Source organism: Novosphingobium sp. BL-S-24 (assembly GCF_055521575.1).
Genome location: NZ_CM145488.1, coordinates 2,351,582 through 2,463,536 on the forward strand (window position 1 = coordinate 2,351,582; position 111,955 = coordinate 2,463,536).

At 62.3% G+C, this 111,955-nt stretch carries 117 protein-coding genes and 1 tRNA gene (2 of these 118 cut by a window edge); 88 read left to right on the top strand and 30 right to left on the bottom strand.

Going from position 1 to position 111,955, the window contains the following annotated elements; translation table 11 throughout:
• The 3 genes in view from ACZ1JM_RS16670 to ACZ1JM_RS16680 are tightly spaced (at most 56 nt apart) and all read left to right on the top strand, a layout consistent with a single transcriptional unit that may run on beyond the window.
• A protein-coding gene (locus ACZ1JM_RS16670) for a transglutaminase family protein (RefSeq protein WP_465133466.1) crosses the window boundary here: on the top strand, positions 1 to 2,792 show its 3' portion. The gene continues 556 nt to the left of window position 1, outside the view; only the last 2,792 of its 3,348 coding nucleotides appear in the window; its start codon lies beyond the left edge, outside the window; it ends in the stop codon at positions 2,790 to 2,792.
• A 56-nt stretch (positions 2,793 to 2,848) separates the two neighbouring features.
• Complete coding sequence (locus ACZ1JM_RS16675) at positions 2,849 to 5,326, top strand: circularly permuted type 2 ATP-grasp protein (protein WP_465133467.1); 2,478 nt, start codon at positions 2,849 to 2,851, stop codon at positions 5,324 to 5,326.
• The gene (locus tag ACZ1JM_RS16680) at positions 5,326 to 6,207 is read left to right on the top strand and encodes a transglutaminase family protein (protein WP_465133468.1); all 882 of its coding nucleotides are present in this window, start codon (positions 5,326 to 5,328) and stop codon (positions 6,205 to 6,207) included. Before ACZ1JM_RS16675 ends, ACZ1JM_RS16680 begins: the two co-directional genes overlap by 1 nt.
• An 11-nt stretch (positions 6,208 to 6,218) precedes the next feature.
• On the opposite strand, the gene ACZ1JM_RS16685 is transcribed toward ACZ1JM_RS16680, so the two are convergent.
• The 4 genes from ACZ1JM_RS16685 to ACZ1JM_RS16700 form a co-directional block, all read right to left on the bottom strand.
• On the bottom strand, positions 6,219 to 6,671 hold the full coding sequence (locus tag ACZ1JM_RS16685) for a hypothetical protein (RefSeq protein ID WP_465133469.1): 453 nt from the start codon (positions 6,669 to 6,671) through the stop codon (positions 6,219 to 6,221).
• 251 nt (positions 6,672 to 6,922) lie between these two features.
• Entirely contained in the window at positions 6,923 to 7,582 is a 660-nt protein-coding gene (locus tag ACZ1JM_RS16690; protein WP_465133470.1) for a heme exporter protein CcmB, read from the bottom strand.
• A complete protein-coding gene (gene ccmA, locus ACZ1JM_RS16695) occupies positions 7,579 to 8,157 on the bottom strand; it encodes a heme ABC exporter ATP-binding protein CcmA (protein WP_465133471.1) in 579 nt (192 codons plus the stop codon). Before ccmA ends, ACZ1JM_RS16690 begins: the two co-directional genes overlap by 4 nt.
• A gap of 121 nt (positions 8,158 to 8,278) precedes the next feature.
• A complete protein-coding gene (locus tag ACZ1JM_RS16700) occupies positions 8,279 to 8,896 on the bottom strand; it encodes a DNA-3-methyladenine glycosylase family protein (protein WP_465133472.1) in 618 nt (205 codons plus the stop codon).
• Between the two features lie 105 nt (positions 8,897 to 9,001).
• Between ACZ1JM_RS16700 and ACZ1JM_RS16705 the strand changes: the two genes are divergently transcribed.
• The 31 genes from ACZ1JM_RS16705 to ACZ1JM_RS16855 all read left to right on the top strand — a co-directional run bounded on the left by ACZ1JM_RS16705 (position 9,002) and on the right by ACZ1JM_RS16855 (position 41,690).
• Complete coding sequence (locus ACZ1JM_RS16705; protein WP_465133473.1) at positions 9,002 to 9,319, top strand: 2Fe-2S iron-sulfur cluster-binding protein; 318 nt, start codon at positions 9,002 to 9,004, stop codon at positions 9,317 to 9,319.
• 78 nt (positions 9,320 to 9,397) lie between these two features.
• Positions 9,398 to 10,423, top strand: coding sequence for a cysteine synthase A (locus ACZ1JM_RS16710; protein ID WP_465133474.1), 1,026 nt, complete (start codon positions 9,398 to 9,400; stop codon positions 10,421 to 10,423).
• A 39-nt stretch (positions 10,424 to 10,462) separates the two neighbouring features.
• Positions 10,463 to 10,840, top strand: coding sequence for a hypothetical protein (locus ACZ1JM_RS16715; protein WP_465133475.1), 378 nt, complete (start codon positions 10,463 to 10,465; stop codon positions 10,838 to 10,840).
• A 172-nt stretch (positions 10,841 to 11,012) separates the two neighbouring features.
• Complete coding sequence (locus ACZ1JM_RS16720; RefSeq protein ID WP_465133476.1) at positions 11,013 to 11,588, top strand: DUF4350 domain-containing protein; 576 nt, start codon at positions 11,013 to 11,015, stop codon at positions 11,586 to 11,588.
• Positions 11,589 to 11,896: 308 nt separating this feature from the next.
• Entirely contained in the window at positions 11,897 to 12,430 is a 534-nt protein-coding gene (locus ACZ1JM_RS16725) for a division/cell wall cluster transcriptional repressor MraZ (protein ID WP_465133477.1), read from the top strand.
• A 10-nt stretch (positions 12,431 to 12,440) separates the two neighbouring features.
• Positions 12,441 to 13,457, top strand: coding sequence for a 16S rRNA (cytosine(1402)-N(4))-methyltransferase RsmH (gene rsmH / locus ACZ1JM_RS16730; protein ID WP_465133478.1), 1,017 nt, complete (start codon positions 12,441 to 12,443; stop codon positions 13,455 to 13,457).
• A complete protein-coding gene (locus ACZ1JM_RS16735; RefSeq protein WP_465133479.1) occupies positions 13,454 to 13,978 on the top strand; it encodes a hypothetical protein in 525 nt (174 codons plus the stop codon). Before rsmH ends, ACZ1JM_RS16735 begins: the two co-directional genes overlap by 4 nt.
• Positions 13,975 to 15,747 carry a peptidoglycan D,D-transpeptidase FtsI family protein gene (locus tag ACZ1JM_RS16740; RefSeq protein WP_465133480.1) on the top strand — a complete coding sequence of 591 codons (1,773 nt, stop codon included), beginning with the start codon at positions 13,975 to 13,977 and terminating at the stop codon, positions 15,745 to 15,747. Before ACZ1JM_RS16735 ends, ACZ1JM_RS16740 begins: the two co-directional genes overlap by 4 nt.
• On the top strand, positions 15,747 to 17,207 hold the full coding sequence (locus ACZ1JM_RS16745) for a UDP-N-acetylmuramoyl-L-alanyl-D-glutamate--2,6-diaminopimelate ligase (RefSeq protein WP_465133481.1): 1,461 nt from the start codon (positions 15,747 to 15,749) through the stop codon (positions 17,205 to 17,207). The genes ACZ1JM_RS16740 and ACZ1JM_RS16745 overlap by 1 nt, the downstream gene beginning before the upstream one ends.
• Before the next feature lie 7 nt (positions 17,208 to 17,214).
• Positions 17,215 to 18,696, top strand: coding sequence for a UDP-N-acetylmuramoyl-tripeptide--D-alanyl-D-alanine ligase (locus tag ACZ1JM_RS16750; protein ID WP_465133482.1), 1,482 nt, complete (start codon positions 17,215 to 17,217; stop codon positions 18,694 to 18,696).
• A gap of 17 nt (positions 18,697 to 18,713) precedes the next feature.
• A complete protein-coding gene (mraY, locus tag ACZ1JM_RS16755) occupies positions 18,714 to 19,784 on the top strand; it encodes a phospho-N-acetylmuramoyl-pentapeptide-transferase (RefSeq protein WP_465133483.1) in 1,071 nt (356 codons plus the stop codon).
• A 13-nt stretch (positions 19,785 to 19,797) separates the two neighbouring features.
• Positions 19,798 to 21,153, top strand: coding sequence for a UDP-N-acetylmuramoyl-L-alanine--D-glutamate ligase (gene murD / locus ACZ1JM_RS16760; protein WP_465133484.1), 1,356 nt, complete (start codon positions 19,798 to 19,800; stop codon positions 21,151 to 21,153).
• Positions 21,153 to 22,349, top strand: a complete 1,197-nt coding sequence (locus ACZ1JM_RS16765; RefSeq protein ID WP_465133485.1) for an FtsW/RodA/SpoVE family cell cycle protein — start codon at positions 21,153 to 21,155, stop codon at positions 22,347 to 22,349. Before murD ends, ACZ1JM_RS16765 begins: the two co-directional genes overlap by 1 nt.
• Positions 22,349 to 23,533, top strand: a complete 1,185-nt coding sequence (gene murG, locus ACZ1JM_RS16770; RefSeq protein WP_465133486.1) for an undecaprenyldiphospho-muramoylpentapeptide beta-N-acetylglucosaminyltransferase — start codon at positions 22,349 to 22,351, stop codon at positions 23,531 to 23,533. Before ACZ1JM_RS16765 ends, murG begins: the two co-directional genes overlap by 1 nt.
• Positions 23,530 to 24,951, top strand: a complete 1,422-nt coding sequence (murC, locus tag ACZ1JM_RS16775; RefSeq protein WP_465133487.1) for a UDP-N-acetylmuramate--L-alanine ligase — start codon at positions 23,530 to 23,532, stop codon at positions 24,949 to 24,951. Before murG ends, murC begins: the two co-directional genes overlap by 4 nt.
• Positions 24,903 to 25,856: a UDP-N-acetylmuramate dehydrogenase gene (gene murB, locus ACZ1JM_RS16780; RefSeq protein ID WP_465133488.1), complete on the top strand. Its 954-nt coding sequence runs from the start codon at positions 24,903 to 24,905 to the stop codon at positions 25,854 to 25,856. The genes murC and murB overlap by 49 nt, the downstream gene beginning before the upstream one ends.
• A complete protein-coding gene (locus ACZ1JM_RS16785) occupies positions 25,853 to 26,380 on the top strand; it encodes a DUF4262 domain-containing protein (protein ID WP_465133489.1) in 528 nt (175 codons plus the stop codon). The genes murB and ACZ1JM_RS16785 overlap by 4 nt, the downstream gene beginning before the upstream one ends.
• Positions 26,377 to 27,339 (top strand): D-alanine--D-alanine ligase, encoded by a 963-nt coding sequence (locus ACZ1JM_RS16790; protein WP_465133490.1) that lies wholly within the window; start codon positions 26,377 to 26,379, stop codon positions 27,337 to 27,339. The genes ACZ1JM_RS16785 and ACZ1JM_RS16790 overlap by 4 nt, the downstream gene beginning before the upstream one ends.
• Positions 27,336 to 28,289: a cell division protein FtsQ/DivIB gene (locus tag ACZ1JM_RS16795; RefSeq protein WP_465133491.1), complete on the top strand. Its 954-nt coding sequence runs from the start codon at positions 27,336 to 27,338 to the stop codon at positions 28,287 to 28,289. Before ACZ1JM_RS16790 ends, ACZ1JM_RS16795 begins: the two co-directional genes overlap by 4 nt.
• A 16-nt stretch (positions 28,290 to 28,305) precedes the next feature.
• Entirely contained in the window at positions 28,306 to 29,583 is a 1,278-nt protein-coding gene (gene ftsA / locus ACZ1JM_RS16800; RefSeq protein WP_465133492.1) for a cell division protein FtsA, read from the top strand.
• Positions 29,584 to 29,762: 179 nt separating this feature from the next.
• Positions 29,763 to 31,316 (top strand): cell division protein FtsZ, encoded by a 1,554-nt coding sequence (gene ftsZ / locus ACZ1JM_RS16805; protein ID WP_465133493.1) that lies wholly within the window; start codon positions 29,763 to 29,765, stop codon positions 31,314 to 31,316.
• Positions 31,317 to 31,528: 212 nt separating this feature from the next.
• Positions 31,529 to 33,559, top strand: a complete 2,031-nt coding sequence (locus tag ACZ1JM_RS16810; protein WP_465133494.1) for an SPOR domain-containing protein — start codon at positions 31,529 to 31,531, stop codon at positions 33,557 to 33,559.
• Between the two features lie 178 nt (positions 33,560 to 33,737).
• Complete coding sequence (locus ACZ1JM_RS16815) at positions 33,738 to 34,259, top strand: type III secretion system chaperone family protein (RefSeq protein ID WP_465133495.1); 522 nt, start codon at positions 33,738 to 33,740, stop codon at positions 34,257 to 34,259.
• Between the two features lie 45 nt (positions 34,260 to 34,304).
• Positions 34,305 to 35,114 (top strand): pyrroline-5-carboxylate reductase family protein, encoded by an 810-nt coding sequence (locus ACZ1JM_RS16820; protein ID WP_465133496.1) that lies wholly within the window; start codon positions 34,305 to 34,307, stop codon positions 35,112 to 35,114.
• Positions 35,115 to 35,249: 135 nt separating this feature from the next.
• On the top strand, positions 35,250 to 35,990 hold the full coding sequence (locus ACZ1JM_RS16825) for a Bax inhibitor-1/YccA family protein (RefSeq protein ID WP_465133497.1): 741 nt from the start codon (positions 35,250 to 35,252) through the stop codon (positions 35,988 to 35,990).
• Positions 35,991 to 36,155: 165 nt separating this feature from the next.
• The gene (locus ACZ1JM_RS16830; RefSeq protein WP_465133498.1) at positions 36,156 to 37,082 is read left to right on the top strand and encodes a hypothetical protein; all 927 of its coding nucleotides are present in this window, start codon (positions 36,156 to 36,158) and stop codon (positions 37,080 to 37,082) included.
• Positions 37,083 to 37,213: 131 nt separating this feature from the next.
• A tRNA-Ala gene (locus ACZ1JM_RS16835) sits at positions 37,214 to 37,289 on the top strand.
• Positions 37,290 to 37,457: 168 nt separating this feature from the next.
• Positions 37,458 to 38,516, top strand: coding sequence for a GTPase ObgE (gene obgE / locus ACZ1JM_RS16840; RefSeq protein ID WP_465133499.1), 1,059 nt, complete (start codon positions 37,458 to 37,460; stop codon positions 38,514 to 38,516).
• Between the two features lie 87 nt (positions 38,517 to 38,603).
• Positions 38,604 to 39,749: a glutamate 5-kinase gene (gene proB / locus ACZ1JM_RS16845; RefSeq protein ID WP_465133500.1), complete on the top strand. Its 1,146-nt coding sequence runs from the start codon at positions 38,604 to 38,606 to the stop codon at positions 39,747 to 39,749.
• A gap of 5 nt (positions 39,750 to 39,754) precedes the next feature.
• Entirely contained in the window at positions 39,755 to 40,711 is a 957-nt protein-coding gene (locus tag ACZ1JM_RS16850; RefSeq protein WP_465133501.1) for an NAD-dependent epimerase/dehydratase family protein, read from the top strand.
• A gap of 43 nt (positions 40,712 to 40,754) precedes the next feature.
• On the top strand, positions 40,755 to 41,690 hold the full coding sequence (locus ACZ1JM_RS16855) for a bile acid:sodium symporter family protein (RefSeq protein ID WP_465133502.1): 936 nt from the start codon (positions 40,755 to 40,757) through the stop codon (positions 41,688 to 41,690).
• Here the strand turns inward: ACZ1JM_RS16855 and ACZ1JM_RS16860 are convergent.
• From ACZ1JM_RS16860 to ACZ1JM_RS16875, 4 genes are all read right to left on the bottom strand, one after another.
• Positions 41,682 to 42,470 carry a sulfite exporter TauE/SafE family protein gene (locus ACZ1JM_RS16860; protein WP_465133503.1) on the bottom strand — a complete coding sequence of 263 codons (789 nt, stop codon included), beginning with the start codon at positions 42,468 to 42,470 and terminating at the stop codon, positions 41,682 to 41,684. The genes ACZ1JM_RS16855 and ACZ1JM_RS16860 overlap by 9 nt on opposite strands.
• A gap of 196 nt (positions 42,471 to 42,666) precedes the next feature.
• Positions 42,667 to 42,843 (bottom strand): YezD family protein, encoded by a 177-nt coding sequence (locus ACZ1JM_RS16865; protein ID WP_465133504.1) that lies wholly within the window; start codon positions 42,841 to 42,843, stop codon positions 42,667 to 42,669.
• Between the two features lie 100 nt (positions 42,844 to 42,943).
• Positions 42,944 to 43,426 carry an RrF2 family transcriptional regulator gene (locus tag ACZ1JM_RS16870; protein WP_465133505.1) on the bottom strand — a complete coding sequence of 161 codons (483 nt, stop codon included), beginning with the start codon at positions 43,424 to 43,426 and terminating at the stop codon, positions 42,944 to 42,946.
• A gap of 76 nt (positions 43,427 to 43,502) precedes the next feature.
• The gene (locus ACZ1JM_RS16875; protein ID WP_465133506.1) at positions 43,503 to 44,252 is read right to left on the bottom strand and encodes an energy transducer TonB; all 750 of its coding nucleotides are present in this window, start codon (positions 44,250 to 44,252) and stop codon (positions 43,503 to 43,505) included.
• 187 nt (positions 44,253 to 44,439) lie between these two features.
• On the opposite strand from ACZ1JM_RS16875, the gene ACZ1JM_RS16880 reads away from it, so the two are divergent.
• The 3 genes from ACZ1JM_RS16880 to ACZ1JM_RS16890 all read left to right on the top strand — a co-directional run bounded on the left by ACZ1JM_RS16880 (position 44,440) and on the right by ACZ1JM_RS16890 (position 45,968).
• Positions 44,440 to 44,709: a GlsB/YeaQ/YmgE family stress response membrane protein gene (locus ACZ1JM_RS16880; protein WP_465133507.1), complete on the top strand. Its 270-nt coding sequence runs from the start codon at positions 44,440 to 44,442 to the stop codon at positions 44,707 to 44,709.
• A gap of 103 nt (positions 44,710 to 44,812) precedes the next feature.
• On the top strand, positions 44,813 to 45,088 hold the full coding sequence (locus ACZ1JM_RS16885; RefSeq protein ID WP_465133508.1) for a hypothetical protein: 276 nt from the start codon (positions 44,813 to 44,815) through the stop codon (positions 45,086 to 45,088).
• A gap of 277 nt (positions 45,089 to 45,365) precedes the next feature.
• Entirely contained in the window at positions 45,366 to 45,968 is a 603-nt protein-coding gene (locus ACZ1JM_RS16890) for a superoxide dismutase (RefSeq protein ID WP_465133509.1), read from the top strand.
• 99 nt (positions 45,969 to 46,067) lie between these two features.
• Here ACZ1JM_RS16890 and ACZ1JM_RS16895 read toward each other — a convergent pair whose 3' ends face one another.
• Positions 46,068 to 46,613, bottom strand: a complete 546-nt coding sequence (locus ACZ1JM_RS16895; protein WP_465135117.1) for a sigma-70 family RNA polymerase sigma factor — start codon at positions 46,611 to 46,613, stop codon at positions 46,068 to 46,070.
• Positions 46,606 to 46,755, bottom strand: coding sequence for a NepR family anti-sigma factor (locus tag ACZ1JM_RS16900; protein WP_465133510.1), 150 nt, complete (start codon positions 46,753 to 46,755; stop codon positions 46,606 to 46,608). Before ACZ1JM_RS16900 ends, ACZ1JM_RS16895 begins: the two co-directional genes overlap by 8 nt.
• 300 nt (positions 46,756 to 47,055) lie before the next feature.
• On the opposite strand from ACZ1JM_RS16900, the gene ACZ1JM_RS16905 reads away from it, so the two are divergent.
• The gene (locus ACZ1JM_RS16905; RefSeq protein WP_465133511.1) at positions 47,056 to 48,726 is read left to right on the top strand and encodes a CHASE domain-containing protein; all 1,671 of its coding nucleotides are present in this window, start codon (positions 47,056 to 47,058) and stop codon (positions 48,724 to 48,726) included.
• Between the two features lie 71 nt (positions 48,727 to 48,797).
• The gene (locus ACZ1JM_RS16910) at positions 48,798 to 49,166 is read left to right on the top strand and encodes a PilZ domain-containing protein (protein ID WP_465133512.1); all 369 of its coding nucleotides are present in this window, start codon (positions 48,798 to 48,800) and stop codon (positions 49,164 to 49,166) included.
• 57 nt (positions 49,167 to 49,223) lie between these two features.
• Here ACZ1JM_RS16910 and ACZ1JM_RS16915 read toward each other — a convergent pair whose 3' ends face one another.
• Complete coding sequence (locus ACZ1JM_RS16915; RefSeq protein ID WP_465133513.1) at positions 49,224 to 50,018, bottom strand: response regulator; 795 nt, start codon at positions 50,016 to 50,018, stop codon at positions 49,224 to 49,226.
• A 425-nt stretch (positions 50,019 to 50,443) separates the two neighbouring features.
• On the opposite strand from ACZ1JM_RS16915, the gene ACZ1JM_RS16920 reads away from it, so the two are divergent.
• Together ACZ1JM_RS16920 and ACZ1JM_RS16925 are read left to right on the top strand one after the other, a co-directional pair.
• Positions 50,444 to 51,100 carry a sigma-70 family RNA polymerase sigma factor gene (locus ACZ1JM_RS16920; RefSeq protein ID WP_465133514.1) on the top strand — a complete coding sequence of 219 codons (657 nt, stop codon included), beginning with the start codon at positions 50,444 to 50,446 and terminating at the stop codon, positions 51,098 to 51,100.
• Between the two features lie 31 nt (positions 51,101 to 51,131).
• Positions 51,132 to 51,563: a response regulator gene (locus ACZ1JM_RS16925; protein WP_465133515.1), complete on the top strand. Its 432-nt coding sequence runs from the start codon at positions 51,132 to 51,134 to the stop codon at positions 51,561 to 51,563.
• A gap of 224 nt (positions 51,564 to 51,787) precedes the next feature.
• Here the strand turns inward: ACZ1JM_RS16925 and ACZ1JM_RS16930 are convergent, their stop codons facing one another.
• Together ACZ1JM_RS16930 and ACZ1JM_RS16935 are read right to left on the bottom strand one after the other, a co-directional pair.
• Positions 51,788 to 52,252 (bottom strand): pyridoxamine 5'-phosphate oxidase family protein, encoded by a 465-nt coding sequence (locus tag ACZ1JM_RS16930; RefSeq protein WP_465133516.1) that lies wholly within the window; start codon positions 52,250 to 52,252, stop codon positions 51,788 to 51,790.
• A 90-nt stretch (positions 52,253 to 52,342) separates the two neighbouring features.
• A complete protein-coding gene (locus tag ACZ1JM_RS16935) occupies positions 52,343 to 52,825 on the bottom strand; it encodes a hemerythrin domain-containing protein (RefSeq protein WP_465133517.1) in 483 nt (160 codons plus the stop codon).
• Between the two features lie 137 nt (positions 52,826 to 52,962).
• On the opposite strand from ACZ1JM_RS16935, the gene ACZ1JM_RS16940 reads away from it, so the two are divergent.
• The gene (locus ACZ1JM_RS16940) at positions 52,963 to 53,940 is read left to right on the top strand and encodes a DNA topoisomerase IB (protein WP_465133518.1); all 978 of its coding nucleotides are present in this window, start codon (positions 52,963 to 52,965) and stop codon (positions 53,938 to 53,940) included.
• A 7-nt stretch (positions 53,941 to 53,947) separates the two neighbouring features.
• Here the strand turns inward: ACZ1JM_RS16940 and ACZ1JM_RS16945 are convergent, their stop codons facing one another.
• Positions 53,948 to 55,144, bottom strand: coding sequence for an MFS transporter (locus ACZ1JM_RS16945; RefSeq protein WP_465133519.1), 1,197 nt, complete (start codon positions 55,142 to 55,144; stop codon positions 53,948 to 53,950).
• A gap of 113 nt (positions 55,145 to 55,257) precedes the next feature.
• Here ACZ1JM_RS16945 and ACZ1JM_RS16950 point away from each other — a divergent pair, with 113 nt between their 5' ends.
• From ACZ1JM_RS16950 to ACZ1JM_RS16965, 4 genes are all read left to right on the top strand, one after another.
• Positions 55,258 to 55,761, top strand: a complete 504-nt coding sequence (locus ACZ1JM_RS16950; protein WP_465133520.1) for an asparaginase domain-containing protein — start codon at positions 55,258 to 55,260, stop codon at positions 55,759 to 55,761.
• Between the two features lie 128 nt (positions 55,762 to 55,889).
• A complete protein-coding gene (locus ACZ1JM_RS16955; protein WP_465133521.1) occupies positions 55,890 to 57,386 on the top strand; it encodes a sensor histidine kinase in 1,497 nt (498 codons plus the stop codon).
• On the top strand, positions 57,379 to 57,849 hold the full coding sequence (locus tag ACZ1JM_RS16960) for a response regulator (protein ID WP_465133522.1): 471 nt from the start codon (positions 57,379 to 57,381) through the stop codon (positions 57,847 to 57,849). Before ACZ1JM_RS16955 ends, ACZ1JM_RS16960 begins: the two co-directional genes overlap by 8 nt.
• 2 nt (positions 57,850 to 57,851) lie before the next feature.
• The gene (locus ACZ1JM_RS16965; RefSeq protein WP_465133523.1) at positions 57,852 to 59,672 is read left to right on the top strand and encodes an EAL domain-containing response regulator; all 1,821 of its coding nucleotides are present in this window, start codon (positions 57,852 to 57,854) and stop codon (positions 59,670 to 59,672) included.
• Between the two features lie 28 nt (positions 59,673 to 59,700).
• Here the strand turns inward: ACZ1JM_RS16965 and ACZ1JM_RS16970 are convergent, their stop codons facing one another.
• Positions 59,701 to 62,274, bottom strand: coding sequence for an HWE histidine kinase domain-containing protein (locus ACZ1JM_RS16970; RefSeq protein WP_465133524.1), 2,574 nt, complete (start codon positions 62,272 to 62,274; stop codon positions 59,701 to 59,703).
• A complete protein-coding gene (locus ACZ1JM_RS16975; RefSeq protein ID WP_465133525.1) occupies positions 62,267 to 62,836 on the bottom strand; it encodes a biliverdin-producing heme oxygenase in 570 nt (189 codons plus the stop codon). Before ACZ1JM_RS16975 ends, ACZ1JM_RS16970 begins: the two co-directional genes overlap by 8 nt.
• 257 nt (positions 62,837 to 63,093) lie before the next feature.
• Here ACZ1JM_RS16975 and ACZ1JM_RS16980 point away from each other — a divergent pair, with 257 nt between their 5' ends.
• The 3 genes from ACZ1JM_RS16980 (at position 63,094) to ACZ1JM_RS16990 (ending at position 67,059) form a co-directional block, all read left to right on the top strand.
• The gene (locus ACZ1JM_RS16980; RefSeq protein ID WP_465133526.1) at positions 63,094 to 63,846 is read left to right on the top strand and encodes a Crp/Fnr family transcriptional regulator; all 753 of its coding nucleotides are present in this window, start codon (positions 63,094 to 63,096) and stop codon (positions 63,844 to 63,846) included.
• Positions 63,847 to 64,017: 171 nt separating this feature from the next.
• The gene (locus tag ACZ1JM_RS16985) at positions 64,018 to 66,477 is read left to right on the top strand and encodes a PhoX family protein (protein WP_465133527.1); all 2,460 of its coding nucleotides are present in this window, start codon (positions 64,018 to 64,020) and stop codon (positions 66,475 to 66,477) included.
• Between the two features lie 189 nt (positions 66,478 to 66,666).
• The gene (locus ACZ1JM_RS16990) at positions 66,667 to 67,059 is read left to right on the top strand and encodes a hypothetical protein (RefSeq protein WP_465133528.1); all 393 of its coding nucleotides are present in this window, start codon (positions 66,667 to 66,669) and stop codon (positions 67,057 to 67,059) included.
• 54 nt (positions 67,060 to 67,113) lie between these two features.
• Here ACZ1JM_RS16990 and ACZ1JM_RS16995 read toward each other — a convergent pair whose 3' ends face one another.
• Positions 67,114 to 67,977, bottom strand: a complete 864-nt coding sequence (locus ACZ1JM_RS16995; RefSeq protein ID WP_465133529.1) for an OmpA family protein — start codon at positions 67,975 to 67,977, stop codon at positions 67,114 to 67,116.
• Positions 67,978 to 68,196: 219 nt separating this feature from the next.
• A complete protein-coding gene (locus ACZ1JM_RS17000) occupies positions 68,197 to 69,033 on the bottom strand; it encodes a hypothetical protein (protein ID WP_465133530.1) in 837 nt (278 codons plus the stop codon).
• A gap of 526 nt (positions 69,034 to 69,559) precedes the next feature.
• Here ACZ1JM_RS17000 and ACZ1JM_RS17005 point away from each other — a divergent pair.
• The 34 genes from ACZ1JM_RS17005 (at position 69,560) to ACZ1JM_RS17170 (ending at position 94,224) form a co-directional block, all read left to right on the top strand.
• Positions 69,560 to 70,129, top strand: a complete 570-nt coding sequence (locus ACZ1JM_RS17005) for a hypothetical protein (RefSeq protein WP_465133531.1) — start codon at positions 69,560 to 69,562, stop codon at positions 70,127 to 70,129.
• A 509-nt stretch (positions 70,130 to 70,638) separates the two neighbouring features.
• Positions 70,639 to 71,010 carry a 30S ribosomal protein S12 gene (gene rpsL / locus ACZ1JM_RS17010; RefSeq protein ID WP_007682177.1) on the top strand — a complete coding sequence of 124 codons (372 nt, stop codon included), beginning with the start codon at positions 70,639 to 70,641 and terminating at the stop codon, positions 71,008 to 71,010.
• A gap of 91 nt (positions 71,011 to 71,101) precedes the next feature.
• Complete coding sequence (gene rpsG / locus ACZ1JM_RS17015) at positions 71,102 to 71,572, top strand: 30S ribosomal protein S7 (protein WP_404482273.1); 471 nt, start codon at positions 71,102 to 71,104, stop codon at positions 71,570 to 71,572.
• A 122-nt stretch (positions 71,573 to 71,694) separates the two neighbouring features.
• Positions 71,695 to 73,779, top strand: coding sequence for an elongation factor G (gene fusA / locus ACZ1JM_RS17020; RefSeq protein WP_465133532.1), 2,085 nt, complete (start codon positions 71,695 to 71,697; stop codon positions 73,777 to 73,779).
• A gap of 114 nt (positions 73,780 to 73,893) precedes the next feature.
• Positions 73,894 to 75,084 (top strand): elongation factor Tu, encoded by a 1,191-nt coding sequence (gene tuf / locus ACZ1JM_RS17025; protein WP_465133533.1) that lies wholly within the window; start codon positions 73,894 to 73,896, stop codon positions 75,082 to 75,084.
• Between the two features lie 211 nt (positions 75,085 to 75,295).
• Entirely contained in the window at positions 75,296 to 75,607 is a 312-nt protein-coding gene (rpsJ, locus tag ACZ1JM_RS17030) for a 30S ribosomal protein S10 (protein WP_007011873.1), read from the top strand.
• A 349-nt stretch (positions 75,608 to 75,956) separates the two neighbouring features.
• Complete coding sequence (gene rplC / locus ACZ1JM_RS17035; RefSeq protein WP_465133534.1) at positions 75,957 to 76,712, top strand: 50S ribosomal protein L3; 756 nt, start codon at positions 75,957 to 75,959, stop codon at positions 76,710 to 76,712.
• A gap of 2 nt (positions 76,713 to 76,714) precedes the next feature.
• Complete coding sequence (rplD, locus tag ACZ1JM_RS17040; RefSeq protein ID WP_465133535.1) at positions 76,715 to 77,341, top strand: 50S ribosomal protein L4; 627 nt, start codon at positions 76,715 to 76,717, stop codon at positions 77,339 to 77,341.
• A complete protein-coding gene (locus ACZ1JM_RS17045; RefSeq protein ID WP_465133536.1) occupies positions 77,334 to 77,645 on the top strand; it encodes a 50S ribosomal protein L23 in 312 nt (103 codons plus the stop codon). Before rplD ends, ACZ1JM_RS17045 begins: the two co-directional genes overlap by 8 nt.
• Positions 77,646 to 77,649: 4 nt before the next feature.
• On the top strand, positions 77,650 to 78,486 hold the full coding sequence (gene rplB, locus ACZ1JM_RS17050) for a 50S ribosomal protein L2 (RefSeq protein WP_007682167.1): 837 nt from the start codon (positions 77,650 to 77,652) through the stop codon (positions 78,484 to 78,486).
• Positions 78,487 to 78,492: 6 nt separating this feature from the next.
• On the top strand, positions 78,493 to 78,774 hold the full coding sequence (gene rpsS, locus ACZ1JM_RS17055) for a 30S ribosomal protein S19 (protein ID WP_465133537.1): 282 nt from the start codon (positions 78,493 to 78,495) through the stop codon (positions 78,772 to 78,774).
• The gene (gene rplV, locus ACZ1JM_RS17060; protein WP_465133538.1) at positions 78,771 to 79,148 is read left to right on the top strand and encodes a 50S ribosomal protein L22; all 378 of its coding nucleotides are present in this window, start codon (positions 78,771 to 78,773) and stop codon (positions 79,146 to 79,148) included. The genes rpsS and rplV overlap by 4 nt, the downstream gene beginning before the upstream one ends.
• 3 nt (positions 79,149 to 79,151) lie before the next feature.
• A complete protein-coding gene (gene rpsC / locus ACZ1JM_RS17065) occupies positions 79,152 to 79,847 on the top strand; it encodes a 30S ribosomal protein S3 (protein ID WP_465133539.1) in 696 nt (231 codons plus the stop codon).
• A 21-nt stretch (positions 79,848 to 79,868) separates the two neighbouring features.
• The gene (gene rplP, locus ACZ1JM_RS17070; protein WP_021233439.1) at positions 79,869 to 80,303 is read left to right on the top strand and encodes a 50S ribosomal protein L16; all 435 of its coding nucleotides are present in this window, start codon (positions 79,869 to 79,871) and stop codon (positions 80,301 to 80,303) included.
• Positions 80,300 to 80,506: a 50S ribosomal protein L29 gene (gene rpmC / locus ACZ1JM_RS17075; protein ID WP_465133540.1), complete on the top strand. Its 207-nt coding sequence runs from the start codon at positions 80,300 to 80,302 to the stop codon at positions 80,504 to 80,506. The genes rplP and rpmC overlap by 4 nt, the downstream gene beginning before the upstream one ends.
• Positions 80,507 to 80,518: 12 nt before the next feature.
• Positions 80,519 to 80,788, top strand: coding sequence for a 30S ribosomal protein S17 (rpsQ, locus tag ACZ1JM_RS17080; RefSeq protein WP_465133541.1), 270 nt, complete (start codon positions 80,519 to 80,521; stop codon positions 80,786 to 80,788).
• Positions 80,789 to 80,948: 160 nt separating this feature from the next.
• Positions 80,949 to 81,317, top strand: a complete 369-nt coding sequence (gene rplN / locus ACZ1JM_RS17085; protein WP_021233436.1) for a 50S ribosomal protein L14 — start codon at positions 80,949 to 80,951, stop codon at positions 81,315 to 81,317.
• A complete protein-coding gene (gene rplX, locus ACZ1JM_RS17090) occupies positions 81,317 to 81,634 on the top strand; it encodes a 50S ribosomal protein L24 (RefSeq protein ID WP_465133542.1) in 318 nt (105 codons plus the stop codon). Before rplN ends, rplX begins: the two co-directional genes overlap by 1 nt.
• The gene (gene rplE / locus ACZ1JM_RS17095) at positions 81,627 to 82,208 is read left to right on the top strand and encodes a 50S ribosomal protein L5 (RefSeq protein ID WP_465133543.1); all 582 of its coding nucleotides are present in this window, start codon (positions 81,627 to 81,629) and stop codon (positions 82,206 to 82,208) included. The genes rplX and rplE overlap by 8 nt, the downstream gene beginning before the upstream one ends.
• Positions 82,209 to 82,234: 26 nt before the next feature.
• Entirely contained in the window at positions 82,235 to 82,540 is a 306-nt protein-coding gene (gene rpsN / locus ACZ1JM_RS17100; protein ID WP_465133544.1) for a 30S ribosomal protein S14, read from the top strand.
• A 10-nt stretch (positions 82,541 to 82,550) separates the two neighbouring features.
• Entirely contained in the window at positions 82,551 to 82,946 is a 396-nt protein-coding gene (gene rpsH, locus ACZ1JM_RS17105; protein WP_007682156.1) for a 30S ribosomal protein S8, read from the top strand.
• Positions 82,946 to 83,479 carry a 50S ribosomal protein L6 gene (gene rplF, locus ACZ1JM_RS17110; RefSeq protein WP_465133545.1) on the top strand — a complete coding sequence of 178 codons (534 nt, stop codon included), beginning with the start codon at positions 82,946 to 82,948 and terminating at the stop codon, positions 83,477 to 83,479. The genes rpsH and rplF overlap by 1 nt, the downstream gene beginning before the upstream one ends.
• Entirely contained in the window at positions 83,479 to 83,817 is a 339-nt protein-coding gene (gene rplR, locus ACZ1JM_RS17115) for a 50S ribosomal protein L18 (RefSeq protein ID WP_465133546.1), read from the top strand. The genes rplF and rplR overlap by 1 nt, the downstream gene beginning before the upstream one ends.
• 2 nt (positions 83,818 to 83,819) lie before the next feature.
• Positions 83,820 to 84,557, top strand: a complete 738-nt coding sequence (rpsE, locus tag ACZ1JM_RS17120) for a 30S ribosomal protein S5 (protein WP_465133547.1) — start codon at positions 83,820 to 83,822, stop codon at positions 84,555 to 84,557.
• Positions 84,558 to 84,562: 5 nt separating this feature from the next.
• Positions 84,563 to 84,739 carry a 50S ribosomal protein L30 gene (rpmD, locus tag ACZ1JM_RS17125; RefSeq protein WP_008993502.1) on the top strand — a complete coding sequence of 59 codons (177 nt, stop codon included), beginning with the start codon at positions 84,563 to 84,565 and terminating at the stop codon, positions 84,737 to 84,739.
• 214 nt (positions 84,740 to 84,953) lie between these two features.
• Positions 84,954 to 86,114 carry an ankyrin repeat domain-containing protein gene (locus tag ACZ1JM_RS17130; RefSeq protein WP_465133548.1) on the top strand — a complete coding sequence of 387 codons (1,161 nt, stop codon included), beginning with the start codon at positions 84,954 to 84,956 and terminating at the stop codon, positions 86,112 to 86,114.
• Between the two features lie 101 nt (positions 86,115 to 86,215).
• Positions 86,216 to 86,695 carry a 50S ribosomal protein L15 gene (gene rplO, locus ACZ1JM_RS17135; RefSeq protein ID WP_465133549.1) on the top strand — a complete coding sequence of 160 codons (480 nt, stop codon included), beginning with the start codon at positions 86,216 to 86,218 and terminating at the stop codon, positions 86,693 to 86,695.
• Positions 86,696 to 86,916: 221 nt separating this feature from the next.
• Positions 86,917 to 88,284 (top strand): preprotein translocase subunit SecY, encoded by a 1,368-nt coding sequence (gene secY, locus ACZ1JM_RS17140; RefSeq protein WP_465133550.1) that lies wholly within the window; start codon positions 86,917 to 86,919, stop codon positions 88,282 to 88,284.
• Positions 88,285 to 88,343: 59 nt separating this feature from the next.
• Complete coding sequence (locus ACZ1JM_RS17145) at positions 88,344 to 88,991, top strand: adenylate kinase (protein WP_465133551.1); 648 nt, start codon at positions 88,344 to 88,346, stop codon at positions 88,989 to 88,991.
• A 272-nt stretch (positions 88,992 to 89,263) separates the two neighbouring features.
• Positions 89,264 to 89,632, top strand: a complete 369-nt coding sequence (gene rpsM, locus ACZ1JM_RS17150) for a 30S ribosomal protein S13 (RefSeq protein ID WP_007682125.1) — start codon at positions 89,264 to 89,266, stop codon at positions 89,630 to 89,632.
• A 63-nt stretch (positions 89,633 to 89,695) separates the two neighbouring features.
• Entirely contained in the window at positions 89,696 to 90,085 is a 390-nt protein-coding gene (gene rpsK / locus ACZ1JM_RS17155) for a 30S ribosomal protein S11 (protein ID WP_007011846.1), read from the top strand.
• Positions 90,086 to 90,190: 105 nt separating this feature from the next.
• Complete coding sequence (locus tag ACZ1JM_RS17160) at positions 90,191 to 91,258, top strand: DNA-directed RNA polymerase subunit alpha (RefSeq protein WP_465133552.1); 1,068 nt, start codon at positions 90,191 to 90,193, stop codon at positions 91,256 to 91,258.
• Between the two features lie 121 nt (positions 91,259 to 91,379).
• The gene (gene rplQ / locus ACZ1JM_RS17165) at positions 91,380 to 91,802 is read left to right on the top strand and encodes a 50S ribosomal protein L17 (protein ID WP_465133553.1); all 423 of its coding nucleotides are present in this window, start codon (positions 91,380 to 91,382) and stop codon (positions 91,800 to 91,802) included.
• 331 nt (positions 91,803 to 92,133) lie between these two features.
• Positions 92,134 to 94,224, top strand: a complete 2,091-nt coding sequence (locus tag ACZ1JM_RS17170; protein ID WP_465133554.1) for a prolyl oligopeptidase family serine peptidase — start codon at positions 92,134 to 92,136, stop codon at positions 94,222 to 94,224.
• 41 nt (positions 94,225 to 94,265) lie between these two features.
• On the opposite strand, the gene ACZ1JM_RS17175 is transcribed toward ACZ1JM_RS17170, so the two are convergent.
• Positions 94,266 to 94,886, bottom strand: coding sequence for a trimeric intracellular cation channel family protein (locus ACZ1JM_RS17175; protein ID WP_465133555.1), 621 nt, complete (start codon positions 94,884 to 94,886; stop codon positions 94,266 to 94,268).
• An 81-nt stretch (positions 94,887 to 94,967) separates the two neighbouring features.
• Positions 94,968 to 95,411, bottom strand: coding sequence for an Lrp/AsnC family transcriptional regulator (locus ACZ1JM_RS17180; RefSeq protein WP_465133556.1), 444 nt, complete (start codon positions 95,409 to 95,411; stop codon positions 94,968 to 94,970).
• 125 nt (positions 95,412 to 95,536) lie between these two features.
• On the opposite strand from ACZ1JM_RS17180, the gene putA reads away from it, so the two are divergent.
• Together putA and ACZ1JM_RS17190 are read left to right on the top strand one after the other, a co-directional pair.
• Complete coding sequence (gene putA, locus ACZ1JM_RS17185; RefSeq protein ID WP_465133557.1) at positions 95,537 to 99,136, top strand: bifunctional proline dehydrogenase/L-glutamate gamma-semialdehyde dehydrogenase PutA; 3,600 nt, start codon at positions 95,537 to 95,539, stop codon at positions 99,134 to 99,136.
• Positions 99,137 to 99,284: 148 nt separating this feature from the next.
• Positions 99,285 to 99,809, top strand: coding sequence for a dihydrofolate reductase family protein (locus tag ACZ1JM_RS17190; RefSeq protein WP_465133558.1), 525 nt, complete (start codon positions 99,285 to 99,287; stop codon positions 99,807 to 99,809).
• 9 nt (positions 99,810 to 99,818) lie between these two features.
• Here the strand turns inward: ACZ1JM_RS17190 and ACZ1JM_RS17195 are convergent, their stop codons facing one another.
• From ACZ1JM_RS17195 to cobA, 6 genes are all read right to left on the bottom strand, one after another.
• Entirely contained in the window at positions 99,819 to 101,018 is a 1,200-nt protein-coding gene (locus ACZ1JM_RS17195; protein ID WP_465133559.1) for an MFS transporter, read from the bottom strand.
• A 126-nt stretch (positions 101,019 to 101,144) separates the two neighbouring features.
• A complete protein-coding gene (locus tag ACZ1JM_RS17200) occupies positions 101,145 to 101,972 on the bottom strand; it encodes a phosphoadenylyl-sulfate reductase (protein ID WP_465133560.1) in 828 nt (275 codons plus the stop codon).
• Positions 101,973 to 101,993: 21 nt separating this feature from the next.
• Positions 101,994 to 102,431 carry a DUF934 domain-containing protein gene (locus tag ACZ1JM_RS17205; protein WP_465133561.1) on the bottom strand — a complete coding sequence of 146 codons (438 nt, stop codon included), beginning with the start codon at positions 102,429 to 102,431 and terminating at the stop codon, positions 101,994 to 101,996.
• Positions 102,424 to 104,058: a nitrite/sulfite reductase gene (locus ACZ1JM_RS17210; RefSeq protein ID WP_465133562.1), complete on the bottom strand. Its 1,635-nt coding sequence runs from the start codon at positions 104,056 to 104,058 to the stop codon at positions 102,424 to 102,426. Before ACZ1JM_RS17210 ends, ACZ1JM_RS17205 begins: the two co-directional genes overlap by 8 nt.
• Complete coding sequence (locus ACZ1JM_RS17215; protein ID WP_465133563.1) at positions 104,058 to 104,354, bottom strand: DUF2849 domain-containing protein; 297 nt, start codon at positions 104,352 to 104,354, stop codon at positions 104,058 to 104,060. The genes ACZ1JM_RS17210 and ACZ1JM_RS17215 overlap by 1 nt, the downstream gene beginning before the upstream one ends.
• A complete protein-coding gene (gene cobA / locus ACZ1JM_RS17220) occupies positions 104,351 to 105,130 on the bottom strand; it encodes a uroporphyrinogen-III C-methyltransferase (RefSeq protein ID WP_465133564.1) in 780 nt (259 codons plus the stop codon). The genes ACZ1JM_RS17215 and cobA overlap by 4 nt, the downstream gene beginning before the upstream one ends.
• 215 nt (positions 105,131 to 105,345) lie before the next feature.
• Between cobA and ACZ1JM_RS17225 the strand changes: the two genes are divergently transcribed.
• Entirely contained in the window at positions 105,346 to 106,032 is a 687-nt protein-coding gene (locus tag ACZ1JM_RS17225) for a helix-turn-helix domain-containing protein (protein WP_465133565.1), read from the top strand.
• Between the two features lie 250 nt (positions 106,033 to 106,282).
• Positions 106,283 to 107,176 (top strand): GGDEF domain-containing protein, encoded by an 894-nt coding sequence (locus ACZ1JM_RS17230; RefSeq protein ID WP_465133566.1) that lies wholly within the window; start codon positions 106,283 to 106,285, stop codon positions 107,174 to 107,176.
• A 7-nt stretch (positions 107,177 to 107,183) separates the two neighbouring features.
• On the opposite strand, the gene ACZ1JM_RS17235 is transcribed toward ACZ1JM_RS17230, so the two are convergent.
• From ACZ1JM_RS17235 to ACZ1JM_RS17250, 4 genes are all read right to left on the bottom strand, one after another.
• The gene (locus tag ACZ1JM_RS17235) at positions 107,184 to 108,554 is read right to left on the bottom strand and encodes a hypothetical protein (protein ID WP_465133567.1); all 1,371 of its coding nucleotides are present in this window, start codon (positions 108,552 to 108,554) and stop codon (positions 107,184 to 107,186) included.
• Positions 108,551 to 109,594, bottom strand: a complete 1,044-nt coding sequence (locus ACZ1JM_RS17240; RefSeq protein ID WP_465135118.1) for a mechanosensitive ion channel family protein — start codon at positions 109,592 to 109,594, stop codon at positions 108,551 to 108,553. Before ACZ1JM_RS17240 ends, ACZ1JM_RS17235 begins: the two co-directional genes overlap by 4 nt.
• 11 nt (positions 109,595 to 109,605) lie before the next feature.
• Positions 109,606 to 110,820: a cystathionine beta-lyase gene (metC, locus tag ACZ1JM_RS17245; protein ID WP_465133568.1), complete on the bottom strand. Its 1,215-nt coding sequence runs from the start codon at positions 110,818 to 110,820 to the stop codon at positions 109,606 to 109,608.
• An 86-nt stretch (positions 110,821 to 110,906) separates the two neighbouring features.
• Positions 110,907 to 111,605 carry a hypothetical protein gene (locus ACZ1JM_RS17250; protein WP_465133569.1) on the bottom strand — a complete coding sequence of 233 codons (699 nt, stop codon included), beginning with the start codon at positions 111,603 to 111,605 and terminating at the stop codon, positions 110,907 to 110,909.
• Between ACZ1JM_RS17250 and ACZ1JM_RS17255 the strand changes: the two genes are divergently transcribed.
• On the top strand, positions 111,589 to 111,955 hold the 5' portion of the coding sequence (locus ACZ1JM_RS17255) for a hypothetical protein (protein ID WP_465133570.1). It continues 218 nt past the right edge of the window; 367 of the gene's 585 nt are visible here — the first part of the coding sequence; it begins with the start codon at positions 111,589 to 111,591; its stop codon lies beyond the right edge, outside the window. The genes ACZ1JM_RS17250 and ACZ1JM_RS17255 overlap by 17 nt on opposite strands.

The window sequence follows — 111,955 nt, forward strand, 5'->3', positions numbered from 1 at the left end:
TGGTGCAATTGTTGCGGCGGCTAGGGTTCGCGGCGCGGTTCGTGTCCGGTTACTCGATCCAGCTGGTGGCCGATGTCCTGCCCAAGCAAGGGCCGGTGGGCGTGCTTCAGGACGTGACCGATCTTCATGCCTGGGCCGAGGCATATGTGCCGGGGGCAGGGTGGATCGCGCTGGACGCGACGTCCGGCATGTTCGCCGGGGAGGGCCACATCCCTCTGTGCGCGACGCCGCACTATCGCTCTGCGACGCCGATCGAAGGCATGGCGGAACCGGCCGAAGTCAACTTTGACTTCGAGATGAGCGTCAGCCGCATTGCCGAGGCGGTGCGCATCACCAAGCCCTTCACCGACGAGCGGTGGCAGAACCTACTGGCGCTGGGCGACCGGGTGGACGCGGACCTCGTGGCCGACGAGGTGAACCTGACGATGGGCGGCGAGCCGACGTTCGTCGCCGCCAGCGATTTCGAGGCGGACGAATGGAACAGCGCGGCTGTCGGGCCGACCAAGGCCGCGTATGCCGATCGCCTGATCCGTCTGCTGCGCGCGAAGTTCGCGCCGGGGTCGCTGCTCCATCATGGGCAGGGCAAATGGTACCCCGGAGAGACGCTGCCGCGCTGGGGCTATTCGATCTACTGGCGAAAGGATGGCGTGCCGATCTGGCGGGATGAAAGCCTCGTCGCCGGTGAGAAGCCGCTTGCGAAGGGCGGTGATCCCGATCCGATGCCGAAGATAGACGTCAGCGCGGCGGGTGAACTGCTGGCGGCGGCGGCGGTGACGCTGGGTATCGACAGCGATTTCGTCCAGCCCGTGTTCGAGGATCGCGAAGTCTGGGCCGGGCGTGAGGAAGAGCTGCCGGTGAACGTCACCCCGCTCGACCCGCATGTCGCGGACGAGGAACTGGCGCGGCGCTTCAAGCGGACCTACCGGCGCGGTCTGGATAAGGCGCTGGGCTTCGTGCTGCCGGTGCAGCGCTGGAATACCAGGGACCAGCCCGTGCCGCGCTGGCGCAGCGAGGTCTGGCGTGTGCGCAAGGGGATGCTGACCGCCGTGCCCGGCGACAGCGCGATCGGCTATCGCCTGCCACTGGGCGCCTTGCCGCATGTGCCGTCTTCGGAATTCCCCTACATCCACCCGCGTGACACCGCCGAGCCGCGTGAGCCGCTGGCCGACTTTCGCACCCAGGCGCGCCAGGCCGCGCCGGAACAGCGCGTCCAGGCGGTGGCCGAACCCCACAGCGCGGCCGAGCCGATCGTCGAGCAGAGGATCATCGACGGCGCCGTGCGCACCGCCGTGACCGTGGAGCCGCGCGGCGATTACCTCGCCGTCTTCATTCCGCCGACCGAAGCGCTGGAGGATTATCTCGAACTGGTCGCCGCGGTGGAAACGGTGGCGGAGGACCTGAAGCTCCCGGTCCGCATCGAAGGCTACGCTCCACCGCCCGACCCGCGCCTGATGGTCCTGAAAGTGACGCCCGACCCTGGCGTCATCGAGGTCAACATCCACCCCAGCGCATCGTGGCGCGAGACGGTGGAGATCACCGAAACGCTGTACGACTGCGCGCGCGAGATCGGGCTGACGGCGGACAAGTTCATGGTCGACGGCCGGTCCATCGGCACCGGCGGGGGCAATCACATCGTCCTGGGCGGGCCGACGCTGCTGGATAGTCCCTTCATCCGCCGTCCTGACCTGCTCAAGAGCTTTGTCACGTACTGGCAGCGCCACCCGTCGCTCAGCTATCTGTTCTCCGGGCTGTTCATCGGCCCGACGAGCCAGGCGCCGCGCATCGACGAGGCTCGGCACGACGCGCTTTACGAACTGGAGATCGCGCTGGCGCAGGTCCCCGGCCCGGATGCCGAGCAGCCCGCGCCGTGGGTGGTCGATCGCCTGTTCCGCAACCTGCTGACCGATGTGACGGGCAATACCCACCGCACAGAGATTTGCATCGACAAGCTGTTCAGCCCGGATGGCCCGACCGGGCGCCTTGGCCTTGTCGAGTTTCGCGCCTTCGAAATGCCGCCCGAGCCGCGCATGTCCTGCGCTCAACAACTGCTTCTTCGGGCGCTGACGGCGTGGTTCTGGCGCGAACCCGTGGAGGGGCCGCTGGTGCGCTGGGGAACGCAATTGCACGACCGCTTCATGCTGGGCCACTTTGTCTGGACTGATTTCCTGGACGTTCTCGATGACTTGCGGCGAGCCGGGTACGATTTCGATCCGGCATGGTTCGAGGCGCAGCGCATGTTCCGGTTCCCGGTGCATGGCGACGTCGAGGGCGGAGGCGTGACGCTGGAAGTAAGCCATGCGCTGGAACCGTGGAACGTGCTGGGCGAAACCGGCGCGATCGGAGGCACGGTGCGCTACGTCGATAGCTCGACCGAACGCCTGCAGGTAAAGGCGACAGGTCTGGTCGAAGGACGACACGTCATCACCTGCAACGGCCGCCGGGTGCCGCTCACCCGAACGGCTGACGGTGAAGGCGTGGGCGGTGTGCGGTACAAGGCGTGGGAACCCGCCGAATGCCTCCACCCCATGCTGCCATCGCACCCGCCGCTGACGTTCGACATCTTCGACTTGTGGAACGGGCGGTCGCTGGGCGGGTGCGTCTACCACGTCGCCCATCCGGGTGGACGCAATTACGATACGGTCCCGATCAATGATTATGAAGCCGAAGCCCGCCGCAAGGCCCGCTTTCAGGAGCATGGACATTCGCCTGGGCCATTGGCCCGGCCGCCAGAGGAACTCGCTGGCGAGTTTCCCTACACTCTCGACCTCAGGCGGCCACCCCGGCTAGGGTAGCGCGTGATTGAGATCCGTAGCCATGGTGAAAACCGACTAATCGCTAGGGGCGAGCCGTGAGCACGCTTGCCCTGCGACCGGACTGGCTGGACGGCTATGCCGCGCGATCTTCCCGCGCCGACCTGTTCGGGGATGCAGCCCCCACCACCGTTCGTGGCTGGCGCGATGTCGCGCAAGGGTTGGCGAATCTGGCCGATCAGGATCCGGCGGCCCTGCAGGAAGCGACATCCCGCCACGCCGCCGACCTTGGCCTTTCCTTCCGGCTGACCGGCGACGAGGACGAGCGTTCGTGGCCGCTCAATGCCATGCCGCTGATCGTCGGCGCACAGGAATGGGCGCACGTCGAGCGGGGGCTGATCCAGCGGGCGAGCCTGCTCGAACAACTGGCGGCAGACATCTACGGCCCGCAGAAACTGGTGAAGGATGGGCATCTGCCCGCCGCCGTCGTCACTGGCAGTCCGTTCTTCGCGCGCAAGATGATCGGTCACACGCCTCCCGGCGGGCATTTCATTCAGGTCTATGCCGCCGATCTTGCGCGTGGGCCGGGCGGTGAATGGCGGGTGCTGCAAGACAGGGTGCGCGCGGCGGGCGGCATCGGCTACGCCCTCGAAAACCGGCTGACGATGTCGCGGGCCGTGGGCAATCTTTTGGCCGAAGCCCACGCCCGCCGCCTGTCCGACTTTTTCACGCAAATGCAGGCGGGGATGGCCGCTGCGTGCCGACGGGATAATCCGCGTATCGCCCTGCTGACGCCGGGACGCTTCAACCAGACCTATGCCGAGCAGGCGCATCTGGCGCGCTATCTGGGCTTGCCGCTCGTCGAAGGGCGCGACCTGACGGTGCTCGATGACAAGCTCTATGTCGGCACCATCGCCGGTCCCAAGCGCGTGGACGCGGTGTGGCGGTGGATCGACACGACGGCGATGGACCCGCTGTCATTTGATGCCAAGTCTCAACTCGGCGTCGCCAACTTGTTCGACGCGTGGGCGGGCGGGGGCGTGGAAATGGCCAACCGTCCGGGCGTGGAGGTGCTCGAATCCCCGGCATTCGCCGCGTTTCTCCCGCGTTTGTGCCGCGTGCTGCTGGGTGAAGCGCCTTTGCTGCCCAATGTCGCGACATGGTGGTGCGGGCAAGCGGTCGAAAGCTCCACCGTGGCCGCGCGCCTGGACGAGCTGGCGCTGCTTCCCGCGTTCGGCGGCCCCATCGAAGGGTTGGAGAGTGGCCAGCCGGTGGCGGGCGCGGCGCTTGACGGGGAATCGCGCAAGCGTCTGATCGATGCGCTGTGGCGAAGGCCGATGGACTATTGCGCGCAGGAAATCGTGCGGCTTTCCACCACCCCGGCAATCATCGACGGAAAGATCGTGCCGCGCCCCTTCACCGTGCGCGCATTTCTGGCGCGCTCGGCGGATGGTAGCTGGACGGTCATGCCGGGTGGTTTTGCGCGCCTTTCATCGACCAGCCAGCTCCCCACCTCGCTGATGAGTGAGGGCGATCTGTCTGCGGACTTGTGGGTTGTGGACGAAAAGCCATCCGCCCCGCATGTCACCAGCCGGGTCGCAGGAGAGCCGCCGATCTCACGCGGGGGCGGGATACTCGCAGCGCAGGCGGCGGACAATCTGTTCTGGTTCGGCCGCTACAACGAACGGGCGCAGACGATGGTGCGGATCGTCCGCGCGATACTGGCAAATCCCTGGCAGAGCCGCGATGCCGCCGTCGGCGATGAGGGCGTCTTGCCACGGCTAGCCGCGTTGCTGCGGGATTGGGGGGCGATCAGTGCGGAAACCGCGAAGCTGTCGGTCGCCGGGATCTGTACGCGGGCGCTCACTGAAACGCAGCTTCCCGGTGGTATCGCCGCGCTGATGCGGCGTCGCCTGCAGGTTGGCATGGCGCTGCGCGACCGGTTTTCCCGCGACGTCTGGCGGATCGTCAGCCGCCCGATGCCGTCGATCAAGGTGGATCAGCCGCAGTCGATGCTCGGCAGTGCACGCTGGCTGACCGAACATTTCAGCGCGTTATCCGGCCTGATCTCGGAAAATATGGTGCGCTCGGCGGCGTGGCGTTTCCTGGAGATAGGGCAACGTCTGGAACGGGCGCAGGCGATCTGCCGGATGGCGCGTTCGCTTGGGTCCGGCCCGGACGGGGGTGATCCGGCGGCACTAGGCCTGCTGCTCGACCTTTGCGACAGTCAGATCATCTATCGCAGCCGCTACCTGACCGCCGCTTTCGCCGATCCCGTGCGCGACCTGGTGCTGCTGGACCCGGACAATCCACGCGCGCTGGTATTTCAGGTCGCGGAGATCGTGGCGCATCTGTCCGCCTTGCCCAGCCTGCGCGATGATAACGTGCCCGAAGCCCCGTTGCGGGCGGCGCGGGCGCTGCTGGGCGAACTTCAGGCGGCGACCGCTTCCGACATGACGGTGGATCGCCTGGCGAAGGTGGAGAAGCAGTTGCTCGTCCTGTCCGACGCCATTTCAATGCGCTATTTCCTCGAGTTCGATCCCGAGGAAGCGGAACGGCGATCGCGATTGCTGTGATGCGCTATTCGATCAGCCACATCACCACCATCAAGTACGCACAACCGGCCCGGATGGCGCAGTTCAAGGTGCGGTTGCGACCTGCATCATGGCTGGGGCAGGCTGTGTCGGACTATGTGCTGACGCTGGATCCGCAACCGACGCAGATCGTGGAAGGGCAGGGCGGCTACCACGTCAACGAAGCGCGGTTCGCGTTGCGCGATGCCACAGCGCGGCTCCAGATCGAAAGCCGGTTCATCGTCGAGGTGGACGCGCTGCCGTTCTTCGTCACCGATGCCGCCGGACCGCGCCTTGCCGATCTGCGGGAGCGGGCGATGCAAAAGCCCGATTTGTCGGACACCGGCCCCGCGTCCTACATCTTCGCCTCCCCCATCGCGTCGCCGGAGCGGGCGATAGAGCAATGGGCGGGGTCTTTTCTGGACGAGTCGATGCCGGTGATGACGGCTGGGCGAGCGCTCATGTCCATGATCCACCGCGAATTTTCCTACGACCCCGGTGCTACCGAGACCGATACGCCGCCGTTGGAAGCGTTCACCCGGCGGCATGGCGTGTGCCAGGATTTCAGCCACGTGATGATTATCGCTGCGCGGGCGCATGGCATCCCGGCTGCCTACGTCAGCGGTTACCTGCGCACGCTGCCCCCTCCGGGAAAGCCGCGGCTGGTCGGCGCGGATGCGATGCACGCCTGGGTCAACCTGTGGTGCGGGGACGAACTGGGATGGGTTGGGTTCGACCCGACGAACAACTGCCTGGCCGATTCGGATCACATCTTTCTGGGCATGGGCCGCGACTATTCGGACGTGGCCCCGCTGGACGGCATCTTTCGCGGGGCTTCCGGCCAGAAGATGCACACGTCGGTGGACGTAGCGCCGCTCGACTGATCGCTCCCGGTTCATCCAGCATCTCTGCGGCCGGCTCCGGTCACCGGCTCGCCTGGGAAAATCCCCGCGATGGCCAGGGCTGCGCCGATTCGCGACAGCGTTTCCAGCATGTCCCCCACGCTGTCCTCGACTACGACGAGTTCCAGCGTTTCGCGAGTCGGTGCCGGGCCGCGATCGCGCAGGCTGGTGATCAGTTCCAGAATCACCGCTTCGTGCTCGGAAACGTGGCTGCAACCCAAGGGGCAGAACGCCAGCGTGTCCAGCGCGTCGCGATTCAGCAAGACCATGGCGCGGTGGAACGGCTGCAGCCCCCCGATCATCCGCCAGCGGGCGAAAGCCGGCGCCAGAAGCTGCGCGGGACAGCGTCTTTGGCCGATGGCCGTCACCCACGCGCGCATCGACCAGACAAGGAACCGGCAGCCTTCGTCGAGAGTGCTGAGAGGGCGATCGACGTATTGGTACATGCGCTGCTTCCTTTGTGCTTGCCAATGCGAATGATTATCATTAGCTACTGTTGCGCGGCTTGCTCCTCTCGTCAAGCCTGCAACCAAGCCCGGATGGAAGCTTGTCATGGGGCCTCCATCCCATCCTGTGACCTTGGCCGGGGCGGCTCCTTGCCTTGCTCGCCCCGGCCATTTTTTCCAGGTCGTCTGTCCAGGTGTTATCCCGTGCTTTGCACCGGTTTTGCCGGGCTTACCCACAGGGCAGCGGGCCATTAGCCTCGCGCGGAACGAACCGCCGCGCCGCCAGCAAACGGGGCGATGGCGATAAGGACAAGGCTCGCTGCTGCCGTGAGCGCCAGGCCGGACGCTCCGCCGGTTCCCAGACTTCCGGCACCGAAGATGAGTACCGGAATGGCCATGGGAATCACCAGAAGGCCCGATAGCGCCGCGCCGCCGCGCAGACCGGCCGTAAGCGCGGCGACTGTGACACCCAGCGCCGCAAGCCCTGGCGTCCCCGCCAGAAGGCCGAGTTCCACCGTCCTTACCGTTTTTCCATCAAGGCCCAGCAGCGCCGCCGCAGGGATGGTTGCCAGCATCAGCGGGGGTCCGAAGCTGATCCAGTGCGCCAGCACTCTCACTGCGATCACGACTTCTTCGGAAATGCCCCGCAGCGCCCATTGATCGAATGCGCCGAGTTCAATGTCGGGCTCCACCAGTCGATCGAGCGGCAGGATCGCGGCGAGAAGGGCGGCCACCCAGATCACCCCGCCGCCCGTCCGGGCGAGGAGCGGCGCGTCAGGCCCGACCGCGAAGGGATAGAGCATCGCCACGCTAAGGAAAAACAGCACCGGCAGCAACGCGCCGCCTCCTCTTCCGCCGAGCAACAGCCGCGCGAGGTCTCGGCGCAGGAGTGCGATGATGCGGCGGGTCATCGGGTGTGCTCGCTCAGGTCCAGAGTGCTCAGACCAGGCAATCGAAAGGGTTGGTGCGACGCAATCACCGCAATGCCGCCATTGGCGCAGTGCTGGGCGGTGATCTCCTCCGCCAACTGGACGGCATGTCCGTCCAACCCGTTCAGCGGTTCGTCCAGCAGCCAGATCGGGGCATTCTGGCTCAGCAGACGCGCCAGCGCCGCGCGTTTCCTCTGTCCCGTCGAGAGATAGCGTACCGGCACGTCGATCAACCGGGCCAAGCCAAGTCGACCGAGATGATCCGCGCGCCCGCCATCCATGTCTCGCCAGAAGGACAAGGCTTTGCCCAGTGGCAGGGCCGGGTCGAGAGCAGGCCGTTCATCCAACAGCCCGATCGCCCCGCCGACGTGAACGGACCCGGCGAATGGGGGCGCAAGGCCAGCGATGATCCGCAGCAGGCTTGATTTACCGATGCCGTTCGGACCGGCCACGTGCAGCGCCTCGCCCGCTCCGAGATGAAAGGACAGTCCCGCAAACAGCACACGATCGCCCCGGCGGCACGCAAGATCGGTTATCGCAATGTCGGCGGCCTGCATGACATGGCGCGATAAGCCAAACCCGTGGCGCTGCCAAGGCGAGCGGATGGGGCGCGGTCACATTGCCGATTCGGGCTGCGGCGCGCGATCAGCCCCGTCTCATGCAAGCTACCCCCCGCGATTACAGCGCCGGATTGTTATAGCAGTGCCAGGTGAAAATAGCGGCGGCTCCCCGGTATGGCCGCCAGGGTTCCGCCAGTTCGCGTGTCAGTTTCTCGCTGGGGCGGGCTTCAAGGCCCAGCAGCTTGTGCAGCCCTGCCTGCACCGCAAGGTCGCCAGCGGGCCAGATATCGGGGCGTCCCTCGGCGAAGAGCAGGTAGATTTCCGCCGACCAGCGCCCGATGCCCTTGATCCGCACGAGTTGCTCGATGGCTTCCTCGTCATCGGCGGGCAGATTTTCCAGGTCCAGCGTGCCCGCGATGACCAGTTCGCACAGGGACCGGACATAGCCCTGTTTCTGGCGCGAAAGACCGCAGCCCCGCAATACATCGAACTCGGCGGCAAGCAGGGTCTCAGGCCGAATTCCTTCGCCAAGCAGCGCCTCCAAACGATTCCACACGGACGCGGCGGCAGCCACGCTCACCTGCTGACCGACGATCGTGCGCAGCAGCGTGGCATAACCGGTTTCGCGAATCCGCGGTTCCGGAAGGCCTGCAACCTTCAAGGCCCGCGCAAAGGCTGGCTCGATCACCGCAAGGGCATCAAGGTCGGAGTGTAGCTTCTCTGCCGTCAAACCCATGATTACGCTACCTTGCCAAAGAGGGCTGCAGCCATTAGCAGCCTGCGGCAAGTGCGCATACAGCCACATGTACGATACGGGATGTATCAAGGGGATTTTTGAAATATGCCGCAGATCACCATCGTTAATCACTCTGGCGAAGAAACCGTCGTCGACGCGTCCGAAGGGCTGAGCCTGATGGAAGTCATCCGTGACAACGGCTTTGACGAACTTCTCGCGCTGTGCGGCGGGTGCTGCTCCTGCGCGACCTGCCATGTTCACATCGATCCCGCTTTCGCCGACAAAATGCCGGAGATGAGCGAAGACGAAAACGATCTGCTCGACAGTTCGGATCACCGTAACGAGTACTCGCGGCTGTCCTGCCAGGTGCCCGTGACCGCCGCGCTGGATGGGCTCAAGGTCACGATCGCGCCCGAGGACTGAGGCCAACGCACTACGAATTGTGGATGGCATGGTGCAAATCAATTGCGCCTTGCCACCGCTCTTCCTACCTGTCGCGCCATGACCGCATCTCAGACGTCCGCTCCTAAAGCGCAGCCCTCCACGCTCGACCTTATTGGCAACACACCGCTCGTCCTGCTGAAAGGGCCGAGCGAGGCTGCCGGATGCGAAATCTGGGGCAAGTGCGAATTCGCCAATCCCGGTGCGTCGGTAAAGGATCGCGCGGCTCTGTGGATCGTGCGCGATGCCGAACGGCGCGGGCTGCTGAAGCCCGGCGGCACGATCGTGGAAGGTACGGCGGGCAATACCGGTATCGGTCTGGCGCTGGTCGCCAATGCGCTTGGCTACAAGACGGTCATCGTCATGCCCGAAACCCAGTCGCGCGAAAAGATGGACACGCTGCGGGCGCTGGGCGCGCAGCTTGTTCTCGTGCCGGCAGCGCCGTTTTCGAACCCCGCGCATTTCGTCCATACCTCACGGCGGCTGGCCGAGGATACCGAAGGCGCGATCTGGGCGAACCAGTTCGATAACATCGCCAATCGCAAGGCCCACATCGAAAGCACGGCGCGGGAAATCTGGGAACAGATGGATGGCCGGATCGATGGCTTCACCTGCGCCGCCGGTACCGGGGGGACCATCGCCGGGACCGGCATGGGGCTCAAGGAGTTCGACGACAAGGTGGTCATCGCGCTCACCGATCCTTACGGCGCGGCCTTGTACAACTACTACGCGCATGGCGAATTGAAGGCCGAGGGCAGTTCGGTGGCCGAAGGCATCGGGCAAGGGCGAATCACCGCCAACCTCGAGGGCGCGCCGATCGATACGCAGTTCCGCGTCTCCGACGAGGAGGGGCTGACTTGGGTTGAGCGCCTGTTGAGCGAAGAGGGCTTGTGCCTTGGTCTGTCCTCCGGAATCAACGTCGCCGGAGCGGTGGCACTGGGGCGCAAGCTGGTGGCCGATGGTCGCGCCGATGCCCGGGTTGCCACGATCCTGTGCGACACGGGGTTCCGCTATCTGTCCTCGCTTTACAACGCCGAATGGCTGGAGGCGAAGGGCCTTCCGGTCTTCCCCTGGCTGGCGAAGTGATGTAACAACTGGTCGATGGCAGGAAACCTTCCGCCTTTTATGGTCGAACCGCAAAACATCATCGAACCGCTTCAGGCGCCGCGCCATTTTGTGCCGCCCACCGCGCGAGAATTGCGTTCTCAGGCCGTGCACCGGTTGCAGATCGGGCTATTCGGCCTGTGTGCGATGCTGATGATCGTCGGGCTGGCCAACATCATTCGTGACAAGCTGCGATTGAATGAGACGCAGGACCCGATCCAGCAGGTGGTTTCGGTCGATGCCAAGCCGACCAAGACTGCCAGCGACCCACTCGCCGATATAGGCGTGGTACCCGCCGCTGATCCCAGCCCGACACCAACAGCGACGCCATCGGCAAATGCTGCCACCAACCCTGCTGCGAAAGCCCTGATCGATCCTGGCGCGACATCTGCGCCTTGACCTTGTCGCGGTTGCTGCCCTTGCACTAGCCGGGTGCGGGAAGGCGGATACGCCGGTACAGGGCAGGGATCGATCTCCGCAGGTCATCGGCCTTTACAGCAGCCTGCCCATCGCCTGGAACGAAAGTCAGGACATTCGCGGGCTACTAGCCGACGATGCCGCGCCGCATTGGGTGCTGTCGTTGCTCCGTAGTAGAGGGAATGTCGAGCCGCTTGACACGCTGGCGCCGATGAGGCTGCCTGAGCGCGGCATCCTGATCCTTGCCCAGCCGCGCCCGTTGACGGCCCAGGAAAACGTGGCCCTCGACGCGTGGGTGCAGAAGGGCGGTCGGGTGCTGCTGTTTGCTGATCCCATGCTGACCGAACATTCGATATTCGGTCCCGGTGATCCGCGTCGGCCGCAGGACATTGCCTTGCTGTCTCCCATCCTGTCGCGGTGGGGGCTGGCTCAGGAGTTCGACGAGGACCAGCCAGCGGGAGAACGTCCGGGCAAGCTGGCGGGCGGCGATATGCCGGTGAACCTGACCGGGCATTTCCGCAAATTGGGGAAAGCCGGGGATGCGGTGGCGAAATGCCGTCTGGAGGCGGATGGATTGCTGGCGGATTGCGATGCGGGCGAGGGCCACATCATCGCAGTGGCCGATGCAGCAGTCCTGGAAACACCCGAAAACCCACAGGATCTGCCCGTCCGCCAGTCCATCCTCAGTAAACTGCTGAATCGGCTGACCGCGGGTCCCAAACCGAACTGATCGGGGATGCCCGGGGAATGCTGGGATTACTCCAGATAAGATATCAGCGCTAAGAAAAATCGTTTTATTTCAATGCAAAAGGTCGAGCGCAATCAGGGCGGATGCAGAATTCCGCCCATCGCCTATGGCGTTTCCATCACATCTCGGTGGATAAATAACCACTAATCCCCACATTTCCCTTTAATCGCCAGATTTCCCGATATAGAAGAACGGTCAATCGGAATGGCTGAGTCTCGCCGTGCCTTATCGAAGGCTCGGAGCCGGGCGCGCGCATGCGTGGTCGGCAGCGGTGAAGTCATGCCCGAGACGTGAACCTAATCGGGGCGAAACAGGCGGATATGGCGGGGCAGCCATTCATTTACAGCGGGCAGGGCTTTTCGCTTTTACGCGACAAGAACCGCTTCGTGCTGCCCAACGTGCTCCGGTCCACGGTTCGCGAATCGAGCAATCGCGATGTCCTCCTCCTCGCCAAGCACCCTGAATGGAAATGTCTGGTCGGATTCGGACAGTCGCGTGTCGATGAGTTCGAGCAGCAGATTGCCGACGAGCAGACGCGTGCCGACAACGCCGGCCGCCCCTTCAATCGCGACAAACGCGCGATGCAGCTCTACAATTTCCAGAATGTGCCGTTCGACGGCAGTGGCCGCTTCACCATGCCCGACGCGCTCGCCAACCTTGCCGCGCTGGACGATCAGCTGTTCTTCCAGGGTATCGGCCGCACGATCCTGATCTGGAACCCCGAAGAACTCTACAAGTTGGCAGAAGATCCGGAATTCGAAGCCGCTATCGCCACCTGCCGTTCGCTGCAGGATGCCGAACTGGCCAAGGCGAAGAAGAAATGAGCGTGATGGCATGAGCGCTCCGGGCCAGCCCCATATTCCCGTGCTCCTTGAGGAGGTGGTCGCCGCCCTGAACCCCCGGGGCGGCGACCTCATCGTCGATGCGACGCTGGGCGCCGGTGGCTATACGCGCCGCCTTCTGAATGAGGGCGCGACCGTCCACGCATTCGACCGTGATCCCGATGCGATCGCCGCCGTTCGCGAGAATGCAGCGAAGTGGCCGGAGCTGGCGAGCGAGCCTCCCCGTCTGGTGCTGCACCCACGCCGCTTTTCCGAGATCGCCGAATCGCTGCAGGACGCGGGCGTCGATCAGGTGGACGGCGTGGTGATGGACATCGGCGTTTCATCCATGCAGCTCGACCAGGCGGAGCGGGGCTTTGCGTTTGGGTCGGATGGTCCGCTTGACATGCGGATGAGCCAGGATGGCCCGTCCGCTGCCGACTTCTGCAATGAAGCCGACGAGGCGCAGATCGCCGACGTGCTTTATCTGTATGGGGAAGAACGCCAGTCTCGCCGGGTCGCCCGCGCCATCGTCGCCGCGCGGCCCTTGAAGACGACGGCGGAGCTCGCGCGGGCGGTTCGCAAGGCGTTGGGATACAACCCGGCTTACAAAGGCAATTCCGCGCCGAAAGACCCGGCCATCCGCACGTTTCAGGCCATCCGCATCCATGTGAACGGTGAACTGGATGAACTGGACGCAGGGCTTGCCGGGGCGGAAACGATGCTGCGTGAAGGCGGCCGCCTGGCGGTGGTGACGTTCCACAGCCTCGAGGATCGCAAAGTGAAGCGTTTTCTGCGCGATGCGAGCAGCGCCGGTCAGTCGACGTCCCGCCATCTGCCGCAGTCGGTCTCCGCGCCGGTGCCGTTCGCTCAGCTATCCAAGGCCGTGCGTCCTGGCGAAGCTGAGCTGACGGCCAATCCCCGTTCCCGTTCCGCTACGCTGCGCAGCGCCGTGCGCACCGACGCTCCGCCCCGATCCTCGCTTCCTTCCGAGCCTGTTGGCCGCCCCAACCACAGGAGTCCCGCATGAACTTCACCAGTGACCGTGTCCGTTCCATTGGGTGGATTTCCATGCTGGTGGTATGCGGCGCGATGACCATCGGCCTGACGCTGCGCGTCAACGCGGTCAAGAGTCAGGTTCACGATACGGAGAAGCGGATCGTGTGGGTCAAGCAGGACATCGAGTTTCTGGAAACCGAGTTCCAGACCCGTTCCAATCAGCAGGCCCTGCGCCAGCTGAACGATCTGGAATTCGGGTACAAGGCACCGATGGCCGGCCAGTATATCGAGGGTGAACGCCAGCTGGCTGCGCTGGGCATGCCTGCGGCTCCCGGCGCGCCGCAGCCTATTCGCTACGCCAATGCCGAAGTGCCCGAGACGGATGGCGGATCGCTGCTGGCGATGGTTTCCCCGGTTTCGGGGGCGACTGCCGCCGCCCCACCCGAAAAAGGCAAGGGTCGCGATCCCGAACGTGAGGCGATCGCCCGCGATGCCGCCGCCATCGGCAAGCGCCTTGCCCGCATCGAAGTTGCCGAGGTGGCGCAGCAGTGAACGCCCAGACGTTCTCCTTCGGAACGATACCGACCACGGTTTCCACCGGGCGGCGTCAGCTTTTCAACGTGCGTCAGCAGTCGCTGCTGACGGCGAAGATCCGCATCCTTTGGATTCTCGGCGTTTTCCTGTTGGTGACCGTTTGCGCCTTGGTGCGGATCACCTACCTCGGGTTTACCGGCGTGACGCCCCGCCACGGCGATCTTGCTGATCTTCTGATCCCCAATCGCGGAGAGATCGTGGACCGCAACGGCGTGCCGCTCGCCCGCGAATTTCGGACCTATTCCCTCTGGCTCAATCCCAAGGCGATGACCGAGGGGTCCACCCTGATCCACTCACCGGAATGGGTGGCGGATGGCTTGGTCCGCATTTTCCCTGATCTCGACCGGGCCGAAGTGCTCGGCAAATTGCGCTCCGGCCAGCCCGGCTATATCCGCAAATCGATCCTGCCTGAAGACGCCAACAAGGTGCACGCGCTGGGTGAACCGGCGCTGGAATACCCGCTGGAAGCAACGCGGTTCTATCCACAAGGGTCGATGGCGGCGCATGTGCTCGGCTATGTCGATAGCTACGGCCACGGCAAAGTCGGCATGGAGCAGGCTTTCAACGATCAACTGACGAGCCCTGAGGGTCGCACCAGTCCGTCAGTTCTGTCCATCGACTTCCGGGTGCAGAGCGCTTTGGAAGACGAGCTTGCAACGGCGATAACGCTGAGCAAGGCCAAGGGCGCAGCGGGCGTCATCCTCGATGTAGATACCGGTGAAATCCTGGCGCTGGCATCGTTGCCGTCGTTCGATCCCAATCACGTGAAGCCGACCGACATGGTCATCCCGCCCGAACTGGCCGCGCAGGGCGAAGTGCCGCATGGTTTCAATCGGGTGACCAACCAGGTTTACGAACTGGGCTCCACCTTCAAGCCGATTACCGTCGCGTCCGCGCTGGATGCCGGGGTAGTTTCCGACATGAGCCGTCGCTGGCCCGCAACACCGCTGCATGTCGGTCGCTTCACCATTCACGACCTACATAGCTACGGCTCATCGCTGAATGTGCCGGAGACGCTGATCCACTCGTCGAACACCGTGACCGCGCGTATTTCTGACGAACTGGGCGGTGTGAGGCTGAAGAAGACGATGGAAGCGCTCGGGATGAACGAGCGGCCCTATGTCGAGCTGCCTGCCAAGGGCTTCCCGATCTGGCCGCGTGGCGAATGGCCGCGTCTGCGCACCATGACTGTCGCGTATGGCCACGGCATCGCGGTGACGCCGCTGCATCTGGCCTCGGCTTATGCAGCACTCGTCAACGGGGGGATCTGGCGCCCGGCTACGCTCAAGAAGCTGGACGCGTCGCAGGTGCCTGCCGGTCGCCGGGTGTTCAAGGCTTCGACCAGCGCACGTCTCCGCCAGCTGCTTCGTATGATCGTACAGTATGGCACCGGCCGTAAGGCAGATGCACCCGGCTTCCGTGTCGGGGGCAAGACCGGTTCGGCGGAAAAGCCGGGCGTGGGCGGCTATCGCAAAAGCTCGCTGATCGCCACGTTCGCCGCCGCGTTCCCGATGGACAAGCCGCGCTACGTGGTCATCGCCATGATGGACGAGCCGCAAGGGACTCAGGCGACCTCGTTCCAGCGCACTGCCGCCTGGAATGCCGCTCCGGTGATCCAGCGCGTCGTTCCCCGGATTGGCCCGCTTCTAGGAATTATGCCGGATGAGACGCGCGACATCGACATCACCGACCTAAAGCCGCTGGTGCCGGCAGGGGCGTCGGAATAATGAAGTTGTCCGCCCTGTGTCTAGCCGCCGGCATGCCGACGAGCGATAGCGACGCCATCGTGACCGGATTTGCGATCGACCATCGCAAAGTCGCCCCCGGTACCATTTTCGGCGCCTTTCGAGGGGCGCGGTTCAATGGCGAGGATTTCATCGCCGATGCGGTGAAGGCGGGTGCCGTCGCCATCGTCGCCCACCCCGACGCCAAAGTCGAAGGCGCGATCCATTTTGCGGATCAGGAACCGCGCCGCCTGTTTGCCCGTCTGGCTGCGCCGTTCTTCTCTCCGGTCCCGGAAACGCTGGTCGCGGTCACGGGAACCAACGGCAAGACGTCTACGGTCGAGCTGACCCGGCAGTTGTGGCGCATGGCAGGACACCGCGCTGCCTCCATCGGCACGCTGGGTGTCACCACCAGCGACGAGAGCGTCTCCACCGGGCTGACAACGCCCGACATCGCCACTTTCCTGGCAAACTTGTCGGGTCTGGCGCGCGAGGGGGTGACGCATGTCGCTTATGAGGCATCGAGCCACGGCCTTTCCCAGTTCCGCATAGAAGGGCCACGCGTCGTCGCCGGGGCCTTCACCAACCTGAGCCGCGATCACCTAGACTACCACGCGACGATGAACGACTACTTCGCCGCGAAAATGCGCCTTTTCGATGAGGTGGTCGTCGATGGCGGAACCGCCGTGATCTGGGCAGACGATGCCTGGTCCGACAAAGCGATCGAGCACGCGCGCAGGCGGGGGCTCAAGCCCTTCACGGTCGGGGAGAAGGGCGCTGACATTCGCCTTCTGAGCCGCACTCCCGGCGGGCTGGGGCAGAAACTGCAGATCGAGCATGCGGGCATTTCCCGCACCATCGACCTGCCGCTGATAGGTGCGTATCAGGCAGCCAACACGCTCGTCGCGGCGGGGCTGGTACTGGCCACCGGTGGGCAGCCGGACGCGACATTCGATGCTATACGCAGGCTCGTGACAGTGCGCGGGCGCATCGAGCGCGCGGCGATCACGCCGTCGGGCGCGCCTGTCTATGTCGATTACGCGCACACGCCTGACGCGCTGGAAGCGGCAATAGCGGCGTTGCGCCCGCATGTTACCGGCAAGCTGATTGCGGTGTTCGGTGCGGGCGGCGATCGCGATCAGGGCAAGCGGCCTGAAATGGGCAAAGTGGCGAGCGAGGGGGCAGACCTCGCCATCGTCACCGACGACAATCCGCGCGGGGAAGACCCTGCGGCGATCCGGGCCATGGTTCTGGCAGGGATGGCGCAGGGTGCGCGGGAAGTGGGCGACCGGCGGGAGGCCATTGGCGCCGCCGTCGCCGCGGCGAACGAGGGCGACATCGTCCTCATCGCCGGCAAGGGGCACGAACAGGGGCAGATCATAGGCAGCGGCGACAACGTGCGCGTGCTGCCATTCGACGATGTCACCGTAGCCAGGGAAATGGCTGGCTCGCTGGGAAGGTAGGAATACGATGGTTGCTGTTGCCCGGATCCTCGACTGGCCGCTCGATGCGGCGGAAGAGAACCTGCACGTCCTGTGGGACGCGGTGTCCATCGCGCGCGCCGTCAAAGGCACGGCAAGCGCGGACTTCACCGTCTCCGGCGTCGAGATCGACAGCCGCGACGTGCAACCCGGCGACCTGTTCTTCGCGTTGAAGGGGGAGGCCATGGACGGCCACCGCTTCGTGGAGGCGGCCTTTGCAAAGGGCGCGGCCGCCGTCGTGGTGGATCGTCCGGTGGATGGGCCGCATATTCTGGTCAACGATACCATGGACGCCCTCGAGCGGCTGGGGGCTGCGGCTCGGCTGCGCGGACGCGGGCCCATCATCGGTGTTACCGGATCGGTCGGGAAGACCGGGGTGAAGGAGATGATCTTCGCTGCGCTCGACCGCGCCAGCCGGGGTGACGCGCACCGTTCGGTCAAGAGCTATAACAACCACGTTGGTGTGCCACTGAGCCTGGCGCGGATGCCTGCCCGGGCGCGCTTTGGCGTATTCGAGATGGGCATGAACCACGCAGGCGAAATCGCCGCGCTGACCCGCCAGGTTCGCCCTCATGTCGCCGTCATCACCACGATCGCGCCCGCCCACATCGAGATGCTGGGCTCGGAAGAAGCGATCGCCCGGGCCAAGGCGGAGATCTTCGAAGGGCTGGAGGAGGGCGGCACCGCCGTCATCCCGATCGACAGCCCGCACTTCGCGACGTTGCGCGATGCGGCGCTGGCCTGCGGGGCTGTGGTCGTATCCTTTGGCAAGGCCGCGGATGCCGACGTGCGGTTGCTGGACACGGTTCCGGCGATCGGCGGCGGCTCGCTGGTGACCGTCGACATGGGCGACCGGCGCGTATGCTACACGGTTGCCGCTCCCGGTGAGCATCAGGTGATCAACTCGCTCGCCGTCATGGCCGCCGTCCGCTCGGTCAAGGGCGATCTCGGCGCGGCCGGTGTCGCCCTGGCCGAATTGGGGGGCATGGCCGGACGCGGTGCACGGATCGAGATCGACGTGCCCGGCGGGGAACCGGACGACGATGGCCATCGCCGCGCCCTGCTGATCGACGAAAGCTACAACGCCAACCCCGCATCCATGCGCGCCACTCTGGCGCAGCTTGGCCGCACCCCGGCACAGCGCCGGATCGCGGTTCTCGGCGCGATGAAGGAGCTGGGCAGCCACGGCCCGGACTATCATGCCGCGCTGGCCGGACCGATCCGCGACGTGCCATTAGATTACGCCGTGCTGGTGGGCGAGGAAATGGGCGCGCTGGCGGCGGAATTGGGGAAATCCGACGCTGCCGACCTTGGCAAACAGGTGCCTTTCGCCCATTGCCCGAGTGTGCAGGAAGCTGTCGAAACCTTGCGCGCTTTCGGCCTTCGCCGGGATGACGCCATCCTGGTGAAAGGATCGAATTCCGTAGGGCTGGCAGCGCTGGTATCAGCGCTTGGCAAGCAGGAAGGGTAGGGGCGAAAGCCCACAGGATGTTGTATCTTTTTGCAGAAATGTTCCACTTCGAGGGACTGGCAAACCTTTTCCGCTACCAGACATTCCGGTCCGGCGCGGCGCTTATGACGGCGCTCGTGATCGGTCTCATTATCGGCCCCAAGTTCATCAACGTGCTGCGCGTGCGGCAGGGCAAGGGGCAGCCTATCCGCGAGGACGGGCCGCAAAGCCACCTCGCCAAACGCGGTACTCCCACCATGGGCGGCCTCATGATCCTGACGGCTCTGGTCCTGACCATGCTTTTGTACATGGACGTGACCAATCCCTTCGTCTGGGCGTGCGTTGCCGTGACGGTGGGCTTCGGGGCCATCGGTTTTCTGGACGACTACGATAAGGTGACGAAACGCCACCACGCCGGTCTGTCCAGCAAGCTGCGCCTGCTGCTGGAATTCATCGTCGCGGGAATTGCCGCGTACATCATCGTCAGCCAGCTCAACACCAACCTTTACGTGCCGTTCCTTTCGGGTCGCTACATACCGTTGGGACCGTTCTATTACGTCTTCGCCGCCGTGGTGATCGTGGGCGCGGGCAATGCCGTGAACCTGACGGACGGGCTGGACGGACTGGCCACGATGCCGGTCATCATCGCTGCCGGGACGTTCGCGATCATCTGCTATCTGGCGGGGCGTGTGGACTATGCCACGTACCTGGGGATTCCGCATGTACCCCGCGCGGGCGAACTGGCGATCTTCTGCGCCGGTATCATGGGGGCGGGCCTCGCGTTCCTGTGGTTCAACGCGCCGCCTGCCGCCGTGTTCATGGGTGATACCGGCAGCCTTGCGCTGGGTGGTGCCCTCGGCTGCGTGGCGGTGGCGGCCCATCACGAGATCGTGCTCGCGATCGTCGGCGGGCTGTTCGTGCTGGAGGCGGCATCGGTCATCATTCAGGTATTCTGGTTCAAGCGCACCGGTCGACGGGTATTCCGGATGGCGCCGATCCATCATCACTTCGAACAGAAGGGCTGGCGTGAATCGACCGTGGTGATCCGTTTCTGGATCATCTCGATCGTCCTTGCGGTAATCGGCCTCTCCACGCTGAAATTGCGCTAGGGGCCACGGGCGCATGATCGTCTCCCCCATCTTCGCCGGAAAACGCTACGCAGTCCTCGGCCTGGCACGTTCGGGCTTGGCGACGGTCGCCACGCTGGTGAAAAGCGGCGCTCACGTCATGGCGTGGGACAGCCGGGACGAGGCGCGACAGTCCCTGGCGGAATGGACCGACATCGGGCAGGTGGAACTTGCCGACCCGACCACGGCTGATCTGACCGGGTACGATGGCATCGTCGTTTCGCCCGGCATCCCGCTCAACCGCCACCCGATCGCGGAAGCCGCGGCGCGGGGCGGGGTGCCGGTGATCGGCGATATCGAGTTGTTCGCCCTTGCTCGCCCAGACCTTCCTCGTCACCGGGTGGTCGGCATTACCGGCACCAACGGTAAGTCCACCACGACATCGCTGGTCCACCACCTGCTCGAATGTTCGGGGATAGCCGCTCGGGTTGGTGGCAACATCGGCGTGCCTGTTCTTGGCGAGGAACCTATGCCCGCAGGCGGGGTCTACGTTCTGGAACTGTCGAGCTACCAGATCGACCTGATGAGCAGCCTCGATTGCGATGTGGCGGCATTGCTGAATATCACGCCCGACCATCTTGACCGATATGACGGCTTTGCCGCTTATGCAGCATCGAAGCAGCGGCTGTTCGAAATGCAGGGCAGCACCAGCCACGCTGTGTTCGGCACCAAGGATCGCGAAACGCGGGCCATTGCCCATATCGAGGCTGCGCGCCGGGCGCCCGGTTATGTACGGATGGTGGACGGCGCCGATCTTGCTCTGCTGCAGAAAGAGTGGCCGTCACTGCAAGGGCCGCACAACCTCCAGAATGCCGCTGTCGCGGTCGCGATCGTCGAAGCGCTTGGCGTCAAGAAGGCGCAGTGGCGCAAGCATCTGCGCACGTTCAGCGGTCTGCCCCACCGCATGGAGCGCATCGCCGAAGCGAACGGCGTCCTCTACATCAACGACAGCAAAGCGACCAATCCGGCGTCCGCTGCGCCCGCTATCGCCGCTTTTCCGCCTGATCCCGAGCCTCGGCTGCACTGGATTCTTGGTGGCCTGCCCAAGGGTGACGATCTGGCCGAGTGCGAACCGTTCTTCGGCAACATCGCGACGGCTTACACGATCGGCGATGCGGGGCCGCGCTTTGCGGAAATTCTCGCGCCGCACACGGAAGTCCACCGCTCTGAAATGATGGCCGAGGCGATCCGCGAAGCGATGGCGAAGGCCAAGCCCGGCGATGTCGTGATGCTGTCCCCCGCGTGTGCGAGTTTCGACCAGTTTCGCGACTATGAAGCGCGCGGGCAGGCTTTCCGGCAGATTGTCGAGGCGCTGCTTGGTATTGGCGATGATGCGAAGGACATTTCCTGATGGCCACCGCTGCTCCCAATCCAATGAACGCCGCCTCCCAACGCTACAACCGCAACCGCCGCAGCCAGCTTGCGATCTGGTGGCAGGAGATTGACCGCCCAACCCTGGTGCTGGTCCTGATCCTGATGGCCATCGGCGCGATCGCCGTGGCGGCAGGGTCACCGGCCAGTGCGCGCCGGCTATCCACATCATCCGACAAACTGTCGCAGTTGCACTTCTTCTATCTTCACATGCGCTGGCAGATCATCGGATTGGTAGCGATGTTCTGGGCATCGACGCGGACGAAGGACAGCGCGCGGAGGATTGGCATTCTGCTGGCTGCGGCCATGCTGTTCGCCCTCGTGCTGGTCCCGATCGTCGGATCGGAAGTGAACGGGGCGAAGCGATGGCTGCGCTTCGGCATTTCGCTGCAGCCTTCCGAATTTCTGAAATGCGGCTTCCCGATTCTGCTGGCGTGGATCCTTTCGTGGAGAGCGCGGGATCCCAATATCCCGGTCGTGGGGATCTGCTTCGGTTTGATGGGTCTGCTCGGCGCGCTGTTGATGCTGCAACCTGATTTTGGGTCTACTATGCTGTTTTCCGGCGCATTTCTGGTGCTGATCCTGCTGTCGGGGATCGACCTGAAACGCATCGGGATGTTTTTTGCAGCTGGCCTCGCCGGTCTCGTCCTGATGTATTTCACATACGACAATGGCCGCAATCGCATCGACAACTTTCTGTTCGGCGGCACTGCGTTCGATCAGGTGGACTTGGCCCAACGCACTATTCTCAATGGAGGATGGACCGGTCTGGGCTTCTGGATGGGCACCCGCAAACTGGCCCTGCCGGAAGCGCACACCGACTATATTTTCTCCGTAATTGGGGAAGAGTTCGGCCTTCTTGCCTGCATGGTCATCGTCATCGTCTATCTGGCGATCCTGACGCGCGTGATCATGCGGCTTGTGGAGGAAGAAGATCTTTTCACGGTCCTCGCTGCGTCCGGTTTTGCCGCCCAGTTCGGTGGGCAGGCGTTCATCAACATTCTGGTAAACCTGCAGTTGTTCCCGTCGAAAGGCATGACCTTGCCGCTGATCAGCTATGGTGGCTCGTCTACGGTGGCGATGTGCCTTAGCATGGGCTTGCTGCTGGCCGTTACCCGGCGCAACCCGTTCATCAAGCGCGAGAAGTTTTCGCTGCGCGCTATTGGAGATACCTGATGAGTCTGGTTTCCCGCCACTATGTCCTTGCCGCGGGCGGGACCGGCGGACACCTTATCCCCGCTTTCGCGCTGGCCGCCGAACTTCATGCGCGTGGCCATCACGTTGCGTTGGTGACGGACGAGCGTGGCGCGGCGATTCCCGGCAAGCCAGAATACCTCACGACCCATGTGCTACCGCCCGGACGCATCGCGGGAAAAAATCCGGTCGGCTGGATCAAGGGAATGCTTGGCGTTGTCGAAGGTCGGCGGATGGCGCTGCGTCTGTTCGACACATTCCGGCCTTCTGCTGTGATCGGCTTCGGGGGGTATCCCGCGTTGCCGACGTTGCTGGCGGCCCGTTCGGCGCGGTTGCCCACGGTGCTTCACGAACAGAACGCGGTATTGGGCCGCGTGAACCGCTATTTCGCCAAGCGGGTTGACGCCATCGCGACGTCCAGCAGCAAGACGGATCGACTTGCGTCCGGGCTTGAGGCGAAAGTCACGCTTGTCGGCAATCCGGTGCGCGACAACGTGCTCGCCCTGCGCGATCAGCCTTTTCCCGAGTTTTCAGAAGACAGCCTGCTGCGCATCCTGGTGACCGGCGGGAGCCAAGGCGCGCGCGTGCTGTCAGAAGTCGTGCCTGATGGGCTGGCGATGCTGCCCCCTGCGTTGCGGTCGCGGCTTCAGGTGATCCAGCAGTGCCGGGCAGAGGACATCGACGCCGTCCGGGCCCGCTATGCGGGCCACGGCATCCCGGCCGAACTGGCTACCTATTTCGAAAACATGGCGGAACGCCTTGCCGGTGCACATCTGTTCATCGGCCGCGCGGGTGCTTCGACGATCGCGGAACTGACCGCCGTTGGACGCCCGGCCATTCTAGTGCCTCTGCCAATCGCGACCGACGATCATCAGGCCGCCAACACGCGCGAAATCGTGGCCGCAGGTGGCGCACGCGCCATCCGCCAGGAGGCATTCACCGCGAGTACGCTCGCCAAACAGATACAAGCTATGGCCCAGCATCCCGAAACCCTTGCCAATGCGGCCCACGCTGCGTGGAATTGCGGCTATCCCAACGCGGCTCGGGATCTGGCGGACCTTGTTGAGACATTCGGTCAGGCACCGATCATGGACGTGATCCGAGTGGAGAAATCCCCCGCTCCCAAAACTGGCGGCGAAGCCCTCGCGCGGAAGGTGGCGCGGTGAAGGGCGTCGGCACGGAAATCGGGACGATCCACTTCGTCGGCATTGGCGGGATCGGCATGTCCGGCATTGCCGAGGTCATGAACAACCTTGGCTATTCGGTGCAGGGTTCGGACATCGCCGAAAGCTATGTCGTCGAAGGACTGCGGCAGCGCGGGATCAAGGTCATGATCGGCCATGCGGCCCAGAACGTCGAAGGCGCGGCGGTCGTCGTCACGTCGACGGCGGTAAAGCGCGACAATCCTGAAGTCGTCTATGCGCTGGAACACCGCATTCCCGTGGTGCGCCGTGCCGAAATGCTGGCGGAATTGATGCGACTGAAGAACACGGTCGCCGTCGCAGGAACGCATGGCAAGACGACGACGACCTCGATGGTCGCTGCGCTGCTCGATGCGGGCGGCGTTGACCCGACCGTCATCAACGGGGGCATTATCAACTCCTACGGGTCCAACGCCCGCCTCGGCGCGTCCGACTGGATGGTGGTGGAAGCCGATGAGAGCGACGGTTCCTTCCTGCGGCTGGACGGTACGATCGCCATCGTCACCAATATCGATCCCGAACATCTCGATCACTACGGGTCGTTCGAACGCATCAAGGACTCCTTCGTGGAGTTCATCGAGAACGTGCCGTTCTACGGCGCGGCGATGTTGTGCATCGACCACCCCGAAGTGCAGGCCATCATCCCCAAAGTCCGGGATCGGCGGGTCGTGACCTACGGCTTTTCCGCCCAGGCCGACATTCGGGGCGAGAACGTGACGCCGATCACCGGCGGCAACCGCTTCGATGTGGCGCTGCGCCAGCGAGACGGGACGTTCCGCCGGATCGAGGGGATCGAACTGCCGATGCCGGGCCGTCACAATGTGCAGAATGCGCTGGCTGCGGTGGGCGTGGCAGTCGAAATGGGGTGCTCTGACACCTGCATTCAGTCCGGTTTCTCCAAATTCCGGGGCGTGAAGCGGCGTTTCACCAATGTCGGCGAGGTCGCGCTGGACGGCGGCGCGGTGACTGTGATCGATGACTATGGTCACCACCCGGTTGAAATCCGCGCCGTGCTGGCTGCGGCCCGCGAAGGGGTGAAGGGCCGAGTAATTGCCGTGGTGCAGCCGCATCGTTTCACGCGTCTTCGCGATCACATGGATGACTTCCAGGCCGCCTTCAACGACGCCGACGTAGTCTATGCCGCGCCGGTCTACCCGGCGGGCGAGCAGCCGATCGACGGCGTCGACAGCGCCGAGATGGTCGCCGGCATGAAAGCGCGTGGACATCGTTCGGCGCAAGTGATTGATGGCCCTGACGATCTTGCGGCCACGCTGGCCGACAGCGTTCAGGCGGGCGACATGGTCGTCTGCCTTGGCGCGGGTGACATCACCAAATGGGCGGCGGGTCTGGCCGAAGCGATCAGGGTGCGGAGAGCGGCGTGATCGCCTCGATCGACCTTCCTTCCGTACGCGGCAAGCTGACCTCGGACGCACCGCTGGCCCCCCTCGTCTGGTTCAAGACGGGTGGGCAGGCACAATGGCTGTTCGAGCCGAAGGACATGGCAGACCTGCAGGACTTCCTGCGCGATCTGGATTCGCACGTGCCCGTCATGGCGCTGGGCCTCGGATCCAACCTGATCGTTCGCGATGGGGGCGTGCAGGGGGTTGTAATCCGGCTGGGCAAGCCGTTCGCCAAAGTTGCCAAGGTCGATGATGTCACGCTCGATTGCGGCGGCGGTGCCAGCGGCATTCTTGTGTCCTCTACCGCGCGAGACAGTGGCATCGCGGGCGTCGAATTTCTGCGCTCCATACCCGGCACCGTGGGCGGCTTCGTGCGCATGAATGGCGGGGCATACGGCGGGGAGGTCAAGGACGTCCTGATCGATTGCGATGTGGTGATGCGCGATGGGTCGCTGCGTACGCTCACGAACTCGGAGCTCGGCTATACGTACCGCCACTCCGAACTCCCTGAAGGCGCGGTGGTCGTCGCCGCTCGCTTCAAGGGGCGTCCCGGCGAACCGGCCACTATTCAGGCGGAAATGGACCGCATCTCGGCTTCGCGCGAAGCCAGTCAGCCGCTGCGCTCGAAGACCGGCGGCTCGACCTTCAAGAACCCTGACGGCCACAGGGCATGGCAACTGGTGGATGAAGCCGGGTGCCGGGGCTTGGTCAACGGCGGCGCTCAGGTAAGCGAAAAGCACACGAACTTCCTGCTCAACACCGGGGCGGCGACCAGCACCCAGATCGAGGAACTCGGCGAGGAAGTACGCCGCCGGGTAAAGGCGCGTTCGGGCATCGATCTTGAGTGGGAAATCCAGCGTGTCGGGCTTAAGGCGGCATCGTCATGAGCGATGAACCGCTGACCCGTTACGAACGCCAGATCATCGACAATGTCGAGGAGTTCGGCTGCCACATCACCGTCGTCGCGCCGTCCGACGACGAACTCGATGACGAGTTCGCGGATGAGGATGACGACGAGGAACGCTTCGCCTATTCCACCGGCTTCGCCAAGACCGTTGACCAGCCGGAAGTCATCGTTTTCGGCTTTTCGACCGAACTCTCGGCGGCCGTCATCAATGGCGTACTGGATCTGTGCCGCGACGGATTGGTGATGGAGGACTGGACAGAAGTCGATGGGCTGTTGAAAGGGCACCGTTGCGTCCTGCGCGAAGTCGAGCCGGACTGCCTGGTTCCGCACTATTTCAACACCGCCATCTGGTTTGCCGAGAATGAGATGCAAACCGACTTTACCCGCGCACTGCAGATCGTCTGGCCCGGCGCAGACGATGGCCTGTTCCCTTGGGACAAAGGCTGTTCCGATGCCGTACGTGACATGCAGACCCCGCTTTACAGAACGAGTTTGAATTCATGAGCCTGCCTACCCTTCACGTCGCGGTCCTGATGGGCGGCTGGTCCAGCGAACGCCCCGTGTCACTGATGAGCGGCGAAGGCGTGGCGAAGGCCCTGGAGAGCAAAGGGCACAAAGTCACGCGCATCGACATGGGCCGTGATGTTGCCCTGCGGCTGGCAGACGCAAAGCCCGATGTGGTGTTCAACGCCCTTCACGGCACGCCCGGAGAGGACGGCACGGTTCAGGGTATGATGGACCTGATGGGCCTGACCTACACCCACTCCGGCCTCGCCACTTCGGTGATTGCCATCGACAAGGAACTGACCAAGCAGGCATTGGTCCCCCATGGCATCCCCATGCCGGGCGGTCGCGTGGTGAAGTGCGTCGATATTCACGAGCGCGATCCGCTGCCCCGACCTTATGTGCTGAAGCCGGTGAACGAGGGGTCGTCGGTCGGTGTGGCGATCGTCACGAACGAGGGCAATTACGGCAACCCGATCGCCGCCGACGCCAAGGGGCCTTGGCAGGAATTCGATGAACTGCTGGCCGAACCGTATATCCGGGGTCGAGAGTTGACGACGGCCGTCATCGGTGATCGCGCGCTGCTGGTCACCGAATTGAAGCCGAAGTCCGGGTTCTACGACTTCGATTCCAAATACACCGACGGGCTGACCGAACACGTCTGCCCCGCAGAAGTACCCGACGAGATCACTCAGGCCTGCAAGGACCTGGCGCTGCGATCGCACCAGCTGCTTGGCTGCAAGGGTACCAGCCGATCCGACTTCCGCTGGGATGACACGCAGGGCATCGAGGGCCTGTTCCTTCTCGAAGTGAACACGCAGCCTGGCATGACTCCACTTAGCCTGGTGCCCGAACAGGCGCGCGCCTGCGGCATGGAATATCCCGAACTGGTAGAGGCGATCATCGCCGAAGCGCTCGCCGATGCCCGCGCGTCCATCGCCCCGGCCGAAACCTCATGAGCCAGACGATCCGGCGCAAGGGCACTACCGCCCGCAAGGCCGCCGCCGCGCAGGGGCAGCAGCGCAAGGCTCGCGCGGCGAAGGCGCGCACCGGATCAGCGCTGGACATGGTGATGGGCTGGCTGCCGTTCAGCGAAGCCCAGCTTCAGAAGATATTCCTGATACTGATCCTGGCCGGCGCGGCGGCGCTGGTCTGCGTGGTCGCATCGTTCGCCGGGTTGCCGACCCTCGCCAACAAGCAGATGGCGCTGATCGCCGGGCAGACCGGGTTCGAGGTGAAGCGTGTCGAAGTGCGCGGCGTCAAGAACATCAACGAACTGAAAGTCTACGAAAAAGCCCTCGCCGAACGCGACCGCGCCATGCCGCTGGTCGATATCGACGGATTGCGGCAGGATCTTCTCGGCCTTTCGTGGGTCAAGGACGCGCGCGTCTCACGCCAATTGCCCGACACACTGGTGATCGACATCGTCGAGCGCGAACCCCATGCGGTCTTGCGCAAGGAAGATCGTTTCGCCCTGATCGACGAGACGGGCCATGAACTCGAAGCGATCAGCCGCAAGCAGGCAGGGGGGCGCCTGATCGTCTCCGGTCCGGGGGCGGGTCAGCAGGTGACGGTGCTGGGCAAGCTGCTCGATGCCGCGCCCGCATTGAAGCCGCGCGTTCAGGAGGCGGAGTGGATCGGCAATCGCCGATGGAACCTGACGTTCCGTTCCGGCCAGGTCCTGGCGTTGCCGGAAGGCGACCGTGAATCAGCAGGGGCGTTGGTCACGTTTGCTCGGCTTGATGGCACTAACCGCTTGCTGGGTGGCAAGGTCACCGCGTTCGACATGCGCGCGAAAGACCGCATCTATCTCCGCGTACCCGAACAGGAGGGGCAGGAGCTGGCGCTGAAAGCAGGGGCGGTGCCGCATACCGCCGCTGCTGAAACAACGGAAGCAGGGGACCAGTGATGAGGGGCAATCACTAATGGCACAGCGCATAACCCGCGTGTTCGGCGCGGTGAATATCGGCTCGTTCCGCATTTCAGCGATCGTGGCGGGCATCAACGAAGTGGGCGACATGGTTGTCCTCGGCTCGGGGCACCGCGCCAGCCAGGGCATCAAGCGCGGCTATGTGACGGACATGACCGCCGCGACCTATGCCGTGCGCGACGCCATCGACCGGGCGGAAAAGATGGCCGACACCGCCGTCCAGAAAGTCTGGATCGGCTGTTCGGGCGCGGGCCTCGCCAGCCGCATAGATCAGTTCGACGCGGAGATCGGTGGCCGCCGGATCGAGCAGGAGGATATCGACCAGCTGCTCATCTCCGCCAAGGAAGTGATCCAGCCGGACGGCCGCATGGTGCTTCATGCCCAGCCCGCGCAGTACCGGCTCGATGGCGCCCACGGTGTCGGCAATCCCAAGGGGCTTCATGCCGAACGGCTTGGCGTCGATATTCACATCATGCTGGCTGACGGCGCGCCGATCCGAAACCTGACGGAAGCGGTGCAGAGCGCGCACCTTGAAGTGGAAGCCGTCGTCGGCTCGCCCATCGCCGCTGGACACGCCTGCCTCTCGCCCGAAGAGCGTGACCTTGGCGTTGCTCTCGTCGAATTCGGCGGCGAAGTAACCAACGTCGCCATCTACGAGCAGGGGATGCTGAAAGACATGATGTCGATCCCGATGGGTTCGGCCGACATCACCGATGCCATCGCGTCGGCCTTTGGCATTCGCCGCTTTCAGGCCGAGCGCCTCAAGTGCGTGAACGGATCGGCGATTGCGAACCCGACCGATCACCGCGAGATGATCCCGGTCAACGCGCCCGGCGAAGAAGGCACTGGCCCGATCGCGCGCCATGCGGACGACAAGAACCGCATCCCGCGCGCCGAACTGATCGGCGTGATCACTGGCCAGCTTGGGTCGCTGATGGAAGAGATCAACCGCGCGCTCAAGACGATGCGCTTTACCGGCCAGCGCGGCAAGCAGGTGGTCTTTACCGGCGGCGGCGCGGAGTTGGTGGGTCTCGCGGACTATGCGCAGGCCGCCATCGGCAAGCCAGTGCGGATCGGCCGCGTTCCGCAGCTTTCCGGGCTGGCGGAGGCGCACGTGAAACCGGGCTTTTCCACGCTGGCCGGGCTGGTCCTGTATGCTGCTGCCGACCCCGTGGACATACGCGCCCTGCGCCGGGGCCAATCGCGCACCGTGAAGCTCGGAGGCCTGGGCGTGGTGGGCCGGGTGTACCAGGCCATGCGCGAGTATTTCTGAGCGTGAGCCAAGTCATGAAGCCCAGCCGTGCAAAGTTGACGACGGAACTTCAAAAACCGGTGAAGTTGGCGGCTTTGGCTGTGGACAAAGGTTTATGATGCTTTGCTTCAACGAATCGAAGCGTGCAATCAACGTGGTCAAGGTATTTTCTTCGCGCACGTGCCTGCCAGGAGAGCGAAATGAGCATTAACATTGGACCGCCGGCGATCGAAGAACTTCGCCCGCGCATCGTTGTCATCGGGGTGGGCGGCGCCGGCGGCAACGCCATCGCCAACATGATCCAGGCGCAGATCGAAGGTGTCGATTTCGTCGTCGCCAATACCGACGCGCAGGCGCTGAACAATTCGATCGCCGAAACGCGGATCCAGTTGGGGCCGGACATCACTCAGGGCCTCGGCGCCGGTGCGCGCCCGGAAGTGGGCCGCGCGGCAGCGGAAGAAACGCTGGAGGAACTGGAGCGCCTGCTTGATGGCGTGCACATGGTCTTCATTGCGGCGGGCATGGGTGGTGGCACCGGCACGGGTGCGGCTCCGATCATCGCCGAAGCGGCTCGCGCCAAGGGTGTGCTGACCGTGGGCGTCGTCTCCAAGCCCTTTATGTTTGAAGGCACGCGCCGCATGCGTGCGGCTGATGCCGGTATCGAAGAACTGCAGAAGCACGTCGATACGCTGATCGTCATTCCGAACCAGAACCTGTTCCTGGTGGCGAAGGCGGAAACGACCTTCAAGGAAGCGTTTTCGCTGGCGGACGAAGTCCTGCAGCAGGGCGTTCGTTCGATCACTGACCTGATGATCATGCCCGGCCTCATCAACCTCGACTTTGCGGACGTCCGCTCGGTCATGGGCGAAATGGGTAAGGCGATGATGGGTACGGGTGAGGGAGAAGGCCCGAACCGTGCGCTGGAAGCAGCCGAACGCGCCATCGCCAACCCGTTGCTCGATGGCGTGTCGATGCAGGGCGCAAAGGGCGTGATCATCTCGATCATCGGCGGCGACGACATGAAACTGCTCGAAGTCGACGAAGCGGCGAACCACATCCGCGAACTGGTCGATCCCGATGCGAACATCATCTGGGGTTCGGCGTTCAACCCGGACCTGCAGGGCAAGATCCGCGTATCGGTGGTCGCTACCGGCATAGAGCAAACGACCGAAATGGCGGAAATCGCTTCGCGTCCGCTGAATCTCGGTTCTTCGCGCGGGCCGGTGCGCCCGGCGGTGCAGTCCCCGTCGCCATCGACCTATCAGGCATCGCCGGCACCTGTCGCGCCGCCCGTTTCAGCGCCCGAGTCAGCGTCGTTCACATCGCCGTCGAATGCTTACGAGCCCTCGGCTGAACTGGAACTCGGCGCAGCTGATGAAGCGCCTGAGGCGCTGAACGGCCTCGGTGGTCTCAAGGGTCTGCGCAGTTCGCAGAGTGAGCCGCTGGATCTCAGCACGGAAGCTGACACGCAGTCGCCTTCGCCTGCCCCGGCAGCGTCGGCTCCGGTTGCCGCTCCCCGCGCACGTCCGCAGGATGAACTGCGCCTGGATGCGGGACACCCCTCGCAGCCTGTCGCTCAGCCCGCAGCGCAATCGCGTCCCAAGCCCGCAGCCGCTGGTGGCAGCACGCTGTTTGAGCGGATGACCAGTCTCTCGCGTCCCAAGCCCGGTGGCGAGCAAGCCCCGGCTGATGATGACGGTGAGGGCGGATCCATCAGCATCCCGCGCTTCCTGGGTCGCCAAAACAATCAGTAGTACAAGTGCCGACAGGAGGTTCGTGCCTTCTGTCGGTATTCGACGTCGCTGATGATGGTTTGCCGCGCGCGGAACGGCTGTAGACCATGTTCGCCGGAGGTTCATCCGCGATACCCCAGTCAGCAGACGCGCGATACAATCGTCGCGTTTGCGATGGGACGATTTTCCCATCATGGCTCTGCTAGTGGCTGAGGATGATAAAGGATTTGCGGGTGAAGCGGTTGGTTGCGGGGGGAATGACCGGCAGGACAGTTGCCGTTCTGGCGTTCGCCGGACTGGCCTCTGTACCTTCAATCGCCCAAGCCGCCCCGGAAGTGTCGCGTCCCGTAGTGCAAGCGTTGCCGAGTGCAGACAGCAAGCGGCTCAGTTCGGCGCTGGCCACTCTAGGCCGTAATCCCCGTGACGTTGCCGCTCTGATCGAAGCGGGCGACGCCGCCCGCGCCATGCAGGATTACGCCGCCGCGATCGGCTTCTACCGTCGCGCTGACGAAGCAAGTCCGGGCAATGCGCGGGTCAAGGCGGGGATGGGCAGTGCTTTCGTTCTGAGCGGTGATCCGGTCAGCGCTATCCCGTTGTTCGATGCCGCCGAGCAGGCTGGCGCGACCCCGGCGTTGATCGCTTCGGATCGCGGCTTGGCCTATGATCTAGTCGGCGATGGCCGGCTGGCTCAGCGGTACTATTCACTCGCGCTGCCCTCGGCCAGCGGCGCGGCGGCGGATGAATTGCGGATTCGGTTGGCGGTCAGCCAGGCCATCAGTGGCGATGCCGATGCCGCATACTCGACGCTCCTCCCGTTGCTGAACAAGCAGGATAAGCCCGGCTGGCGTACCCGCGCGTTCACGCTGGCGATCGCCGGCCAGACGGGTGAAGCCGTGGACCTTGCTCAAAAGATCCTCCCGGTTCAGCTTGCTGAGAGTATTGCGCCGTACTTGCGCTATATGCCGCGTTTGACGCGGGCGCAGCAGGCTGCCGCGGCAAATTTAGGCCGGTTTCCTCGTGCATCGGAAGTCGGCAGGGATGACGCCCGGATCGCTGCTTACGCGCCGCCTCGCTTAGGGGCTGCTGGCAGCGGGTTGATCCCTAAAGGCGAACCATTGGGTGGTGGCACGTCGAGGGGAGCAAAGGACCGCACAAAAGACCGCTCTGCGCGGGTGCGAGGGCGTCCGGCGCAAACCGCAGTGGCATCTTCGCTGGGGCAACCCTCTGTCCCGTCTCCTTCGCGTGGGCTTGCTTTGGCGGCTGCCGATCCGGACCGGGTCGCGCCGCCTGAGGTCCGGCCGACCATCGAGCGTGAAGGCGGCGAACTGCCGCCGATCGGGCGCAGCGTGGATACGCCATCGGAAATCAGCGCACCCAAGCCGTTGCTGGCGCCTAATCCGGGCAGGGCGCTTGCTCCAACACCGACTCCGGTGCGAGCCGCTGCGGCGAATCCAGCGCTGGCCACACATGGATCGGGTAGTTTCGATTTGGCAAGTGTCGGCACAGCGGCGCGGGCAAATCCCGGTTCGTCCCGACCAGAAGCCTCTGCGCCAGTAACCGCGCCCGCCCCCACCCCCCAACCAGCGAGCATTGCGCCCACGACGCCCTCCACACCGTCGCTGTCCCTGCCAACGGGCGCGTTGCTTGCCTCTGCTTCAGCGCCTGCGCCGAGCCATCCATCACTCGATGCGATATTCGCTGATATCGGCAAGCCTACGATCGTGGTCGCCCCCGCTCCGGGCGCTGTTGATATTCGATTGATCAAGGCCGCACCGCCACCACTGGCTGCCTCTACAGGCAAACTGGAGCTGCCCAAAGTTGCGGAAGCGTCCGTAGCAGATACCAGGGGGAAGGCAGCGCCGGCCAAGTCGGATGAAAAGCCGGTCGATGCAAAGACCGCGAAGTCAAAAGTTGCCGATGCCAAAACAAAGGCTGCGGAGGCCAAAGCTGCTGCAGACGCCAAAGCAAAAGCAAAGAAGCCAATCCCACCCGCACACCCCAGCCGCATGTGGGTGCAGATTGGCGTGGGCCGGGACAAGGATGCCATCGCTTTCGACTGGCGGCGATACAATCGTCAGGCGCCGGCGCTGCTGAAAGGGCAAAAGGCCCACCTCACGGAAATGGGGCGGACCAACCGGGTTCTCGTCGGTCCTTTCCCAACCCAGAAGGCTGCGAACACGTTCATCCAGGATGCCAGGAAGCAGGGATTGTCCGACGCCATTCCCTGGAGCAGCCCGGCGGGGCAGGTCGTCGATCCGCTCTAGTCGAGTGGATTGAAGCCGCTCCGTCTTTGGGGTTCCAGATAAACTTGCGTTAACGCCCGTTCATTCTTATCCACACGCTGTAAACAGGCTTGTGCAGTTATGCGCAGGCGATCACCCATGCCGGATTGTGCTTTGCCCCCGACAGGAAGCATCCATGCAGGCCATTCCCGGAGGGTTGATGTCACAGATTATGAGGACGGTTCACGACGATATCGACCGTGATGATGACGGAGCGGCGCCCGTGGAAATGCTGGCATCGCTGTTCGAAGCGCGCGATTGGCCTTTTGAGTACACCGGAGAGGACGAGATTTCGGCCGAGGTGAAGGGCGCCTGGGCCAGCTATCAGATACAGGGGATCTGGCGTGCGGAAGATCACGTTCTCCAACTTCTCTGCTTGCCGGACATCCGCATCGCGGAAGCGAAGCGGGCCGCCGTTCACGAAGCACTTGCCCTTATCAACGAGCAGCTTTGGCTGGGGCATTTTGACGTATGGTCGAACGGCGGGGTCGTCCTCTATCGTCACGGCCTGATGCTGGGGCCGGATGGGCTCCTCGGCCCGGGGCAGGCGCAGATGGTGGTGGAAGCCGCGATCGAGGAGTGCGATCGCTTCTACCCGGTTTTCCAGTTCATCCTGTGGGGTGACAAAACGCCCACTGAGGCACTGGCCGCCGCCATGGTGGATGCCGCAGGAGAGGCCTGACTTTCGGCCAGCTTGGCGCACGACGCGTATATCAAGGAATCAAAGATGGACCGGTTTGGCAAAATTCTGCTGGTTGGTTGCGGTAATATGGCAGGAGCCATGCTGACGGGCTGGCTTGCAGGCGGCATCGCGGCAGACTGCTTTACGGTAGCTGATCCCTATCGCGATGCCGTGCCGGATGGGGTCACTCTACTGCGTGAAATTCCGGCGAACGGCAGGTTCGACGCGGTGATGCTGGGCGTGAAGCCGCAAGGCCTCGATGATGTGGTCGATGCTGTCGCGCCGCTGATCGGTGCTGATACGGTGCTGATGTCAATCCTGGCTGGGGTGGAGTTTGATAGCCTGGCTGCCCGGTTCCCCTTGGCGAGCGCGATGGTGCGTATCATGCCGAATCTGGCGGCTGCGATCGGCAAATCTCCCGTCGCTCTGGACTCGCGCGGTCTGGACGAGGATGGCCGTGCGGCGGTGACCGAGCTGATGGAGCCACTGGGCACACCGGAATGGCTGGCGAGCGAGGATCTGTTCGATGCCGTCACCGCGCTTGCGGGTTGCGGACCGGCCTTCGTCTATCGCTTCATCGATTCGCTCGCGGCGGGGGCAGCGGCATTGGGCCTTGAGGAAGGTCAGTCGCGGCGGCTGGCATTGGCCATGGTTGAGGGCGCGGCGACACTGGCGCAGACATCTCCACTCTCACCCGGAGAACTTGCGGATAAAGTCGCCAGCCCGGGTGGTTCGACCCGGGCAGGCCTGGATTCACTGGATGACCGGCACGCACTGGCGGGGGTAATCTGCAAGGCCATGACGGCCTCGCGCGATCGTAATGCGCAAATGGCGGCCGAGGCCCGAAAGTCCTGAGCGACGACTGCCAACGCTTATACACTTTGTCACAAAGCGGATGCCTCGGTTTCCCTTGAAGTTTGCTTGGCGTAGAGCGATATTCCTCTTGTGCGGGACCGCATTGTGCTGGTTTCCCGCGAAAGGGAGTTAGAAATGGCGAATTGGAACGACCCCCAGCCCCGCACGGGCTTCGGTGCGTCTCCGAGCCTAGACGGGCGTACCGCCGGCCGGACCACCTATGATGCCGGTTTGCGGCGGCATATGCTGTCGATCTACAACTATATGGCCTCTGGCGTGCTGCTGTCGGGCGTTGTGGCGATGCTGTTCGCTCAGTCGGGCCTTGCGCTGCAGATGATGGGCAGCCCGCTGAAATGGCTGGTGATGCTAGCTCCCCTTGGCTTCGTTTTTGCGATCAGCGGCGGCGCACAGCGGTTCAGCGAATCCACGCTGAAGATCCTGTACTGGGCGTTTGCTGCCGTCATGGGCATGTCGCTGTCGACGATCTTCCTGATCTATACCTCGACATCGATCGCCACCACGTTCTTCGCGACAGCGGCGGCGTTTGCCGGTCTCAGCCTCTATGGCTACACCACGAAGAAGGATCTGTCGGGCTTCGGCACATTCCTGATCATGGGCGTGGTCGGCATTCTGATCGCGTCGATCGTTAACATCTTCGTCGGTTCCAGCATGCTGCAACTGGCCATCTCGATCCTGGGCGTGCTGATCTTTGCGGGCTTGACCGCATACGATACGCAGATGCTCAAGAACCAGTATGCGCAACTGCGTGGCACTGAATTCCTTGGCAAGGCAGTCGTGCTCGGTGCGCTCAGCCTGTATCTGGACTTCATCAACATGTTCCAGTTCCTGCTGAGCTTCTTGGGTCAGCGCGACTGATAAGGGCACTATTGACCGTTCGGGTGGGTGATCTTCCCGGATTGGAAAAATAATCCACAGTCCAGAACGCCATAGTTAAGATGCCCGGTGCGGTTCGTCGCTCCGGGCATTTGCTTTATCAGGTCAGCGCGCTAGACCTTCTGGCCGGTTTCAGAGAGTTTACGGGTGAGCGACAAGATGGATAACAGGGCGTGCAAACAGGGCATGCGTCACCGCCTGCCTCTGCTGGCCGGCTCGGCCATCGTCATGCTGCTCTCGACGCTGGCCGGATGCTCCAAGCCACCGCCACCGCCGCCAGCACCGCCGCCGCCAGTCGTCGTCATTCCGCCGATGCCGACTCCGCCCATGGGTGCGCCGCTGCAGATGACCATTCCGCCGGTTGCCGCCGATGGGCAACGCCATACCGTGAATTACGGCATCTCCACCGCGCAGGCGGTATGGAACTTGCGGTCGGGCTATAACGTGGCAGCGCTGACGTGCGGAGAGGCGGAATACCTGCCGATTCTCGATGGGTATAAGCGGTTCCTGAAACTCTACGACAAGTCGCTGGACAAGGCGTCCCTCGAAATCGATCGCAGTTTCCAGACCCAGCACAAGGGACGCGCCGCGATCGTCGCGCGCGAAACCTATCAGACGCAGGTCTACAACTTCTTCTCGCTCCCGATGGTAGACACCGCGTTCTGCAAGGCGGCGATGGAATTGAGCACAGACCTGCTGACCGTTGACCCAACCCAGTTCGAAGCGTTTTCCTACACCGGGTTGGCCAAGCTGGAAGCGCCGTTCAAGGAATTTTTTACCGCTTACGAACAGTATCGTGCGGATCTTGCGGCATGGCAGGCGCGCTATGGCGCTGGCGGCTTGATCACGGTGCGACCTACTGCGGAGCAGACGATGGCCCAGCCTGTCGGGCAGCCAACGGCACAAACGCCTGTGCGGCCCACGACATCGGTCACCTCGTTGCCGCAGCCTGCGCCGGTTCAGGCTGCTCCCGCAACCGCCGCGCAGCCGCAGGCCCAGCAGTTGGTACTGCCCCAGACAACCACCGCGCCTGCTACGCCGACAATTACGTTACCGCCTGCGACCACCCGATAACGCGGTAGACCGGGAGGAATCGGGCAGGAAGCATTTTTGCCCTTTTCCGGCCCGGCTCTCTTCGCTAAGGGGACGCTCCTCATAGTTGCGCCGGGTTCTCTTCGGCCCAGTGCAAGGCGGGATACCGGAACGGGGCCGTAGCTCAGCTGGGAGAGCGCGTCGTTCGCAATGACGAGGTCAGGGGTTCGATCCCCCTCGGCTCCACCAGGTATCTGGCCGAGTATTTGAAGTTGAAGGCATGCCCGGGATAGCCGGGCATCACCCGGCCCGAGACACGGCCGGGTTTTTTGTTTATCTGCGGCAGGTGGCGCGACGTATGCGGCCGGGACCGGTCGCACAAGGCAAGCGCTGCAGCAGCGCCGGAAGCGACGGACCATGCATTTTCTCGACCAGGCCAAGATCTACATTCGCGCAGGTGCCGGTGGCCCCGGGGCGGTCAGTTTCCGTCGCGAGAAATACGTCGAATATGGCGGCCCCGATGGCGGCAACGGCGGCAAGGGCGGTGACATCATCTTCGAAGCGGTCGCCGGGCTGAACACGCTGATCGACTTTCGTTATACCCAGCACTTCAAGGCCCCGCGCGGTGCCCACGGCATGGGCAAGAACCGCAACGGCGCGGCGGGCAAGGATCTGGTCGTCAAGGTACCGGTGGGTACGCAAGTCATCGCCGACGACGAGGATCGTGAAACCGTGCTTGTGGATCTGACCGAGGCGGGCCAGCGCGTGACGCTGATCGAAGGCGGCATGGGCGGACGGGGTAACGCCAGCTACAAGACCAGCACCAACCGCGCGCCGCGCCAGCACCAGCCCGGCATGCCGGCGATCGAGCAGTGGGTCTGGCTTCGGCTCAAGCTGCTGGCCGACGTGGGGCTGGTAGGAATGCCGAATGCCGGCAAATCCACGTTCATCAACAAGCTGTCGAACACCAAGGCGAAAGTGGGCGACTATGCTTTCACGACGCTGCGTCCACAGCTTGGTGTCGTCATGCACAAACATCGTGAGTTCGTGCTGGCCGACATTCCCGGCCTGATCGCGGGTGCGGCGGATGGCGCAGGCATCGGCGATCGGTTCCTCGGCCATATCGAGCGTTGCCGCGTGCTGGTGCACCTCATTGATATTTCCAGCACCGATCCGGTCGAAGCGATGCAGGTCGTGGAGGAAGAATTGGAGGCCTATGGCGGCGGCCTCGAAGGCAAGCCGCGTCTGGTGGCGCTCAACAAGATCGACCTCGTTGATGATGCGCTGGCGGAAGATTACGCGCGCGAACTGATCAAGGCCGGGGCGCATGAGGTGTTTCCGATCTCTGGCGCGACCGGCAAGGGCATGTCGCGTCTGCAGGATGCGATCATCGACTATCTGCCTGCCGCAACCGTGACCGAACGCCCAGAAGGCGAGCGTGAGGAAGCCGACGAGACGCCTTGGTCGCCGCTCTGAAGCACCGATCGGCGCGGGCGTAACGCTTTGCGCCGGTCTGCCGACGCTTCCATGCCACGCGGCTTTACCCTAGAGGCTGGCGCTCTCATGCCCATCACCCGACTCTCCGATCTGTCCGTTACCGCCTTCGCGCCGCGCCTTGTCATCAAGGTGGGGTCCGCGCTGCTTGTCGGGGCTTCCGGCGTCCGGCGGGACTGGCTGAAAGGTCTGGTCGCGGAGATCGCGGAGGCGAGGGCGCGAGGACAGGACGTGATCGTCGTATCATCCGGAGCAATCGCGTTAGGGGCGTCCACCCTCGGGCTTGAAAAGGGCGGGCGAGGCAGCCTTGCCGATGCGCAGGCCAGCGCGGCGGTGGGACAGATTGCCCTTTCCGGCCTATGGGCGCAGCTGTTGGGCGAGTATGGGGTGACGGCAGCGCAGATGCTGCTGACGCTGGAAGACCTGGAAGATCGCCGCCGCTACCTTAACGTGACCGCCACGCTGACGCGCTTGCTCGATGCGGGCGCGGTGCCGGTGATCAACGAGAACGATTCGGTCGCGACCCAGGAAATCCGGTTTGGCGACAACGATCGACTGGCCGCGCGCGTGGCGCAGGCGGCGCAGGCGTCAGCGGTGATCCTGCTGTCGGACATCGACGGGCTTTATGATCGTCACCCCAAAGAGCCGGGCGCGACGATGATCCCGATGGTGGAGGGCGTGACGGCGGCGATCCATGGGATGGCCAGCACCGACTCGAACTCTGGCATGGGCTCCGGCGGCATGGTGTCCAAGCTGCAGGCGGCGGAAATCGCTGAACTGGCAGGCATTTGCCTGGTCATCGGCAACGGTCAGCATGATCGCCCCATTGCCCGGATTTTCGGTGGAGGGGACCAAGGGCAGGGCATCGGGACGCTCTTCGTTCCGCGCCGCAATGCCGGTGCGCGCAAGGCGTGGCTGGGCGGACGCCTGCGGTTGAAAGGCGAACTTATCGTCGACGACGGTGCGGCTGCTGCCTTGCGACGCGGGTCCAGCCTGCTCGCCAAGGGCATTTCTGCCGTTGAAGGGGTATTCGGTCGCGGTGACCCGGTGGCTATCGTCGATACCGAGGGCCACGTACTGGCACATGGCCTGTCCGAATATGATGCTGCCGAATGCGCCGCGATCGTCGGTCTGCATTCGAATGAACAAGAACGGGTGCTCGGCTATGCGCCGCGTTCCTCGGTCGTGCACCGCGACCAGATGGTGATGAAGTGAACAGAATGCACAAGAACGGTGTCGATCGGCCGATCATCGCGCTGACCGGCGCGACGGGTTTTGTCGGGCAGATGGTCCTGCAGACGGCGCTCGACGCAGGTTACTCGGTCCGTGCGCTGACCCGTCGAGCGCAGCCGGAGCGCAAAGGCGTCGACTGGGTCGGCGGTGATCTGGCCGATACCTCCGGGCTGATCGAATTGACGCGCGGGGTCGAGGCCGTGATCCATGTCGCAGGCGTGGTCAACGCGCCCGATGCCGCCGGGTTCGAAGCCGGCAATGTCACCGGCACTCTCAATCTGATCGAGACGATGGTGACCAAGGGCATCCCTAGGCTGGTTCACGTCTCCTCGCTCTCGGCGCGCGAGCCCGACCTGTCGGCCTATGGCGCTTCGAAGGCCAAGGCCGAGAAATTCGTCATGGCCAGCCCCCTTGAGTGGACCATCGTGCGCCCCCCGGCGATTTATGGTCCGCGTGACAAAGAAATGCTCGACCTGTTCCGGGCCGCCCGGTGGGGAGTGATGCCGATGCCCAAGGACGGGCGGGCATCGATGATCCATGTCGAGGACCTTGCGCGCCTGTTGGTGGCGCTGGTTCCGGGCGATGGAACGGGCGGCGGCGAAGTTGTGGACGGCGTGACCGGGCGGGTGTTCGAGCCGGACGACGGCAAGCCGCAGGGGTGGGATCACTTCGAAACCGCGCTGGCGATCGGTTGGGCCATGCGCAAGCGCCCGAAGGTGATCGGCCTATCACGCGCGATGCTGGAGCGGGCGGCAAAGATCGATCATTTCTTTCGCGGCACCCGGGCCAAGATGACACTCGATCGCGCGGCCTATTTCAGCCACCCGGACTGGGTCGTGTCGGCCCAGGCCGCGGTCCCGGCAACACTATGGCGGCCACGTATCGAGACGCGGGAAGGGCTGACCGCGACCGCGCAATGGTACCGCGAACAGAAGTGGCTCTGACTTGGCTATAAAACGACCCTCGACATGGAGTATCGATCCCTACTTGCTGCTTTTGATCGGCATGGTCGGGCTGGCGTCGATACTGCCGGCGCGGGGAATTTGGGCCGACATAGCAGGTGGTGCCGCCGATGCGGCTATCGCGTTGCTGTTCTTCCTGCATGGGGCAAAGCTGTCTCGTGAGGCGATCCTTGATGGTGCCCGCGCCTGGAAGCTTCATGCCTGCGTCGCGGCGCTGACCTTCCTGCTATTCCCGCTCATCGGGCTGGCGGTGAGGGCCATACCGGGCCTAGAGCCATCGCTCGCGACCGGCCTCCTGTTCCTGACGTTGCTGCCATCCACGGTGCAATCGTCGATCGCGTTTACCGCAATTGCCGGGGGCAACGTCGCAGCTGCAGTATGCAGTGCATCGTTCTCCAATCTGGCGGGGATCTTCGTGACGCCGGCTCTGTCGGCTTTGCTGATTACCGGGCAGGCGCAAGGATTTTCGACCGATCCGATCATCACTATTTCGTTGCAACTGCTCCTCCCGTTTCTGGTCGGGCATCTGCTGCGCCCTTGGATCGGCGGCTTTATCGGTCGGCACAAGCCGTTGGTGGGCTATGCCGATCGCGGATCGATCCTGCTCGTGGTCTACACCGCGTTCGGCGCGGCCGTCGTAGAGGGATTGTGGCAGACCGTAACGGCAGGCGAACTGGCGCTGATCGCGGGGCTTTCGCTGGCGATGCTGGCGGCGATCATGATCTGCGCGATGCTTGTCGGAAAGATTGGCGGCTTTTCACGCGAAGATCGTATCGTGCTGTTGTTCTGTGGATCGAAGAAGAGCCTCGCGACGGGGGTGCCGTTGGCTGGGGTGCTCTTTCCGGCCGCACAGGTCGGCGCGATCATCCTGCCGCTGATGTTCTTTCATCAGATCCAGTTGATGGTCTGCGCCGTGCTCGCACGCCGCTACGCCGAGCAGAAACAGGCTGCATCAGAATAGCGGCCATGCCTTCCAGATGCTGAACACGCTGGTCGAGATCAGGACGATCGAGACGGCAATCAGCAGCACGCGCGGCTTCATCCGCTTGGCAAAAAGCGCGCCGAACGGGGCGGCCACGACGCCGCCGATGATCAGGCCCACCGTCGCGCTGGTGAACGCGGCCAGTCCGATCGTCGCGATGAATGCAGTCGAGATCGAGGCGGTCAGGAGGAACTCGGCGGTGTTGACGGTGCCGATCGTCTTTGCAGGCTCTCCGCCTTGGACGAGCAGGTTGCTGGTGACGACCGGGCCCCAGCCGCCGCCTCCCGCTGCGTCTAGGAAGCCGCCTGCCAATGCCAAAGGCGCGGTGTAGCTGGGATCCTCGAAGCGCGGCTTGCGCATGCGAAGCGCCCGAATGAACAGGTAAATGCCGATGCCCGTGAGATAGAGCATGACGAACGGACGCGCGACCGAAGCGTCGATATTCGAAAGCACATAGGCTCCCGTAACGCCGCCGACGATACCCGCCGGTACTAGTCTGACGAACAGGCCCCAGTCGACATTACGGTGGAAGATGTGGCTCAGACCAGAGGTTCCGGTCGTGAACAGTTCAACCAGGTGAACGCTGGCCGAAGCCGCAGCCGGTGCGACGCCGACCACGCTTACGAGAAGCGTCTGGGTGATGACGCCGAATGCCATCCCGAGTGCGCCATCGACGATCTGCGCAGCGAACCCGATGGCAATGAAAGGTGCAATCTCGGCAAGCAGGTGCGGCAGATCGGCTACTAGCGACTCGAGCATTCATGGTCCTCCCGTGGCGGGGTTGGAGCAATTCGACATAAAGCGGGCCGGGATAGTGCATGCCAATATGCATTCCCGGACCAGCAATCGCGATCAAGAGAGCATCCATCGCGTAGATGTGCGTTGGACATGTCCGGCGAACCGGTTGAGTTTGCAGTCATTTGCTGGAAAATCGCTGACGATGCAAATCGCCAGTTCAGTTTGTGAACCGACGGCGTTCCGTAACATCCACCTGCATCAGTTTCCCGTCGTGGACCGTCAGCTGGATCACGCCGAAGCGAAGGCGCTGCAAGGCATCAATGACGTGCTCAATGCCTTCGTTGAGCGAGGATGGATCGCCCGACGGCGCTTCGTTCGTCCTGGCAATGCGCATGATGCATCTCCTTTCGCCGCCGAGCGGACTGCTCGGGCGTCCCTCAGCCCTATTGTCGATCTTAATGATTGACAATAGGGCTGAGGGTAAAGGTTTCCTTTCAATCCTCGAAGTCTCGTTGATCCGGCGGCAAGTCCGAAAGTGGTTCCTCAAGGCCGGCTGCGGCCGGGACCAACTGGATGGGATCGGACAGTCGGACGCCGTCGAGCAAACTGGCTGTCGCATCGCGGACCTGGAGCATCAGCGCACGCGTCCGGCAGTCCTTTTCCTCCACACAATTCTTGCAGGTTTCGTGAGCGAACCTGCTTGCGCACGGAACGAGCGCCAGCGAACCGCGCATGATGCGGATGAGGTCGCCATACGTGATGTCGACCGGCGGCACCCCTAGCCAGTATCCTCCATCCTTTCCTCGCTGCGAAGCGACGATGCCAAATCGCGACAGTTCCGAGAGGATCACGGTGAGAAACTTGGCGGGAATGTTCTGCTTTTCGGCAATCTGCGTCAACTGAATGGGGCCATGCCCATAGTTGTCGGCCAAGTGCTGGATCGCCCGGATCGCATACCGGGTCTTTTGCGAAAGCATCGGTGCAATTCTCGCCAAGAGTGAAGGGCCACTTGGCCCCTGAAAGCCGGATGCGTCAACCCGTGAGGGGGCGGTTTCAATCAGGCTCGACGGGCGATCGATCCCATCCATGCGTTTCCGTCATGATCCACGGTACAGGATTGCCCGCCGCGTCGAGGGCCGGACGGAACCTGAAGCGCTGAGTAACCAGCATGCACGTTCTGGCATCGAGGGAGGGACGTCCGCTGGATACCAGAATACGGCAATCGCTGACGCGGCCGTCGATGCCCACGCGGTATCGCATCTTCAGATCCGCCCCCGCTTTTTCTTCTCGCAGATCAGGGGGCAGGTCCGAGAAGTGCAAGCGACCCTTGATCTGGCGAGGGTAGGTCACGGCGATGGCATTATCATCGCCAGACCCATTGCCGAGGCCGTTGCCTCCGCCGCCCCGACCGCTGCCCTCCCCTCCCGCTCCTCTGCCGCCTCCCAGACGATCTGCCGCTCCGCTCTGCGCAGCAGCGCCGGTGTCGGCGTATGGGGCGGCAAAGACCGGTGGAGGATTGACCAGCGGGGGCGTGATGAGCGGGGGCGCCACGATCCGCGTCGCCTGATTGCGCAAATTGGCGGGGGAGGGCGTGCCCTTCGATGCAGATGTCGTGTCCTTGATCCTTGGCGGAGGCGGTTTTTCGCGCAGGATGGAAGAAAGCGTTACGGTGGCGAGAACATTCTGGCGCGGGGCTCGCACTCCCTGCGCTGCAAGGCCGAGGATAAGCGCGCCGATCCCGCCCGCTACTACGAGGAGCGACACGACGGCGGAAAACACACGATTACCGTGGCTTGTGTACAAGGCTCTGAATCCTCCAGCCATTCAACCGCCGTGCTGGCTCCAAAGTTTCTGCCGCCGCGCAGTAGGAACCGATCCGTCTTTCAACCCCTCGGCCGCAAGATTGCGACGAACCGAATTCGCACGTTACGGAACCTTGCTGGATTCGGAATGTTTAATGGTACAATCTGCACTCATCGGAGACGGTACAATGACGCTTCTTCTCATTCTGGTAGTCGGTGGCATCATCGGCTGGCTCGCTTCGATCCTTATGCGCACGGACGCTCAGCAAGGTATCTTCCTGAACATTGTCGTGGGCATTGTCGGCGCGTTGATCGCCGGTTTCATCGTTACCCCGCTCATCGGCGGCGCGCCGATCACCAGCGGTTCGTTCGATATTATGTCGCTGTTCGCTTCGTTCCTGGGCGCCGTCGTGCTCCTGGCGATCGTAAACCTTTTCCGTCGCGGCTCGGTGCGCTAAGCCACACGGCCGGGGTCCGGTAATTCGGACCCCGCGGGGAGGGCGGCGTGCTCTCCTTTTAAAATCGCGCCATATCGACAACAGGGAATAAGGATTTCTCGACATGAAAGCCATCACCATGCCGCGTCTCGCCATGATCGCGGTCGCTTCGGCCTCGCTGGGCCTCGCCGCTTGCAACAGCCCCCAGGAAGAAGCCACCGACAAGGCGGCTGACGCTGTAGAGGCACAGTCTGAAGCTGCAGCCGATGCGCTTGAGAACCAGGCCGACGCAACCACCGGTGCTGCCGAAGACGCGCTTGAAGCAAAGGCTGACGCTGTCGAGAATTCCGGCGAAGCCAAGGCTGACGCCATGAAGGACGCAGCCGACAAGGCTAACTAAGACCTTTTCAAGGTCGTATCGTCAGTCGCCCGCTCCCCTTGCGGGGTGGTTGACGGTGGCGAGAGAGGATGGCGGTAACCCCGCCATCCTTTTCGTGTGTCTGCGACATGCGTAATGCAGCCGTGGGGCTGTTAAATTTTCTGAATTAGCCGGCCATACCTATCTGACGCTTGAATTGTCGCGCGATAGGACAGACATAAGCCAGCGAGTTCTTTGGCGATCCGCGTACGTGCCATCGCCGTATTTAGCCTTCGATAACTGAACAGGAACGATCACCATGACCATTTCCCTCATGCCGCTTCCCTACGCCCATGATGCGTTGGAACCGCACATTTCGTCGAAGACGCTCGAAATCCACCACGGTGCTCACCACAAGACGTACGTGGACAAGCTGAACGCCGCGATCGAAGGCACGGGTGAAGCCAGCAAGTCGGTGGAGGAAATCACCAAGTCGGCATCGGGCCCCAAGTTCAACAACGCGGCGCAGATCTGGAACCACGGCTTCTACTGGCATTCGATGAGCCCAGAAAAGACCGAGCCGAGCGAAAGCCTCGCCACCGCGATCAAGAATGATTTCGGCTCGATGGATGCGCTGCTCGAAGCGCTGTCGAATGAAGCGGTGAACCATTTCGCCAGCGGTTGGGCATGGCTGGTCGTCGAAGGTGGCAAGCTGAAGGTCATCTCGACCCACGACGCCGGCTGCCCGATTACCACCGATGCAAACCCGCTGATCACGATCGACGTGTGGGAACATGCTTACTACATCGACCAGATGAACAAGCGTCCTGCTTACGTGAAGGCAGTGCTTGAGAACCTGATCAACTGGAAGTTCGCGTCGGACAACTTCGATCGCGGAACCGCGTGGACCTACCCCGCGTAAATACCGCCATCCTTATGGTAAGAAAAAGCCCCCGTTTCCGGCAAGGGAAGCGGGGGCTTTTCGATAAGTATCATCACAATAGTGTGGTGGGTGCCTCGATTATCCGGTACGGCGAGCTTTGACCTGCAGTGGATCGGCCTCGCCATCCAGCAGCTTCGCAAGATCTGCACGCGCGCGGGCAACACGGCTTTTCATCGTGCCGATAGGGCAACCGGCAATCTCCGCAGCCTCTTCGTAACTGAAGCCGGAAGCGCCAACGAGCAGCACCGCCTCGCGCCGTTCAGGCGCAAGCTTCTGAAGAGCCGTCTCCATGTCCCCAAGATGAAGCGGACCTTCCTGATCGGCGTCCATCACCAACAGGCGTTCCGCCACCCCTTCATCCAAGTCAGTTTGCCGCCGCGACCGCCGCAGTTCCGAAAGATAATGATTGCGCAGGATGGCGAACGTCCAAGCCCGCATGTTTGTGCCCGCCTGATAGCGTTCACGCGCAGTCCAGGCCTTGATCGCCGCTTCCTGCACCAGATCGTCGGCGAAATCGGATCGGCCTGAAAGTCCGCGCGCGAATGCGCGCAAGTGGGGAAGAACGGAAAGCAATTCCTTGCGGAACCCTTCGTCGGCTGGGGAGACCTTTGTCCGTTCAGACATCATCGCTGTCATCCAGCTTCTTCAGGAGATCCTTGAAGCTGTCCGGCAGCGGTTCTTCCACTACGGAGTTATAGAGCTTCCTCAACCCCCCGGCCCAGCCGGGCTCCCCGTCCTTGCGGACTTCAGGCGGTAGGCCTGGCATTGTGCCAGGGTCACCACGTCCATTGGGCTGACTCAACACGAACTCCCTTTCACCGAGGTGCGCTTGCCTCGAGACCGAATGTACGGTCATCCCCGGCGCGCTCACTCAACCTTCGGCGGAGGAACCGCTGGCCGGGCACTTCTCGGGTATCGTCCTGTCTGCAAGCCGAGCGGACGTCGTTTGCTCATGGAACAATCCACGTGAAGCATGGTTCCCCTGAGCAGAAACTGTGGCATAGCACGGTTAGTTTGTGACCACTAATGACCATTTCGTGTCGGCTGGAGTACGGGAAATTGCTGGGTGATTGACCAGGCTCTGCTCGACAGGGTGGAGAAGCAGGCGTGGTTTCACAAATACCCACGCGGCTGGCCGTTCCTGTTATTCCTGATCGCAAGCATAACGACGGCTGTCTCTGTCATGGCGATCGAGCGGGCGGACCGGCAGACCCGCGCTGTCGAGCTTGATCGCAACCTTACCGAAATTTCATCCGCGCTGCAGAGGCGCGTCACGGAGAACGTGGCGCTGCTACGGGCTGGGAGCGCGCTATTTTCGACGCAAGCGGATGTCTCGCCGCAGCAATTCCGGGAGTTTGCGCAGGATCTCCAAGGGGATGGCACGCTATACGGCTCGCTGGGTATGGGTTGGGTTCCCTTGGTGCCTACCGAGCAGTTGGAGGGGTTCGAGGACACGATCCGCGCCTCCGGGCGAGCCGACTTCGCTGTATTCCCACGGCCGAACCAAGGCCAAGACTTTGTGGCGCCGGTATTTTATCTGCAACCGCTGAGCGATGCCAATCGGCGATCGATCGCTTATGACATGTATTCCGATCCTGACCGACGCAAGGCAATGGAGCGCGCGGTCGCCCGCAGAGGTCCGGCGGCATCCGAGCTGATCCGACTTATCCAGGACCAGGAAGATGAGCGAAGAGCCAAAGCAGCGGGCTTTATCATCTACATGCCCGTGTTCGGTGATCGGGGTCGTGGAAAATCAGTGACGGGCTTCGTATTCAGCCCGTTCCGCGCCCAGGCTTTTCTGACGTCGGCCAGCGAACTCTATCGCAATGACACGATCGATGTGGCCATTTACGATGATCATGTCGCGCCGGATACTCTTCTGGCCGAGCAACGTGCCGACGGACCCAATGGGCCGGCCATAGAACGGCGTATTGACGTGGCGGGCCAATCGTGGGTGGTCCAGGTGAGCGATCGCCGGGCCGGCGCGCTGTCCACCTTGTCGCGGATCACGCTGTTTTTCGGCGCCGTCGCCTCGTTAATGGTGATGGCGATCGGGCGGCTCATCACCCGTCGTTCGGCAGAGGACCGGGTCGTTCTTGAATGGCTGACCAGCCAGGCATCGATCCGTAATTCGCTGACGCGTGAACTCAATCACCGGGTCAAGAATACGCTCGCCAACGTGCTGTCGATCGCTGCGCTGACCCGCCGACGATCAACGAGCATCGATGACTTCACGGACAGCCTCACCGCGCGGATCCGGGCTTTGTCGGCCACGCACGATTTGTTGTCGCAATCCGACTGGGGGCATGCGGCGTTGGGCGACATCGTGCGCTCCGAACTGGCGCCCTATATGGAGGGGCACGAAAGCTTCGTCGCTACGTCAGGGCCGGCCATCAAGCTGGCGCCGAACGATGCGATGTCCTTGGGTCTCGCAATCCATGAACTGGCGACCAACGCCGCCAAGTATGGCGCGCTCAGTAATTCGGAAGGGCGCGTTCACGTCCACTGGCAGTTGATAACTGCCGATCTGGCCCAGGTGCATTGGCGCGAAGAAGGTGGACCGCCGGTATCGGAACCGGTGAAGCGTGGCTTTGGCCGCGACCTGATCGAGAAAATCGTCGCCCATGAACTCAAGTCGGAAGTGGATTTGCGCTTCAATCCCGGCGGCGTCGAGTGCCGGTTTAAAGTGCCGGTGCGCGCATCAAAAGAATTCGTTTTACGGAACGAGCGACGCTAATTCCACCGCGCGTTATGGATTACTTAATTTCCGGGATCGTATCTTGCCTGCAATATTGGGGCAGGCACGATATGGACGCACGTAACTGGTCGAGAGTGATCGTAGAGAAGGAAGTGGCTGTCGGCCTTGCTGGAAAGCAGGTCCGAGGGTTCTTGTATGATCTGTGCGAAGGCGGCTGCATGATCGAGATAGCGGCGCTTGACGGGCTTCCGGACAACCGCCTGTCCATCGAATTGTACGACCGCGAAACAGTCGCCGGCGATATTGTGTGGCAAGTGGGCCATTGCGCAGGCGTGCGCTTTGATGCGCCGATTCATGACGCTGTGGTTCGCCACATCGGTTTCGTGCCGCCACCGGTCCCGATCGAAAGCCGCGAGCCGCGCGATCGGTTCGGACGAATCCTGCCGCCAATCGATGCGGGCGGCCGCTGTCGTCGCTGAATGCGAAACTGCCGCCCCTGCACGGGCAGGAGCGGCAGTTTTCGTCTGGACTGAAGATCAGCTTAGTGGCTTGCTCGAATTGAAGAACAACGCCTGGCTGATGGCCGCTCGTACGGTCGCTTCCTGGAAAGGCTTGGTTACCAGGTAGGTAGGTTCGGGACGCTCGCCAGTAAGCAGGCGCTCAGGGTAGGCCGTGATGAAGATCACCGGCACGTCACCGAACTTGAGCAGATCCTCCACCGCATCGATGCCCGAGCTTCCGTCGGCGAGCTGGATGTCGGCAAGGACCAGGCCTGCCGGATCACGCTCGAAGATATCCACCGCCTGGGCATGAGTGGCCGCAGTGCCCACAACCGTATGGCCCAGATCGGTGACGAGGCCTTCCAACTGCATGGAGATCAGCGGCTCGTCTTCGATGATGAGGACGCGCGTCGCGCTTTCCCCTTCGATTTCGCGGATCGCCTGAGCGACAAGGCCATCCACTTCCTGAACCGACATGTCGAGGATCTGCGCGGTTTCCTCGCGCGAGAATTCCTCAACTGTAGTCAGCAGCAGCGCCTGGCGATGAATCGGGGCGATAGTGGCGAGCCGTTCCTGCGCGGCTTGCTCGTGCATGCCGCCATCACCGTCCCGCCCGGGTTCGTCGACATGGCCGGTCGCCCAGATGCGGGTAAACGCGCCGTATAGCGCGGCGCGGCTGCGAGCGATGGCTTCACGCAGGGCGCGGTCCGCCAAGGCTGCTTCAAGGGTAGCGCGAACGTAAGCATCGCCCGAATGCTGCGAACCCGTTAGCGCGCGCGCGTAGCGGCGCAGGTAGGGCAGCTGTATGGCGATCTGATCAGAGACGGACATTCATGTTCCTCAGGCCTTTGGGTGTTCATTCCCGATTGCACGTCGATGGGCGCCCTTGCGCCTAAGGCCGGTGTCGTTTGTCTGACTCCGTACAGCGTATAGGGCAACTGGAAAATTTTTCGCGGCAAACCGCATTTTCAGGAACCAACAAAGGGGCATCACGTTCCCCCATTGTCACCACTGGCTCCCCCACCCCCCCCCCGCAAACCGGTGGTGACCCGATCCCGAGGCCTTCGTTTACCAACTGGTGGACGGAGGCCTCAAAGATTCTGGGCGCTGGTTGTTCCACCAAAGATGAAAATTTCAGCGCGAATGACGACTTTTGTTCAGTGGCGTTAGGCCAGGAGATACAAATGTCGCGAAGTGGGGAACTAACTGCGACAAACTCTGTTTCTATGCCGACAGGTTTCTATGGAGGGTAACGCATGTCGGCTACGATCGAAGCTAGTGTCGAAGGGGAAACCCAGCCCGAAAAGACCGCGCTTAGCGACCGCGACTTCCGCCGCGCTCTGTCTGAAGTAGCGCCCCACCTTCGTGCCTTTGCTCGTGGCCTCTGCGGCTGCCGTGATCGTGCTGACGATCTCGCTCAGGAAGCGATGCTCCGCGCGTGGGCTGCTCGCGAACGGTATGCGGCAGGCACCAACTTCAAGGCATGGACGTTCACCATCCTGCGCAACCATTTCTATTCCGAAGCACGTCGTGCCCGCTTCCATGGTGAGTATGACGAACTGGCGGCTGAGCGCATTCTTCGCGCAGAAGCCAGCCAGGAAAGCGCTGTCGAGCTGGCGGATGTGCTCCGCGCTCTGACCGCCATTCCTGATAGCTATCGGGAAGCGCTGGTGCTGGTCGCTGCCGGCAACCTTTCCTATGAAGAGATCGCGGACATCTGCGGTATCGCGCTTGGGACGGTGAAAAGCCGCATCTGCCGTGCCCGCGCCATGCTTTCGAAGATCATCGAATCGGGGCAGCTGCCTGACTTCCGGCACAACTTCGTGCTCGGCGGCGAAGCGATCGACGCCTTCTTCGCAGAGCTGACGAAGGTCGCCAACGTGGATCAAAGCCGCAAACTGCTGGCAGCCTGATAGTAGCAGGACGATCACGGAAGATTCGATCTTGGTTGATCCGTTACCCAGCCCAGGAAAAATCCTCATCGTCGAGGATGAATTCCTTGTAGCGCTGCAGTTGGAAGATATCCTGTTTGATGGGGGCCATGCGGTAGTAGGCACGGTCCCCGACAGGGCTTCACTCGCCTCGCTTGGCGAAGCGCCGGATGTCGCGCTGGTTGATTTGAATTTGAGAGATGGTCTGACCGGTCCAGCTATCGCACGCGATCTCGCCGGGCGTTTCGGCTCTCGGGTGATCTACGTCACCGCGAATCCCGGACAAATCGATACTCCGGCGACGACCGCTATCGGGATCGTTCAAAAGCCGTTTTCTCGCCAGGCCATCCTGGCGGCAATTACTTATGCGCTCACGGATTGCCCGCAGGCGGTTCGTCCGCCTGAGTTGGAACAGCTTCGATTGACGGTCGGCGCAGACGATTAGGAGAGGGGCCAAAGAGCCCGGGTCGCGAGAAAATAGGATGGCGACCTGAGAAAACGGTAACGGCGTGTCCCGCCAGTTGCACCTCAAATATAAGCGCCGTTGCGAATATCGCAGCGGCGCTTTTCATTTGCTGTATCCAAGATTTTGGAATGTCCTCACCGTGAGAAAGGGCGCGATGACCAAGTCACCGCGCCCCCGCTTGCTCGCGCAAGTCCGAGAGGGTGTCAGACCGCGCCGAGCGCGTGCTCTCCTGCTTCGCCGGGCTGGATCGGCTTACCCGTCATCAGCTTGAAGGCACCTTTCAGGCCGAGGTCGGATGTCCACACTTCACCGTCCTCGATATCGAAGCGCAGCATGACGACCGACGGGTCCTGCTTCCCATTCGGGAACCAGGCCTCGACCGCGTTATTCCACTGCTTCTCGCGGATGGCGGTGTCGGTTTCTTCAACCAGATTGCCGCTAATGCAGGCGAAAACGTCATGTCCCTTCGTTGCGACCTGACCCATGGCCTTACCACCGCTACCAATGCGATTGTCGCGCTTGGCGAAGAACCAGACCGCGTGATGCGCATCCTTGTCCAGTTGCGCCGTCATTGGTTCGGCATGGCCTGATGCGCCCTCCAGCTTCATCATGATGAACGGGCTGGTCTGAAAAGATTTCCAGAAAGTTTCGCGAACGTCCTGATCCATGGCTCTTCTCCTTGATTTTAATTCCGCTTTTCAACGCGCCGTGCGGGAGAGCGTTCCCTTGGGATCGCCTCCCGCGCAGAACCCAGCCGGTTATTCGCGTGCGTCGCCCGGCAGTTCCTTTTCGGCGTTCGCCAGTTCCTTGGGCTTGCGCTTCTCGAATATCGCAGCCAGCTTCGCTTCGGTTTCGCTCGACAGGGCCTTGGCGGCGGTGGGGAACATCTCTTCCTCTTCCTCGTCGATGTGATGCAGATAGCGGTGGCGCATCTCTTTGAACTTGGTCAGCCAGGACGAGGATGCCATGTCCATTTCGTACAGCTCGCCAAGATAGTCATCGATCTCCTTGTGCTCGGAAACTGAGTGGCGCGCCTCGTCGCGAAGGTCCGGTTCGCCCAGCATCGTCGCGTAAAGCGATTCCTCCTCGGCGGCGGCGTGCGCCTGCAATTCCTTGCGCAGGGTCTCGAACAGTTCGCGCCGATCATCGCTGTTGCCTTTGGTTTCGCCCAACTGCTCCAGCAGGGCGCGGTGCTTGTCGTGGTCGGCTTTCAGGTCTGCGAAGATTTTTGCGTCGGCCATGGTGAACTCCTGAGGATTTTTCGTTTCTTTCACCATGCAACGGCCCGCGTGGCGCAGGGTTTCACGGACCTCCGACAACTTCGCTTCGGCTGGCGCGTTACGATCACGCAAGGTTTTGAACGGAAAGCGCAAAGAATATGCAGCGCCTGAAATTTGCCGACGACGCGGCGCCGGGGATCATCCGCAAGCAAGTTCGCGGCACCAAGTGGGCCTACTTCGATGCAGAGGGCAACCGCATCAAGGATCGCGACGAGATTGATCGCCTGAATCGCATCGCCATGCCACCTGCCTACGTGAACTGTTGGTTTTCGGCCGATCCCCATGTTCATTTGCTGGCGACGGGCGTCGATGCGCGGGGCCGCAAGCAGTATCGCTACCACCCGGACTGGCGCATGAGCCGTGAGGCGATGAAGTTCGACCTGTGCCCCCAGTTCGGAGAGGCGCTGCCGGGTTTGCGATCGCGCGTGGCGGACGATCTGGGCGGGCGAAAGCTGGTGCGGGAGAGGGCCATCGCTTCAGTCATCGCGCTGCTGGATACCGGCGCGATCAGGGTCGGCAACGAGCATTACGCCAAGACCAACAAGAGCTTTGGGGCCACGACGTTGCGGGTTCGCCACGCCAAGATCGAGCGGGGCACGCTGAGGCTGCGGTTCAAGGGAAAGTCCGGGAAACTGCAGGAGATCGACTGCGACGATCCGGGCCTCGTGCGATGCGTGCGCAAGATGCAGGACCTGCCGGGCCAGCACTTGTTCCAGTATCTGGATGACGATGGTACTGCAGTGCCCGTTCATAGCCATGACGTGAACGAGTATCTGGCCGAGACGATGGGTGAAGGCTTTACGGCCAAACACTTCCGTACCTGGGCAGCCAGTACGCTGGGGTTTTCGATGCTCTACGCGCAGCCGGGCGTCAGCCTGCGCGCGATGCTGGAAGAAGTGTCGCAGTGCCTTGGCAACACCCCGGCGATCGCGCGCAAGTCCTACGTCCATCCGGCGGTGATCGCGGCGGCGAAGGGGGACAAAGGCGCGCCCACAATCCCGGAGAGCCTGCCGCGCAGCACCCGCTGGATGACGCGGGAAGAGCGCGGGTTGCTCAGGTTCCTTGAAACGGCGTGATGGTCGGTCAATCAGGCTTGCGATAAGGGCCGAGGCTGGCGATCATCGCGACGACGCCGACCAGCGCCAGACCCGAGCAGGCGAGCGCCAGATCAGCGTTCCCCGTGCTGTCGACCGCCCAGCCGAACAGCGGCGGCCCAAAAGCTGCGCCCAGGCTGAACAGGCCCAGGATCGCGCCATAGGTCGCGCCGTAATTGCCGAGCGAGGCGTAGCGGCTGGTGAAATACGCCAGCATGTCCACTTCCGCGCCAGCGGCCAGTCCCAGCATCAGCGCGGCCGGGATGGCCGGGCCGTTGAAATAGAGGATGGCGCAGGCGATCACCGGCGAAGTCAGGAACAGGCAGGCGACATTCGGGGCGTGGAAGCGATCGAACAGCCATCCCACCACCAGGCGGGCCACCAGGACCGCGACTCCGACCAGTGCGGCCATCCGCGCCGCCGTCGCCGCTGGCACACCGCGATCGACCAGCATCGGCACCAGATGGACGATCAGCGCCGCGACAATGACTCCCAACAGAAAGCCGATCACGGCCAGCTTGACGGTGGCGGCGGTTATCTCGATCCGGCCGCGCTGCGCCTTCGGGGAATCGGACGGGGCGCGGGGTGTCTCTGAGCGTCCGGTCAGCAGGCTGACGGGGATGCCGATCACTGCCACGATCGCGGCCATGACGAGCAGACCGGTCCGCCAGCCTTGCGCAGCGATCACCGGTCCGAGAAGGGCGGGCGACAGCATCGCCGCAGTGCCGGTTCCCATTAGCATCAGGCCCAGCGCTAGCCCGCGGCCATGGTCGAAGCGCAGCGATACCACGCGGGCCCAGATCGCCGGGGTCGTCCCGCAACCGGCCAGCGAGACGAGCAGCCACAACGCATACCAGGCGATCAGCGACGGGCCGGTCTGGGCCAGCGCGACCAGAGCTACCGGCGTCGCGAGATAGCTGGCAATGGCGATCCGCCGATTGCCGAAGCGATCCGCCAGCCGACCGACCAGCGGCGCGGAAAGGAATATGCCCAGTTGCTGGAACGTCGCTGCGCCAGACACTTCCGCGCGGGACCAGCCGAACTCCGCCTGCAGCGGAGTCACGAACAGGCCGAGCGAGTAGAAGCCGATGCCCATCATGCCCACTCCGATCGCCAAGGCGGCGGCGAGGACGGTGGGCCAGCCTGCGGACAATTCGCGGCGCGCGTCGATCGATGAATGGGTCATGCCGCCCTGCTGCCACGAAGCGCCCTGGAACGCACCCCCCGCGCCATCGCAAAATCGCAGGGCGGACAGCGATCGGGGTTGGAAAGCATGCGGGCCTCGGCTTATGGAAAGGCATGACCGCATCCACTCACCTGCCGCCCATTCTTGTCGTCACCACCGGCGGCACGATCGACAAACAGTATTTCGACGCCTTGAGCGAATACCAGATCGTCGAAAGCGTGATCGGCAAGCTGTTGGAGACCGCGCGGGTCGCCCACCCTTTCCGCATCGTCGAACTGCTGCGCAAGGATAGTCTTGAGCTGACGGACGAGGATCGCGCGCTGATCGCCGGCACCATTGCCGAAGCGCCGGAAACGCTGGTGGTCGTCACCCACGGCACCGACACCATGACTGAGACGGCGAAATCCCTGGCGGCCATCGATGGCAAGACCATCGTTCTCGTCGGTGCGCTTGCTCCGGCGCGCTTTGCCGAGAGCGACGCGGCGTTCAATCTGGGCATGGCCTTTGCCGCCTGCCAAGCCGCCGACCCCGGCGTCTGGATTACCATGAGCGGTTCGGTGTTTAACGGATTGAAGGTTCGCAAGGATCGCGAAGCGGGAAAGTTTCTTCCGCTTTAACTACTACAATCGTTGATATTGGCTACGTCTAGGGATGCTTCCCTATGCTCGGCTTTCGTCATCGCTAACTCTGCAGCCTTAATCGTTTGGGTTAACAGGTGCCTACCGCCAGCTTTCATGCTCGGTCCATGGCCCTACCCAAGGAGGCAGGACAGGCGATGCTGGCGACCCCGATCACGAGCGACATTCACGCCCCGCTCGTCCATGCGCCGATCGGGGCGATGGTGGTGGAGCGCACCGGCGTCATCACCTGGGCCAACGCGGTGTGCGCCACAGTGCTGGCCGAACCGGAGCCGCAGTCGCTGCGGCTCGGCCTTGTCTTTGTCTGGTTCGGGGAACAGGATGCCGAAACGCTGCGCCAGATGTTCGACGTGTTTTTCGGCGCTCCGCCGGAGCAGCGCGATGCCTGGACCCGCCGCTTCGTTCTTCACGCCGCCGACGGATCACGCCCGGCGGTGTCGCTCACGCTGACGCCGATCCCGGGAGAGGATGGCAACCGGGCGATCGTCTACATCCGCAACACCACCCGCGAAGTGACGGCGGAGCGGCGTTTTTCGCAGATGTTCGAATCGCTGCCGCTCGGTCTGGTCGTGGTGGACGGGAAGGGCCGCATCGCTCAGGCCAACCGAATGCTGGCCAGCCAGTTTGGCTGGGGCGTCGAGGATATGATTGGCCAGCCGCTCGACATGCTGCTGCCGGAACGCTTTCGCGATGCGCATGTCCAGCAGGTCGGCGATTACAGCGCGGCTCCTGAAGCAAGGCGGATGGCGGCGGGGCGCGACCTGACCGGGCTGCATCGGTCGGGCCGTGAATTTCCGGTGGAAGTGGCGCTGACCCGCTTCGAAAGTCCGGGTCAGCCGCTGTTCATGGCGATCGTCAGCGATATCACGCACCGCAAGCGGTCAGAAACCGCGCTCCAGCAGACGAATGCCCAGCTGGAAGAGTTCACCTACGTCGCCAGCCACGACCTGCGTTCGCCCCTGCGCGGGATCGACGATCTGGTCAGCTGGATCCGCGAGGATCTGGACGAAGCGCTGGGCGAGGGCACCCTTCCGGCCAGCGTCACGCACAATTTCGATCGGATCACCCATCGCATCGCCCGGTGTGAGCAGATGATCGACGACTTGCTCAGCTATGCCCGCGCAGGCGTGCGCGATCCCAAGCTCCACCAGATAGACCCCCGCGAGCTGGTCGAGGAAGCGATGGCGATGACCATGATCCCCGATGGTTTCGCCGTGGACGTGAACATCGTCGGCAGCCAGATCATGGCGCCGCGCGCCCCGCTGTCTACATCGCTGCGCAACCTCATCGCCAATGCCGTAAAGCACCATGGTGGCGGGTCAGGGCACATCCGCATCTCCATGCGCGAGGAAGGCCGCTTCTCGATCTTCACGGTGGAGGATGACGGGCAGGGCATTTCACCCGGAAATGAGGAGCGCATTTTCAAGCTGTTCCACCGCGCGTCCCCCGGCACCGAGGGCGACGGAGTGGGCCTGGCCTTCACTCGCCGCATGATCAACGCCCACGGCGGCATGGTCACCGTTCAAGGCAAGGGACCGCTCGGCGGGGCGAAGTTCGAGGTCCACTGGCCACGCATCATGCTGAGAGAGAACGACGATGATTGACGAGCCCCGGGTTTCGCTGTCCGAAGCGGCCATGCCTGCGGTGCAATCCGGCTGCACGGTCCTGCTGGTGGATGACGACGACGTGGCGGTCGAAGGCGTGCTGCGCAGCTTCCGCAAGCACGAAGTGCCGTGCCGCACCGTCACTGCCGGGGATGGGTCCGAGGCGCTGGCAATCCTAGAGGGCAGGCACCCTGCCAAGCGCGTCGATACGCCAGTCATCGTGCTGCTCGACCTCAACATGCCGGGCATGGATGGATTTCAGTTCCTCGACGCCGTGCGGGCAGACCCGGCGCTGCGGCGCACGGTGATCTTCGTCCTTTCGACCTCATCTCGCGACCAGGACCGGTGCCGCGCTTACGATGCGCATGTCGCCGGCTACATGGTCAAGTCCGCAGTCGGCCCGCAATTTGCGCGGCTGGCGGAATTCATCGGCAAGTATGCCCGTACGCAGGAGCTGCCCTGACCATGTATTCGTACCGCACCCTCAGCCCCGCACCCACGCCCGCAAACAGTCCCGCGTTGGACGCCTACAACGATGGTGAGCAGACCATCCATGCATTGATCGTCGACGATGACGATGTCGATCGCGAGAAGCTGATGCGCATGCTCGACAGCGGACCGTACGACATCACCGCCGATCAGGCTTGCTCCCATGCCGAGGCTCTGCGCCTGATCAGCCAGCCGGGCGCCCATTACGACATCGTATTCCTCGATTTCGACCTTGCCGATGGTGACGGGCGCGATCTGTTGCCCGCGATTCGCAGTCAGATCGATGAAGATTGCCCGATCATTGCCGTCACCGGCAACGTGGACGAGAAGATCGCGGCAGATTCCATCAAGTCGGGCATGACGGAATACCTGACCAAGCGCTCGCTCTCCCCTGAACGGGTCGCGGCGTCGGTGGAGGAAGGGATGGCGTGGCGCGAATATCGCCAGACCCAGCGCCGCATGGAAGAGGAACTGACTCACCGTTCGCTCCACGATCCGCTGACCGATCTGCCCAACCGCACGCTGTTTTCCGATCGCCTGGGCCAGGCCTGCGCCCGCGCCCGGCGCAGCGGCGATCCGTTTGCGGTGGTGATGATCGACCTTAATCGCTTCAAGGAGATCAACGACAGCTTCGGCCATGCTGCGGGCGACGTGGTGCTCGTCACCATTGGTCGGCGGCTGCGCGAACACTTGCGGGAGGTGGATACGATCGCGCGGCTGGGCGGTGACGAGTTCGCGGTGCTGCTCCAGAACGTCGATGGTGATGAATCGGCAATGGCGGTCGCCACCAAGCTAACCGAGATGATCGAACAGCCGATCTTCCAGGGCGGCCGGATGCTGCATGTCGGCGCGTCGCTCGGCATCGCTCTTTGCCCACTGCTGGGCTTTTCGCCGGATGCCTTGCTCGCCGCTGCGGATGACGCGATGTACGAAGCCAAGCGCGGGATCGACAACGCGGTGATCGCGCGGGGCGACGATACCGTTCCGGCTCATGTACTGGATCAGGGCGGCATGCTGCGCGACATCGAGCGGGCCATCGCCGAGCGGGAGCTTGACTGGCACTGGCAGCCCAAGGTCGACATGCGCGATGGCACCGTCCAGGGCTTTGAGGCACTGGTCCGCTGGACGCACGCCAAAGATGGTCCGATTCCCGCGGACGTGCTGATCGATACCATCGAGCAGTCGCACCTGCTGGAGGCCTTCACGTATCTCAGCCTCGACAAAGTGCTCGGCCAGTATGCCGCGCTTCAGCACGCACTGGGCGAGGCTGCCATCTGCATCAACGTGTCCGCCCGGATGCTGGAGCGGCCCGGCTTCGTCGGCCATGTCGTGGACACGACGGCGCGGCACGGCGTCGATCCCTCGCGCGTCATGCTGGAACTGACCGAGACGGCGCTGATCGCCAACCCCGGACAGGCGCGACGGGTGATCGAGCAGCTGCATGACCACAAGATATCGCTGGCGATCGACGATTTCGGCGCCGGTTTCACGTCGTTTGGGTATTTGCGCGAATTCGCGGTGAGCGAGATCAAGATCGACCGCTCCTTTATCGCCCGCTTCACCGAGAGCCGGTTCGATCAGTCGCTCGTCCATTCGCTGGTCGTGTTGTGCGAAAGCCTGGGCATCCCGCTTGTCGCGGAAGGGGTGGAGGACCCGGAAACGCAGGCGATGCTGGTGGCGATGGGCTGCACGTGCGGTCAGGGCTACGGCATCTGCCGCCCGATGGCCTACGCCGATGTGCGCGGCTGGCTGCAAGCCTGGAACGCTGACCACCTGCCTGAACGCCTGAGCGCCTGACGGTCACACGGCAATCGCTCTTCGGCGATCAACCGCGGGTTTTTGCGAGCCGACCGATCGCGAAGCGCACTTCACGTTCGCCATAAGGCTTGGTGACGACCGGAACTCCACCGAATTCGCCGCTCTGCAACGAGCGCTCGCCGTAGCCGCTGGCGAAGATGAACGGAATGCCGCGTTCTTTGAGCTTCTTGGCTACCGGTTCGCTGGTGTCCTTGCCAAGATTGACGTCGAGCATGGCGAAACTGACTTTGGCGGTGGATACCACCTTCATGGCGCTTTCCACCGATCCCGCCACGCGGCAATCCGCAAAGCCGAAGCCGCGCAGGACATCCTCCGCCTCCATGGCGATGATCACATTGTCCTCAACGATAAGGGCAACGCCATCCTTGAGGTGAGCGGCGAATTCATCGGGCTTGGGCGGCTCGGCCGGCAAGCTGGTGGCGCGCGATCCCGGCTTTTCGAAACTGGCGATGTGATCGGCGGGGATCAGGAACTCGGCGTGGAGGCCTTCCGCCTCAAAAGCAACGGCGGCAGTTCCGCTCAATTCATGAGGGATCGTGCGTTCGATGATGGTGGACCCGAACCCGCGCCGGGTGGGCGCCACAACCGGTGGCCCGCCTTCCTCCTGCCAGTCCATCGCCAATGATCCGTCCTCGGCGCGATCGAGCGTCACGTGGATAAATCCGCGCGAATCCGACAGCGCGCCGTACTTGCAAGAATTGGTCATCAGTTCGTGGACGACGAGCGCCAGCGTAGTGAAGGCACCCGGTGCGATCAGTGCGTCCGGTCCGTTGATCACCACCCGGTCCAGACTGTGGCTGGCGTAGGCCGCCGTTTCGGTGCGGATCAGATCGTAGAGCGACGACGGCGACCAGTCGACCTGCGTCACTTGATCGTGGGCGCGGGCCAGAGCATGGATGCGGCTGCCGACGATCTCGGCAAACTCGTCGATCGTCTTGGCGCCTTCCTTGCTCTGCGTGACGAGACCGCGGATCAGGTTGAGGATGTTGCGCACGCGGTGGTTCAGTTCCGCGATCAGCATGTCCTGCTGGGCGCTGGCCTTCTCCCGCTCGGTATAGACGACGTCGGCCATGCGCAGCACGACCTCCAGCAGCGTTACGCGCAACGCTTCGGAAGCGCTGACCTCTTCCTCGGTCCACGGCAAGGAAAAGCCCCGCCGCTCTTCCTTCCAGATCTCGAAGCTCTTGCGCGGAGTCAGGCGCGGGCCATTCGGCCCCAGTTCCGTCGTCTTTTCGGGATTGCCCGCCCATTTCAGTTCGCGAACATGCTCCTTACGGAAAAGGACTATATAATCGCGCGGTGAACGACTTACGGGAAGGGCAAGGAGACCAGCGGCCTTGTCCAGCCATTCGCTAGCGGGCGCATGCACCGAAGCGATGCGATCCGTCGACCACACGGTGCTCGCACCGGCGGTATTCAAGAAGCGAGACAATGCCAGAAACTGCGTCTCGTTCGGTGTCGAGCCTTGGGCCACGAAACGACCATCGACAAAGCCCACGGCCCCGTCGAACGGAATTACATGACCAATCGAGTCCGTGAATTCGTCAAACGCTTCGAGCAGCGAGCTGCCACCTGCCACCCGAGCCATGATTTCGTCATGAACGCGCAGCGACTGGGCGCGGCGTTCCATCGAAAAGTCGGTTTCCTTCTGCTCCAGAAGATAGGCGAAAAACTCGCCGAACAGCTCCGACGCGGTACGCACGGAATAGGAAAGGACCAGCGGCGAATAGTGGTGGCAGGCCATCAGGCCCCACAACTTGCCGCGCCGCATGATCGACACGGACATCGACGCCTTGACGCCCATGTTGCGCAAGTATTCGATGTGGATCGGAGAAACCGCGCGCAGGCCGGACATCGAAAGGTCCAGCGGATCGCCGTTAGGCCCGACATTGGGCACGATCGGCACGGTCGGATCATCGACGTTGGAAATGATCCGCAGCATGTTGCGGGTATAGAGCCGCCGTGCCTGTGCCGGAATGTCGGACGCCGGAAAATGCTGTCCCCGGAAACTCTCGATCGTGCCGTTGAGGCTTTCGGCGATGACCGTGCCGGCGCCGTCACCTTCGAACCGATAGACCATTACGCGGTCGAAACCGGTCAGGCCGCGCAAGTGGCGGGCGGCGCTGTTGCACAGTTGCTCGATCGAGGCGGACGTGCGCAGGCGGTCTATCATCGGGCGGACGTAAGAAGCGTAATCGCGCCGCTTGCTGCTGTCGTGCGGCTCGATCTCAAGGATGAACGATCGGCCCGAGGGGTGGACGGCAACGTCGAACACCCGGCCGTCGCCCAGCAGATCGATGTCGAAAATGCGCTCCACCGCATTGCCCGTGCCCAGGATCTGCAACCGGGTGCGCAGATCGTGGAGAGCTTCGGGAGCGATGTACTCCGTCGCCGAATGGCCGATCAGATCCTGCGGATCGCAGCCGAACAGCGTCTCACAGTTGAGCGAGATGTGGTTGATGATCCAGTCGCTGGAAAAAGAGAGCAGCCAGCCGAAACTCTGGATACGGCCTATGATGTGGATAGGCTCAAGGTCGCAGGTGGACAGATCGACCATAGGTGCGGCCAATCCATCAACCATGGATGGGCTGCCTGACGATCCCTGCAGACGCGAACGCCTGGGCAAACAAGTCAAACGTGGCGTTGGCGGCGGCGATCGTGGCTTTTGCGTCCGCTGGTTCGTAGGTTCGGGTGCGAAGGGTGGGGACGAGTGCTTTCCACGCTTCGTGGCCGCGACCGTCGGTCATGTAGGCGGAGCGGAACCCCTCGGCCTCACCCCAGTATCCCTGCTGGCGGATCATCACCAGACCCAGGCGGGAACCGCAGACCACATAGGCAATGCCGGCTTCACTCGCAGTTCCGGTGTCAGCCAGCGCGGGGGAGGGCTGCACGGCGGGAAGCGTTGCGGGATCGACGCCCAATGCCGTCAGGTCGGCATGCAGCATCGCGGGATAGTCCGGGCAATCAAGACCCAGTCTGTCTTCGACGAATCGCCTGAATGCCGGAAAGATGGGTCCGATTCCTACGGCGTGGGCACTCAGGAAGCGGGCAAGATCATCGCGCTGGATCAATGCCAGGGAACCAAAGGAGGCGTCCAGACGCTGATGCGCAGGACCCGTCTCCTCACGCAGAAGGCTCAACATATCAGGAAGTAAGGGCGTTCCAACGTCAGCTTGCATGGTGGTCCGGTACTAACACATTCAGGGCATGATAAAGCGCGCCCTTTGGAAGCGCCCGTATCCCGGAACACACGGTCGCCCGGAATGTTCCTCAGTAACACAGTAGCAGGTCCGTGCGAACCCGTCTGTTCACTTATGGCCGGTTCGCACTGGAACCGGGGGGCATTGCGCGGGTTGTCTTCCCATTGGCCCGTTCCCAGGAGCCGCCCGAGGACTATGGCATGAGTACGATCCCGCAGAGTGGTCAGGTATCCGCCGCCGCGATCGCCGGCAGCGACCTGCTGTCCGCACTGCGGCAGGACGATCTTGCCCTGCTAGAACCGCGTCTGGGCGAATGTCGCCTCAAGTCGGGAGAGACGATCTATAGCCCCGGCGACAATGTGGAGTATTGCTACTTCCCGACCGAAGGCGCGATCAGTTCCTATTTCGTGGAAATGGACGACGGGATGGAGGTGGAAACGATCCTGATCGGCCGCGAAGGCGCGCTGGGGGGGATCGTCAGTCATGGTTCGCTGCCATCCTACGCTCGCGCCAACGTCCTCCATGCCGGGACCTTCCTGCGTATTTCCATCCGCGACCTCGACGCGGCGAAGGAAAAGTCGCCGGCGATCATGCACCTGTTCGCACGCTATGCCGATTGCGTGATGGCGCAGGTTTTCCAGTCGATAGCCTGCAACGCGGTGCACACCATAGAACAGCGCGCAGCCAAGTGGCTGTCCGCCGCCGTCGATCGCATCGGGCGCAACGATGTGACGATGACCCAGGAACAGCTGGCGTCGATGATGGGCATCGGTCGCAGCTATGCCAGCCGGGTCCTGCAGCGATTCAAGCGCGACGGCATGGTCCGCACGCGTCGCGGCGGCATCGAAGTCACGGATCGCATGGCGTTGAAAGAGCGCGCCTGCAGCTGCAACGATCAGGTCCAAGGCCATTTCCAGCGCGTGCTGGGCGGAGTATATCCCCAGGAACACTGATCCTGCCGAACCGCTGACCTGAAGCGCGAAATTTGCGTGTTGCGACCGGCCGGTGCTGGCTGCCGTCGTACGATGGTCAGAAATACGCCATCGTTCCGACACCCAAATTGCGCTTTGTTGTCATGATCTGCCCCTAGCAGTCGCCCCGCGACCAACAGAAGGGGCGACGCCATGACCGATACCAATTCCCTAACCCCCTATACGGACGGGGAAGTAGACACCAACGACTCCACCCGTCCCACCCTCGAAAGCCTGGCTGCCCAGCGGTTCTCGCGTCGCCAGACGATGATGCGCGGCGCCGGTGCGACGACGATGGCCTTCATGGGCACCAGTCTGCTCGCCGCCTGTGGTGACGACGACGGCAGCACCGGCGGCCCCGGCAGCGTTACGGTTTCGGCCGGTGACAATGTGGCCACCAGCACCGGACGCCTCGTGACGCTCACCGGTTCGACCAGCGGCGCGATCAGCGGCACCGTCGCTCCGCGCTGGACCCAGACCAGCGGCCCGCAGGTCGAACTGACGGGTACCGGCAACGTCGTGACCTTCATCGCTCCGGCCGTCGCCGCCGCGACCGACCTTGCCTTCACGTTCACGGCGACCACTGCCTATGGCGAAACCCGTACCGCGACCACGACGGTTCGCGTGTCGGCCGCCGTGCTCGGCTTCACCGCCGTCGCCCACAGCCTGGCCGACGTCGTTGTCGTGCCGGAAGGTTACTCGGTTACGGTGATGACCCGCCTTGGCGATCCGCTGACTGCCGCGACATCGGCCTACAAGAACGATGGCACCGACGGCGATTTCGGCAATCGCGTTGGCGACCACCACGACGCGCTTGCCTGGTTCGGCCTGTCCGCTTCCGGTACGGTCGATGCCAACAGCTCGACCCGTGGCCTCATGGTTCAGAATCATGAGAACATCACGCAGAAGTACCTGCATGCCGCTGCTCCTTCGACCGGCACACGTCTGGAATCGGAAGTCGTCAAGGAGATGGAGTGCCACGGCGTTTCCGTCGTCGAGTTTGCTGATGCCGGCAATCGCAAGTGGGGCTACGTCCAGAACAGCACGTTCAACCGCCGCATCACGCCGTTCACCGAAATGGCCTTCACCGGCCCGGCCGCCGGTTCGGCCATGCTGCAAACCGCATTCTCGCCCAACGGCACGCGCGGTCGCGGCACGATCAACAACTGCGCCAACGGCGTGACCGGCTGGCACACCAACCTCACGTGCGAGGAAAACTACGCTGGTTACTTCCGCCGTGACACGACCGACGATGCCCTGCGCACGCCACGCGAACTGGCATCGCTGCGCCGCAATGGCGTGACGAGCCGTACGGGAAGCTACGGCTGGTCGCGCACGGCCACCTCGAACAGCGCCATCAACCGCTGGAACGCGACGATCCAGGCTGCCAACACCGCCGCCACCAGCGACTATCGCAACGAGATGAACCAGTTCGGCTGGGTAGTTGAAATCGATCCTTACGATCGCAACTCGATGCCCCGCAAGCGCACCGCGCTTGGACGCTTCGGCCACGAAGGTGCGTTCGTTCGCGTGACGCCGAACCAGAAGGTCGGCTTCTACATGGGCGACGATTCGGGCGGCGAGTACTTCTACAAGTTCGTGTCGGCAGCCACGTGGAACCCGGCGGACGCCAATTCCACCAGCCGTCTGGCGATGGGCGACAAGTACATGGACACCGGCATTCTCTATGTCGCGGTGTTCAACGCAGACGGCACCGGTCAATGGAAGCCGCTGGTATACGGCCAGGTTCCGGCTCGTGCGCCCAGCACCACCTATCCCGATGGCTATACCTTCGCGGACCAGGCGGACATCTGCGTCAACACCCGCTTTGCCGGTGACGCGGTTGGCGCCACCCCGATGGACCGTCCGGAATGGACGACGGGCAACCCGGTGACGGGTGAGATCTACCTCACGCTGACCAACAACAGCGGTCGCACCGCCGCCACCACCAACGCCCCGAACCCGCGTTCGTACTCCGATCCGGGCGCCGGCAGCGGCAACCCCAACGGCCACATCGTGCGTATCCGCGAAGATGGCGACAACACCGATGCCAAGACGTTCAAGTGGGACATCTACTTGTTCGGCGTCGACTCCACCGACTATCCGGCGACTGCCACCAACGTGAACGTCTCTGGCCTGACCGTCGCCAACGACTTCTCCAGCCCGGACGGCGCGTTCTTCGCCCGCTCGACCAACCCCAGCGGCCAGGTGAAGCCGCTGCTCTGGATCGAGACCGACGATGGCGCGATGACCGATCGCACCAACTGCATGCTGCTCGCAGCAATCCCCGGCAGCGTGGGCGACGGCGGCGCGGTGACGATCAACAATGGCGCCAGCAGCCAGGGCACGATCGTAGGCACGAAGGCGACGTCGGCCAACCTGCGCCGCTTCCTGGTCGGCCCGATCGACTGTGAGATCACCGGCATCGACACGACACCGGATGGCCGCACGATGTTCGTCGGCATCCAGCACCCGGGCGATGGCGGCACGATCGCTGCTCCTGCCGGTCACTGGCCGGACACGCAGGCAACCGGCACTGCCGGCGCCACCGTGCGTCCGCGCTCGGCCCTGATCGCCATCACCAAGAACGATGGCGGCGTTATCGGCCTCTAAACGATACGGTGGCTGACGGGTTCGCCGTCAGCCACCATGAGGACGAGGGAAGGGGGTGCCGTACGGTGCCCCCTTTCCTGTTGTGGGGGAGAGGGGCCTGCCGAGAGAGGAACCGGCGCGGTCGGCCGGGCGTTTGAACGGCAACAGACGCGCGCCTTTCGCATTCGCGTCATGCTCACGAGGTCATCCATGAAAACAACACTCGCGGCGCTGGCGTTGGCCGCCACTTCTCTCACTCTCGGCGGCTGTGCGACTGGCGGTTACGGTTATGGCGGCGTCTCGAGCGGCTGGGGTACGCCCCTGGCCTATGACGGATGGTATGACGGGTACTACGGCCCGATCCATGACGGGTACTGGGGCCGCGACAATTACTTCTACTATCGCGGATCGGATCGCGACCGCCGCTTCCGTCGGGCGGATCGCGGCCACTTCTCGCGCGATGCTCCCCGCGACATCCAGCGGTACCGTCAACACCGTGGCGAGTTCCGGCCCGAGCGGGGAATGCGCATGCCGCAGTGGGGCGGCGGGCGGTACGGTGGCCGGGGCGATGGTCCCCGTGGCTCCGGACGCGGTCGCCGCTGACAAACGAACCCCCGGCCTGCTCGCGCAGACCGGGGGTTTCGCTACTGCCAGTCCTTACAGTCCGTCGAGGCCCTTGCTGACCAGGACGTTCACCGAAACGCGGCGGTTCTGCGCCTTGCCTTCGGGGGTGTCATTGCTGGCCGTCGGGTCTGCGGCAGCCATGCCGGTCGGCGTCAGCATGCGGTAGGGCTTCCACTTGCACATCTGCTGCAGGTAGTTGACCACGCGCGACGCACGCTGTTCGCTCAGGCGCTGGTTCACGTCTTCGCTACCCGTGGAGTCGGTGTAGCCTACGACCAGCAGCAGCGCGTTGTCCATGCCTTCGGCCTTGGTCGCCAGTGCGCAGAGATCAGCCTTGCCCTGTTCGGACAGCTTCGACTTGCCGGTGTCGAAGTTGACGTTGACGGTTTCCTTGACGTTGTACTTGTCGATGTCGCCCATGCGGCTGCGCAGCGCGTCGGTGGCGGCGGTCTGTTCGTTGAAGCGCTGGTCGGTGCCGTTGTGGATCATCGTCGCCGTCTTGAGATCCTTGCTCTTCATGTCGATCTTGGTGGCGACAAGGTCACCGCCCTGCTGCACCGTGTCCACCGACACCGGCAGGCCGTTCAAAAGCGAGGCTGCGGCGAGGCGGCTCTTGCTGAGGCTGAGGAAACCGCCGCTGGCGGTGATCTTGGTGGCGTCTGTGATGGTGACGACCGTCTTGGTGCCGTCTTCTGCCGTGACCTGCATCCGCGCGCCGCTGCGGGCAGAGATGATGCCTTCGATGTTCGGCCCCTTGACCGCCGGACCTGCGGGCGTCGTGTCGGAAACGGTGACGTTGGCGCCTTCCTGGTCCTGAGCGGAGACGCTTCCCGCCGCGCCACCCGCCATCATCGCGGCGATCAACAGAACCTTCGGGCTACTGGACATGACACTCATTGCGATACTCCTTCAAACTCGACCTACAGGGGCCCACAAGACAGGGGCGACCCTGCGCCACCCCCCTCCGCTGACGCCGTGTCGCGCCGTCAGCCCCCTATGAAACCTTCATCGACCGAGGCGGCTCCCGGCCGCGCTCGATCAGTTGGGATGGCCTGCGTGTTAAGCTGAACATTGCGGGCACATGAACGCCCTTGCGGACTCGGCGCGATCTGCCGCTCATTTGAGCGCGTCGTGCGATGAACTGATATGGGAAGCATTGCGTTGGTGTTGCTGCCAACCGGTTTCGCTGGGTGCAACGTCCTCGCCAGCGGCCGCCGCTTCGGCTGCCTCGCGTTCCTGACGAGCCTTGACTTCGAGGCGCAGCGCTTCCAGCTTTTTCCAGATCGCCGCGCGCACGTCGTCCAGCGATCGTTCGTCGCCCTGGATGTGCTTGCGTATCCGCTCGTAGACGGGAGAGCCGGGCTGTGGATCGCGCTCCTCCTCCCGGCCATAGCGGTGAGAGGCGCGGTGGCGCAGCAGGAACATCATCAGCGCGGTATCGTGGCGGGTATAGGTCGTGACGACCTGGCCCATGCTGACAACCGGGCGTTCCTCGCCCATGATCGCGCGTTCCAGCGCGCAGTCCTCCAGCCGCATCATTCCCCGGTCGATCGCCTTGTCCCACGCGGCGGAGAACCCTTCCGCGCCCTTGCGATGCCGCAGCTTGTAGAGTGCCTCCAGACTGGCGCCGACATGGCGCGCCGCCTGCGTGACGATCCCCGTCGCGGCGAGCGCGGCGACGAACGCGCGCTGGCGGTCCGGCGTGATCGAGTTGCGCCGGGGAGCCGCGTGGACATAGGGCGCAAAGCCCAGCAGCGGATCGTCCTCCGCCACCGGCTCTTCGAAGAAAGCGGCGCGCGAGGTCCGGTGCGACGGCTTGACGGCAAGACACGCCACCGCCCCCGTCGCCTCCACGGCAGGAGGCGGCCCGCCATCCCCGGACAGAGGCGAGGCGTCGGCCAGGGCATCGGGCGACGGGGCGGCGTACGGATGGTAGAGATCGGATCGCGACATGAGGCAGGTCACTCCAGACAGATGGAAGGGACGTTCCCGATGGCGGATCTATTTATGTCAAAGCGGGGTCTGTAGGAAAATGGTTTTGCGGATGGCTCATGCTGTACTTGATCGAGTGGCGTATGTGGTGGGGAAGTAACCGCTAGTTAGCTATCAATTTCACTAGAACGATCAGTGCCACCGAAATGCAGCCACCACTTCCTTATTCGCTTCCAAATTATCAATTCATGGCTGTTTTCGCACGCTCACCTTTAAGTGACGCGGTCACAATGCCAACGGCATTGCAGTCAGCAACGGGCGAAAGCTGCCATTTCGTTCAAAAACGGTTTAACCGACGGGTTGCATTAACGCTCTGTTACCATTTTTCCTTGATCCAGACGTGTCTAAACAAGGGGGAACCATGTACGCAATACTAGCTTCTGTGGCCTCGCTCGCCACTATTGGTAGCCCGCCAGCATCCGCGCAGCCCGCATCTAGCCAGCCGCCAAAAGTTGTAGACGCAAAGCCTACCCTGCCTGCTCCGACATTGACGGTGATGGTATCCCCGTCGGCCGGATATCTCCCTTCGTGGTGTCCATCAACTATCGTCGACGGGGCGAGATTCGTATGTACTTCGCCCAGCGATCCAAGCGATCTCAGCGATCTTTCTCCGCCCCCGATTGAAACTCCAGCAGTTGCGAAGGGCGCTTATCTTGCGAATGGTGCTTATGAAGTGGCTCTGCAATTAGGAAGCGAATTGGTTTGGAAGGGTGAGATGCACATTGCGAACTCTGGTTACGCCGCATCCATTTCCCAAAATCGAACCGATACTTACTCGTGTCAGCCGGAAGCTCCCGGAGAGCGTAGCTTCCAGGTTATCAACACCAGCTTTAACATTCGTCTCAGTGGGCAGCGGGAAAGCAAATTGCTCTCTATTACCACTGAGGTCACGCGCCCATTTAGTGATGACTTGTCGGCAAACCCGGCCTGCGCCAATGGCGAAGCCGGCACCAAGACTGTCCGCTTTCAGACTCAGGTGAGGCCTCCTGCTAGCAAACCTGTCGTCATTCACGGCGACGGTCGATTGACCCTGACGATCGCTCGCGCGAGAGACTGAGGTGAGCGGGCGGGGCGCGCCCGTAAGTCCCTTGCCCTGTTCTCATCCCTTGACCCTCGCCCCCCAATCCCCTACAGGCCCGCATCCCTCGCGGGTCTGCTCGCGGTGGACGATATAGAGCTGAACATTGCCGGTCCGGCAGTTTTCCGCAAGGCAGCGGCGGTTTTCCGCCACGGCTGGCTAGCCGGGAAACGCGTTCCTTCTACTGATTTCGGGTAACCGAATCGGGCAGACGGGCGGTCGGGCGGCAGAGTAATCCGGTTGCGCTTTCGTGCCGGGTGGAGTGTTTTTCGGCTCACGCAGGTGGAAACGCCTTGCCTCCATGGTCTTCCGGGTATTCCCGGACGGCGGGAGGGCAGGGCCTTTTTGGCATTCGCGTGAACCCGTTGCACTCTTCCCTTCCCGAACGCCCGCCGGCCCGGTGACCAAAGCCGGGGTGCGATGGGTCCGCGCCGATTTGTTCGGCTCGGCGCGCATCCATCGCACTCCCATTTGAAAGAAGAGTATAGATGCCCACTATCAACCAGCTGATCCGCAAGGGTCGCGAACCGCAGAAGGCCAAGTCCAAGGTTCCTGCGATGGAGCAGAACCCGCAGAAGCGCGGCGTTTGCACCCGCGTGTACACGACCACCCCGAAGAAGCCGAACTCGGCGCTTCGCAAGGTCGCCAAGGTCCGCCTGACCAACAGCCGCGAAGTCATCTCGTACATCCCGGGTGAAGGACACAACCTGCAGGAGCACTCGGTCGTGCTCATCCGCGGCGGCCGCGTCCGCGATCTTCCCGGCGTTCGCTACCACATCCTGCGCGGCGTGCTCGACACCCAGGGCGTCAAGGATCGCAAGCAGAGCCGTTCGAAGTACGGCGCCAAGCGTCCCAAGTGAGCTGGTGGCGGCCTGAAAGGGCTGCAACGGTATCGAATTCACCGGCCGGTGATGCTCACGCTCCCGCCCGAAAGAACAAGGAATATCAACGATGTCACGTCGTCGTCGTCCCGAGAAGCGGGAAATCCTGCCCGATCCCAAGTTCGGGGATCTCATCCTGTCCAAGTTCATGAACAACCTCATGTACGACGGCAAGAAGTCGGTCGCCGAGCAGATCGTCTATGGCGCCATGGAAACCATGGAAACCCGCGCAAAGACCGATCCGGTCCAGCTGTTCCACGATGCGCTGAACAACGTGAAGCCGCAGATCGAAGTGCGTTCGCGCCGCGTTGGTGGTGCGACCTACCAGGTCCCCGTCGAAGTGCGCCCCGAGCGTTCGCAGGCTCTCGCCATCCGCTGGCTGATCGGCGCGGCTCGCAACCGTCCCGAAACCACGATGGCCGCGCGTCTTTCGGGCGAACTGCTCGATGCCGCCAACAACCGTGGCAACGCGGTCAAGAAGCGCGAAGACACGCACCGCATGGCGGACGCGAACCGCGCCTTCTCGCACTACCGCTGGTAATGTGATGGTGGCGCCGGGGTGGCCCTTAACGGTCATCCGGGCGTCACACTTTTATTTCAGGGCGCGCAGGTCTATCTGAAGGCCGCCTCCGCTCCTGCAAACCCTCGCTAAGGATTCTTCCCATGGCACGCAGCCATCCGCTCAATATGTACCGTAACATCGGTATTATGGCGCACATCGACGCCGGCAAGACCACGACGACCGAGCGTATCCTCTACTACACCGGCAAGTCCTACAAGATCGGCGAAGTGCACGACGGCGCCGCGACCATGGACTGGATGGAGCAGGAGCAGGAACGCGGCATCACCATCACGTCGGCAGCGACCACCTGTTTCTGGACCTCCGAAGGCCAGGAATACCGCATCAACATCATCGACACCCCGGGCCACGTGGACTTCACCATCGAAGTCGAACGCTCGCTCCGCGTGCTCGACGGCGCGGTCGCCTGCTTCGACGGCGTCGCGGGTGTGGAACCGCAGTCCGAAACCGTCTGGCGCCAGGCCGACAAGTACGGCGTCCCGCGCATGTGCTTCATCAACAAACTCGACCGCACCGGCGCCAACTTCAAGTACTGCGTACAGTCGATCATCGACCGCCTCGGTGCGACGCCTGCAGTGCTCTACATTCCGATCGGCCTCGAAGCCGACCTGAAGGGCCTCGTCGATCTCGTCCACAACCGCGCCATCGTCTGGAAGGACGAATCGCTCGGCGCCGAGTTCTTCTACGAAGAAATCCCGGCCGACCTGGCCGACGAAGCTGCCGAATACCGCACAAAGCTCATCGAACTCGCCGTCGAGCAGGACGACGAGGCGATGGAAGCGTACCTCGAAGGCAACGAGCCTGACGTCGACACCCTGAAGAAGCTGATCCGCAAGGGCACGCTGGGTCACGCGTTCGTTCCGGTCGTCTGCGGTTCGGCGTTCAAGAACAAGGGGGTGCAGCCTCTGCTGGACGCCGTTGTCGACTACCTGCCTTCGCCGCTCGACATCGAAGACGTGCAGGGCGTCAAGGTCGACTCCGACGAGCCGGACAGCCGTCCTCCCGAAGACAACGCTCCGTTCTCGGCGCTCGCCTTTAAGGTTATGAACGATCCGTTCGTCGGCTCGCTCACCTTTATCCGCATCTACTCGGGTACGCTCACCAAGGGCACCTACCTGAACTCGGTGAAGGGCAAGAAGGAGAAGGTCGGCCGCATTCTCGAAATGCACGCCAACGATCGTAAGGACATCGACGAGTCGTTCGCGGGCGACATCGTTGCGCTCGCCGGCATGAAGGAAACCACCACGGGCGACACGCTCTGCGCCGAACGTGCGCCGATCGTTCTCGAGCGTATGGAATTCCCCGAGCCGGTCATCGAGCTGTCCGTGGAACCGAAGACCAAGGCCGACCAGGAGAAGATGGGCGTTGCGCTCAACCGTCTCTCGGCTGAGGATCCCTCGTTCCGCGTGTCGACCGATCACGAATCCGGCCAGACCATCATCAAGGGCATGGGCGAACTTCACCTGGATATCATCGTCGACCGCATGCGTCGCGAGTTCAAGGTCGAAGCCAACGTCGGTGCACCGCAGGTGGCCTACCGTGAATACCTCGGCAAGCCGGTCGACGTTGACTACACTCATAAGAAGCAGTCGGGTGGTACCGGTCAGTTCGGCCGCGTGAAGGTCAAGGTCACGCCGGGCGAGCGCGGTTCGGGCATCACCTTCAAGGACGAGATCAAGGGCGGTAACATTCCGAAGGAATATATCCCCGCGATCGAAAAGGGCATGCGCGAAACCGCTGCCTCGGGCTCGCTGGTCGGCTTCCCGATCATCGACTTCGACATCGTCCTGTATGACGGTTCGTACCACGACGTCGACTCGAGCGCGCTGGCGTTCGAAATCGCCGGTCGTGCAGCGATGCGCGAAGTGGCACAGAAGGCAGGCATCAAGCTGCTCGAGCCGATCATGAAGGTCGAAGTCGTGACCCCGGAAGAGTTCATGGGTGACGTCATCGGCGATCTCAACTCGCGTCGTGGTCAGATCCAGGGCACCGACAGCCGTGGCAACGCCCAGGTGGTCGACGCCAACGTGCCGCTCGCCAACATGTTCGGCTACGTGAACTCGCTGCGTTCCTTCACTCAGGGCCGCGCGAACTACTCGATGCAGTTCTCTCACTATGACGAAGTCCCGGCGAACGTCGCGGCTGAGGTCAAGGAGAAGCTGGCCTGACGGCCAAGAATGCTTGCCTGAAGAAACGAATGGTTCTAGGGGCGGCGCCTGCGTCCGCGGGCTCCGCTCCGATAACCCGCAGATTCGAAATCAAGACGAAAGAAGGTTTGAAAGATGGCCAAGGCTAAATTTGAGCGGAACAAGCCGCACTGCAACATCGGCACCATCGGTCACGTTGACCATGGCAAGACCACGCTGACCGCCGCGATCACCAAGGTGATGGCTGAGGCATTCGGCGGCACCGCCGTTGACTTCGCCAACATCGACAAGGCTCCCGAAGAGCGCGAGCGCGGCATCACCATCTCCACCGCGCACGTCGAGTACGAGACCGACGCGCGTCACTACGCCCACGTCGACTGCCCGGGCCACGCCGACTATGTGAAGAACATGATCACCGGCGCTGCTCAGATGGACGGCGCGATCTTGGTGGTGAACGCCGCTGACGGCCCGATGCCGCAGACCCGCGAGCACATCCTGCTCGCTCGCCAGGTTGGCGTGCCGCAGCTCGTCGTGTTCATGAACAAGGTTGACCAGGTCGATGACGCCGAGCTGCTCGAGCTCGTCGAACTCGAAGTTCGCGAACTGCTCTCGTCGTATGACTTCGACGGCGACAACATTCCGATCATCATGGGTTCGGCTCTCGCCGCTCTTGAAGGTCGCGATGACAACATCGGCAAGGAAAAGATCCTCGAGCTGATGAAGGCGGTTGACGACTACATCCCGCAGCCGCCGCGTCCGACCGACAAGTCGTTCCTGATGCCTGTGGAAGACGTGTTCTCGATCTCGGGTCGTGGTACGGTTGTGACCGGCCGCGTTGAGACCGGCATCGTCAAGGTTGGTGAGGAAGTCGAAGTCGTCGGCATCCGCAACACCCAGAAGACCGTCGTCACCGGCGTCGAAATGTTCCGCAAGCTGCTCGATCAGGGTGAAGCTGGCGACAACATCGGCGCGCTGGTTCGTGGTCTGAAGCGTGAAGACGTTGAGCGTGGCCAGGTTCTCGCCAAGCCGGGCACCGTTACCCCGCACACCGAGTTCGACGCAGAAGTCTACGTTCTGTCGAAGGAAGAGGGTGGCCGTCACACGCCGTTCTTCGCCAACTACCGTCCGCAGTTCTACTTCCGCACCACCGACGTAACCGGCGAAGTGATCCTCCCTGAGGGCACCGAGATGGTTATGCCTGGCGACAACGTGACCATCAGCGTCAAGCTGATCGCTCCGATCGCCATGGACGATGGCCTGCGCTTCGCTATCCGCGAAGGCGGTCGCACCGTCGGTTCGGGCGTGGTTGCCAAGATCACGAAGTAATTCGCTGATCTGAAGCTACGGCTACAGTGATTGGCCTGGTCCTTCGGAAGAGGGGCCGGGCCTTTCGCGTTTAGCGGCGGTGAACAGCATTTTCGAAGGCACCGTAGAATCTCTGCAATACCCCTTGATCGACTCGCCCCTGCCGTGTAGGGGCGCATCTCGAATTTAAGAGGGCTTCGGCCCATTGGCTCTTTCTCATCGGTAGTAGGTAATGGAAGCTCAGAACATTCGCATTCGCCTCAAGGCGTTTGACCACCGCGTTCTCGACCAGGCGACTGGCGAAATCGCAGATACAGCCCGCCGCACCGGCGCGCTCATTCGGGGCCCCATTCCGCTGCCGACGAAGATCGAGAAGTTCACGGTCAACCGCGGTCCGCACATCGACAAGAAGTCGCGTGAGCAGTTCGAGGTCCGCACTTACAAGCGCCTGCTCGACATTGTGCAGCCCAACGCTGCAACGGTCGACGCGCTGATGAAGCTGGACCTCGCGGCCGGCGTGAACGTTGAGATCAAGCTGGCCTGATCCGGCTTAGCGAGGCGGTTGAACAGACCGCCTCGAATGTCTTTTCCGATCGGACATTAAACGATCGAGGCGAAATTTGGATCTTCGGATCTGATTGTCCTTGTCGATCACCATGATCGACTTTGCGGGGAGAAACCCGCAGAGACAGCGCCCCGGCGGGAAACCGAAGGGGACACAAGGGATACCTCCGCTGCCGCCTTAGTGCGGTGCCGGGAATGCGTCCCCCGTCTCGCTTCCGCCGATTGTTTATCGGCAGGGAGCACCTGACCCGGACGGGGTTCGTATCACAACAGGGTTGGACACGCGTGTGAGGGATGGTCCCGTGCACGCCTCTGTAAGGAGTAAGGTCATGCGTACCGGCGTGATCGCCAAGAAAGTCGGGATGACCCGCCTGTTCCAGGAGGACGGTCGCCATGTGCCCGTCACTGTCCTGGCCCTGGAAGGCTGCCAGGTGGTTTCTGTTCGCACCACGGATCGTGACGGCTACGTTGCCGTCCAGCTCGGTGCAGGCGAAGCCAAGCAGAAGAACGTCGCCAAGCCGCAGCGCGAGCATTTCGCCAAGGCTGAAGTTTCCCTCAAGATGCGCCTCGCGGAATTCCGCGTCGCCGACGACGCCCTCCTCGAGGTCGGCTCGACGATCGCTGCCTCGCACTTCGTGCCGGGCCAGCTGGTCGATGTGGGCGGCCACACCCAGGGCAAGGGCTTCCAGGGTGCTATGAAGCGCTGGGGCTTCGGCGGTATGCGTGCCACCCACGGTGTGTCGATTTCGCACCGTGCACACGGTTCGACGGGTAACCGCCAGGATCCGGGCAAGGTCTTCAAGAACAAGAAGATGGCCGGTCACATGGGCGATCGCCAGCGCACGCAGCAGAACCTCGAAATCGTCCGCGTGGATGATGAGCGTGGCCTGATCTTCGTGAAGGGTTCGGTCCCTGGCTCGAAGAATGCCTGGCTCACAGTGTCGGACGCCGTCAAGGTTGCCCGTCACGCCGAGGCTCCGTACCCGGCCGGTATCAAGTCGGCTGCAAACACCAATGATACGGCCGCTGCCGACACGCCTGCTGAAACGGCGGCGCCTGAAGCGACCGAAAGCCAGGAGGGCTAATCATGAAGGTTCAGGTCCTCAACATCGACGGTTCGGCCGCTAACGGCGACATCGAACTTTCGGACGACGTGTTCGGCCTCGAGCCGCGCGCCGACATCCTGCACCGCGTCGTCACCTGGCAGCTCGAGAACCGTCGCGGCATCGCCCGCGCCACTCGCGAGCGTTCGGAAGTCGCACGTACCGGCAAGAAGTTCGGTCGTCAGAAGGGTGGCGGCACCGCCCGTCACGGCGATCGCGCCGCTCCCGTGTTCATCGGCGGTGGTAAGGCTCATGGTGCTCGTCGCCGCGAATTCAACATCTCGCTGAACAAGAAGATCCGCGCGCTCGGCCTCAAGATGGCTCTGTCGTCGAAGGCTCAGAATGGCCTCGTGGTTGTCGACACGCTCGACATCACCGATGCCAAGACGAAGGTCCTCGCCGGTCAGCTCGCCAAAGCGAACTTCGGCAAGAAGGTTCTCGTCGTAGACGGTGAGCAGGTCAACGAGGGCTTCGCCCGCGCAGCCCGCAACATCGTTGGCGTCAACGTGCTTCCCGCTGTCGGCGCCAATGTCTACGACATCCTGAAGCATGATACGCTGGTGCTGACGCGCGCCGCTGTCGAGAAGCTGGAGGCGCGTTTCAATGGCTAAGAGCAACGTGGACATCCGTCACTACGACGTGATCCTCTCGCCGCACATCACCGAGAAGTCGACCCTGCTCTCCGAGCATAACGCGGTTGTCTTCAAGGTGGCTGATGCAGCGACCAAGCCCCAGATCAAGGCGGCCGTCGAGGCGCTGTTCGATGTCAAGGTAACTGGCGTCAACACCCTGGTCACCAAGGGCAAGACCAAGCGCTGGCGCGGTAGGGAATACCGCCGCAGCGACGTGAAGAAGGCGATCGTCACGCTGGCCGAAGGTCAGTCGATTGACGTGACCGAAGGCGTGCGGGGCTGATCCGATGGCACTGAAGAAATATAACCCGACCAGCCCGGCGCGCCGTGGCCTGGTCCTCGTCGACAAGTCGTCGCTTTGGAAGGGCAAGCCCCTCAAGGCGCTGACCGAAGGCAAGAGCAAGACCGGCGGCCGCAACAACAAGGGTCACGTGACCTCGCGCGGCATCGCTGGCGGTCACAAGCAGAAGTACCGCTTCATTGACTTCAAGCGTCGCAAGTGGGACATGGAAGCCACCGTGGAGCGGATCGAATACGATCCCAACCGCACGGCCTTCATTGCCCTCGTGAAGTACACCGACGGTGAGCAGACCTACATCATCGCTCCGCAGCGTCTTGCCGTGGGTGACGTCGTTGTCGCCGGCGAGAAGACGGACGTGAAGCCTGGCAATGCCATGCTTTTGTCGCAGATGCCGGTCGGCACGATCTGCCACAACGTCGAGATGAAGCCGGGTAAGGGCGGCCAGATAGCGCGCTCGGCAGGTACGTATGTCCAGGTTGTCGGTCGTGACCGCGGCATGGTCATCGTGCGCCTCAACTCCGGCGAGCAGCGTTACCTGCGTGGCGATTGCATGGGGACCGTGGGTGCCGTGTCGAACCCCGACAACGGTAACCAGACCCTTGCCAAGGCCGGCCGCAAGCGCTGGTTGGGTCGTCGTCCGCTGACGCGTGGTGTCGCCAAGAACCCGGTCGATCACCCGCATGGTGGTGGTGAAGGCCGTACCTCGGGCGGCCGTCACCCGGTCACCCCGTGGGGCAAGCCGACCAAGGGTGCTCGCACTCGCAACAACAAGCAGACGGACAAGCTCATCATCCGTTCGCGTCACGCCAAGAAGAAGAGGTAAGTCACGATGGCACGTTCCGTCTGGAAAGGCCCCTTCGTTGACCTCTACCTTCTCAAGAAGGCTGAAGTCGCGCAGGATGCCGGCAACCGTGGTGGCCCGATCAAGACCTGGTCGCGTCGTTCCACCATCCTTCCGCAGTTCGTTGGCCTGACCTTCACGGTCTACAACGGACACAAGTTCATCCCGGTCTCGGTCAACGAGGACATGGTTGGTCACAAGCTGGGTGAGTTCGCTCCTACCCGCTCGTTCCCCGGCCACGCCGCCGACAAGAAGGGCAAGCGCAAGTGAGCAAGCAAGCAGCCCCCCGCCGCGTCGGTGACAAGGAAGCTCTTGCGGTCAACACGAACATTCGTGGTTCGGCCCAGAAGCTCAACTTGGTTGCTGCCCTGATCCGTGGCCGCCGTGTCGAAGACGCGATGAACATCCTGTCGTTCTCGACCAAGGCAATGGCCGTGGACGCCCGCAAGGTGCTCGCTTCGGCAATCGCCAATGCGGAAAACAACCACAACCTCGACGTCGACGCGCTCGTCGTCGCCGAGGCGTCGGTCGGCAAGTCGATCACCATGAAGCGTTTCCACGCTCGTGGTCGCGGCAAGTCCACCCGCATCCTGAAGCCGTTTTCGCGCCTGCGGATCGTCGTTCGCGAAGTCGAGGAGGCCTGATCCATGGGTCATAAGAGCAATCCGATCGGTCTGCGCCTGCAGATCAACCGTACCTGGGACAGCCGTTGGTTCGCCGAAGGCCGGGATTACGGCAAGCTGCTTGAGGAAGACCTCAAGATCCGCAAGTTCATCATCGAGACCCTGCCGCAGGCAGCGATCTCGAAGGTGGTGATCGAGCGTCCGGCCAAGCTTTGCCGCATCTCGATCTACGCGGCCCGTCCCGGTGTGATCATTGGCAAGAAGGGTGCGGACATCGAAAAGCTGCGCAAGCAGCTTGCCGCGATGACGTCGAGCGAAGTGAAGCTGAACATCGTCGAAATCCGCAAGCCGGAAGTCGATGCGAAGCTGATCGCTCAGGGCATCGCCGACCAGCTGATCCGCCGCGTGGCGTTCCGCCGGGCGATGAAGCGTGCGATGCAGTCTGCCATGCGTCTTGGCGCCGAAGGCGTGAAGATCATGTGCGGTGGCCGTCTCGGCGGTGCAGAAATCGCCCGTGTCGAGCATTACCGTGAAGGTCGCGTGCCTTTGCACACGCTGCGCGCGAACATCGACTACGCGGAAGCCGAGGCGCTCACCGCCTATGGCATCATCGGCATCAAGGTCTGGGTCTTCAAGGGCGAGATCCTTGGCCATGACCCGACGGCCCAGGATCGACTGATGATGGAGGCTCAGACCTCCGGCGTCCGTCCGGCCCGTTGAGTCTAGGATAGAGTTAGCACCATGCTGCAACCGAAAAAGACCAAGTTCCGCAAGGCTTTCAAGGGCCGGATCAAGGGCGATGCCAAGGGTGGCACCGACTTGAACTTCGGCTCCTACGGCCTGAAGGCTCTCGAGCCGGAGCGGATAACCGCCCGCCAGATCGAAGCGGCTCGCCGCGCGATCACGCGTCACATCAAGCGCCAGGGTCGCCTCTGGATCCGCGTCTTCCCGGACGTGCCGGTTTCGAAGAAGCCTGCCGAAGTCCGTCAGGGTAAGGGCAAGGGTTCGGTCGAATACTGGGCGGCCCGCGTCAAGCCCGGCCGTATCCTGTTCGAGCTCGACGGCGTTGCCGGCCCGCTCGCTGCTGAAGCGTTCAGCCGCGCCGCGATGAAGCTGCCGATCAAGACCAAGGTCGTCGCCCGCCTGGGTGACACCTCTCACCTGGGAGGCGAATGATGGCCAAGACCGAAGACCTGCGTGCAAAGACCGACGACCAGCTGACGGCTGATCTCGTCGATCTTAAGCGCGAGCAGTTCAACCTGCGTTTCCAGGCCGCCACGAGCCAGCTCGAGCGTCCGGCACGCATCAAGGAAGTCCGTCGCGACATCGCCCGTATCAAGACGCTCCAGGCTGAGCGTTCCGGTTCGGCGAAGGCGTAAGGAGAAGCAACGATGCCCAAGCGTATTCTTAGCGGGACCGTCGTCTCCGACAAGACGGACAAGACCGTGACCGTGCTCGTCGAGCGCAAGGTGAAGCACCCGCTTTACGGGAAGATCATCCGCCGTTCGAAGAAGTATCACGCCCACGACGAGGACAACGCCTTCAAGACCGGAGAGCGTGTCCGGATCGAGGAGACGTCGCCCTACTCGAAGACCAAGACCTGGAAGGTTCTTGACCGTCTTCAGGCGAGCAAGGGCACGGCCTACGAAGCAGAGGTCTGAGACCTCCCCTTCGGCGACGTGCAGTGAGTTGACCTGGGCGGGTGAATGCGGCAAAGGGCCGCCTTCGCTCGTCGCGGGCGACTCGGGCCTCTTCGGGGGCCTGTATTTTTAGGAACTGCCGGACTGGTTCCGGCAAGCCAGTTGAGAAGGACCCGGATCGATGATCCAGATGCAATCCAATCTCGACGTCGCGGACAACAGCGGCGCCAAGCGCGTCCAGTGCATCAAGGTGCTGGGTGGCTCGAAGCGTCGTTTCGCAGGCGTCGGCGACATCATTGTGGTGTCGGTGAAGGAAGCGCAGCCGCGTGCTCGCGTCAAGAAGGGCGACGTGCACCGCGCCGTCATCGTGCGCACCCGCAAGGATGTGCGCCGTACCGACGGCAGCGTGATCCGTTTCGACAGCAACGCTGCCGTGCTGATCAACAAGAACGAGGAGCCGATCGGCACTCGTATCTTCGGCCCCGTGGTCCGCGAACTTCGTGGCCGCGGCTTCATGAAGATCATCTCGCTCGCGCCGGAGGTGCTGTAATGGCTGCCGCTAAGATCAAGAAGGGCGACTCGGTCGTCGTTCTGTCGGGCAAGGACAAGGGCCGCACCGGCACGGTGCTGCAGGTTCAGCCCAAGGACGGCAAGGTCGTCGTCGAAGGCGTGAACGTCTCGACCCGTCACCGCAAGCCGACGCAGGCCAACCCGCAGGGTGGCATCGACCGTATGCCGGCGCCGATGGCGATCTGCAAGGTCGCGGTTGCGGACAAGGACGGCAAGCCGACCCGCGTTCGTTTTGAAACCAAGGACGGCAAGAAGGTCCGCGTGGCCGTAAAGTCCGGGGAGACCATCGATGGCTGAGCAGTACATTCCGCGTCTGCGCTCCAAGTACGACGCTGAAATCGCGAAGGCGATGACCGAGAAGTTCGGTTACAAGAACGCGATGGAAGTTCCTCGGATCGAGAAGATCACGCTCAACATGGGCGTTGGCGAGGCGAGCCAGGACAAGAAGAAGGTCCAGACCGCCGCTGCCGAGATGGAACTTATCGCTGGCCAGAAGCCGGTTGTGACCAAGGCGCGCAAGTCGATCGCCCAGTTCAAGCTGCGCGAAGGCATGCCGATCGGTTGCAAGGTGACGCTCCGCCGTGAGCGCATGTACGAGTTCCTTGATCGTCTCGTCACCATCGCGATGCCTCGCATCCGCGACTTTCGTGGCCTGAACCCGAAGTCTTTCGACGGTCGCGGCAACTACGCGATGGGTCTTAAAGAGCAGATCATCTTCCCCGAGATCAGCTACGATAAGATCGACAAGGTGCGTGGCATGGACATCATCGTCACCACCACCGCGAAGACCGACGACGAAGCGCGCGAGCTGCTGCGTCTGTTTGGTTTCCCGTTCCCGGCTGAAGAGTCGGAACAGAAGGAGGCGGCGTGAGCCGCTGAGGAAGAGAGCTTAAGTCCATGGCGAAACTGAGTTCCGTGAACAAGAATGAGCGTCGCAAGAAGCTCGTCAAGAAATATGCAGGTCAGTACGCGCGTCTCAAGGCGATCGCGGACGATCAGTCGCTCGAAGAGACCGAGCGCCTCATTGCCCGTCTGAAGCTGGCCGAGATCCCGCGCAACGGCAACCCCACCCGGGTTCGCAACCGCTGCGCCACGACCGGTCGTCCGCGCGGTTACTACCGCAAGTTCGGCCTGTGCCGCATCGAGCTGCGCGATCTCGCCAACAAGGGGATGATCCCCGGCGTGACCAAGTCGAGCTGGTAAGGGTTAGAAAATGGCATTGACCGATCCCCTGGGTGATATGCTCACCCGCATCCGCAACGGCCAGCAGGCGAAGAAGGACACCGTCCTGTCGCCGGCCTCGAAGCTTCGTGCGCGCGTCCTGGAAGTGCTTCAGCGCGAGGGCTACATCCGTGGCTTCTCCGACGACGCAACCGGCGCTCACCCGCAGCTTCGCATCGAGCTGAAGTACTTCGAAGGCGAGCCCGCCATCAAGCACATCGCTCGCGTCTCCAAGCCGGGCCGCCGCGTCTATTCGGGTTCCAAGGAACTTCCGATCGTGCGCAATGGCCTTGGTATCACCATCGTCTCGACCCCGCGCGGCGTGCTTTCGGATGCCGAAGCCCGCACCGCGAACGTCGGTGGCGAAGTGCTTGCGGAGGTCTTCTGATGAGCCGCATCGGTAAAAAGCCGGTCGCGATCCCGGGCGGTGTAACCGCTCAGATCAACGATCGCGTGCTGTCGGTGAAGGGTCCCAAGGGCACTTTGACCCTTGGCCTGTCCGACCTCGTCACCACGTCGGTTGAGGGTGAAACCATCGCGGTTCAGCCCATCGGCAATTCGAAGTCGTCGCGCAGCCATTGGGGCCTCCAGCGCACTTTGGTTTCGAACCTGATCGAAGGCGTTACCAACGGCTTCACCAAGGTCCTGGAGATCAAGGGCGTCGGCTACCGCGCCGCTTCGCAGGGCAAGACCCTGAAGCTGCAGCTTGGCTATTCGCATGATGTCGACATCGCGGTGCCGGAAGGCATCGAGGTGAAGACCCCGGACAACACCACGGTCGAAATCTCCGGTATCGACAAGCAGAAGGTCGGCCAGCTTGCGGCCGAAATTCGCCGCTGGCGTAAGCCCGAGCCCTACAAGGGCAAGGGCATCCGCTATCGTGGCGAGTTCGTCTTCCGCAAGGAAGGGAAGAAGAAGTAATGGCAAAGCTGTCTCTCTTCGCGCGCCGTGCGCGCCGCGTCCGTACCGCGCTGAAGGCGCGCTCGGGTGGTCGTCCCCGTCTGTCGGTGCATCGCACCGGCCGCCACATCTACGCGCAGATCATCGACGATGCGCAGGGCCGTACAGTCGCAGCAGCGAACACGCTGGGCGCCAAGGGCACTGACATCGACGCTGCTACCCGCGTTGGCAAGGAACTGGCCGAGGCAGCCGTGAAGGCTGGCATTACCTCTGTCGTGTTCGACCGCGGTGGCTTTTTGTACCACGGTCGCGTCAAGGCGCTGGCCGATGCCGCCCGTGAAGGCGGGCTGGAGTTCTGATCATGGCAGACGAAAACAACAACGAGCAGCCGATCGCGGCTGAAGCCCCCCAGGGTGGCGCTCCGCAGGAAGCCCGTGAGGGTGGACGTGGTCGCGGCGGCCGTGGCCGTGGCGGCAACGATCGCGGCGGGAATGACCGTGGCGGCAACCGGGGCGGACGTCGTGACGACCGCCGTGGCGGGTCACGCAGCGACGAAGATCAGGGCGAAGAACTGATCGAGAAGCTGGTGCACATCAACCGCGTCTCCAAGACGGTCAAGGGCGGCAAGCGTTTCGGCTTTGCGGCACTGGTCGTGGTCGGTGACGGCAAAGGTCGCGTAGGCTTCGGTCACTCGAAGGCACGCGAAGTTCCCGAAGCGATCACCAAGGCGACGGCTTCGGCGAAGAAGAAGATGATCCGCGTCGCGCTGAAGGAGGGCCGTACCCTCCATCACGACGGCAAAGGCCACTTCGGCGCCGGCAAGGTGAACGTGCGTACGGCCCCTGCCGGTACGGGCATCATCGCCGGTGGTCCGATGCGCGCCGTGTTCGAGAGCCTTGGCGTCGCAGACGTCGTCACCAAGTCGGTGGGCACGTCGAACCCGTACAACATGATCCGCGCCACGTTCGACGCGCTGACTGATCAGACTTCGCCGAAGTCGGTTGCCCAGCGTCGTGGCAAGAAGATCGCGGACCTGCTGGGCCGTGGTGGTGCTTCCGAAGTGGAGGCCGAGGCCGCCGCTGAAGCCATCGTGGAGTAAGCAGTATGGCGAAGATCAAGATCAAGCAGATCGGCTCCCCGATCCGTCGTCCGGAAAGCCAGAAGAAGATCCTCATCGGTCTTGGCCTGGGCAAGATGCACCGCGTCGTGGAACGCGAAGACACCGCCGAAGTGCGCGGTGCCATCGCCAAGCTTCCGCACATGGTCGCTATCGTAGACTGAGCCGATCAGGCTCGGAACACGGACTAACGAAGGGCCTCGGCGGAAACGCCGGGGCCTTTTCGTATGTAACACCGTGGTGACAACCCTCTTCCGCCACAGCGAGGCTGTGCTATTCGCAGAGCCAATTCGCGCAAGCCCTGATGCAGGGGCCGGTAATTCCACTCGGGGACAATTCTTGATCGGCAAGCGACTTTTGACCGTGTCGGTCCTAGCTATGATAGCCATAACCGGGGCGTCATGCGCCAATCGGGATCGTGATGATGTTCTAACGGTAGAGGGGACATCGCTCGCTCAATGCGACGACAATCGGGGTGATACCGCGTTTCTCGAAGCCCTGCGTCGCAGCGACAAGCGTCTTCGCAAGCGCGTTGCCAATGGCACGGCGAACGCGGTGGCCGAAGCGCACCAAGCCCTTGACAAAGGCGACTTCCGACTGGTCGCAGCGACCAACGAGCATGGAATAACGACAACGTCCTATGGCGTCGAATGTCGGTTGTTGGGGGGGCTTTCGCCGTGGACGGTGCGTGCCCTGGCGTTCGTGCCGGAAGAGGTGGCGCGCCCCTATGCCAAATTGCCGGATGACGCGGTGACCGGCTTTGGGCGGCGCTATAACGCGGCGATGCTCGCCGACCCACGGTACCCCTATGCCGATGTTTGCCGGGCCAGTGACAAGGCGGGGCAGCCGTTGCCTCAGCCGGAAAATCCCGATGCGGGGATTGTCCAGCCATACGGGTTCGTGGAGCTGGGAACGGCGCGGATGGCGCATGGCCTGGGGGCAGCGGCGCGTCGGGGATCAGTCTCCGACATAGAGGCACTGCTTGGCCGCGAAAAACAAGACGTCAATGCGCCTGATTTGTTCGGGATGACTCCGCTGGCGTGGGCAGTCGCCTATCATCGCTGGCCCGCCGCCGAAGCTCTTCTACGCGCGAAGGCAAGCCCGAAGGGTGCCGCATGCCAGACGCTGATCGATCGCGAATCGCCCTTGCAGGTGGCTCGCGTCATGCGCTGGTATGGCGTCATCCGCAGGATGCGTCCGCTGGTGACCGAGGAAGAATTCGCTACGTTGCGTCAGAAGCCGCGCTGGGACGATGCCAGCCTTTCGGAATTCAATCATGCGCTGACGGAGTTGAAGGAACGGTATGCCACGATCCTCGCGCGTGAGCCCTTCGCGCGCCATGATCTGAATTTTCAGGTGGACGAACGCGGTAATACTACGGCTTGCACCATCGATCCGGTCTCGATTTCTCCCGGTTTCGACAAGGAACTGTGCGGTTTGGCGGTTGAGATCGTACGTTGGGCTCCGGCTCGGGACGCATTCGGCACCCGCGTTCCGGAAACTGCCAAACTGTTGGTCGGCTTTGGCGGAGGTAGCTGAGGCAGGGATGGCAAGCTAATTTCCGACGTGACAACTGGTCGGGTTTGCTCTAACGGCGCCGCTTCCCATCAGCGCGACAAAAGCGAAAGCGAGTGCAAGACATGAAACTGAATGACATCCGCGACAATGCGGGCTCTCGTCACCGGCGCATCCGCGTCGGCCGTGGTATCGGCTCGGGCAAGGGCAAGACCGCTGGCCGCGGCCAGAAGGGTGCGAAGGCCCGGTCCGGCGTTTCGATCGCCGGGTTCGAAGGCGGCCAGATGCCGCTGCACATGCGCCTTCCGAAGCGCGGCTTCTCGAACAAGAAGTTCGCCAAGGATTATGCCGAAGTGAACCTGGGCATGGTGCAGAAGGCGATCGACGCCGGCAAGCTCGATGCGTCCGGCACCCTGGACCACGCCGTGCTCCAGGCCGCGGGTCTGGCCCGCGGCGGCAAGCATGGTGTCCGGCTGCTCGGCAAGGGTGAACTGACTGCAAAGGTTACGTTCAACGTCGCAGGCGCCTCGGCCGGTGCCGTCGCCGCTGTCGAGAAGGCAGGCGGTTCGGTGATTCTCCCGGCCAAGGAAGAAGCGGCCGCGTAAGCGTCGCTATCACACGAAACAAACGGAGAGGGCGGGCGCCATGCGCTTCGCCCTCTCTTTTCGTCGGGGGCCCGACCAAATTTGCGACACGGCAGTGTTCGCAGGGTCTTCCAGACATTCGCGGAATGTCTATATGGCAAGTTTCCTTCCGGGGTTCGACAATGCAGGCGACAGCCGCTAAGGGCGAATCCAATTAGATCATTCGAGGCTTCCCGAACGTCATGGCATCACGCGCCGACAATATTGCCAGTACGCTGAGCCTGGCCAATTTCTCCAAGGCCACCGAGCTCAAGAACCGCATCTGGTTCACCATCGGCGCGCTTGTCGTGTTCCGTTTCCTGAGCTTCGTGCCGTTGCCGGGCGTCAACCCGCTGATCCTCGAGTCGCTGTACAGTCAGACGAAGGGCGGCATCCTCGATCTGTTCAACACGTTCTCCGGCGGCAGTCTGGAACGCATGAGCCTGATTGCTCTGGGCGTGATGCCCTACATCACAGCGTCGATCGTGGTGCAGTTGGCGGCCTCGCTCCATCCCGCGCTCGTCGCGTTGAAGAAGGAAGGGGAGGCCGGGCGCAAGAAGCTGAATCAGTATACGCGCTATGGCACTGTTGGCCTGTGTGCGCTGCAAGGGTACTTCTTGGCCGTTAGCCTCGAAGCATATGGTGCGTCGAGCGGCATGCAGGCCGTCGTCGATCCGGGCCTCATGTTCCGCATCGGTGCCGTGGTCAGTCTTGTCGGCGGCACGATGTTCCTGCTGTGGCTGGGCGAACAGATCACCTCGCGCGGCATCGGCAACGGCGTGTCGCTGATCATCATGGCCGGCATCGTCGCGCAGATGCCGAAGTTTGCCAGCAACCTTGGGCAAGCCTACAGCGCCGGCGACACGGGCTCGGTCCTGATCATTGCGCTGATTGCGCTGCTGGTCGCCATGATCTTGATGATCTGCTTCATGGAACGCGCGACCCGCCGTCTGCTGATCCAGTATCCGAAGCGCGCGACGCAGCGCGGTATGATGCAGGCCGATCGCAGCCACTTGCCTTTAAAGATCAACACCGCGGGCGTCATTCCGCCGATTTTCGCCAGTTCATTGCTGCTGCTGCCGCTCACGATTACGCAGTTCGCGGGGAATTCACTTTCCCCGGACTCGACATGGGGCAAGATCGTGGTCACGCTCAACCAGTATCTGGGGCATGGCAAGCCACTCTACATGCTGCTCTACGCGGCCGGCATCGTATTCTTCTGTTTCTTCTACACCGCGGTCGTCTTCAATCCGGACGAGACATCGGAGAACCTGAAGAAGAATGGCGGCTTCATTCCTGGTATCCGTCCAGGTAAGACCACGGCTACATATCTTGATTATGTGCTGACCCGTATCACGGTAATCGGCGCGATCTATCTGACGATCGTTTGCACGGTTCCGGAATACTTCATGTCGATGACGGGCTTGCCGCTGCTGTTCATGGGTGGCACCAGCTTGCTGATCGTGGTGAACGTGACAGTCGATACGATCACGCAGATCCAGTCGCATCTGTTGGCGCACCAGTATGGCGACCTTATCAAGAAGGCGAAGCTGAAAGGCCGTCTGCGCTAAGAAGATACGGCGGTCCGTACAAGAAACGGATCGTGCCTAAAAATTGAGGGGGTAAAGGCGTGAACATCATCCTTCTGGGGCCGCCGGGAGCAGGCAAGGGCACTCAGGCGCAGCGTCTGGTTGACAAGCACGGCATGCGTCAACTCTCGACGGGCGACATGCTTCGCGCCGCCGTCAAGGCTGGGACGCCGACCGGCCTTGAAGCGAAGGCGGTGATGGAGCGGGGCGAACTGGTTTCGGACGCTATCGTGTCGTCGCTGATCGGTGACGAACTCGACGCGATGGGGCCGGACATTGGCGCCATTTTCGACGGCTATCCCCGTACTGCAGCCCAAGCGGAATCGCTGGATGCTATTCTCGAGGCTCGGGGCCGCAAGCTCGACCACGTAATTGAGCTCGACGTCAACGAGGATGCTCTGGTTGAGCGCATCACCGGTCGTTTCACCTGTGCAAGCTGCGGCAAAGGCTATCACGACACGTTCGAGCAGCCCAAAGTCGCCGGAACGTGCGACAAGTGTGGCAGCCATGAATTCAAGCGCCGCCCCGACGACAATGCCGAAACCGTGCGTACCCGCATGGCCGAGTACCGGGCCAAAACGGCGCCGATCCTGCCGATATACGAAGCGCGCGGCATCGTGGCCAAGGTCGATGGCATGGCGGATATGAATGACGTGACCACCGCCATCGAGGCGATCGTCACGAAGTGATTGCGTTGTGAGGCGGGTGGGTCGTCTGGCCTGACCCGCACTCCGCACCCCGGAAGCAACGATGGTCTGTGCCCGCAGGCGTTGACAGGCTGAGCGAATCATTCTAAGCGCCCCCTTCACTTGAGAGCAACGGCAAGTCCGGAAGGCCACGACCGCAGTGTTAATAGCACCAGCGAGTTTAGCCAGCCGGACCTTTTGCCATTTGTTTACTTGAGTGTTCACAGCGTTGAGATAGGGGTCGCCATCGATCCCTGTGGAGCAGGAGTTTTTAAGTGGCTCGTATTGCCGGGGTCAATCTCCCCACCAACAAGCGCGTAATCATCGCGCTTACCTACATCCATGGTATCGGTCGTACGAAGGCCGTCGAGATCGCCGACAAGCTTGGCATCGACCATGCCCGTCGCATTCAGGACCTGTCGGACGCAGAAGTCCTGCAGATCCGCGAAACCCTGGATGCCGAACACACCGTCGAGGGTGATCTTCGTCGCGAGACCGCGATGAACATCAAGCGTCTCATGGATCTCGCCTGCTATCGCGGCCTGCGTCATCGTAAGGGTCTCCCGGTTCGCGGCCAGCGCACGCACACCAATGCGCGCACCCGCAAGGGCAAGGCCAAGCCGATCGCCGGCAAGAAGAAGTAAGCCGGGCGGGTCGGCATCCGACCCCCGGTTTTTCCACGCGATTAATCGACAGGAACCACGAACATGGCACGCGAACCACAGCGCATTAAGCGCCGCGAGCGCAAGAACATCACGAGCGGCATCGCCCACGTGAATGCAAGCTTCAACAATACCATGGTGACCATCACCGACGCCCAAGGCAACGCGATCAGCTGGTCGTCTGCCGGCATGATGGGCTTCAAGGGTAGCCGCAAGTCCACCCCGTATGCGGCACAGGTCGCAGCGGATGACGCCGGCAAGAAGGCTGCCGAACACGGCGTCCGCACTCTCGAAGTCGAAGTCAAGGGTCCGGGCTCGGGTCGTGAAAGCGCGCTGCGCGCTCTTCAGGCCGTGGGCTTCACGATTACCTCGATCCGCGATGTCACGCCAATTCCACACAACGGCGTGCGTCCCTCGAAGCGCCGTCGCGTCTGATCGAGCTAATGCGGGCGACGGCCGGTCGTCGCCCGTTTTCGGAACGTCCCGGGCCTTTCCACCAGGTCTTCGGGGCGTAACCGCCATCACTCCCAGGGGAAGTCCATGACTGTCAACATCAAGAACTGGCAGGAACTCAAGAAGCCGAACAGCCTTGAGATCAAGCCGGGACCAGACCCCAAGCTGAAGGCGACGTTCGTCGCCGAACCTCTTGAGCGGGGCTTCGGCCTGACGCTCGGCAACGCGCTTCGTCGCGTGCTGCTCTCCTCGCTGCAGGGCGCCGCGATCACCTCGATCAAGATCGAGAACGTGCTTCACGAATTCTCGTCGCTGGCTGGCGTGCGCGAAGACGTCACGGACATCGTGCTCAACGTCAAGCAGATCGCTCTCAAGATGCAGGGCGAAGGCCCCAAGCGTCTGCAGCTTTCCGCGACTGGTCCGACGGCTGTGAAGGCCGGCGACATCGCCGTCTCCGGCGATATCGAGGTCATGAACAAGGACCTCGTGATCTGCCACCTCGACGAAGGTGCGACGTTGAACATGGAACTGACTGCCGACACCGGCAAGGGTTACGTTCCGGCGGTGTCGAACCGTCCGGTCGACGCGCCGATCGGTCTGATCCCCGTCGACTCGCTGTACTCGCCGGTGCGCCAGGTCAGCTACAAGGTCGACAATGCCCGCATCGGGCAAGAACTTGATTTCGATAAGCTCAACCTGACCGTCGAAACCGATGGTACGGTAACCCCGGAAGATGCCGTGGCATATGCCGCACGCATTCTTCAGGACCAGCTGGCGCTCTTCGTCCACTTCGAAGATATCGCTCCAGTTGGCCAGTCGCCGATGATCGGCATGGCAGCCAGCGGCTCGACGGCGTCGGAAGAAAGCGACACCAATCAGCTCAACCGTTACCTTCTCAAGAAGGTGGACGAGCTGGAACTGTCGGTTCGTTCCGCCAACTGCCTCAAGAACGACAACATCATCTACATCGGCGATCTGGTCCAGAAGACCGAAGCCGAGATGCTGCGTACGCCGAACTTCGGCCGCAAGTCGCTCAACGAGATCAAGGAGGTTTTGTCTTCGATGGGTCTGCGCCTCGGCATGGACATCCCGGGCTGGCCGCCCGAGAACATCGAAGAGATGGCCAAGAAGCTTGAACAAGAGCTGCTCGGTTAATGTTTGAAAGCACGGTCCCGGTTTCGCCGGGATCGTTGCTTACAGGGCGGGGCGGTCCCCCTCAAGCGACCGCCTGGATCGGGGTACCTGATACGGCCCCCCTACGAACGGAGTATTGAAAATGCGTCATAAAATGGGCGGCCGCAAGCTGCAGCGCAAGTCCGGCCACCGTACGGCCCTGCTGCGCAACATGGCCGCAGCCCTCATCAAGCATGAGCAGATTCAGACTACCACGCCTAAGGCGAAGGAACTGCGTCCCTACATCGAGAAGCTGATCACGCTGGCGAAGAAGGGCGGCCTTTCGAACCGCCGTCTGGCCCACGCCCGGGTCCTCGACGAAGCGCAGGAAAAGAAGCTGTTCGAAGTTCTGGCCGAGCGGTACGCCGGTCGTGAAGGTGGCTACACCCGCATCATCAAGGCTGGCATCCGTGCATCGGACGCCGCGCCGATTGCCATCATCGAACTGGTCGATCGTGACGTTGATGCCAAGGGCCAGGATTCCGGCCGGGTGAACGCCGAGACCGAGGAATACGCTGAGGCCTGATAGCCCGGGCGTTTCCCGCCAATAACAAGCGGCCGCGAACCTGATGGTTGGCGGCCGTTTTTGTTTGCGTGAGCGGCCTGGAATTTTCCTACATCATCAAACACTGCTAAACTCCCGGCGCACCCTCCCGTCAATTCGCTAACTGGCATGGCCTGAGACGGCGCCGCATGTACTTCGTCAACTTGGCGTTCGATCCCAATCTTTCTCCCCACTTGTGTCTGTGGTAGGCAGGGTGTTTGAAAGACAAGGATAATCCATGCAAATCAATCGCCTCCTGGCGCTTATCGGGGGCTTGTCGCTGTGCTTCGCTGCGCCCATCTTTGCTGAACCCATGACTGACATCACTTATCCGCAAACCCGCCGCGATGCGCTTGTCGACACACTTTTTGGGGAGCGGATCGCTGACCCCTACCGCTGGCTCGAAGCCGACGTGCGTCACTCACCGGAAGTCGCGGACTGGGTGAGCCGCGAAAATGAAGCGACCGGGAAGTATCTGGCTGGTCTTCCGCAGCGCAAGGCGTTTGCTGGTCGTATCCAGGCGTTCATGGACTATGAGCGCTTCGGCATTCCGGTGAAGGCTGGCCAACGCTACTTCTACACGCGCAATTCTGGCCTGCAGAACCAGGCTCAGTTGTTTGTCCGCAACGGGCTATCTGGCACGCCCCAGCTGTTGCTTGATCCCAACACATGGGCGTCGGATGGAGCGACTGCGCTTGATTCCTGGGAGCCATCGGAAAAAGGCCGATACCTGCTGTATAGCGTGCAGGATGGCGGAACCGATTGGCGGATATTACGGGTGCTCGATGTCAAGACGGGCAAGCCATTAGGTGACGAGATCCGCTGGGCGAAATTCACCGGTTTGGCCTGGGTCGGTGAGGAAGGGTTTCTATACTCTCGCTTTCCCGCACCAGAAGAAGGAGCTGCGTTTCAGAGCCTGAATTACAATCAGGCGGTCTACTTTCATAGATTGGGGGCCAGCCAAGATCAGGATGAACTGGTCTATTCTACACCGGATCATCGGGATTACGGGCATACGGCGGAAGTCACGCAGGACGGGCGGCTCGCGCTAATAACCAGTCACGTTGGCACGGATGCGCGATACGAGGTCCGCGTAATCGATCTGGCTCGTAGAGGACGAGATGGCTGGAAGGCAACGCCTCTGGTTACGGGCTTCAAGGACGACTGGAAGCTGGTCGAAGGCGCCGGACGCAAGCTGTGGTATGTGACGAACTGGAACGCCCCGCGCTATCGATTGGTAGCGATCGACCTGGATGCGCGCAAACCGGAATGGGCCCAATTGGTTGCCGAGCGTGACGATATTTTGGAGAGGGCCGGGGTTGTCGGCGATCGGCTGATCCTGAATTACATGCGTGATGCCGCCAGCCATGCGGAGGTTCTTGCACTGGACGGCAGTGGTGGTCGCACGTTGAGTTTGAATGGGATCGGCACTGCGTCGGGATTTCGCGGGCGTCCGGGCGATGGTGAGACCTTTTACGCTTTCACAAGTTTTGATTGCCCGGCGTCGATCTATCGGATGGATTTGAACACGGGTGTTACGACTGCTTTCGCTAAGCCCAGCATCTGCGGTGATCGTGGTGCGTATGTGGTTGAGCAGAAGTTCTACATGTCGAAAGACGGCACGAAGGTGCCGATGTTCATTGTCCGCAGTCGAGCAGTTGCGGCATCCAATAAGCCTGTTCCTACGTTGCTGTATGGATATGGCGGGTTTGACGTTTCGCTGACTCCGGGCTTCTCGGCAACGCGAATGGCGTGGTTAGAAGCCGGCGGTGCGTTCGCACTCGCGAATTTGCGCGGCGGTGGCGAATACGGTCGGGAATGGCATGACGCGGGTCGTCGTGCAAACAAGCAGAACGTGTTCGATGACTTCATCGCTGCGGGCGAATACTTAATAGGGCAGGGCATCGCGAAGAAGGACGGCCTCGCTATTCAAGGCGGTTCCAACGGCGGCCTCTTGGTTGGCGCGGTAGTCAATCAGCGACCTGACCTTTTTGCGGCTGCCGTCGCGCAGGTTGGCGTCATGGATATGCTGCGGTTCGACCGGTTCACCGCCGGTCGCTATTGGGTAGACGACTACGGGTATCCAGAGCGGGAAGAGGACTTCAAGATCCTGCGAACTTATTCGCCGTATCACAATATCCGCGACGGTGTACGGTATCCGGCCATCCTGGTTACGACGGCCGATACGGATGACCGCGTGGTTCCCGGACATTCATTCAAATATGCCGCGGCGCTTCAGAACGCCAATCTTGGGGATCGGCCCCGCCTGATCCGCATCGAGACGAGGGCTGGGCATGGCTCGGGAAAACCGACCGACAAGGCGATAGAAGAAGGGGCTGATATCCTGGCGTTTGTGGCTCAATGGACGGGGCTATTGATGCCGGAGCAAAGCGGCGCCAAGTAAGGGTTATGCCGACCCTTAAGGCGGAGTTTCAAGAGTCCCGCTCAATCATCACCGCGATGGGCGGGCAGCCTTAGCGACCAATGGATGGCGGCTCCGCGTAGTGCGAAGCCGCCTCCAACTGCGAACATCCATGTCAAGAGCGGCGGCAGACCCATGGCGACACCGCCCCCGGCGAGGCCCGCCGACAGTGCGGCAGCCGTTACGTAAAGTTCTGGGCGCATTAGAATAGACGGCTGACCTGCAAGCACATCGCGGATGATGCCACCGATACACCCGGTGATGACGCCCATCAGCATCGCGGGGCCGGGGGGGACGCCCCAAGCCAGCGCCTTGATCGTGCCGAACACGGAATAGACCGCGAGGCCAAAAGCGTCGGCCCATTCAAGCAGCACGCTTTGCCACCACCTGACCGGGGTGAACCAGGCAACGACGGCGACACCCAGGCAAACTGGCGCTACAAATCGATCGCGTACCCAGAATACAGGGGCGTCAATCAGCAGGTCGCGCAGCGAACCGCCCCCTACGCCGGTGATCAGCGCAAAGAATGCTACCGTCACGAACGTCTGCTTCATCCGAGCGGCGGCCAACGCCCCGGACAATGCGAAAAGGCCAATCCCGATCAGGTCGAGAACGGGGGGCAGGGCGGGCGTGGCGGTTGTCATCGGCAATGAATAGAGTGAGTAGACGCGCAAGGGCAGGGTATATCTAACCTCTTTTTGATGCGTCTGAAGGTTCGGCACCGGTCACCGGCTGGCATCCTTGACGGTCTCCATGGCGACGAACGTCGACGTGCTGGCCACATGAGGAAGGCTGGAAATTTTTTCGCCTAGAACAGCGCGGTAGCGACGGATGTCGGCGGTCCGAACCTTGAGTAGATAATCGAAGCTGCTGGCGATCATGTGGCATTCCTCGACCTCAGGAATACGTTGGACGGCTCGGTTGAATTCGGCGAGCGCCACCTCGCGGGTGTCTGAAAGTTTCACTTCGGCAAAGGCAACATGATCCAGATTGAGTGCTGCCGGATCGACGACCGCCCTGAACCCTCGGATCACCCCGCTTTGCATCAACCGCTGTACGCGCATCTGGCACGCGGTTTTGGACATCCCGACAGCTATGGCCAGATCAGTTATCGTAATCCTGCCGTCCAGACGAAGAACATCAATAATCTTTCGTTCGATCTCACTCAATTCGACGGAACGGGCGTTATTTGGCACAACAAAAACCTGCTATGGAGATAAAAATACGGCGATTTAGCCAGAAAGTAGACCCTTAAAAGTCTGATTGGCAAGCGCGTTTGCGATAACGTTCGATCATGGAATCAACTTTACCCTTTGGCGCTTTCGCCCCGCCGGTCCGTGTCCAATCACCGTTTCGTAAGGCGATCGAAGAGGCTCGTCGTTGGGACGAGGTCCAAGCGATGCGGCCATTGCTCGATGCTGCGGCGGTCTCAGATCCACTGAAAAAGGCGATCAGAGAGACGGCGACGTCGCTGGTCAGTCTTTTGCGGGCGAACCACAAAGGTAGTGGTGTTGAAGGTCTCGTGAAGGAATACGCCCTGTCCAGCCAGGAGGGCGTAGCCTTGATGTGCCTTGCGGAAGCCCTCTTGCGTATCCCGGATAATGCCACGCGCGATGCCTTGATACGCGATAAGATCGCGGATGGCGATTGGGCCAGCCATGTGGGTACGGAAAGGTCCCTCTTCGTTAACGCGGCGACGTGGGGTCTGGTCATCACGGGCAGGCTGGTCGGATCGGTCGACGATCGTGGTTTGGGCGCTGCGCTCACGCGCTTGGTGGCTCGCGCCGGGGAACCAGTAATCCGCCGCGGCGTAGATCTTGCCATGCGCATGATGGGAGAGCAGTTCGTTACGGGCGAAACCATCGATCAGGCTTTGAAGAGAGCGACTGAACTCGAAACCCAAGGGTTCCGCTACAGTTATGACATGCTGGGCGAAGCGGCGACTACGGCGGATGACGCGGCCCGGTATTATGCCGATTACGAAAACGCCATTCACGCTATCGGCAAAGCTTCCGCCGGACGGGGCATCCTGCTGGGCCCTGGCATATCCATCAAGCTTTCGGCGCTACACCCCCGGTATGTTCGTTCTCAGCTTGATCGCGTAATGGGAGAACTCCTACCCAACGTGAAATCTTTGGCATTGCTGGCCAAACATTACGACATCGGCTTCAATATAGACGCCGAGGAAGCAGATCGGCTCGAACTCTCGCTGGATTTTCTGGAAAACCTTGCGCAGGATCCTGATCTCTCCGGGTGGGACGGCCTGGGCTTCGTTATTCAGGCATATGGCAAACGTTGCCCGCTTGTCATCGATTGGATCGTGGACCTGGGCCGTAGATCGAATCGCCGTATAATGGTTCGTCTCGTAAAGGGGGCGTACTGGGACGCCGAGATCAAGCGCGCGCAGGTCGACGGATTGTCCGACTTTCCGGTCTATACGCGCAAGGTGCATACCGACGTTGCTTACATTGCGTGTGCCAAGAAGTTGCTCGCAGCCCCGGACGCCGTCTTCCCGCAATTCGCGACCCACAACGCTCAGACCGTGGCAACGATTTATCAGCTTGCAGGGCCGGACTTCCGCCCTGAAGACTACGAGTTCCAGTGCCTGCATGGCATGGGAGAAGCGCTTTATTCGCAGGTTGTCGGCAAGACCAGGCTCGATCGCCCCTGTCGCATCTACGCCCCGGTCGGGACGCACGAAACGCTGCTGGCTTATCTGGTCCGGCGGTTACTGGAGAACGGGGCGAATTCCTCCTTCGTCAATCGTATCGCTGATCCGACGATCCCGATAGCCGACCTTGTCGCTGATCCGGTGGACGTTGCACTGGCTATGCCGCAGCCGGGTAAGAAACACGATCTGATCGCCTTGCCTCGCGATATCTTTCCCGGGCGACCTAATTCCCAAGGGATCGATCTCACCGACGAACTGAAACTGGACCAACTTTGGAAAGCCATCGCGGCTTCGGGCGAAACGTCGTGGCAGGCTGCTATCGATGGTCGTGCAGGCGAACAGAAAGCGGTCACTAACCCGTCCGATCATAGCGATACGATTGGGTATGTAATCGAAGCTGACTGCAACGATGCGTCGCGTGCAGTGGATAGGGCCGCCCATTCCGCTTGGACCGACGTGGATGTGAATGGTCGGGCTGCTGTTCTTGAGCGCGCTGCAGATGACATTCAGGCCTCGATGCCAGCACTTATCGGCCTGATCGTTCGAGAGGCCGGTAAGTCTGCTGCGAACGCCGTGGCAGAAGTGCGAGAGGCGATAGACTTTCTACGTTACTATGCGATGCAGGCGAGAAGCACATGCGGGCCTGCTCAAGTGCCACTCGGCCCCATTGTGTGCATCAGTCCGTGGAATTTTCCTCTGGCGATCTTTACCGGGCAGGTGTCCGCAGCACTGGCTGCGGGCAACCCCGTCCTGGCGAAGCCTGCAGAAGAAACACCGCTGATTGCCGCTGAAGCAATTCGCATCTTACATAACGCGGGCGTGCCCACCGATGCCTTGCAGCTGCTGCCGGGCGGTGGTGAGATTGGCGCAGCGCTGGTTGACTCACCGAAAACCGCTGCCGTCATGTTCACCGGCTCGACCGAAGTTGCGCGGATGATCCAGCAGCAGCTCGCTTCTCGTGTGACGGCAGACGGAAGGCCGATCCCGTTGATCGCAGAGACCGGCGGCCAGAATGCCATGATTGTCGATAGCTCCGCCCTGGCCGAGCAAGTCGTGGCGGATGTAATTTTGTCCGCTTTCGATAGCGCGGGTCAACGCTGCTCCGCTCTTCGCGTGCTCTGCCTGCAGGAGGATATTGCCGATCGTACGCTTACGATGTTGAAGGGCGCGCTTGCCGAGCTGCGGATTGGCAATCCCGATCGCCTTTCGACAGATATTGGGCCGGTGATCACTGTCGAAGCGAAGCAGAGGATCGACAGTCATATTGCGGATATGCGGGCGGCGGGCTTTGCGGTGCACAGCGTTACCTTGCCAGCGGAAACATCCACTGGGACTTTCGTCGCTCCGACCATCGTGGAAATCGCTTCGGTCGCTCAATTGAAAGAAGAGGTATTCGGGCCGGTACTCCATGTCGTGCGTTTCAAGCGCACGGAACTCGATGACCTGATATCATCGATCAATGCGACTGGTTATGGACTGACGTTCGGCCTGCACACTCGCCTAGATGGGATCGTGGCGCGAGTAAGCTCACAAGTCCGCGCCGGTAACTTGTACATAAACCGCAACACGATAGGCGCGGTCGTGGGCGTGCAGCCATTCGGCGGACGGGGACTATCCGGTACCGGGCCAAAGGCTGGCGGCCCCCTCTATCTTGGACAACTCGTTAGAAATGCTCCGGCGATCTTGTCGCCAAACGTCGGCCCTGAGGCGGCGGTGATGGAATTTGCTCAGTGGCTCAGGGAAATGGGCGAGAGCGAGGCCGCTGAAAGGGTTCTGAACATCAGGTCCGCCGTAGGGCTGCAGTTGGAACTGCAAGGCCCTGTCGGCGAGCGCAACCTGTACGCCTTGCACCCGCGCGGCAAGATCCTGTTACGCCCATCGACCCGTCATGGTCTGATCGAGCAGATGGGAGCCGTTCTGGCGACTGGAAACAGCGCAGTGATCGTAGGTAGGGATGGCTTGGATGGTTTGCTGCCTGGTCTGGCGAACCGATTTGCCGATAACAGCAGCGACCCCATCGTGAGCTGTCTGGTAGAAGGAGACGCTGCATCGGTGATCGCAGCGTCCGAGGCAGTAGCGCGATTGGGCGGCCCCATTGTTCCCGTCCATCGGTGGGATGATGAATACGCCGTATCCGGATGCGTATCATTATTGGAAGAAGTGTCCCTATCCATAAACACGACGGCAGCTGGCGGTAATGCAAGCCTTATGATGATCGGATAGCCGCCAAATTGTGTAACCGATGGTGGATGACGTCAAATCGTCGGAATTGTGCCTCGCTCTACCGATCTGAATGCCGCTCATTTGTTAATCCATGATTGCTTGCTTGTGACCATTTAGTCGTCAAAGCGGGAGCAGGAAGATGGGCAGAATGATCATCGACGCCGCAGCCAGCCTCGACGGATATTGGGCGGATGGGGCTGGTAACCGCGTTATTCATGCCAATGAGCTACAAGGTACAGGGCTTTCGGGAAGGCTGATCGAAGACTGCGGCGCCATTGTCATGAGCCGGCGATCGTTCGAACTCACCGAAGATGTCCAGTGGATAGGACAAGCCTATGCTTCTAAAACCCCCATTTTCGTCGTCGACGAAGGGATGGCGGACTGCCGACGTCATGGCTTTCGGTTCCTGCCGACATATGCCGAAGCGTTTCGGGCGGCTCAAAGTATAGCAGGATTTAAGGCCGTGCTGGTCGTGGGCGAGGGCGAAGCAGTCCGGGCAGCGATCTTGATGGGGGAGGCAGATGACATTTGGCTCCGGCTTGTCTCTCGCGAACTGGGTGATGGCGCGCCGTTGTTCGAGGACGGCATCAATGTCGACCACTTCTATGTTTCCGAGATGGAGACTACCCCCAGTGCCGTGCATATGCATCTGGAGAGGCGTCTGACAGCCTGAGCGCGAGGTTTAAGCCGACGCCGATTGCAATTCACGGGTTCTCAATGCGACCGCTACAAGAAAAATCATAAGGCCTCCGAGCGAGAGGCCAGCGCCAATCCACCCGGTGGAAGTCAGTCCGTATCCGCCGGCGATGGCCAATCCGCCAAGCCACGGCCCCAAGGCGTTGGCGACGTTGAAGGCGCTATGATGAGCGGCAGCCGCCAACGCTTGCGCATCACCTGCAACGTCCATCAGGCGGGTCTGCAAAATGGTGCCCAAGCCGCCGCCGAACCCAATGAGCAGGACAATCAAAGACAGCGTCCAGATGTTACCCGAGAACAGAGGGAATAGGCTGAGACTGGCGGCGCTGAAAAGCAGAGCGCATATTGCAGCCTTGGTCTGGGCACTGTCGGCGACGCGCGCCCAGAACAGATTGCCTGCAGTCATCCCGACCCCAAATACGGCCAGCACGACTGGCACTAGGCGTTCCGATACGCCCGTCACTTCCATCATGGTCGATGCGACATAGGTATAGACGCAAAACAGACCGCCAAAGCCAATCGCGCCAGTCAGCAGGGTCAGCAGAACCTGAGGTCGACGCAGCGCGCCCAGCTCACGGAGCGGGCTGGCTGACGCGTTGGCAGGTTGTATAGGCGCATAGAAGGCAATCAATGTCACGGTTACGAGTGCGAGGAATGCCACCACACCAAACCCACTGCGCCATCCGAAAGCTTGGCCAAGCCAATTCGCTACCGGGACGCCGATGATAGTCGCTACCGTCAATCCGGACATCACCATGGCGACCGATTGGGCGCGCTTGTTCGATGGCACCATCGATGCGGCAACAAGGGCGGCTATGCCGAAATACGCGCCATGAGGAATCCCGCTGATGAAACGGCATATCAGCAGCATCGGATAATCGGTGGCAAACGCGGAAATGCCATTACCGACGGCGAAGATCAGCATCAACGCAATAAGCAGCATGCGCCGTTCAATCTTGGCCGCCAGAACAGCGATGACGGGCGCCCCCACGACCACGCCCAATGCATAGGCGCTGATCGCGTGGCCCGCTTCAGGCTCAGTCAGCTTCAGATCCTGAGCGAAAAAGGGAACCAAGCTCATGGCCGCGAACTCGGCCGTGCCAATAGCGAAGGCACCCATGGCCAAAGCGAGGGTGACCAGTGCCGGGTGGACTACTCGAATGGGGTTTGAGGAAGCTGAGATCATTCAGCGAACGATCTACAGCTTACACTCGAATAGCAAAGCATCTTGGGCCTAGTCGGTGCTGCAAATATTGCACGCCGACCACCACCCGATGCATCACGGGCCAAGTCGGGGCTATGACCCGACCAATCAGAATACCGGTTCGAACCCAGGAGGCAATTCGCCTGCCGAACCGTCTTCCTGTCCAGGCACGTGAATTCCGCACTCCGTCTTATCCCAGCCTTTCCAACGACCTGACCTAGGGTCTTCTCCAGGGGCGACCCTGCTGGTGCAAGGCATGCATCCGATGGAGGGGTACCCATCGGCCACCAGCGGGTGGGCCGGCAAGTCATGTTCGGTGATGTACGCAGCCAGTCTTTCAGGCGACCAATCGATGAGCGGATTAATCTTGAGCCGCCCTGCAGTATCCGTCGTATCGATCTGGAACCGGGGCAGCCTCGACCGGGTGGCAGCCTGAAACGATTTTCTGCCCGAGAATGATGCGTCGAAACCGGCCAGTGCTTTGGCCAGCGGTCGCACCTTGCGGATTTCACAGCACCCGTCCGGGTCCCAGGACCAGCGCAATCCGGTTTCATCCTTTTTCGCCAGCTCAGCGTCGTCAGGAGCCAGATTGCGCAAGTCCTCGAGGCCCAGTCGCTCAATAAGCGTGTCGCGGTACGAAAGAGTTTCGGGGAAGTGCTTGCCCGTTTCAAGAAACAGGACAGGAACCGAGCGGTCTACCTGGCTTACCAGATGAAGCAAAACCGCGCTTTCCGCTCCGAAGCTTGATACGATTGCGATGTTTCCAGCAAGGTGATCCTTCAGCACCGCTTCCAGCATTTCAACCGTGTCGACGCCATGAAACATGCCGTTCAATCGAGCCGCATCGGACTCGAGAAAACGTGTGCTGGTGTCGATCCGATCGCGCACACGAGCGGCGGCGATCTGGATGTCGGGATCAATGGCAGAGCGAAGCATCGGGATCACCTTGTGGGGGCGTCAAGCGGCCGGGTGGCGCTTGGCCCATATTGCGGGACGACCATCCACGGCGCTCGCCTGGTAGACATTGTCCCAGCGATCGAACGTATTTTGCGCGTCGTCGGGATTGAGCGGCTTATCGGGTGCGAAAGAGTCAAAACCACAGCGACGAAGGTGAGCGATCATATCGACCACGACATCACCGACCGCGCGCAGCTCACCCGTGTACCCAGCTTCCCGGAGGATGCGGGCCGACGAGTATCCCCTGCCGTCGGTCCAGGCGGGGAAATTGACTTCCACCAGCGCAAGACGATCGAGTTGGGCGAGGAGGTTGCGAGCGTCGTCACCGGGTTCGATGCGGACGGCGGTGGCATTAGTTTGTTCAGCAAACACATCCACGGTGACGGCCGGATCGTTGACGGCTTCGTCGTTTCGGAAGCGGAATTGCACTTCAACCATAGATGGCCTCCTTGAACGGTTCCATGCCGATACGGCGGTAGGTGTCGAGGAATCGTTCATCGCCCTGCTTGTTGGCGAGGTAAACTTTCGTCGCCTTTTCAACAGCATCGACCACGCCGTCCTCGTCAAAGCCGGGGCCGGTGATCTTGCCGAGCGAGGTGTCTGCGCCTTCGCTGCCGCCGAACGAAAGCTGGTAGTTTTCCACCCCCTTCTTGTCGACGCCGAGAATGCCGATGTGGCCGGCATGGTGATGACCGCAGGCATTGATGCAGCCAGAAATCTTGAGCTTCAGCTCGCCGATTTCAGCCTGCTTTTCCGCCGATCCGAACCGTTCGGAAATCTTCTGCGCCACTGGGATCGACCGCGCGTTGGCCAGTGAGCAATAGTCGAGTCCGGGGCAAGCGATGATGTCACCCACGGTATCGAGGTTGGCGGTGCCGATCCCGGCCTCGTCCAGTGCCTTCCAGACGGTGTAGAGATCAGCCTTGCGGACGTGCGGCAGGACGATGTTCTGGGCATGGGTCACGCGCAGTTCGTCGAACGAATAGTCGCGCCCAAGCTGCGCCATCAGGCGAATCTGATCCGCCGTCGCGTCGCCCGGAATGCCGCCAACCGGCTTCAGGCTGATGGTCGCGATGATATAGCCCGGCTGCTTGTGCGCATGCGTGTTGCGCTCCACCCACAGGCGGAAGTCGGGATCCGAAAGATCCAGATCGTCGGACGCGTTGGCATCGAAGGCGGGGTCGACGAAGTGCGCCTTGATCCGCTCCAGCTCGGCGAGCGGCGGCTCGATGGGCTGGGTCAGCAGATGGGCGAATTCTTCCTCGACCTGGCGGATATATTCATCCTTGCCCAGTTCGTGGACGAGGATCTTGATCCGCGCCTTGTACTTGTTATCGCGACGACCATGGCGGTTGTAGACGCGCAAGCACGCCTCGGAATACGTGATCAGCTGCTCAAGCGGCACGAATTCGCGCACCATGGGGGCAATCATGGGTGTGCGGCCCATGCCGCCACCGGCATAGAACTGCGCGCCGATCTCACCAGCGGCATTGCGCACCATCTTGATGCCGATGTCGTGCAGGCGCATCGCCGCGCGATCCTTTTCGGATGCGATCACGGCAATCTTGAACTTACGCGGCAGAACCAGAAATTCCGGGTGGAAGCTGGACCACTGACGCAGCAATTCCGCGTAAGGGCGGGGATCGACGATCTCGTCCGCGGCGGCGCCGGCGAACTGGTCAGCGCTGATGTTGCGGATGCAGTTGCCGCTGGTCTGGATGGCATGCATCTCAACCGTGGCGAGTTCGGCCAGAATGTCCGGCGTCTCTTCCAGCTTGATCCAGTTGTACTGGATGTTCTGGCGCGTGGTGAAGTGGCCGTAACCGCGATCGTACTTGTCCGCGATATCACCGAGCAGGTGCATCTGTGCAGAGCTCAGCGTCCCGTAAGGCACCGCGACGCGCAGCATGTAGGCGTGCAGCTGAAGGTAGAGCCCGTTCTGCAGACGCAGAGGCTTGAACTGGTCTTCGGTCAGTTCACCCGAAAGGCGGCGGCGGACCTGATCGCGAAATTCCGCGACGCGGGTATCGACCATCTGCTGGTCATATTCGTCATACTTGTACATCAGATCACCCAGTTCACGGCTTCGGGGTCGGACGGCTTGAGCGTCAGATCGGGGCGTACGGTTGGCCCAAGAGCGCGGATCCGCTCCTTGATATGGCCCGGGCGGACGCCTTCGTCGGTCTTCACGGCATCGACGACATAGGCGGCGAAGACATTCTGTGCGCCTTCTTCACGAGCGATGATGGCGGCACCATGCCCTTCGACATCGGCGGAATCGTTGACGTCCAGCGACCAGCCAACGCCCGTCCACCAGATGACCGCTCCGGTCTTGAGGTCATTCCCCGTCAGGATATTCACTTTGCTGCCTCCAGCGCCAGTGCGCGAATAGTGTTGTCGGTATCGGATACGACGTGCCCGATAACGATAAGCGCCGGGCTTTGCACCCTCTCGCTTTCAACAATCGCGGAAAGGCCGGCAAGGGGCGCGCGGAGCACGCGCATGTCGGCGCGCGTGGCCTTTTCGATGACGGCCGTCGGGACATCAGGCGCAAGGCCATCCGCCATCAGCTTTTCCGAGATCTGGGCGGCTGTCGCCAGCCCCATGAAGATCACCAGGGTGCGATCCTTTCCGGCGAGGCCGGACCAGTCCTGATCGGACAACCCCTTGCACTGGCCCGCCACGAAGCTGACGATCGAGGCGTGATCGCGATGGGTCAGCGGGATTCCCGCAGCGGCGGACGCACCCAGCGCCGAAGATATGCCGGGCACCACTTCCACCGCGACACCGGCAGCGTGGCAAGCCTGCATTTCTTCTCCGCCACGCCCGAAAATGAAAGGATCGCCGCCCTTCAGCCGGACCACGTCGTTCCCTGCAAGCGCTTCGCGCACGAGAAGCGCGTTGATGTCGTCCTGCTTCATCGTGTGGCGTGACCGGCTTTTGGCGACTGATATCAACCTTGCGCCTGACCGCGCCATGGCGAGGATGGCGGGGTCGACCAGGCCATCATGGACGATCAGCGATGCGCTCATCAACAGGCGTGCGGCGCGCAAGGTCAACAGGTCGGGATCCCCGGGGCCAGCGCCAACCAGATATACAGTGCCGATACGATCGCGAGAGGCGGGATTCGCTGTCATGGGGTGCAAATGGCGTCGATCGATCAGTGATGCCAGCCATAATGCCTTTGGATGGACTAAGAGCAGCTTTACGGCCGACCCTAACGCGGCGGCTAACAGACCTGCTTACATCCGATCCGGGGGAATGCGCTCTAAGGAAGCCTCATTAGTAGCTTCGCTAACTAAATCTTAACCGCGCCAGTGGACGGTTGAAGGCCACCCAGGGAGACGGTACAATGCCGATAGCGGCTCATTTCGAAGATGTCCCTTATAGCGAAGGTAAGCCACGCGCCGAACGGCGCCGTTTGCTGTTGGAAACCCAGGGGGCGCTGGAATCGGGCGTCGAGACCGAGGTTGTCGTTCACAATCTGTCCCAGACCGGCGTGCTGCTTGAAACGAGGGTCGATCTGGAAATCGGTGAGGCATTAACGCTGGAACTGCCGGAAGCGGACCCTGTGGTGGCGAGAGTCATCTGGGCAAGCGGCGATCTTTACGGGTGTGCGTTTGACAGCAATATCCCGCAGTTGACGCTCAAGGCATCGGCGCTGCGCAGCGCGGTGCGAACCGAATTCGGCATCGGCGCGGCTCCTTCTCCCATACCAGCCATACCATCTGCGATTGGAGGCGAAAGCCTGGGCGAGCGCCTGCATCGCCTGCGCAAGTTACGTGGTCTTACGCAGGGAGAACTGGCGAATAGGCTCGGCGTCAGCAAGCCGACGGTCTGGGCGTGGGAGCAGGGCCGGGCGAGGCCGATCGAAGAACGCATCGAAGCCATCGCCGAGGCGCTGGGCGTCGAGGGCGTCGATCTGCGGCCTAGCCGCACGGTGCCAGGACTTCCTGAACTTATCTCCCGGTGCCGGGAGCAAATCGCGACGGCGGTGGAAACCACGCCCGAAAAAGTCAGGATCATGATTGAACTGTAGCACGTGCCATCGCGTATCCGGCTCGTCCAAACCAAAACAACCGAGTCGGTTCATCCTTTTTTAATTTTCTGTTTGCGGGTGCCTATTTCGATGGTAAACCTTTTGATAACAATAGCTTAGTATAACTGGTTAGCTAACCGGACAATTGTTTTCAGGGCGTGTCGGGAGAATGGAAAGGGTTGTTCAGATCGTTGATTAAGAATGTCGTCGCTTGAATCGGGCAGGAATTTCGGGACGCAGTTGAATGGGCATGAACTTCACATTTCAGGAAAGCTCAGTCCTTTACGGGATGCTGGCCGAAAGCACGACCGACATCATTCTCAAAACCGATCCAAAGGGTTTCATCGTTCATGCGACGTCGGCCATGGCGGAACTGGGGCATCGCGAACCGGGTGCGCTGATGGGGCCGCACTTGCTCGACCTGGTGGCGCCCGAAGCTAAGCAGCAGATCTCCCGCGCCCATGGCAGGGCCTTGGCGGGTGAGGATGTAGACTGGATCGAATTCCCCGCGCTGACGCGAGACGAGCGCAAGCAGTGGTTCGAAATTCGCCTGCGTGCCCTGCTGCGTCACGATGGCGCGCCCTATGGCGTGCTTGGCGTGATGCGCAATGTCGATGAACTGCGATCGTTGAGCGAACGCTTGTTTACGGCTACCTATTCCGATCCGTTGACCGGGCTGACCAACCGGACCGCTTTCATCTCGATGCTGGAGCATATGCTCGACGCCGGGATGGACGGGTGCCTGGGGCTGTTCAGCATCGATTTTTTCCGCACCATCAATATGCAGTATGGGCAGAGCGTTGGCGATCAGGTGCTCAACGTGTTCTCCGATCTCCTGCGGGAGATGCTTCGCAGCGACGACATTATCTCCCGCATCGGGTCCGAGCGGTTCGCCGTGATCCTGCCCAGGGTCACGCCGACTGAGGCGGAAGGCATATGCCGGCGGGTCGTCACCACGTTGTCGGAGCTGAAGCAGAAAGTCGGCACCAGCCATTTCGCGATGACGGCCAGCGGCAGCGTCGCCCGGATCGGCACCAGCCTTGATTCCACGATTGAGCGGGCGGAAATGGCGCTCTTCGTCGCCAAGGCAAAAGGACGCAACCGGCTGGAGATGGAAAAGCCGGTGCGGCTGGCGGTAGGCTAGCCCCCGATCAACGCGGGTCCTGCCACCGCCCGATCAGTCCAAGCGCATGGCGCACGAAGGCGTCGCGATCCAGCACCCAACTGCTTCCGGCAGGCAAGTCCGGATCGGTGTAGGTCCACCCCTCGTTCAAGTAGGCCCGCTTGAAAGTGCCGGTCGTGTCGAACGCCAGCGACACAGCGCGCTGCTGCACCTTGTCGGTCCGCTCGCCGCCTTCCACGTGCGAGCCATCGGCCGAGAGCCCCGACCCCTGCGACCGCAGCGCGAAGACATGCGGCTCGGTGCGGAAACTCTCGACCGTGGTGTTCACGAACACCGAGAGATACACCTTGTCCAGCGCCGAGAGCGGATTTGCCGGCATTCGCCAGTCGGGCGTGACCAGCACGTCCCATGGGTAGTTTTCCCGCGCGCCGTAAACGATCTCGCTGCGCAGATCGACCAGCGTGTCACGCGGCGCCTGCGCGGGCATGACACGACGGATGTGCAGATTGTCGGACCAGGTAAACCCGAACGCAGAGGCATCGATCAGCGGCATGGCGGAGGGGGTGGAGCCGCTCGGATCATTGCTGACGGTGACGTTCTCGTAGATGCGCAGGTAGGCCTTGTCCTTGATCTGATGGCCGCTCGCCATGTTCTCCCAGGTGCGCTGACCATGCCAGCTTGAATTGCGGAAGTGGGACACGAGCGTCCCGTTGATGTAGGTCGAGTGCTCCTGATCCGCATTGGTGCCGACATTCCCGGCGATCTCGCTGTCCTCGACATAAAGCATCGTCTGCCCGCTCGGCACGAAGATCGCATTCTTTCCGCCGTAGATCCGGGACCGGCGGATGACGGCGGTGAACAGGCCCGGCCTGGCGGTCCCCACTGCTTCGAGATGCAGCGCACCCATCGGCTGGATCGCGCCGGGAAAGTTAAGATCGATGTCGCGCATTTCGAAATGCACGCGGCTTTTCCCGATGTCGAACATGCGCAGATCGACGCTCGCCCAGTCGTAACTGGTATTGAACGTCACCCGCTGTCCGGGGATCGAGGACCGCAGGATATATTGCGTACCATCGAGGGCTCCGGCGATCTGCGGCATCCATGGCGCGAACGGATAGACGCAGGGCTTGCCAGCGGCATCGAGCGCTTCGTAGATGAACTCGTAACCGCCCTCTGCCCGGCCGTAGAGCGAGTTTGCATCCCGTCCGTCATAGACTTCGCGCCCCGCCGCGCGCGAGGCATCGCACTTGACCTTGAGCGTGATCGCCGGGGCCTGCAGGCCCGTCATCGGCATGTAGAACGGATAGAGATTGTCGGTTTTTGGAGCCGCATTGGTTTCGCCTCCGCACGAGGCCATGGCGATTGCCGAAACCGCCAACAGTGCGTGACGCAGGTTCATGGCTCCGTTCCTTGCTGACCGCCGGAATTGGCATCCCTGCGGCCGATCGCTTCGATCAGTTCGCGCATCGTCGCCGTGTCCCGCAAATTGAGATCACGCTGCGGGTAGGGCACCTTGATGCCATTCTCCTGCATCAGTCGCCACAAACCTTTTAGCACATCTGATCGCACGTTGCCGACGCCTTCCTCGGGGTCGGTGATCCAGCAGTGAATGACGAACGCGACGCCGTTTTCGGCAAAGCTGTCCAGCCAGACCGTTGGTGGCGGGGCGGCCAGAACACGCTTCACCGACCGCGCCGCCTCCAGCATCAGTTCCTCGGCGCGCTCTATGTCGGAGGCGAAGGGGATCACCACGGGCACCTGAATGCGCACGTTGCGACTGGAATAGGACCAGTTTTCAACCTGATTAATCATCAGGTTTTCGTTCGGAATCAGATATTCCTTCTGATCACGCGTGGTCAGCGAAACCGCGCGAATGCCGATGCGCCGGATCTGCCCGAAAGTATATTGGCCCCCCTGATCGGTAATCGCGATCACGTCGCCCGGCTTGATGGACTTGTCCATGAGCAGGATGATGCCGGCGATCAGGTTGCCGAATGTCTTCTGCAGACCGAAGCCGATCGCCAGACCGAACGCGCCGGAGAACACCGTCAGCGCCGTGAGATCTATGCCGAGGACATCGACGCCGATGAGGAAAGCGATTGCCCAGATGAACAGGCTCAGCATCTTTTCCGTCAGCAGGCGTTGCGTCATGTCGAGCCGGGTCGCCTTGGCAAGGATCCTGCTCGACATTCGGCTGGATGCCCACGCGATCGTGATTACCAGCGCCAACACCGACAGGACCACGACAAGATCCCAGATCGAAAACCGCGTGGCTCCGATCTGGATGGCCAGGCTGTCGGCGGTATTGATGATGCCGCCCACGGTATCGCTACGCGAAGCGACCGCATCCTTGATCCCGTCCGCGCCTGACACCTGGGGGGCGTGGGTCGCCGTCGCCGTGGCTGTGGGCGTAGGGACTGGCCGCAGGGCCGCAGCCATAGCGTTGAGTATCACCCTTGCCGCCAGGTGCCGAGCGCCTGTTCGATGTCTGCGATAAGGTCGGCCGGATCTTCCAGCCCGATCGCGAGGCGAACGGCATGGCGGTCATTGTTCGACAGCGGCGCAGGCGGCCATGGCATCTGGCTACGATAGGCGGAAGGCTCGATCGGCAAGGCAAGGCTTTCGAAGCCGCCCCACGAAAATCCGATGCCGAACAAGGTCAAACTATCGACGAAACGATCGCGCGCGGCTTTGGTCCCACCGTTGAACACGAAGCTGAACAATCCGCAGCCGCTCGTGAAGTCCCGCTTCCAGATCTCGTAGCCCGGCGCGCCTTCGAGCATGGGGCACAACACTTCCGCCACTTCGTCACGACCTGCCAGCCAACGGGCGATCGCGGTCGCGCTGTCGGTTTCCTGCTTGAGCCGCAAGTGGAGCGTGCGCAAGCCGCGCAAGGCCAGCGCGGCATCGTCGGGCGAGACGACTGTGCCCAGTTGCTGCGCTCTCGCGCGCAGTCGCGCATAAAGCTCTGGTCCTGCACTGGCGCTGCCCATCATCAGGTCGGAATGGCCGCCGACATGCTTGGTCAGCGCCATCAGGGAAATATCGATCCCATGGTCCAGCGCCTGAAATCCCAGTGAACTCGCCCAGGTATTGTCGAGCACGGAAATTGCCCCCTTGGCCCGGGCTATTCGAGCCAACTCCGGCAGGTCGGCCATCTCCATCGAGAGGCTGCCGGGCGCTTCGAGAAGAACGGCGCGGGTCCGGTCGCAGAACAGCGCTTCGTAGGCGGCAGGGTCGAGCGGGTCGAAGAAGCGCGGCTCGATGCCCAAGTCGGTCAGCAGCCCCTTGCCCATGGCACGCGCGGGGTCATAAGCGTTGTCGCTGATCAGAACGACATCACCAGGGCCAAGCAACGTCAGCATCACTCCGGCGATCGCGGCCACGCCCGAGGGATAGAGCACCGTTCCCGCCGCGCCCGGTTCGAGCACGGTGAGCGCATCGGCAAGCGCCCATTGCGTGGGAGCGCCGCGGCGACCGTAAAAGAACCGACCGTCCTCGTTATGCCTGGGCGCGGCAAACAACGCGGCGGTATCGGGATAGAGGTGGGTGCTCGCGCGCCAGACCGGCGGATTGACCACCGGTCCAGTCCATTCGCTGCGCCGCCCCGCCCCGACGATTTTCGTAGCCTGGGAAAGAGTGTCGGCGCGCTTGCTGCTATCCAATGTCGTCTCCGTTGATGCCAGGTATTCCCTAGGGCATTTTCCGGTGCGTTGGGAAGCGGCAGAACTCAGGCGCTATCGGAACATTGTCATCCAACGGCGATGCGGTGGTCCACTGGCTGAGACGGATAGTCGCGGGCAGCTTCGACTTCGCGGGTCAGCACGTCCCGATGCTCGCGCGGTCCAGTGTCCAGACGAAGAGGCGATAGGCCCCCGGCGCCGTTATCCGTCCCCACGGTGTAAACGCGGCGAACGACGGCACTGTCTGTGTCCGAAACCAAGCAAAGGCGGACCAGCGGCACGAAGAACGACGCGTTCCCCTGCCTAAGGACACGAATGGCGTTCAGTGGAATCTGAACCTCGCCCTTCACCGTCGTGCTTTCGTTTTCGGCGAGTGAGGGAACGGGGACCAGTTTGAAGAGAGTATCAGGGCTCGGCGCCAGTTGCTCCGCCGGTGGTATGGAGGCGTGCGCGCCGATCATGTCACCGACAAGGTGGCCGGAAGGCAGGCCCGTCGGCGATGAAATCGTCAACCGATACTGCAGTGTGGCGTAAACGAGCGATAGGCGAAGTCCCACCACCTCGAACATCAATTCCGGTCCGGAAGGCGTGGCCGTTGCTGCTGTATCGACCGGGCGCGGTGCGGGCTGAGCGGGTGTCGGTTCGGGCCGTGCCGCTGGAGTGGGCGCAGGCTGGGGACGAGGTGTCGGTTCAAGCCTGACTTCCGGGACCTCGGTGCTCGACTGTTCTACACGGCGACGACGCAGGTAGATGAGCAGGCCACCCAACGCTGCCAAAATCGCCAGCGGCGCCACCCACCACCATATCGAACTGCCATCCTGCTTTCCGGACGTCGAGGAAACCGCGGGCACACTTGGCTCTTGCGAGATTGCTGGCTGGTCAGGTGTGCTGGTCTCGGGAGCAGCGGGTGGAGGCTCAGCCGGGAAAGTTTCCGATGCGTCCGATGTGCTGGCCGCATCGGGAGCAGCGCGGGCCACGGGTTGCGTCGGTTCAGCGCTAGGGCGTGCGGTTGGCGTCGCGGAGGGCTGCTCTGTAGGCGCGGAAGCGCGTCGGGGCGGAGGTGGGGAAAGTGTCGGGACCGGGGTGGGTGCCGGCGCGTTTGGAGCCCCTTCCGCTC

Bases quoted from the DNA above. Each gene is read 5' to 3' on its own strand.
- ACZ1JM_RS16680 (WP_465133468.1), top strand. From the start codon at position 5,326: ATGCGCTATTCGATCAGCCACATCACCACCATCAAGTACGCACAACCG.
- ACZ1JM_RS16685 (WP_465133469.1), bottom strand. From the start codon at position 6,671: ATGTACCAATACGTCGATCGCCCTCTCAGCACTCTCGACGAAGGCTGC.
- ACZ1JM_RS16690 (WP_465133470.1), bottom strand. From the start codon at position 7,582: ATGACCCGCCGCATCATCGCACTCCTGCGCCGAGACCTCGCGCGGCTG.
- ccmA (WP_465133471.1), bottom strand. From the start codon at position 8,157: ATGCAGGCCGCCGACATTGCGATAACCGATCTTGCGTGCCGCCGGGGC.
- ACZ1JM_RS16700 (WP_465133472.1), bottom strand. From the start codon at position 8,896: ATGGGTTTGACGGCAGAGAAGCTACACTCCGACCTTGATGCCCTTGCG.
- ACZ1JM_RS16705 (WP_465133473.1), top strand. From the start codon at position 9,002: ATGCCGCAGATCACCATCGTTAATCACTCTGGCGAAGAAACCGTCGTC.
- ACZ1JM_RS16710 (WP_465133474.1), top strand. From the start codon at position 9,398: ATGACCGCATCTCAGACGTCCGCTCCTAAAGCGCAGCCCTCCACGCTC.
- ACZ1JM_RS16715 (WP_465133475.1), top strand. From the start codon at position 10,463: ATGGTCGAACCGCAAAACATCATCGAACCGCTTCAGGCGCCGCGCCAT.
- rsmH (WP_465133478.1), top strand. From the start codon at position 12,441: ATGAGCGCTCCGGGCCAGCCCCATATTCCCGTGCTCCTTGAGGAGGTG.
- ACZ1JM_RS16735 (WP_465133479.1), top strand. From the start codon at position 13,454: ATGAACTTCACCAGTGACCGTGTCCGTTCCATTGGGTGGATTTCCATG.
- ACZ1JM_RS16745 (WP_465133481.1), top strand. From the start codon at position 15,747: ATGAAGTTGTCCGCCCTGTGTCTAGCCGCCGGCATGCCGACGAGCGAT.
- ACZ1JM_RS16750 (WP_465133482.1), top strand. From the start codon at position 17,215: ATGGTTGCTGTTGCCCGGATCCTCGACTGGCCGCTCGATGCGGCGGAA.
- mraY (WP_465133483.1), top strand. From the start codon at position 18,714: ATGTTGTATCTTTTTGCAGAAATGTTCCACTTCGAGGGACTGGCAAAC.
- murD (WP_465133484.1), top strand. From the start codon at position 19,798: ATGATCGTCTCCCCCATCTTCGCCGGAAAACGCTACGCAGTCCTCGGC.
- ACZ1JM_RS16765 (WP_465133485.1), top strand. From the start codon at position 21,153: ATGGCCACCGCTGCTCCCAATCCAATGAACGCCGCCTCCCAACGCTAC.
- murG (WP_465133486.1), top strand. From the start codon at position 22,349: ATGAGTCTGGTTTCCCGCCACTATGTCCTTGCCGCGGGCGGGACCGGC.
- murB (WP_465133488.1), top strand. From the start codon at position 24,903: ATGGGCGGCGGGTCTGGCCGAAGCGATCAGGGTGCGGAGAGCGGCGTG.
- ACZ1JM_RS16785 (WP_465133489.1), top strand. From the start codon at position 25,853: ATGAGCGATGAACCGCTGACCCGTTACGAACGCCAGATCATCGACAAT.
- ACZ1JM_RS16790 (WP_465133490.1), top strand. From the start codon at position 26,377: ATGAGCCTGCCTACCCTTCACGTCGCGGTCCTGATGGGCGGCTGGTCC.
- ACZ1JM_RS16795 (WP_465133491.1), top strand. From the start codon at position 27,336: ATGAGCCAGACGATCCGGCGCAAGGGCACTACCGCCCGCAAGGCCGCC.
- ftsA (WP_465133492.1), top strand. From the start codon at position 28,306: ATGGCACAGCGCATAACCCGCGTGTTCGGCGCGGTGAATATCGGCTCG.
- ftsZ (WP_465133493.1), top strand. From the start codon at position 29,763: ATGAGCATTAACATTGGACCGCCGGCGATCGAAGAACTTCGCCCGCGC.
- ACZ1JM_RS16815 (WP_465133495.1), top strand. From the start codon at position 33,738: ATGTCACAGATTATGAGGACGGTTCACGACGATATCGACCGTGATGAT.
- ACZ1JM_RS16820 (WP_465133496.1), top strand. From the start codon at position 34,305: ATGGACCGGTTTGGCAAAATTCTGCTGGTTGGTTGCGGTAATATGGCA.
- ACZ1JM_RS16825 (WP_465133497.1), top strand. From the start codon at position 35,250: ATGGCGAATTGGAACGACCCCCAGCCCCGCACGGGCTTCGGTGCGTCT.
- obgE (WP_465133499.1), top strand. From the start codon at position 37,458: ATGCATTTTCTCGACCAGGCCAAGATCTACATTCGCGCAGGTGCCGGT.
- proB (WP_465133500.1), top strand. From the start codon at position 38,604: ATGCCCATCACCCGACTCTCCGATCTGTCCGTTACCGCCTTCGCGCCG.
- ACZ1JM_RS16850 (WP_465133501.1), top strand. From the start codon at position 39,755: ATGCACAAGAACGGTGTCGATCGGCCGATCATCGCGCTGACCGGCGCG.
- ACZ1JM_RS16860 (WP_465133503.1), bottom strand. From the start codon at position 42,470: ATGCTCGAGTCGCTAGTAGCCGATCTGCCGCACCTGCTTGCCGAGATT.
- ACZ1JM_RS16865 (WP_465133504.1), bottom strand. From the start codon at position 42,843: ATGCGCATTGCCAGGACGAACGAAGCGCCGTCGGGCGATCCATCCTCG.
- ACZ1JM_RS16870 (WP_465133505.1), bottom strand. From the start codon at position 43,426: ATGCTTTCGCAAAAGACCCGGTATGCGATCCGGGCGATCCAGCACTTG.
- ACZ1JM_RS16880 (WP_465133507.1), top strand. From the start codon at position 44,440: ATGACGCTTCTTCTCATTCTGGTAGTCGGTGGCATCATCGGCTGGCTC.
- ACZ1JM_RS16885 (WP_465133508.1), top strand. From the start codon at position 44,813: ATGAAAGCCATCACCATGCCGCGTCTCGCCATGATCGCGGTCGCTTCG.
- ACZ1JM_RS16890 (WP_465133509.1), top strand. From the start codon at position 45,366: ATGACCATTTCCCTCATGCCGCTTCCCTACGCCCATGATGCGTTGGAA.
- ACZ1JM_RS16895 (WP_465135117.1), bottom strand. From the start codon at position 46,613: ATGTCTGAACGGACAAAGGTCTCCCCAGCCGACGAAGGGTTCCGCAAG.
- ACZ1JM_RS16900 (WP_465133510.1), bottom strand. From the start codon at position 46,755: ATGCCAGGCCTACCGCCTGAAGTCCGCAAGGACGGGGAGCCCGGCTGG.
- ACZ1JM_RS16910 (WP_465133512.1), top strand. From the start codon at position 48,798: ATGGACGCACGTAACTGGTCGAGAGTGATCGTAGAGAAGGAAGTGGCT.
- ACZ1JM_RS16915 (WP_465133513.1), bottom strand. From the start codon at position 50,018: ATGTCCGTCTCTGATCAGATCGCCATACAGCTGCCCTACCTGCGCCGC.
- ACZ1JM_RS16920 (WP_465133514.1), top strand. From the start codon at position 50,444: ATGTCGGCTACGATCGAAGCTAGTGTCGAAGGGGAAACCCAGCCCGAA.
- ACZ1JM_RS16930 (WP_465133516.1), bottom strand. From the start codon at position 52,252: ATGGATCAGGACGTTCGCGAAACTTTCTGGAAATCTTTTCAGACCAGC.
- ACZ1JM_RS16935 (WP_465133517.1), bottom strand. From the start codon at position 52,825: ATGGCCGACGCAAAAATCTTCGCAGACCTGAAAGCCGACCACGACAAG.
- ACZ1JM_RS16940 (WP_465133518.1), top strand. From the start codon at position 52,963: ATGCAGCGCCTGAAATTTGCCGACGACGCGGCGCCGGGGATCATCCGC.
- ACZ1JM_RS16945 (WP_465133519.1), bottom strand. From the start codon at position 55,144: ATGACCCATTCATCGATCGACGCGCGCCGCGAATTGTCCGCAGGCTGG.
- ACZ1JM_RS16950 (WP_465133520.1), top strand. From the start codon at position 55,258: ATGACCGCATCCACTCACCTGCCGCCCATTCTTGTCGTCACCACCGGC.
- ACZ1JM_RS16955 (WP_465133521.1), top strand. From the start codon at position 55,890: ATGGCCCTACCCAAGGAGGCAGGACAGGCGATGCTGGCGACCCCGATC.
- ACZ1JM_RS16960 (WP_465133522.1), top strand. From the start codon at position 57,379: ATGATTGACGAGCCCCGGGTTTCGCTGTCCGAAGCGGCCATGCCTGCG.
- ACZ1JM_RS16965 (WP_465133523.1), top strand. From the start codon at position 57,852: ATGTATTCGTACCGCACCCTCAGCCCCGCACCCACGCCCGCAAACAGT.
- ACZ1JM_RS16970 (WP_465133524.1), bottom strand. From the start codon at position 62,274: ATGGTTGATGGATTGGCCGCACCTATGGTCGATCTGTCCACCTGCGAC.
- ACZ1JM_RS16975 (WP_465133525.1), bottom strand. From the start codon at position 62,836: ATGTTGAGCCTTCTGCGTGAGGAGACGGGTCCTGCGCATCAGCGTCTG.
- ACZ1JM_RS16980 (WP_465133526.1), top strand. From the start codon at position 63,094: ATGAGTACGATCCCGCAGAGTGGTCAGGTATCCGCCGCCGCGATCGCC.
- ACZ1JM_RS16985 (WP_465133527.1), top strand. From the start codon at position 64,018: ATGACCGATACCAATTCCCTAACCCCCTATACGGACGGGGAAGTAGAC.
- ACZ1JM_RS16990 (WP_465133528.1), top strand. From the start codon at position 66,667: ATGAAAACAACACTCGCGGCGCTGGCGTTGGCCGCCACTTCTCTCACT.
- ACZ1JM_RS16995 (WP_465133529.1), bottom strand. From the start codon at position 67,977: ATGAGTGTCATGTCCAGTAGCCCGAAGGTTCTGTTGATCGCCGCGATG.
- ACZ1JM_RS17000 (WP_465133530.1), bottom strand. From the start codon at position 69,033: ATGTCGCGATCCGATCTCTACCATCCGTACGCCGCCCCGTCGCCCGAT.
- rpsL (WP_007682177.1), top strand. From the start codon at position 70,639: ATGCCCACTATCAACCAGCTGATCCGCAAGGGTCGCGAACCGCAGAAG.
- rpsG (WP_404482273.1), top strand. From the start codon at position 71,102: ATGTCACGTCGTCGTCGTCCCGAGAAGCGGGAAATCCTGCCCGATCCC.
- fusA (WP_465133532.1), top strand. From the start codon at position 71,695: ATGGCACGCAGCCATCCGCTCAATATGTACCGTAACATCGGTATTATG.
- tuf (WP_465133533.1), top strand. From the start codon at position 73,894: ATGGCCAAGGCTAAATTTGAGCGGAACAAGCCGCACTGCAACATCGGC.
- rpsJ (WP_007011873.1), top strand. From the start codon at position 75,296: ATGGAAGCTCAGAACATTCGCATTCGCCTCAAGGCGTTTGACCACCGC.
- rplC (WP_465133534.1), top strand. From the start codon at position 75,957: ATGCGTACCGGCGTGATCGCCAAGAAAGTCGGGATGACCCGCCTGTTC.
- rplD (WP_465133535.1), top strand. From the start codon at position 76,715: ATGAAGGTTCAGGTCCTCAACATCGACGGTTCGGCCGCTAACGGCGAC.
- ACZ1JM_RS17045 (WP_465133536.1), top strand. From the start codon at position 77,334: ATGGCTAAGAGCAACGTGGACATCCGTCACTACGACGTGATCCTCTCG.
- rplB (WP_007682167.1), top strand. From the start codon at position 77,650: ATGGCACTGAAGAAATATAACCCGACCAGCCCGGCGCGCCGTGGCCTG.
- rpsS (WP_465133537.1), top strand. From the start codon at position 78,493: ATGGCACGTTCCGTCTGGAAAGGCCCCTTCGTTGACCTCTACCTTCTC.
- rpsC (WP_465133539.1), top strand. From the start codon at position 79,152: ATGGGTCATAAGAGCAATCCGATCGGTCTGCGCCTGCAGATCAACCGT.
- rplP (WP_021233439.1), top strand. From the start codon at position 79,869: ATGCTGCAACCGAAAAAGACCAAGTTCCGCAAGGCTTTCAAGGGCCGG.
- rpmC (WP_465133540.1), top strand. From the start codon at position 80,300: ATGATGGCCAAGACCGAAGACCTGCGTGCAAAGACCGACGACCAGCTG.
- rpsQ (WP_465133541.1), top strand. From the start codon at position 80,519: ATGCCCAAGCGTATTCTTAGCGGGACCGTCGTCTCCGACAAGACGGAC.
- rplN (WP_021233436.1), top strand. From the start codon at position 80,949: ATGATCCAGATGCAATCCAATCTCGACGTCGCGGACAACAGCGGCGCC.
- rplX (WP_465133542.1), top strand. From the start codon at position 81,317: ATGGCTGCCGCTAAGATCAAGAAGGGCGACTCGGTCGTCGTTCTGTCG.
- rplE (WP_465133543.1), top strand. From the start codon at position 81,627: ATGGCTGAGCAGTACATTCCGCGTCTGCGCTCCAAGTACGACGCTGAA.
- rpsN (WP_465133544.1), top strand. From the start codon at position 82,235: ATGGCGAAACTGAGTTCCGTGAACAAGAATGAGCGTCGCAAGAAGCTC.
- rpsH (WP_007682156.1), top strand. From the start codon at position 82,551: ATGGCATTGACCGATCCCCTGGGTGATATGCTCACCCGCATCCGCAAC.
- rplF (WP_465133545.1), top strand. From the start codon at position 82,946: ATGAGCCGCATCGGTAAAAAGCCGGTCGCGATCCCGGGCGGTGTAACC.
- rplR (WP_465133546.1), top strand. From the start codon at position 83,479: ATGGCAAAGCTGTCTCTCTTCGCGCGCCGTGCGCGCCGCGTCCGTACC.
- rpsE (WP_465133547.1), top strand. From the start codon at position 83,820: ATGGCAGACGAAAACAACAACGAGCAGCCGATCGCGGCTGAAGCCCCC.
- rpmD (WP_008993502.1), top strand. From the start codon at position 84,563: ATGGCGAAGATCAAGATCAAGCAGATCGGCTCCCCGATCCGTCGTCCG.
- ACZ1JM_RS17130 (WP_465133548.1), top strand. From the start codon at position 84,954: ATGATAGCCATAACCGGGGCGTCATGCGCCAATCGGGATCGTGATGAT.
- rplO (WP_465133549.1), top strand. From the start codon at position 86,216: ATGAAACTGAATGACATCCGCGACAATGCGGGCTCTCGTCACCGGCGC.
- secY (WP_465133550.1), top strand. From the start codon at position 86,917: ATGGCATCACGCGCCGACAATATTGCCAGTACGCTGAGCCTGGCCAAT.
- rpsK (WP_007011846.1), top strand. From the start codon at position 89,696: ATGGCACGCGAACCACAGCGCATTAAGCGCCGCGAGCGCAAGAACATC.
- ACZ1JM_RS17160 (WP_465133552.1), top strand. From the start codon at position 90,191: ATGACTGTCAACATCAAGAACTGGCAGGAACTCAAGAAGCCGAACAGC.
- rplQ (WP_465133553.1), top strand. From the start codon at position 91,380: ATGCGTCATAAAATGGGCGGCCGCAAGCTGCAGCGCAAGTCCGGCCAC.
- ACZ1JM_RS17170 (WP_465133554.1), top strand. From the start codon at position 92,134: ATGACTGACATCACTTATCCGCAAACCCGCCGCGATGCGCTTGTCGAC.
- ACZ1JM_RS17175 (WP_465133555.1), bottom strand. From the start codon at position 94,886: ATGACAACCGCCACGCCCGCCCTGCCCCCCGTTCTCGACCTGATCGGG.
- putA (WP_465133557.1), top strand. From the start codon at position 95,537: ATGGAATCAACTTTACCCTTTGGCGCTTTCGCCCCGCCGGTCCGTGTC.
- ACZ1JM_RS17190 (WP_465133558.1), top strand. From the start codon at position 99,285: ATGATCATCGACGCCGCAGCCAGCCTCGACGGATATTGGGCGGATGGG.
- ACZ1JM_RS17195 (WP_465133559.1), bottom strand. From the start codon at position 101,018: ATGATCTCAGCTTCCTCAAACCCCATTCGAGTAGTCCACCCGGCACTG.
- ACZ1JM_RS17200 (WP_465133560.1), bottom strand. From the start codon at position 101,972: ATGCTTCGCTCTGCCATTGATCCCGACATCCAGATCGCCGCCGCTCGT.
- ACZ1JM_RS17205 (WP_465133561.1), bottom strand. From the start codon at position 102,431: ATGGTTGAAGTGCAATTCCGCTTCCGAAACGACGAAGCCGTCAACGAT.
- ACZ1JM_RS17210 (WP_465133562.1), bottom strand. From the start codon at position 104,058: ATGTACAAGTATGACGAATATGACCAGCAGATGGTCGATACCCGCGTC.
- cobA (WP_465133564.1), bottom strand. From the start codon at position 105,130: ATGACAGCGAATCCCGCCTCTCGCGATCGTATCGGCACTGTATATCTG.
- ACZ1JM_RS17225 (WP_465133565.1), top strand. From the start codon at position 105,346: ATGCCGATAGCGGCTCATTTCGAAGATGTCCCTTATAGCGAAGGTAAG.
- ACZ1JM_RS17230 (WP_465133566.1), top strand. From the start codon at position 106,283: ATGAACTTCACATTTCAGGAAAGCTCAGTCCTTTACGGGATGCTGGCC.
- ACZ1JM_RS17235 (WP_465133567.1), bottom strand. From the start codon at position 108,554: ATGAACCTGCGTCACGCACTGTTGGCGGTTTCGGCAATCGCCATGGCC.
- ACZ1JM_RS17240 (WP_465135118.1), bottom strand. From the start codon at position 109,594: ATGGCTGCGGCCCTGCGGCCAGTCCCTACGCCCACAGCCACGGCGACG.